Genomic DNA, 112,309 nt, shown 5'->3' on the forward strand with positions numbered 1-112,309 from the left:
GCAGGTCAGGTGACCTGCGGCTTTTCTGTTGTCCCGGTGGGGTGTCGGCGGGGTCCCCGTGCGGTGCCGGCGGGATCCCGCCCGGGCGGCGGCGGGGTCAGGGGGTGTCGAGGAAGGCGCGGACGGTCTTGGTGAAGGCCTCGGTCTCCTCGGCGAGGACGATGTGGCCGGTGTCGAACTCGGCGTACTCGCTGGTGGGCAGGGCCGCGTGGAGGCGGCGGGCGTTCCCGACCGGGACGGTGGCGTCCCGGGTGCAGCCGATCACCAGGGCGGGGGCCTCGACGCGGGGCAGCAGCGGGGTGAGGTCCAGGCTGAGGTCCAGGGCGATGTGGCGCAGGGTGCCGGGGGTCGGCCGCATGTAGGCGGTGTTGGCCTCGACGGCCTCGCGGCCGATGCGGTTGAGGAAGCCGCCGCTGAAGGCGGTGAGGGTGGCGTAGCCGCCGAAGGCGTCGGGGTGGTCGGCGAGCGACAGCCAGGTGGCCATGGACAGCCGCATGTACTCGTCCTGTTCGGCGCTGATCCAGCCGGCGGCGGCGACCAGGCGGCGGACCTGGTCGGGGCGCAGGGCGGCCGCCGCGGTGGCGACGACGGCGCCGAGGGAGAAGCCGAAGACGTCGGCGGGGCCGCGGCCGGCGTCGTCGATGACGGCGTTGACCTGGGCGGCGAGGGTCTCCAGGGTGAGCTCGGCGCCGTCGTCCTCGGCGGCCTCGCTGCCGGAGAGGTCGGGCAGCAGCACGGTGTAGCGGTCGGTGAAGGCGTCCAGCAGGCCGTCCCACATGCCCGAGCCGGGGCCGGTGCCGTGCACCAGGGCGAGGGTGTCGGGGCCGTCGCCGACGACGCGGTAGGGGATGCGGGCGGTACCGACGGTGATGGTGGGCATGGCTGGGTCCTTTCGAGGAGGTCCTGGTGGGGACCGGCGGGTGGTTCGGCGCTGTCGGCCCGGTCCTGCCGGTCCCTGGCGACAAGAAGTAAACTACACGGTGCAGATCATTGATTCAACTGCACCGTGCAGTGCACTTTGCTTCGCGGTGATGCCGGCGCCCCGGGGCGCGGCGGAGGGTGAGGGAATGGTGAGAGTGGAACTGTCCGTCCACGGTCACCGTCCAAGCAGTGATGGAATCCCAGCCCGGCCCGGAAGCCGGGAGGAGCGCGGAGGGCCCAGTGCAGTCAGGTGGTGCCGAACTGAACGTCGGATTACCGGTCGGGTGTCAGGACCGCGTGCCGGTCACGTCGCCCCTCGGGCCCCCCGTCAGGATGGCGACGATCGATCAACTCGACGCCGCGGAGCGCTGCGAGGCGCTGCTCCAGGACACCCTGGACGCCGTCCGGCCGGCGCTGGTCTGGGAGCCGGCCGCGCCGAGGGCCGGAGCGCGGCTGCCGCTCCCGGGGCAGGACCCGGACCTGCACTGGTACGTCACCAGGGGGAGGGACGTCCGCACCGTCGTCTCGGCGGCCCGCCGGGCGGTGCTGGTGGACGTGGTGGAGCGGCACTGGCGCCGGCGCGGCTGGACGATCACCTCGCTGAACGCCGGGCGGGACCGCCCGGGCGTCACCGCCGTCACCTCGGACTGCTACCGACTGGTGCTGCGCTTCGGCGAGTTGGGCGAGGTCGGGCTCACCGCGGGCTCGCCCGGGGTGCTCCGCTCGGAGCGGCTGCCGTCGCCGCCGCAGGCCGCCGGGCGTGCCCCGGTGCCGCTGCCGGACGTCTGCTGCCCGCACTGGAGCGCGATGTTCTGAGCGGGAGCCCGAAGGGAAGGGGGAGGCGCGGAGCGAGTCCCCCCGGACCCGCTCCGCACCGCCTCGTCGCACGGCTTCGGCGCGGCCGCTCCCCCCGACTCCCCGGCAGCCCCGCCGTTTCCCCCCTGGCAGCACCCTCCGGCGAGAGCGCCCTGCACAGGCCCCGGCGAGCCCCCACCCCCGGGGACGTCGTTGATCTCAAGCTAACAAACCGCGTGGTTGGTTTGTCAATACCCGGATCCACGAAACATCCACAAACGTGATGGTCGGTTCGAGCGCGGCTGCAGGGCTCGGACCAGCGGATCGAGGGCCTCGGAGGGCCCGGGCGGCCCCGGGGCGCACGCCGTGGCGGGCGGCACCGTCGATGGACATGGCAGTGGAACCCGACATTCCGTGCATCACGGCAGCACGGAGGGACACCGCGTGAGCGCTGAGCGCAGCCGGTGGCCCGAAGGCTCGACGGACGGGGGCGGGGCAGTGCCGCGGCCCCTCCGGCGGGGTGGGCGCCCGGTTCAGCGCAGCAGTCGGCGCTCCTTGGCCACCGCCACCGCGCCGGCCCGGGTGTCCACGCCCAACTTGTCGTAGATCCGGCCCAGATGGGTCTTCACCGTGGCCTCGCTGATGAACAGCGCCCGGGCGATCTCCCGGTTGCCCAGCCCCTGCGCCAGCTGCGCCAGGATGTCCTGCTCACGCTCGGTCAACTGCGGTGCGGGCGCCCGCATCTGCGCCATCACGCGGGACGCGACCGGCGGCGAGAGCACCGTCCGGCCCCGGGCCGCGGCGTGCACGGCGGCGAACAGCTCCTCGGGCCGCTCGGCCTTCAGCAGGTAGCCGGTGGCGCCGGCGGCGATCGCCCGGGTGATGTCGGCGTCGGTGTCGTAGGTGGTGAGCACCAGGACGTGCGGTCCGCCGCCGGCCGTGGTGATCCGCCGGGTGGCCTCGACCCCGTCGATGCCGTCGCCGAGTTGGAGGTCCATCAGCACCACCTGGGGCGCCAGCGCGGCGGCCAGCGCGACGGCCTCCTCGCCGGTGCTGGCCTCGCCGACGACCTCGATGTCGCCCGCGCTGGCGAGCAGTGCCAGCAGGCCGGCGCGCACCACGGCGTGGTCGTCGCAGACCAGCAGCCGGACGGGGGAGTCGGGGGCGGTGCTCATCGGGGCTCCAGGGGGATCGCGGCGGAGACCACAGTGCCCTCGCCGGGGGTGCTCTCCACGGTCAGCGTCCCACCGAGCTGGCGCAGCCGGGCGCGCATCGCCGACAGCCCGTACCCGCGGCCGTCGGACGTCCCGGTCGAGCCGGGTGTCCCGGACGTGCCGGTGGTGCCCGCCGTGCCGGACGTGCCGGTGGTGCCCGCCGTGCCGGCCGTGCCGACCGCGCCGGTCGTCGCCGGGTCGAAGCCGCGGCCGTCGTCGGCGACGTCCAGGACGGCCTGGTCGCCGAGGAACGACAGCGTGATCGCCGCGGTCGACGCCCCGGCGTGCTCCCGGACGTTGGCCAGCGCGCCCTGGGCGATCCGCAGCAGCGCGGACTGCACGGCGGCGGGCAGCGGCACGGGCGGGCCGTCCAGGTGGAAGCGGACCGGCAGGCCGCTCTCGGCCTCCTCCCGGTCGGCCAGGGCCCGCAGCGCCCCGTCGAGCGGGCGGCCGTCGGCGAGTTCGGCCGGTGCGAGGTCGTGGACGAAACGGCGCGCCTCGGCCAGGTTGCGGGCCGCCACCCGGGCGGCGGTCCGGACGTGGGTGCGGGCGGTCACCGGCTCGGTGTCCCAGGTGCGTTCGGCGGCCTGGAGCAGCATCTGCTGGCTGGACAGGCCCTGCGCCAGGGTGTCGTGGATCTCCATCGCCAGCCGCTCGCGCTCCGCGAGGGTGCCCTCCCGCCGTTCGGTGGCGGCGAGTTCGCGCCGGGTGTGCACCAGGTCGGCGATCAGGGCGCGCTGCCGGGCGGCCTGCCGGGCCATGAACAGGAAGACGCCGGTGGCGAGCGCCGCCACCGTGGGCGGCAGCAGGACGAGGGTGGCGTCCGCCCCGTCCGAGAGCCGGATCTCGGCGATCACCACCAGCAGGGTCAGCGCCGCCACCAGCGGGATCGCGGCCCGTGCCGGCAGGGCCCGCAGCACGGTGTAGACGAGCGGGACGGCGCACCAGGCGAAGCTCGGCGCGAGCAGCACCAGGACCACCCACAGCGCGAGCACGGCCACCAGCGGCCACGACCGCGGCCGGGCACCCGGGGCGGGCGGGCGGTGGTGCGCGAGCCAGGAGCCGGCCGGCTGGACGACGGCCAGTGCGGCGCTCAGCCCGATCACCCAGGGGATCCGGGGGGTGCCGTGGTGGTGGGAGAGGTAGCGGCTGAGCGAGGCGGCGAGCAGGAGCAGGAAGGCCGAGTCGAGCAGCACCGCCAGGCGGCCCGCGTCCGGGTCGCCGGTGTCGCGGCCGGCGGCGGGGCGGCCGGTCGCGGGGCGGGGTCGTCGCACGGGTGGCTCCTGGCTGGGCGGGCGGTCGGGGTGCCCGGCCGGGCTGGCGCACCGACCGGCCGGCGGGCCGGTCACCGCGCCGACCTGCACCGATCCCTCGATGGTGACCCGCCGGGCCCGGTCCCGCATCAGCCGATCGGTTGACGGCGTCGTCCTCCATCATGCCCGCGCGGTCGCGCCGGAGCGCCGATGTGGCAGGGCGGGGCCCGGCCGGAGGATCGAGGGGAGCCGGGCGGACCCCCACCGCCCGGCCCCAGACGCCGATCCGCTGAGGAGCTGGACCATGAAGAAGATCTCCGTGCGCACCCGGGTGCTGACCGGCACCCTCGCCGCCGCCGCGCTCGCCGCCACCGTGGGCGCCGTTTCGGCCAGCGCCGAGACCTCCGAGACGCCGGCCGCCCCGGCCGCGGTCAAGGCGGACACGCAGAACCGGAACCTGGCCCAGACCACCGGTCTGTCCCTGGACGCCGCCACCCGCGCCGCCCAGGCCACCCTGGACGCGGCGACCAAGGCCGGCCAGCACGTCTCGGTCGCGGTCGTCGACCGGGACGGCGTCACCCGCGTCCTGCTCAAGGGCGACGGTGCCGGCCCGCAGTCCCCCGAGTCGGCGCAGCGCAAGGCGTTCACCGCCGTCTCCTGGAACGCGCCCACCTCGGAGCTGACCAAGCGGCTGGCCCAGGCCCCGACCCTCAAGGACATCCCGGGCACGCTGTTCCTGGCCGGCGGCGCTCCGGTGCAGTCGAAGGGCGCGCCGGTCGCGGCGATCGGTGTCGCGGGTGCGCCCAGCGGCGACCTGGACGAGCAGTTCGCCCAGGCCGGCGTCGCCGCGCTGGCGAAGTGACGCCCGCCAGCCGGTCGTCCCGCTCCCGGTGGCCGGGGCGGGGCGCCGGCCGGGGCGGCGCGCTCGGGCCCGTCCCCGGCCCCGGGGGGAACTGCCCGTTCGAGTGAAGATCGAGACGGTCTCCGCAGAACACGGAGCGGTCCTCTGAAAAGCCGGTGCCGCTGTCAGTGCCGCGTGGCAGGCTTCCCGGTATGACGGCGTGGACCCTCAACGACATCGAACGTGCGATCCGCTCCTCCTGGGGTGTCGACACCTGTGCGCCCGAGGACCTGGCCCACTGGCGTCCCGACAATCCCGCCCGCGGCCAGTGCGGGGTGACGGCGATGGTGCTGCACGACCTGCTCGGCGGCGAGCTCATGATGGGCGAGGTGCACGTCGGCGGGGTCCGGACGGACCTGCACTGGTGGAACCGCTTCGCCACCGGCGTCGAGATCGACCTCACCCGGGAGCAGTTCGGCCCGGACGAACTGGTCGGCCCGGGCCGACCGGTCGCCCGCCCGGCCCGCCCCGGCCGGCTCCAGGCCCAGTACGAGCTGCTGCGCCACCGGGTGGTCGCCGAGCTGGAGCACGGCCGCGCCCGCTTGCCGGAGCGCGCCTGCGCGTGAGCGCTCCCCGCCGGTCCTCCTGACGTACAGTCGGCCGCGCGCACGGCGCCGGTGACGGCCGCCGTGGCTGCGGTGGTGACGTCCACGGCGGGGCGCCGTGGTGAGGACGGCGAGGGGAGTGCGCGATGACCGCGACGAGGGTGGGCTTCGTGGGGCTGGGCGCGATGGGGCAGGGGATGGCCGGCAGCCTGCTGCGGGCCGGCCATGCCGTCCGGGTGTGGAACCGCTCGCCCGGCCCGGTGGCCGCCCTGGTCGCCCGGGGTGCGGAGCCGGCCGGATCGCTCGCCGAGGTGTTCGCGGCCGACACCGTGGTCTCCATGCTCGCCGACGACGCGGCCGTCGAACGGCTGCTCCTCGACCCCGGGCTGCTCGCGGGCGCGACGGCGACCCTGCACGTCAACATGGCCACCGTCTCCGTGGCGCTCGCCGAACGCGCCGAGGCGCTGCACGCCGAGCACGGCGTCGGTTACCTGGCCGCGCCGGTGCTCGGCCGGCCCCCGGTCGCGGCGGCCGGCCGGCTGAACGTCTTGGCCGCGGGCGCCCCCGAGCTGCTGGCCCGGGCCGAGCCGCTGTTCGCCGCGATGGGCGAGCGCACCTGGCACTTCGGCGACCGCCCCCGGCAGGCCAACGCGGCCAAGATCAGCGCCAACTTCCTGCTGGCCTGCGCGATCGAGTCGATGGCCGAGGCGTGCACGCTGGCCGAGGGCCACGGTGTCCGGCCGGGTGACCTGATCGGGATGCTCACCGCCACGCTCTTCCCCGGGCCGGTGCACACCGGGTACGGCGCGATGATCGCCGAACGCCGTTACGAGCCGGCCGGGTTCAGGCTCCCGCTGGGCCTCAAGGACGTCGGCCTCGCGCTGGAGGCCGGTGCCGCGCAGCACGTCCCGCTGCCCTTCGGCGGCATCCTGCGGGACGCCTTCCTGGACGCCCTGGCCCACGGCGACGGCGACAAGGACTGGTCCGCCGTCGCGGAGGTCGCCCGCCGCCGGGCCGGCCTGTCCGATTGAGGCGCCCGCGGGCGGCGGCGACCGGCGGCACCCGTTCGGCACCGCCGCACCCGGGAACGTGCTCGGAGCGCGTTCGGGCGAGGGCGCCCGGGGGAGCGCGTACCAGGGCGCGGGAGCGGAATAACCGGCGCGAGGGCCGTGCTCGCACCTCTGTCCGCACCACCAGACCGGGGAGTTCCGATGGCCGACCAGCCGGCCGGCGCCGAGGCGCCGCGCAGTTTCCTGTTCCTCGACGCCAGTGCCCGGGAGGACGGCAACTCCGGGCGGCTCGCCCGGCTGGCCGCGGAGGCGAGCCTGCCGGCCGGGGCGGAGCAGCGCTGGCTGCGGCTGAGCGAGCACCCGCTGCCGCCGTTCCAGGACCTGCGGCACACCGGGGACGGCCGCTACCCGGAGCCGGTCGGCCACGAACTGACGCTGCTGGAGGCCACCCTGGCCGCCACCGACCTGGTCTTCGTCGCGCCGCTGTACTGGTACTCGCTGCCGAGCAGCGCCAAGCTCTACCTCGACCACTGGTCGGCCTGGCTGCGGGCGCCCGGGGTGGACTTCCGCGCGGGCATGGCCGGCGGCACGCTGTGGGCCGTCACCGCCCTCGCGACCGAGGACGACAAGGCCGATCCGCTGGTCGGCACGCTCCGGCTGACCGCCGAGTACTTGGGGATGCGGTGGGGCGGCGCGCTGATCGGCAACGGCAGCCGGCCGGGGGACGTGCTGCGCGACGAGCGGGCGCTGGTTTCCGCCAAGTCCTTCTTCGCCGGCTGACCGGCCCCGGACCGGTCGCCGGCCCGCCCCCGCGTCGGTCATCGGGCCGCCCCGGGCCCGGTCGTCGGCCCGTCGCCCGAACGCCGTCGGGCGGCGCTCCCGGGGCCCGGGGGCCGGCCTCCGCCGCGGTGGTGTTCGCGGAATGTTCACACCCGTGGTCGCTTCACGCCGCGCAGGGCCGTGCGGTACGGTCCTCCGGGCGTGTACCCGTCAGCCAACGTCATGTTTCGGTAAAGGCCAAAAGCCTTGTGTGTGGACGTAGTTGGACGATTCGGGCGCGCCTGTTCCCTGAGCGGACCCCGGCGTGACACCCGCCTTCCGAAGTGGCTGGATCGTTCGGTAATCTCCGTCGGACTTTCAAGCTTCGCGGGGGATTGCGGCATGCTCGGCCGCCCCTCGCGCCCCGGGCCTCGCCCGGACTCTTCCGTGAGGTCTCCCTTGTCCATACGTCGCAGTCTTGCCCTTGCCGGCGCCGCCGCGCTCACGTCCTCGCTCGTGCTGTCCGGCGCCCAGGGCGCCATGGCCGTCGGCACCACCGGATCCCCGTCGGCCGCCGCCCCGCAGGCCAAGGCCTCCAGCCAGAGCCTGGACCTGACGGTGAACGGCGTGCCCGGCACCTTCATCGCCGGCGGTGACGCCCGCGAGTTCACCTTCAAGATCGACAACTCGACGAAGCACGACTTCATCTTCCTGCCGCTGCTCAAGTTCAAGAACAAGGCCGGCACGCTCAAGGCGAAGGACCTCAAGGTCGAGTACCAGATGCCCGGTGGCCAGTGGCAGACCGGTGCGCCCGCCCCCGACGCCGGCGAGGACAAGGACGACTCCGTCCTCACCCTGCTCGGCGCCCTCGGCCCGGACGGCAACCCCACCGACGACGACCTGCTCGTGGTGAACCGCGGCAAGGCCTTCTCGATCAAGATCCGGGTCTCCTTCACCTCGGACGCCCCGCTCGGCCGGGCCGGCGTCGTCCCGGTGGTGTTCTCCGCCGAGCTCGACGACGACACCCACCAGCCGGTCGACGAGGGCCACCTCAGCTGCGACGGCATCAAGGGCGCCGGCTTCGTGATCAAGGCCGGCGGCGGTGGCAAGCCCAGCCCGACCGTCAGCCCGACCCACACCGGCAAGCCCAGCCCGACCGCCACCACCTCGCCGACGGCCACCCACTCGCCGACCGGCAGCACCTCGCCGACGGCCACCCACTCGCCGACCGGCAGCACCTCGCCGACCGCGAGCACCTCGCCCACGGCCACCGCCACGGCCACCGCCACCGCCACGCCCACCGCGACGGCCACGGCGACCACCACCGGCACCCCGACCACCCCGTCGACCGGCACGCCGTCCGCCTCCGCCTCGACCGCCGCCCCCGCCCCGGGCGACAGCACCGGTGGCGACACGGCCGGCCCGATCGACTTCCCGGTGGCCGTCCCGACCGTCAAGACCCCGCCGCTCACCCCGGCCGCCGTCAACAAGGCCAAGGCCGCCGCCGACAACGGCGACAAGGCCCTGGCCCAGACCGGTGGCGGTGACGACACCACCGCCATCGCCGGCGCCGGTGCCGCCGTGCTGCTGGCCGGTGTCGGCACCCTCGTGGTGCTCCGCCGCCGCAAGTCGGCCCAGCAGGGCTGACCTCGACCGCGCGCCCGAGCGGTGGCGCCCGAGTGCCGCCGTGCCGCCCGGAGTCCGTCCGACGGACCTCCGGGCGGCACGGGCGGTACTCCTCCGTCACATAGGATGTCCGGCCGGAGGGGGGCGGAACCGGCGGGGAGAGGGACAGGTGCGGGGAGCACGCACGGCACGGACGACCACCGACTACGAGGCGGCGACCGGGCGGATCGCGGGACTGCCACTGCGCAGGCACCACGTCCTGCTGGTCGCCTGGACGGTGCTCTGGTTCTTCCTGGTCGAGCCCAGCGGAGGCTTCTCCTGGCACTACCTGCGCCAGGGTGAGCAGCTGCTCTTCAGCGACCAGCCGGACGGCGGGCTGGCGCTCTACGCCCACCACCCGGAGCTGCAGATCGGCCCGGTCAGCCTCGCCGCGGCCCGGCTCACCGCGCCCTTCTCACCGCACGTCGGCGAGCTCGTCGCGGAGGCCGCGGCGTCCGCGCTCGGCCTGGTGATGCTCGTCCTGATCGGCCGCACCGCCGCCCTGTACTACCTGGGCACCGGCACCAACCACCGCCGGCTCCAGCAGCGCCTGCTGATCGCCGGACTGGCCTTCATCCCGATGTGGGTCGAGGTCTCGGTCCGCTTCGCGCACCTGGACGACGTCCTGGCGCTGTTCTTCACCACCCTCGCCGCGCACGCCCTGGCCCGCGGCAAGCCCACCATGGTCGGCGTCTACCTCGCCCTGGCGGTGGACTCCAAGCCCTGGGCGATCGCCTTCGCCCCGCTGATCCTGGCGCTGCCGCGCCCCGCCTGGCTGCGCACCGCGATCTGGTTCGCCGGGCTGGTGGCGATCGCCTGGCTGCCGTTCTACCTGGGCAACCTGGACACCCTCGCGGCGGCCAAGTTCACCATCCCCAACCAGCCGGCCTCGGCGCTGCGCTGGTTCGGGGTGACCGACCCCGCCACCCCGTGGTGGGACCGCCCGACCCAGTTCGCGCTGGGCATCGGCCTCGGCACCGTCGCGGTCTGGCGCGGCCGCTGGCCCGCCGTGGTGCTGCTCGGCGCGGACGCCCGGATCCTGCTCGACCCGAGCGTCTACACCTACTACACCGCCTCGATCCTGCTCGGCACCCTGCTCTGGGACGCGGTCGGCCAGAAGCGGCTCGTGCCGTGGTGGAGCTGGATCGCGCTGGCCTCGTTGTACGGCGGCACCCTGCTCATCCCCTCCGACGCGGCCCGCGGCTTCGTCCGGCTCGCCTTCGTCGTGGTCTCGGCCGCGTACGTGCTGCTCTGGCCCACCCAGCGGACCCGCCGCCCGCGCCCGCCGGCGGACGGGGAGGGGCGCCGCCGCACCTCCCGGCGGCGCGAGCGCGACCTGGTGGGCGCCGGCGCCTGACCGGGGCTCCCCGCGCCCGGGTGCCGGACCGGGGCGCCCCCGCGCCCGATGCCGGAACCGGCTTGACCCTCACGCGGCGTGAGACCCGAGGCTGGTGGTCGAAAGGAAGGGAGCACCCCTGATGAGCGGCAGCGGCGGCTACACGGTCGGCGCCCTGGCGAAGATCGCCAAGGTGACGGTCCGCACCCTGCACCACTACGACGAGATCGGTCTGCTGTCCCCCGCGGGCCGCACCCCGGCCGGCTACCGCCGGTACGGGGAGGCCGACCTCGACCGGCTGCAGCAGATCCTCTTCTACCGCGAGCTCGGGTTCCCCCTGGAGGAGATCGCGGCGATCCTGGACGACGACTCGGTCAGCCCGACCGAGCACCTCCGGCGTCAGCACGGACTGCTGACCGACCGGATCGGTCGGCTCCAGGCCCTCGCCGCGGCCGTCGAGAACGCCATGGAGGCACGCAGGATGGGCATTCAGCTGACCCCGGAGGAGAAGTTCGAGATCTTCGGCGAGGGCTACCAGGAGGACTGGGAGACCGAGGCGGAGCAGCGCTGGGGCGACACCGAGGCCTGGGCGGAGTCCCAGCGCCGCACGGCGAAGTACGGCAAGGCCGACTGGGAGCGGATCAAGGCCGAGGCGGACGGGTTCAACGCCCGGATGGTCGAGGCGCTCACCGCCGGCGAGCCGGCCGACGGCACGGTGGCGATGGACCTCGCCGAGGAGCACCGCCGGCACATCAGCGACAACTTCTACGAGTGCGGCCACCGGATGCACCGCTGCCTCGGCGAGATGTACGTCGCCGACCCGCGGTTCACCGCCACCTACGAGACGATGGCGCCGGGCCTGGCCGTGTGGCTGCGCGACGCCATCCTCGCCAACGCGGACCGCAACGAGCGGTCCGGTGAGCAGCAGGCCTGACGGGGGACGGGACGGCCGGGCGCGGGACCGGTGAGAGCCGGGGCCGGTGAGGGCCGGGACGGGGAAGCGGGACCGCCGGGCACCGGTCCCGGCCCGGATCAGGCGACCCCGCGTCCGAAGGAACGCCGGTAGGCGGTCGGGGAGGTGCGCATCACCCGGCCGAAGTGGTGGCGGAAGGTCGCGGCGCTCTCGAAGCCGACCGCTGCGGCCACCTCCTCCACCGTGCCCTCCGGGGACTCCAGGAGGGGCAGGCTGGCCGCGATGCGCTGGGTGACGACCCAGCGCATCGGGCTGGTGCCGTTGCGCGCGGTGAAGTGCCGCAGGTACGAGCGGTCCGACATCCGGGCGGCGCGGGCCAGCAGCGAGATGGTCAGCGGGGACGCCAGGTGGTCCATCGCCCACTGCATGCTGCGGGCGATCCCGTCGTCGTCCTCCTCGACCGGCCGGACCGCGGCCTCGATGAACTGGGCCTGCCCGCCGTCCCGGTGCGGCGGCACGACGAACCGCCGGGCCACGCTGTTGGCCACCCTGGCGCCGTGGTCCCGGCGGACCAGGTGCAGGCAGAGGTCGATGCCGGCGGCGCTGCCCGCACTGGTGAGCACGTTGCCGTTGTCGACGTAGAGCACGTCCGGGTTGACCCGCACGTCCGGGTGGCGCTGCTGGAGCAGGTCCGCGTACCGCCAGTGGGTGGTGGCCTCCCGGCCGTCCAGCAGGCCGGCGGCGGCCAGCGCGAACGCGCCCGAGCAGATCGATACGATCCGGGCCCCGCGTTCGTGCGCCGTGCGCAGGGCCGCGACCAGGCCGGGGGACACCTCGCCGCTGAAGGCGTTCGCCACCCCGGGGACCACCACCGTGTCGGCGGCGGCGAGTTCGTCCAGTCCGTGCCGGGCGGTCAGCGCGAACCCGCCCACCGCGTCCAGGGCCGTCCCGGGCCGGTCGGCGCACACCTTGAGCCCGTACCACGGGGCCGCCAGCAGCCCGCTCAGCTCGGGCCGGGCCAGCCCGAACACCTCCACCACCACGCCGAGTTCGAACGGGGCCATGCCCTCGAAGGCGTACACCGCGACGTCGTGCACCGGCTCCGGCCGCCGCCCGATGGTGACGGGCACCGGGCGGGAAGCGGCCACGACCGGGCCCTCGACGTACTGCTCGGCCATGCGGACCCCCTGCTGACGGTGGCGGGATGGCGGTGAGTGTAGCCGTTCCGGCCAGTCCGAAATTGCTTCGAACCGGCCTGCAACCTCCGTGCCCCCCGGACGTCCATCGAGTAGGGGGGGCGGAGCCTGACAGGCCGGGGGGCGCTGGAAGGATTCCCTCGATCACGAACTGACAGGTGTCCTGACGGGTGCTCCGGCCGAGGGCCGGGCGTTCCGTCCCGGGGGAAAGCAGAACGCGCATGTCCATGGCCATCGGGCCGTTCGCCGTACCGCCGCGGGGGCGCGGACTCTCCGTCCGCGGCCTCGTCGGGCTGCTGTTCGGTGCTCAGGAGGTCGGCGAGGTGTCCGCGGCGACGGGCGCCGAGCAGGCGGCGGCACGCCGCTCCGGCTTCCGGCTGCTCCGCGGCGGACGCAAGGCCGCCGAGGAGCGGCCGACCCTGACCGACCTGTACCACGCCCACCGGCTGGGCCTGGTCCGGATGGCGGTGCTCCTGGTGGACCACCAGGACCTGGCCGAGGACGTCGTGCAGGAGGCCTTCACCCAGCTGTACCAGCGGTACGGAGAGGAGCTCGACGACCTGGACAACGCGCTCGGGTACCTGCGCACCGCGGTGGTCAACGGCGCCCGCTCGATGCTCCGCCGCCGGAAGACCGCCCGCGAGTACGTGCCGCCGCACGAGGCCGACGCGCCGTCAGCGGAGGACCACGCGGTGCTCAACGACGAGCACCGCCGGGTGCTCGTCGCCCTGCAGGAGCTGACCCCCCGCCAGCGTGAGGTGCTGGTGCTGCGCTACTGGTCCGACCTGTCGGAGGCGCAGATAGCCGAGACCCTGGGGCTGTCCCGGGGCGCCGTGAAGTCCACCGCCAGCCGGGCCCTGGACGCCTTGGAAAAGCATCTGGAGAAGGTTCGATGACCGACAAGAATCCCCGCCCCAAGAGCGGTGACCGAGGCGGTGGCGGGCCGGCCGAGACGCCGACGGAACGGCTGCTGCGGGAGGCCATGAACGCCCGCGCCTCGCTCATCACCGTCCACGACCTGCGCCCGGCCGACCCGCCGACGCGGCGACTGCGCCGGCTGCGCCCGCTCTACCTGGCCACCGTGCCGGTCCTCGCGCTGGCCGCCGCGCTCGCCATCGGCGTGCTCACCCTCCACGGCGACCCGCTGGCCAGGAAGGACGTCCCGCCGCCGGCCGCCACCGGGTCGGCCACGCCGAGCCCCACCGCCTCGCCGACCGGCACCCCGACCCCCACGCCCACCCCCACCGTCGCGCCGTCGGACACCGGCGCCCCCACCGGCGAGCCCGAGACCGGCGCCCCGCTCTCGGACGTCACCCCGACGCACGGCAGCACCCCGACGCCGACCGGCACCACCCCGGCGGCCGCCGGGAAGCCGTACACCTTCCGGAACGTCAGGTTCAAGGTCCCGGCGGGGTGGCGGGTGGTCGAGCCGTCCCCGGGGGACACCGCGCTGTGCGTGATGAGCCCGGGCGCCCCGCCGGCGTCGTCGCCGAACCCGGGGCTCCCGGTGGGGGCCAACCCCGACCCGTGCCAGCCGTACGGCGTGCTGCTGGTCGTGATGGACCAGCCCTCGGAGAACTGGCCGTCGACGGCCATGATGGACACCGCGAGCGGCTGGAGCCCGCAACCCGCCTGTCCGGTCTGGGGCAACGTCCACGCACCGGCCGGGCAGGAGGCCAAGAGCACCGGGCCGGAGAAGAGCACGCCCACCGTGGCCGGGCGCCCGGCCCGCAAGTCGCAGTGGCAGGGCAGCTGCGGCAGCGACTCCTTCACGGCCCAGATGTGGGCGCTTCCGAAGGACGGCGTCTTCGTCACGACGGCGGGCCTCAAGGCGGACTACCAGGCCGGCCTGAACTCGCTGCTCGGCAGCCTCGACCTGAGCGGCCACCAGGCCCCGCCGACGGCGGCCAACCAGAACGACGTCGCCGTCACCTTCGACGGCCTCGCGGCCGGCCAGCCGTTGCGGGCGGGCAGCGCGGTCGTCACCTTCTCGGTGACCTTCCGCAACACCAGCCAGAACACCTACGCCCGGCTGCAGCCGCTGGTGTTCACGGACCACTACGAGGGCTCGCCGCTCGCGCTCGGCGCGCCCAACGACGGTCGGCTGGAGCTCCAGACCGGCGGCGAGTGGAAGAAGAAGGCGATGTCGCCGGACTCCCTCATGGGCTACGCGCTGGCCGACGAGACGGAGCTCTTCAAGCTGGCCCCTGGGGAGTCCAGGACGCTGACCTACCGGCTGACAGTGGGCGCCGGGAACGGGCTCGGGGACATGCCGCTGAAGGCCCAGGCGGTGCTCCCCTACAACGGGAGCGACCTGACCCTGCTCGGCCACCAGGACATGACGGTGAAGATCGTCAAGTGACGCACCGGGGCCCGGCCTCCCACCGCGGGGAGGCCGGGCCCCGGCCGCGGGCCGCCGGTCAGGCCAGCGAGGCCATCCACGCCTCGACGTCCTCGGCGCGGCGCGGCAGGCCGGCCGAGAGGTTCTCGTTGCCGTCGGCGGTGACCAGGATGTCGTCCTCGATCCGGACGCCGATGCCGCGGTACTCCTCCGGCACCGTGAGGTCGTCCTGCTGGAAGTACAGGCCGGGCTCGACGGTCAGGACCATGCCGGGCACCAGCAGCGCGTCGACGTGCTCCTCGCGGCGCGAGTGGGCGCAGTCGTGGACGTCCAGGCCGAGCATGTGGCCGGTGCCGTGCAGGGTCCAGCGGCGCTGCAGGCCGAGCTCCAGGACCTTGTCGACGTCGTACTGCGAGGCGTCCAGCAGGCCCCAGGCGAGCAGCCGCTCGGCGAGCACCCGCTGCGAGGCGTCGTGGAAGTCGCGGAACCGGGCGCCGGGCTTCACCGCGGCGATGCCGGCCTCCTGGGCGTCGTACACGGCCTGGTAGATCGCGCGCTGCAGGTCGTCGAAGCGGCCGTTGATCGGCAGGGTGCGGGTGACGTCGGCGGTGTACAGGGTGTGGGTCTCGACGCCGGCGTCGAGCAGCAGCAGCTCGCCGGGGCGGACGTCGCCGTCGTTGCGGACCCAGTGCAGGGTGGTGGCGTGCGGGCCGGCCGCGGCGATGGTGCCGTAGCCGACGTCGTTGCCCTCGACCCGGGCGCGGCGCCAGAAGGTGCCCTCGATCCAGCGCTCCGAGGTGGCGACGGCCTGGCCGAGCTCGCGGACCACGTCGGTGAAGCCCTTGACGGTGGCGTCGCAGGCGGCGCGCAGCTCGCCGATCTCCCACGCGTCCTTGACCAGCCGCAGGCCGCTCAGGAACTCCTTGAACCCGGCGTCCCGGTCGGCGTCCAGCGCCCCGGCCAGGGCGTCCTCCAGGCCGGCGTCGTAGCCGCGGACGATCCGGGTGGGCACGGCGGAGTCGCCGGCCAGCGCGGCGAGCTCCTCGGCGGCCTTGCGGACGTCGCGCACCGGCAGGCCGAGCAGCTGCTCCTGCTCGCTCAGGCTGTGCCGGCGGCCGACCCACAGCTCGCCGTAGCCGTCCAGCCAGAACTCGCCGTTCTCGCGGTCCGAGCGGGGCAGCAGGTAGAGGGAGAAGGCGTGGCCGGCGTCGCCGGTCGGTTCGGCGACGAGGACGGCGTCCTCGGTCTGGTCGCCGGTGAGGTGCACGTACTCGCTGGCGGCTCGGAAGCTGTAGTCGGTGTCGTTGGACCGCACCCGCAGGTTGCCGGCCGGCACCACCAGGCGCTCGCCGGGGAACGCGGCGGACAGCCGGGCACGGCGCTCGGCGGCGTACGGGGCCTGGGCGACCGGGACGAGGCCGTGCAGCTCGGTGTCGGCCCAGCCGGACTTCATCGAGGCGGCCAGCTCGTCGGAGACCTCGGCGTACAGGCCGTTCTTGCGGCCCTTGAACTGCTGCGGCTCCTCGCCGCCGGTGGCCTCGGGGTTCTCGGCCACCGCGGGGGTGAGGTCCTCGGTCACGTGTAACGCCTCCTTGGGGGTGGTACCGCCGCCCCTCGGGGGAGTGTCGGGTCGCGACACGCGCGGGCGGCCGTGCGTCCATGGTACGGACGCACGGCCGCCCGCCCGTTCGGGGCCGGACCGTCCGTTCGGGGGCGGGTCACTCGAAGCGGGCCGCGAGCAGCAGGAGGTCGTCGGTGGCCGGCCCGGTGTCCTGGTCGGGGCAGTGGGCCAGCAGGTGGGCGCAGAGCCGGTCGGGGTCGATCCGCACGTCCCGCGGGGCGTCGGCGGCGGCCCGGCGCAGGTTGGCCTGCCCGGCGTGCAGGGTGGGGCCGCAGCGGCGGGCCAGGCCCTCGGTGTACAGCAGCAGGGTGTCGCCGCGCTCGGCGGTGAACTCGACGCCGGGCGCCTCCCAGCAGGCCAGCATGCCGAGCGGGGCGGACAGCGAGGTCTCCACGAACTCGGCGCCGTGCCGGCCGACCAGCACGGGCGGGCAGTGCCCGGCGCCGGCCAGGGTGATCCGGCGTTCGTCGGGTTCCAACCAGGCGTAGACGGCGGTGGCGGTGCGGGTCGGCTCGGTGGTCTTGAGCAGCAGCTCCAGGTCCCCCAGGACGGAGACCGGGTCCTCGCCCTCCAGCACCGCGTAGGCGCGCAGGGCGGCCCGGATCCGGCCCATCGCGGCGGCCGCGCCGGGGGCGGAGCCGGGGCCCGCGCCGGGGCCGTCACCGGAGACGGAGCCGACGGTGAGGCCGACCGTGCCGTCCGGCAGGGGGATGGCGTCGTACCAGTCGCTGCCGCAGGAGCGGTCCAGTCCGGCCGGGACGAGCCGGGCGGCCAGCCGCAGGCCGGTGGCCCGGGGCAGCCGGTCGGGCAGCAGGCCGCGGCGCAGGGCCTCGGTGGTGCGCCGGACCCGGTCGGCCTCCAGCTGCTTGGCGAGCAGCGGTGCGGCGATCCCGGCGTAGCGGTGGGCGAGTTCGCGTTGGCGCTCGGTGGCCTCGGTGGGCTCGTCGTAGAACCAGACGGCGGCGGCGAGCGGGCCGTCCTCCTCGGTGGCGAGCGGCAGGCCGTAGCAGCCGCGGAGGCCGAGCTGGGCGGCGAGTTCGCGCAGCCGGTCGCCGGCGGCCGGGTCCTCGGCGAGGTCGGGGGAGTGCAGCCGCTCGGGCCGGTCGGTCTCCCGCAGCAGCAGGGTGAGCAGGCTCTGGTCGGTCGGCACGGTCTCCAGCGCGCCGAGGCTGGCCCGGTCGAGGCCCAGGCCGACGGGCTGGCCGAGGCCGCCGCCCGGGGTCCGGCCGACCAGGACGCCGCGCCGGGCTCCGAGCAGGGCGGCTCCGGAGGCGAGGACGGTCTCCAGGGTCTCGCCGAGGCCGCGGGCGCGGGCGAGCTGCTCGGTGTGCCGGTGCAGGCGGGTGAAATCGGACAGCCGTCCGGCCAAACGGTCCTGCACCCCGGTGGGCGGTGCCGTGCGGGTGTCCGCCGCGCCGGCCGGGGCGTCGACGGGGAGGGTGTCCGCCGCGCCGGCCGGGGCGTCGACGGGGCCGGGGAAGCCCGGCAGCGGGTCGAGGACGGTGAGCCCGCGGGCGCTGCCGGGCTCACCCGGCTCGGAGGGTGTCGACGACGGGTGGGACTCGGTCATGCCGCCACTCCTGACGCGGTGCTTCGTGCCATGCGGGACCCCCAGGTACGGCTGAGGTGGAGCGAGTACGGCCAAAGGGCGCGTTTCGCCTCGATTCGCTACTACTCGTCATTGATCGACAGCAATGCCACCACTTCTACACAGGCCATTTGGGGCATGTCCAGATCCGGGACGACGCGGTGGCCGGTTCCGTCGGACGCGCGACCCGGTCGGGGGCGCGTGCGGTCGGTGTGCGCGCCGGTTCGGCCGGCAGGCATGGAGCGGGCCGTGGGCGGGCAGAACGGAGGGGACGGACCCGGCGGCCGTCCGGATCGTATGTCCGCGCCGCCCGGGAGCCGGGCTGGCCGGAAGTCTCTCACTCGTACGGTGGAACCAAGCGCGCCCGGGCGGCGTCCATCCGGTCGCATACGGGATTCTCGTTCCAGGGGCTGTTCCAGTGCGCGGCCCTTCTCATGTCGTGCTCCACACCGTGCTCCACGTCGTCGCCGCGCCGCCCGCCCGCCCGCCCCGCTTCGCGCCGCCCGGGGGCCGTGCCTTCCGCGGGCCCGCAGGGCGGGGCCCGACGGTGCCGGCGGAGCGGAACGAACCGAGCGGTCAGGGAAAGGAACGAGCGCCATGCGTGAGAACCCGAAGGATTCGTGTTCCGCCCGGCTGGCCGCGGCCCTGACGGCTGCCGTCGACCACCGCTGGCCCGTGGTGCCGGGCGCCGTGCTGCGCGGCGACCGCTGCTCCTGCGGTGACCAGTACTGCTCCGTCCCCGGCGCGCACCCGCACGACCCCGCGCTGCTGGCCGCCACCACGGACGCCCGGATGGTGCGCTGGTGGTGGGAGCGGCAGAGCCCGGACGCGCCGGTGCTGGCCGCCACCGGCTCGACGCTCTCCGCGGTCAGCCTGCCGGCGGCGGCCGGTGCCCGGGCGCTGGCCTACCTGGGCGCGCTGCGGCTGCCGCTCGGGCCGGTGCTGTCCCTGCCGGGCCGCTACGCGCTGCTGGTGGCGCCGTACTCGCTGGACGCGCTCGGCGAGATGCTTGCCCAACTCCCTTGGGTGCCCGGGTCGTTGCGCTACCACGGGCCGGGCGGCTTCCTGCCGCTGCCGCCCGGTGGCGGATTCGGGCGGGTGCGCTGGGTGCGGGCTCCCCGGCCGGCCGCCGACGGCGGGGTGTGGTTGCCCCAGGTCGGTCCGCTGCTGGGCGAGTTGGTGGAGGCGACGGTCCGGCTGGACAGCGGCCGCTCGGCGTACTGACCGGGTGTCCGCTCTCTCGGTCCGGCGGATCCGCGGCGGCCGGGCCGGCTCGCGGTGTCAGGTGGCCGCGCTCGGGGCCGTGACCGGCGCCGCTGCGGGGGCCGACCGGAAAAACAAAAGATCCGGCCGCTGGCGACGGGGGATGCACCAGCGGCCGGACTCTTTAGACAGTAACAAGGATCCGCGCCCGCGCCAATTTCCAAGACGCCCTCCACGCCCGGAAATTGCGGCTTCGCGGCGACAATGTGACGCGTATCACCCGGATCCTGCGTCCTTTAGTTCAAAGTGACCTGACGGTTCACCAGGTTCGCGCGGGCGCGCCGCTCCTCGGCGGTCAGCGGGGTCTCGTCGGCGAGCACGGCGGCCAGCCGCTCGGCGAACTCGGCGGCGGGCTTCTCGCAGTCCTCCGCGGTCATCGCCAGCGGGAGGTCCCAGACCGGGACGGTCAGGCCGTGCGCGCGGAACGAGCCGACCAGGCGGGTGTCAGCGCCGAGCGAGGAGCGGTCGGCGGCGCTCAGCCGGGCCAGGGCGTCCAGCAGCCGCTCCTCGGGCACGGTCATCACCCAGCGCAGGTGGTTCTTGTCCGGGGTGCCGCACCAGTAGGCGGCGTCGACGCCGTCCAGCTTCACGGTCGGGATGGCCGAGGCGTTGGCGCGCTCCAGGGAGGCGGCGACCTCACCGGTGGCGGTCTCGGCGTCCTCCAGCCAGAACTCGAAGCCGGTGTGCACGGCCGGCGTGAACTCGGCCGTGGTGTCCAGCAGATCCTGCAGGCGGCGCCCGCCCGGCTCGGTCCGGCGGGCCGGCACCGGGTTGCCCGGCTCGGTGGCCAGGGCCAGCTCCAGGGCGTCGGCGAGGTCGCGGCTCAGGTCGCCGGAGGCGGACTGGGTCTGCAGGCCGAGCAGGATCGAGCCGTCCTGGCGGCGCAGGGCCGGCCAGGCCAGCGGCAGCACGGTGGCCAGGGTCACCGACGGGACCTCGCCGGTGGCGCCCTCGGCCACCCCGGCGGCCAGCGTCAGCGGCACGGTGGCGGCGGGCACCAGCTCGCGCAGCGCCACCCAGTCGGCCTCGCCGGCCAGCCCCTCGAACGGGCGGTGCACCAGCTCCTGCACCGCGTGCGAGGCCTCCCGGCCGTGGCACGCCTTGTACCGGCGGCCCGAACCGCAGGGGCAGTTCTCGCGGGCCCCGACCACGGGGATCTCGCCCGTGACGGCGGTGGTGGACTGACGCTGCGGCGCCTTCTTGGCGGCCTTCTTGCCCATGGTGCGGCTCTCCCGGGGACGGTGTCCTTTGCTCCGGGCAGCCTACTGACCTTCCTCCCGACGTGCGGTCACGCACCGGGCCGCCCGGCGGGGCCCGGCGGGTGCCGGGCCCGGGGCCGGTCGGGCGGGGTGCGCGGTGTCAGGCGCTGCGGGCGTCACCGCCGGTGCGCCGGGCGTGCCGGGCACGGGCGGGCAGCGCCGCCCAGACCGTCACCTCGCCGGGCGCGTCGCGCACGCCCCAGTCGCTGGCCAACTGGTCGACGATGCCCAGGCCGCGGCCGCCGCGCGAGGTCAGCGAGGGGCTGGCGGGCAGCGGCCGGGTGGTCGCGCCGCCGTCGGTGACCTCCAGGGTGAGCACGCCGTCGGCGTGCATCTGCCAGCGGACCAGGACGCCGCCGTCGGCACCGCCGCCGGTGTCCTCGCCGCCCCGGCCGCCGGGTGCCGGGTGCGCCCCGCCGGGGACGCCGACCAGCACCTGGTCCACCACCTCGGCCCGGGCGCTGCGGCCCAGTGCCCGCAGCGGGCCGAGCGGACGGGCGTACCGGCACGCGTTGCTCAACAGTTCGGAAAGGATCAGAACAGCATCATCGATGACCGGCTCGGGTATCTCCCGGTCACCGAGATCTCGACGCAGTCGGCGCCGTGCGACCCCGACACTCGCTGGGCCGTGCGGCACTGCCATGGTCGATGAAGTCGGCACTTCACGCGCCACCATCAACGCCACCCCCGGACCTCCTTCAGCGTATGCCGAGGGAGAGATGCCCCTTGGTAATGCGTCGGAAACGACCGCCGGAGGATCCCGCGAGGACATTTCGAGCGTCGCGACCGAGGGTCGACCGGAGGTCATTCACCGCTCACCCTCCGTCGTGCGACGGCATGAATTCCGGCAATACCGTGCCCGGAAGGTTTGAGTGCCGACCAGACCGATCAGGTTCGATCAGTCCGTTCGGCCCCGTCCCGCCCTCGTCCGGCCCTGTCCCGTCCCGTCGTCCGGCCCCGTCCCGTCGTCCGGTGCCGCTCCGTCGTCCCGTCCCGCTCAGTGCCGCCCGGTGCCGCTCCGGAGGAGGATCACCGCCCGAGCTGCGCCAGCACCTCGGCGGGCCGGTTGGTGATGATCGCGGACACCCCGAGCTCCAGGCAGAGCTCCACGTCGGCCGGCTCGTCGACCGTCCAGACGTGGACCTGGTGCCCCAGCTCGCGCAGCCGCGTCACCAGCTGCGGGCGGGCCCGGACCAGGTCGATGCCCGGGCCGGCGATCCGCGCCCCGCCCGGCAGCGGGGAGCCCGGGCGCAGCCGGCCGAGCAGCGGCAGGGTCCGCTCGAAGAGGAAGACCCGGCGGTAGTCCGGTGCCCCGGCGGCCACCCGGTCGAGGGCCACCGAGGAGAAGCTCATGATCCGGGCGACCGGGCGGTCCCCCTCGCGCTCCGCGCCGATCTTGAAGCGCTCCAGCATCCGCAGCAGTTCGGCCTCCACCCGGCCGCGGTAGCGCACCGGGTGCTTGGTCTCGATCGCCAGGTCCACCGGGCGGCCGCAGTCCACCGCCAGCTCCAGCAGCCGCTCCAGCCGCAGCACGCCGCGCAGTTCGGGGTCGGTGCTGGGGCGGCCGGTCTTCCAGGCGCCGAAGTCGTACGCCTCCAGCTCGGCCAGGGTCATCGCCGAGACGGTGCCCCGGCCGTCGGAGACCCGGCCGATCCGGCGGTCGTGCACGCAGACCAGCTCGCCGTCGGCGGTCAGCCGGACGTCGCACTCGAGGGCGTCGGCGCCCTCGTCGAGCGCGCGCCGGTACGCCGCGAGGGTGTGTTCGGGCAGGGCGTGGGAGGAACCGCGGTGGGCGATCACCTGGACGGGCGGCGCGGTGTGCGCCGCCGTCGAGGACAGGTCTGGGCTGGTCACAGGGCCAACGATAGGCGGCCGAAGTGACGCGGAGACGAAGACGGCCCCAACCCGTGGGGCCGTCTTCGGTGGGCGGGGCCGTCGGCGGGGGCGGTTCCGGGCCCCGGCGGCCCGGCCCGTCAGGCTCCGGACGCCCCCGGCAGCGCGGCCTGCCCGGCCCGCCGCGCTCGGACTCAGCCCGCCGTGTTCCGGCGGGTCAGCGGGGTGAGCGCCCAGGTGAGCAGGGCGGGCACCAGGAAGGCGAACAGCGAGGCGGAGGTCCACTCCTGCGGGGTGAAGTGCAGCGACTCCTGGGCGGAGGTCCAGAAGTCCGTCCACCAGCCGGCCACCGGGGTCGGCGCGATGAACTGGTAGACCGCGAAGCCCAGCACCCACGGCAGCAGCATCAGCCAGCGGGAGGGGGCGTCGGCGGAGAGGTTCCAGCCGTGCCGGCCGGCGCCGAGGAAGTAGTCCACCGCGAGCACCGCCAGCAGCGGCACGAAGACGGATCCGATCAGGCCGAGGAAGTTGGTGTAGGTGTCGGTGAACCGGTCGATCTGCAGCGCCAGGACGGTGATCAGCAGGCCGATCCCGCCGGTCAGCACCCGGCGGTCCACCTTCGGCAGCAGGTTCTGCACGGACATCGCCGTCGAGTACACGTTGGCGAAGGACTGGTCCGTCTCGCGCAGCACCAGCACCAGCAGGAACAGCCAGCCGGCCCAGACGCCGAGGAAGGAGTCGAAGATCCGGTTCGGGTCGCCGTCGGACTGCAGCAGCGCCATCAGGCCGAGCACGTAGCACCAGACCTGGGCGACGGTGTAGCCGGAGAAGCTGCCCCAGAACGCCGAGCGCGGGGTGCGCGAGTGCCGGGTGTAGTCGGCGGCCAGCGGCACGAAGGAGATCGACACCGCGATCATCATGTCGGTGGCGCCCAGGAAGCCGTGCCAGTTGCCGGCGCCCGGGTCGGGCACCCCCTGACGGCCCAGCTGGACGGTGAAGTACACCATCGCGACGGCGACGGCACCCGCGACGAAGCGGCGCAGCACCGCGATCGAGCCGAGCGGCCAGATGGTCAGCGCGGTGGTCAGCGCGCCGGCCAGCAGCACGAACAGCCAGCGGTAGCCGTCGGTGTGGGCGACGGTCTGGGCGCCCGCCGCGATCGTCAGCAGCTCGAAGACGCCCCAGCCGACGCACTGGACGATGTTCAGCACCGTCGGGACGTACGACAGCCGGGTGCCGAACAGCCCGCGCAGGTTCGCCATCGCCGGGGCGCCGGTCCGGGCCCCGATCAGGGCGGCCACGCCGAGCATCGCGGTGCCGACCACGGTGCCGGCCACGATCGCCGTCACCGCCGCGGCCAGCGAGAGCTCGCCGCCCTTGGCGCCGAGCACGGTGGCGGCGGTGGAGAAGCCGATCAGGCTGACGCCCAGGTTCATCCAGAGCGCGAAGTGGTCGCGGAAGCGCAGCGTGCGCGGCGGCTCGGTGTCCAGCACCAGCGGCGCCTCGACGCGCTCCGGGCGGTCCAGGACGGCGGTCGCCGTGCCGGAACCGGCCGGGCCGCCGGCGGCGTCGCCGTGAACGGTCGTGGACGATCCGGGGAGGTCCCCGGTCGCCCCGGGGAAACCCTTGGACTCGGGCGCGCCCGAAGAAGAGGATGGCGAAGCAGGCGGCATGGCCGATACTCCCTACGCCGGCATTACCCGGACAGGTTCCGGCGGTCTGCGCCCCCTCGACGGTCCGTCCACGATGCCGTGGCGGTACGGTCGACCAGCGCACTCTCAGCCTGGAAGGTCCAAGCTCCCGCGTGTCAGTTTGGAGCGACAGGCTAACCGGCACCGGGGTGGACGCCAAGGCCAGGGGCCCTGCCGTCCGCATCGCGGGACGCCCGGCGGAGGTGGGGGAGCCTCCGTCGCCGGGTCGGCCGTCTGCGCCGGCTAAGGATTCTTATGAGTTCTTCAGAGGGGTCCTTACGGCAATCGAATCGACTGTGCGAAAAACTATGGTCCTTGGTTCTGTCAGCTATGGAGGTCGTCCGTGAGCACCGAGCGAGAGGTTGGGCCCACCGGGCCGCAGGGGGAGCAGCCCTCGGGCGCCCAGGGGGCGGGCGGTCCCGCTTCCGACCCCGCCGCCTCGGGCGGGCACAAGCCGACCATGGCGTTCAGCCGGGTCCCCGAGCCCGACGCCGCCCCCGCCTCCGAGCCGGCCCCGGCCGACTCCCCGGCCGCCCCGGCCGAGGGCGGGCACCGGGCGACCATGGCGTTCGGCCGGGTCCCCGAGCCCGAGGCCGCCCCCGCCCCCGAGCCGGCCGCGGCCGACGCCGCCGCGGCCGCGGAGGGCGTCCCGGCCGAGGGCGGGCACCGTCCCACCGTCGCCTTCACCAAGGTCCCCGCGCCGGAGGCGGCCCCGGCCGCCCCCGTGGCCCCCGTCGAGGCGCCGTCCGCCGGCGTCGACCCCGCCACCGGCTACCTCGACGCCCCGCCGCCGGTGCTGCCGCCCGCGCCGCAGGCCCCGGCAGCCCCCGCGGCGCCGCTCGCGCCGGTGGCCGAGGGCCAGGCCCCGCCGCTGGGCAACCCGTACGCCACGCCGACCCACGGCGTCCCGGCCGCCGGCGCGCACGACCCGTACGGCCCGCCGCCCGCCCCCGGCGTGCCCGCCGCGCACCCCGCGCCCGGCCACCACCCGTTCGGCGCCGGCCAGCCGCTCGGCGGCTGGGGCGCCTCCCACGACGCCACCGGCGGTGCCGGCTACCCGGGCGGCCCGGGCGGTCCGCTCGGCTACCCGGCCGACTACCCCGGCGGCCCCGGCGGCCCGCACCGCCCGCGCAGGAAGCGCGGCGGACTGGTCGCCCTGATCGCCGCCGTCGCACTGGTCGCCGGCGTGGCGGGCGGTGCGCTGGGCGTGGCGGTCACCGACCACAACAACGGCAGCAGCTCCGCGGACGACCACCGCAGCACCACCGTCCAGGCCAGCAACACCCAGAAGAACGAGCCCTCCCCCGGCTCGATCGCCGGCATCGCGCAGAAGGCGCTGCCCAGCGTCGTCACCATCAAGGCGCAGGGCAACGGCGAGTCCGGCACCGGCACCGGCTTCGTCTTCGACACCGAGGGCCACATCCTCACCAACAACCACGTGGTCGCGCCGACCCTCAACGGCGGCAAGCTCACCGTCAAGTTCGCCGACGGCACGTCCTACAACGCCTCGGTGCTGGGCCACGCCGAGGGCTACGACGTCGCCGTGGTCAAGATCGACAACCCGCCGAAGAGCAAGCTGGCGCCGCTCCCGCTGGCCGACTCCGACAAGGTCAACGTCGGCGACTCCACCATCGCGATCGGTGCGCCGTACGGCCTGGAGTCCACCGTCACCAGCGGCATCATCAGCGCCAAGGACCGCCCGGTCGCCTCCGGCGACGAGACCGGCGGCCAGTCCTCCTACATGAACGCCCTGCAGACCGACGCCTCGATCAACCCCGGCAACTCCGGCGGCCCGCTGCTCGACTCCGGCGGCGCGGTGGTCGGCATCAACTCGGCGATCCAGTCCAACGCCTCCGCCAACGGCCGGGCCGGCAGCATCGGCCTCGGCTTCGCCATCCCGATCAACCAGGCCAAGTGGGTCGCCGACACCCTGATCAAGACCGGCAAGCCCGTCTACGCCAAGCTCGACGTGCTGCGCAACGACGACTACAAGGGCGACGGCGCGCAGATCCAGACCCGCGACGTCCAGGGCCAGCCCGCCGTGACCCCCGGCGGCGCCGCGGACAAGGCGGGCCTCAAGCCGGGCGACGTCATCACCAAGCTCGGCGGTGTCCCGATCGAGAACGGCCCCGCCCTGGTCAGCCGGATCTGGACGCACAAGCCCGGCGAGACCGTCGACGTCGAGTACACCCGCAACGGCCAGCAGTTCACCACCAAGGTCACCCTCGGACAGCGCGACGGCGACAGCTGACCCCCGCCGACCCGCACCGAACCGTGTGCACCGAACCCCGCCGGACCCGTTAGGCTGACCTCCGCCTGGAGAGCTGCCCGAGCGGCCTAAGGGAACAGTCTTGAAAACTGTCGCATGGTGACCCCATGCCGTGGGTTCGAATCCCACGCTCTCCGCGCGGAACGGCCCCTGACCAGCAACTTTGGTCAGGGGCCGACGCTTTTCCCGATGGCCGTCATGATCCGTGAGTGACCCCTCTTGACCGCCCGTTCTGGCACGGATCTGGCACGGGCGCCGAGCCGAGCGCGCTCGGACACCGATGCGCTCCCTGATCGACTCCAGCCAGCGGACCAGCTCCCACATTTCGTCAGATTGACGCAAATTCGCGGGAACTGGCTCGCCGGCCTTCGTGGTCTGACATGCTAAAGGTCCGTCGAGAGGGGCCGCAGCGATGCAATGGAAGATCCACGGGGAACGTCCGATCTACGAGAACCCATGGGTGAACCTGTGGCTGGCTGACGTCGAACAGCCCGACGGCCACCGTTGGGAACACCACGTGGTCAAGCTTCGACACCTGGCCGTCGCTGCCATCATGAACCGTGAGAAGCAGGTCCTCATGATGTGGCGGCATCGCTTCATCACGGACACCTGGGCGTGGGAACTGCCGATGGGGCTGATCGAGCCGGACGAGTCTCCGGCAGATGCGGCGGCCCGTGAGGCCATGGAGGAGACTGGCTGGAAGGTCGGTGAGGTCAAGCCGCTGATCTACGCCCAGCCGGCGAACGGGATCACCGACTCCGAACACTTCGTCTTCCGGGCCGATGCCGTCGAGTACGTGGGACCGCCGACCGAGCGCAACGAGTCCGACCGGATCGAGTGGATTCCCCTGTCCGAACTGCGCGGCATGATCGACCGGCGCGAGATCGTCAGCAGTGGCACGCTCGTGGGCGTGCTCTACCTGCTGCTGGATGAGGCCGGCCTTTGATCAGCTGGCCGCGCTGGTGATCCGGTCGGCCAACGTCGCCACCGAGGCGTTGGCCCGGTAGGGCTTGAGCAGGTGGCGGAACTCCTGGAGGTGGGCGACCACTCGGGGCGACTCGATCACTGCCGCGAGATCGAGGGCTTCCGTGGCGGTAGCGCACGCCAACTCGACCTGCCGTCGCTGGAGCTGGGTCCGTGCGAGCCAAAAGCTGTGGAACGCGCGGCCCCGGAGGTTCGTCGTCGGTTCGGCCCGTAAGGCTTCGGCGATGAGGGGTTCGGCGGCGGTCGCGTCCCCCAGCTGACCGAGGGCGATTCCGGTGTCCACGGTGAGCTTGGTGTGGTCGAAGTACTCGACCCATGCGGGGTCCTCGTCCCCCTCGCGGATGCGCTCGAAGTGCTGTTGCGCCTCGGTGATCGCTCGATGGGTCGACTCCTGGTCGTGTGCGCTCGCGTGGCCGAAAGCTTCGCGCATCGACAACATGGCCATCAGCCTCGGCGTACCGCCGACAAGGCGCGCGCTGTCCTGCGCGGCTCGGGCGAGCGTGATCGCGTCCTGTGCCCGGTCCTGGTAGGTCGACTGGAGGCTGAGACAGGCCAGCACGTTGGCGATGAACGGGCGGTCGTCGATCTCTCGTGCGAACCGAAGCGACTCGGTGAAGTAGCCCTGCGCTGTGTTGTACTGCCGTGCGTCGAAGTACGTCCACCCGGTGAGGCGTGCGAGTTCAGCAGCGATGCCGTGGAGACTGCGCCGATAGTTGGGATCGGCGGTGTCGCGCATTATGCCCGTGACGTATCTGAGCTGACCGATCACCGCCGGCCGGAGCGCTTCGCCGCCGTGCTGGTCATCGCGCCGCCAGTAGTCCTCGATGGACGCTTGGAGGGACCGCAGGACGTTGGGCGTGACCCGCGTGCCCGCCGCGATGGCGAGGATGTTGTCGAGATCGCTGCCTGAACGCGAATCCACGACCGGCAACGGGGCACGGGCAGGCCCGACCGCCGGTGTCGGGCCTTGGCGCGGGATCGGCGACGGTTCCCAACTGCGGTCCGCCAGACCGAGCATCCGTCCCGGAATCCGAAGGCCGTCCGCGATGCGTTCGATGACGGCCATGTTGGTGATCTTCGGTCGACCCTTCATCACCTCGCCGACCCTGCTGGGCGTCAACTCGCATGCACGGGCGATGCGCGACGGGTGAAACCCGCCTTTGCGCTTGGCGAGTTGGAAGATCAACGCGAAGTCTCTCTCCGCGCATGCCGCCACCATCTCGGGGTCTGCGAACAGTCGACGCGGAAGCCCTGGTGACGGTGTGGACTCGCTCATGGCCAGCTACCCCCAGGGCAAGGAAGATCATCGCTCAGTGTCACGCGAGATAACTGACCGCGAGTTTACCCATCGTGGGTACACGCGCTGGCCTTATTTCGATACCGCCTGCCCCGGGATTCTGAGATCGCCTCCGGGGGAACACTCGGAGCCCGACTGATGGAGGGGGCGGTCCTACCGATGAGCCTGATCAAAACCGCCGGCCCATCAGGCACCGAGCACATCGAGATCCCGGTAGTACGACCTGGCGACCTTGGGTGTCTGCTCCATCTGCGCTGCCATCCCGAATCCGCGGGGGCCGCACGCAAGTTGGTGACTACCGCTCTGACGGCCTGGTCCCTTGAGCACCTTGCGGACGTGGCTGAGCTGCTGGTGACCGAGCTGGTTGCCAACGCGGCCAAGCACACGGGGTGTTCGCGGATCTCCGTCTCGGTGGACCGGCAGGAGGCGTCGGTGTGGGTGGGGGTCCGGGACTCGTCCCGCGCGCTGCCGTGCCGTACGGAGCCGGAGGATCAGGCGGAGTCCGGGTATGGCCTCGGCCTGGTGGAATCCCTTTCGTTCCGCTGGGGGGTGGACTGGGCCCCGTTCGGCAAGTGGGTCTGGTTCGCGCTGAGGACGGTGACGCCATGACCTCGGACGGGACTGGGGCCCGCGGTCAACACCGTGGCGAGCATCGTGATCCCGTTGGCACGGTGCTGACGGGGGTCTGGGCGCTCGGGCACGTGATCACGGTTCTCCTCCTCGGAACCGCTGTGGTGAACCAACTGGACGCCGACCACCACGGCCTGGCGCACACCGCGCTGTCGGCGCCGGACCGCGAACCGCCGGCCTGAGCGGCGGCTCACCTCAAGACTCCCCCCGGCCTCGACGACGACACCGGGGCCGGGGGGTCGCACCACCGTGACGGGGACTGGACCCGCCACGCCCTACGGCAGCGAAGGGAGGTGATCAGCATGGAGGACTTCGCTCGGCTCGACCCTGAGCCGGAGGAGGAGGTCGTCGTCCTGGGTGACGCGGCGCTCCTGACGAAGGGCAGCAACAGCCAGAGTGTGGAGGGCAAGCGCTCGCCCTACGACGCCTAACGGCAGTACTGCGGCGGCACCCCAGGACCCCCGGTGGGGTGCCGCCGCACCACTCTCGCGCTCATCTCACGGAGGTGATCACATGAGCTTGTTCGGTGGGTCGATTTCCCGGTCTGCTCCGTCCCGGGTCCCAGTTGGTGCACGGGTTGTGTGGCGCGGGCCGCTGGCCTGGTCGGCGGGTGCTCCTGTGCGCTCGGCGAAGGGTGCGGGTGGGCGGCGCCTGGCTGTGTTCGGTCCGTGCGGGGCGACGGACGCCGAGCTGATCCGTCTTGCCCACTCTGCGGACCTACGTGCTCTGGACGTGGCGGCTACGGCCTGGGCGGGTGCGTACACCCTGGTCGTCGACGATGGGTACGGCGTGTGCACGGTGTGGGCCGACCCGGCGGGCGCCGCCCCTGTCTACACCGCCCGGATGGACGGGGCCCCGGTGTGGGCGTCGAGTTCGCTCGCGCTGGCTTCCCTGCTCGGCGCCGAGCCTGATACCGCCTGGCTGGCCGCTCACCTGGCCGGCCCGACCGAGTGGGTTCCCGGCCGGTCGGCCTGGACGGGAGTGGAGCAGGTTCCGCCGGGGCACCGCTGGTCGGCCACCGCATCGGGCACGTCCGGCTTCACCCCGTTCTGGCGGGTGCCGGAACTCGCCTGGGCCGATGCCGTGCGGCGGCTGCGCGCTGACCTGACGGACGGCGTCCTGATCCGCGTCTCCGGTCGTGCGGCCTCCTCGGATCTGTCGGGCGGTCTGGACTCCAGCACCCTGGCGGCCCTCGCCGCCCAGTGCGGTCCGGTCACCGGCCTGACCTACCACCCCAAGGGCAGGGAGAGCGGTGGAGACATCGACCACGCCCGTGCCGTCGCCCGCGCGTTTCCCTCAATCCGCCACCGCTTCATGGCCCTGGGCCCGGAGCACCTGCCGTTCACCGGCCTCGGTTCCCTCCCACTGACGGACGAACCGGCGCCGTCCGCCATGGTTCACGCCCAACTGGGCGCACAGCTCGACATGTTGGGTTCGGAGGGCGTCGATGTCCATCTGACGGGCGACGGTGGCGACTCGTTGTTCATGCCACCGCCCGTGCACATGGCCGATCTGGCACGATCGGGCCGCTTCCTGCGCTTGGCCAGCGACGCACAGGCATGGGCGCGCCTCTACCGGTCAAGCCCCTGGACGGCGGTGGCCGCCGCCTGCAATGCCCCGGGCAAGCTCGGCGGGGCATCGGCGCCAAGGCCGTGGCTCACCCGCTACTCGCTCGACCTGGCCGACGCCGTCACCGCTCCGTACGCGGAGGTGAACGGCCTCGGGCACGCGGACCGCCACCTCCTGGAGGAAGCCCGCTACGTCGGCCGGAGCGCTGCGACGGAGAACCAGCTCGCCGCCGCGCACGGCATCGAGATGCACAACCCCTTCACGGACACCCGCATCGTGGAAGCCGTCCTCGCCACACCCGCGCCCGAGCGGTGGTCCGCGCACCGGTACAAGCCCCTGCTGACCGATGTCGTGGCTCGTCTCCTGCCTCCCGGTGTCCTCCAGCGCGGGGCCAAGGGGGTGTTCGCGGCCGACCATCACCACGGGTTGCGCGCGAACAAGGCGGGCGTCCTGGATCTCACGGGCGGCTACCTCGCGGACCTCGGCCTCGTCCATCCGGCGGCCCTGCGCTCGCTGCTGGGCAATGCCGTGCTCGGCGTGGACATCCCGTGGGGGCTGATCGAACCCGTTCTCGGCACGGAGCTGTGGCTCCGGTCCTCGACGGCTGCCGGACAGGCTGTTCAGTGGGAGGAGACAGCGTGACCACGCCCGTGCCGACTTCGCACACGCGCACCGCCCTGACCGGCCGGGCGGGAGTCGTCGTCAACTACCGGACCGGCGAGACGATCGTCCTCACGGGTGGCGCACTCACTCGCTGGCTCGGTGCCCTGGAGCAGAGCCCGGCTCCGGCTCCGGTGACGGTCAGGGACTCGGAGGTGTCCTGGGGCACGAGTGAGGCCCCCGCCCGCCTGGAAGCGCTCGCCCCACCGCCGTTGGCCTGGCGCCTGGCTGCTGCTGCCGTGCTGGCGGCGACCCTTGCCGTGCGCACCGCCGGCCGCCCGGGATCGAGGTTCGGCCGCCTGCGCCACCTCGCCGAACTCGGCGGGGACCTCCCGTTACCGACAACGGCCCACGCCAGCCTGGCGATACGCTCGGTCCGCTGGGCCGCTCGTGCCTTCCCAGCTCGCGTCGCATGCCTGGAGGAGTCCACCGCGGCCTCGCTCCTGCTCGCGCTCGGCGGCCGTGGGGGTGCCTGGCGGCACGGGGTGGCCACCGACCCAATACGGCTGCACGCCTGGATCTGTGACGTTCACGGCCTGCCGGTCGAAGAACCCGAGCACACTGGCGACTACACGCCGATCAACGCACCAACCGACCTGGAACGAGGCACCGATGCCCACTCCGAACATCCTGCTGCCCGGCAAGCGCGTCAGCCTGGCGATGACCAACCGTGACCACCTGACCGACTACCACCGCTGGGAGAACGACCCCGGCACGATCCTCGGCTTCGGCACACAGGTCGCCCAGTCCTGGGAGGTCCGCGCCGGTGGCTGGGAGGCCCAGGGCCGCAACCGCGACTACCCCCAGTTCGAGGTGGTCACCGCCGACGACCACACCCCGGTGGGCATCACGACGCTCCAGATCGATCCGGCCGTGCGGACCGCCGAGTACGTGATCCTCCTGGCCCCCGAGGCACGCGGGAAGGGCTTCGCCGCTGAGGCCACTGAGCTGACGCTCCGCTGGGCCTTCGAGTACACGGCCCTGCGCATGGTGTGGCTCAAGGTCCTGGAGCCGAACGCAGCAGGCATCTCGGCCTACCAGAAGGCCGGGTTCCAGCCCGCCGGCCGACTGCGGCAGTCGGGTTACTGGCTGGGTCGTCCCTGCGACGAACTGCTGATGGACGCCGTCGCCGACGACTTCCTTCTCACCGCCGAGTCGGCCTGAACCACAGACCCAAGCCGGACAACCTCATAAGCGCGCCGGACCACCCCTGACCTTGGCGGGGAGGGTGGTCCGGCGGCGAGCTGACCTCGCTGACCAGCCCTGGTGCCGCATGGTACCGGGGCCGGAGGCATGTTCAGAGCGAATTTCTGACGGATGGTCAGCGTGATGGATGGGGCATGTGCGGGACTTGGCCGGTGTGACGGTGGCATGCGGGGCGCCATTCCGGTCGGGCCCCCCGATAGCTGCCGAGTTGTAGGGGCGGGCGGGTTCGGTCAAGCCCGCATGTACGGGCCTGTGCGTGGCGACGGTGGCGAGCTGTGCGGGCTTGACGGGTTCCGTTCGCCCCGGAGAATCGGGCGGCGGGGGGCCCGAACGAACGGCGGGCAACCATCGGCCTGGAGCTTGGCCACGCCGGGCCGGACAGCCTGTCCGGGGTCCATCCTGCCCAGCCGACCGCCACCTCGTTCCTTGCGCCGCCAGCGGGGCCGGCCATAGCGGGGCGGAGACAGGAGCGGCGGGCGGCAACGCGGCGGCGCGCGGCCCGCCTCTGGCGGGCCGCTCTTGATCCAGTAATGAAACTTTGAACACGCTCCCCCTGCCCCCTTCGTCTCCCTGGTTCTGGCCGCTCTCTGCTGGCCGTACGACTTCCTGCCTGCTGCTGCCCTGATCAACCATTGGCGCCAGGAAATCCGCGGTGCCCATCTCCGCTCACCCTCCGCACGCTTCGACCCTGGCGCGCTCGCGCGAGCGTGGTCCGCTCCCTCCCCACCCCTCGGCCTCGCGCTGCTTCGACCCTGCCCGGCCGCGACTGCGGCATCGATTGGGCCCCGGGCACACCGCCGGACCGCGGCCGTCCTGGTGCTGCTCGCGGCCCTCTACCACAAGATCGGCTCCCTACAGCGAGCCCTCCGAGCGCGAAGGTTGGTGCGCGGGCCAGAAAGCTCGGGCTTGCGTGTCACACGGAGGGCCGTTCCCGGACCTGTATGAGATGCCACGTCCTTCTCGGGCTGCGCGGGGTCCGGGAAGAAAGTTCGGCCGTCGTGTCACACCGGGGCGGTTTTTCCGGCCTCTAGGGGGTGACGGGGCGAACCGCGAGGACGAAAGGGAGGAACAGGGCATGTCAGGCATGGAGTCGGGATCGGCGAAGTCTGTCCACAGGCTGTGTGTGGCGAACTGGTTGGACCCCGAGCGGGGCGGCTTCTATCAGGAATCGGCGGCCGGACCCAATCACGGAAAGGCGGCATCGTGCCCTGCGTGCGGCCTGCCGGAGCGATCCGGGCACACATGTGGCGCACGTCACCACGCGCTTTACCGGGACTGTCCGAACTGGGAGGTATTTATGCGAACCGAATCCGGGGCGAGGTCGGGATACCAGCCCGCATATCTCCCGCGCAAGGACTTGCCCGGCGGCCATGGTGGATGTGCGCCCGAACGCTTCGGGGCCGACGCGGCGACGGAATCTAGGAAGGAACTTCCAGCTATGCGATGTGATGTTCGGCACGGAAACGGCCGGTCATTCCGCTCGTCGGCGCCGATCAGCTCTCGACGTCTCTCAACAGCGCTCCGACCGGCAGAAACTTCCTGGTTTCCAGATTGGACTTGTCCGCGCTTCTTGCGGTTGGCTCAGCGACAGAGTCCCGCGCGGCGGAATCTGGAGAAACGTTTCTTCCGCCCTGCGGGACTCCGCTCGACCAAGCTTGCGGCGGAGCCCCCTGCGCTGCCCCGATGGCGCGGGGGGACGGCCTGCCGGTTACCTCGCCTGCGGGTCCGGTCACCTTGATGGCCGATCTCGCGAAACCTTGATGGCCCCCTGAACCTTGATGGGCCCACCTTGATGAACGGAGTTGCGGGAACGTTATGAAATCCGCCGAATTCATCGAGGAATCCATCAAGGAATGCGGGGTTGAGTGCGGCGAAACAGAAACACGCGACAAGTGGGGAGAAAGGAATCCGATGCACGGCGACATCAGCCGCATCATTCAAGGACTGGCGCAGATCGGCGGAGCGCTGTCGGAACTGAACGAGAGGGTCGACAGCCTCAACGGGCGGCTTGCTCGGCTCGCTCCACCCGCTCTTCCAGCTCCTCGATCTTCTGCCGGAGTTGCATCACCTGAGTCTGGGTCGCGGTAACCAGCTCGGTCAGCGTGGCGAGATCGGCGGCGGATACCTCAACGGTTTCGCCGCCGGCCTCCAGCGCTCGCCCGGCCTCGCCTGGTTCCCGCGACGGCTTCGCCGAGCCGCCGTTCGCCTTGCCTTCGGCTTCCCGCCGCTCGTCCGCCTCGCGCTTGTAGCGCTGGAAAGCCTCCCGCCCGGCCCGCCTTATGGGGTTCTCCTCGGGCGTGCTGGTGCGCACGTAACTGCCGCGCCCCTGGACCGCGTAGATGTACCCCTCGTCCTTGAGCAGTCGAAGGGCGTTCTGGACGGTCGAGCTGGCCAACCCGTACTGCTCCTGGAGCGCACGGGCGGAAGGCAGCCTCTCGCCGGGCTTGTACCGACCGGCCTCGATCTCCATCCGTAGCGCGTCCGCCGCCTGCACGTAGGGCGGCCGGGCGTCATCTTCAAGCGGCAGCGTCATGCATCGAGGGTAGCCGCCGCGACGCACACGCGACACACCCCGCGTACCCATGGATCCCGGGTGTATCGCAACACTCGCATGTATCGGGTGTTGCAGGTGTAGCGGGTGTGCGTGTACTGTCCTCGACGTCGGGAACTCCCGACAACCTCCCACCCCTCCTCTCACTGGAGTCCTTCATGGCTCGTCACACCATCCGCCCCGACCTGACCGGCACCTCCCACCTGCTCGCCACCCCTGCGGCGGTGAAGATGGCCGACGCCGCCACGGGTCAGGTCGCCACCGACCGCGAGAGCGGCGCGACCCTCTACACGGTCCAGCTCCTGGAGACCTACGAGGGCACGGCTCAGCTGATCAAGGTCACCGTTCCGGAGAGCGAGGCGCTTCTCGCGCTCACTCCGGGCAGCATGGTCCGTCCGATCGGCCTGATCGCCACCCCGTGGGCGAACCTCTTCAACGGCCAGGTCAGCTCCGGTGTGGCCTACCGGGCTGAGGCCCTGGTGGCTGCGCCCCCGGCCGCCCCGGCGTCGAAGTCGGCCGCCAAGACCGCCGAGCCCGTCGCCTCGTGACCGGCATCGGCCCCGCCCGGATCGTCGGGCCCGTGGACTGCTCGTCTGCGGGCCCGGCCCCGGCCCCCTCCCCGATGCTCTACCCGCTCCCTGCTCCGGACGCCGACCCCCGGTTCACCTTCGGCCTGGTCCTCGACCTCGCGGCCGTCCTCGCCGAACACGGCTACCCGCCGATCACCTCCGGCACGGACCTGGTGAACCTGCAACAGGCCCTCTTCCGCTTCCTCTACCGCTCCTAAGGACCCCATCTGATGAACACCTCACCGCCCCCGACCGCCCCGCACCCGGCCACTCCGGGTGTCCTGGACCCGATCGGCTCCGTGCCGTCGTGGCTGCCCTACGTCGTCGGTGCCGCCGTGCTCGTCGCGCTCGCCTGGCTGATCGTGATCGGCGTGCGCTACCTGTGCGCCGACACCGAGACGCGCCGCTCGATCCGCCAGGCTGCCCGCATCCGCCGCACCTGGCCGCGCCTGGCCCGCAACCTCGGCCTGGTCACCACCGACCGCACCCCCACGTTCCTCCAGTCCCTCGCCACCACCGGGGACAAGAAGCCCGAACCCCGCACCCTCACCCCCAAGCTCCACACCAAGACCGACCCGTACGGCGTCACGGTCACCGTGAAGACGGTGCCCAAGGTCGGCCTGGAGGAGTTCCAGAAGCGCGCCGACCACCTTGCCGACGCCTGGGAGTGCACCCGCGTCTCCGTCAACCCGGACGGCCCCGGCAAGCTCCGCATCCGCGCCGTACGCCGCGAACCCCTCTTCGAGCCCTACGCCTACACCCCTGACGGCAAGCCCCCGGCCGACCTGTCCGTGTGGGACCTGGGCATCGACGAGTACGCCCTCGCCTCGGTCCTGCGCATGTCCAACGTGCCCGGCGTGTGCGTCGCCGGCCTTCCCGGCTACGGCAAGACCAGCCTGATCAACGGCCTCATCTCCCGCCTCGCCCCCTCCGGCGCGGTTCAGTTCGCCGTGGCGGACGGCAAGGTGTCCGAAGCCCACGAAGGCGACTACGCCGACGTCGTCAACCGCCTGTTCGCCTTCGTCGGTGACGACCTGGAAGCCGCGAACAAGCTCTTCGACCGCCTCGTGAAGCTGCGGCGCGGACGCTCCTCCTCGATCCGGCGCGTGCTGGGCACCGCCAACATGTGGGCCAAGGGCCCCAGCACCGCGTGGCCGCTGGTCGTCCTGGTGATCGACGAAGCGCACACCTACTTCCGCGAGTACAAGGGCACCGACCCCGCCACCAAGCGCCTGGCCGCCCTCGCACAGGAAAACGCCCGCCTGGTCGAAGACCTGGTGAAGAAGGGCCGCTCGGTGGGCATCGTGGTCGTCCTGGCCACCCAGAAGGCCACCGGCGACGCCATCCCCACGTTCATCCGCGACGTGTGCCCGGTCTCGCTGTCCTTCGCCCAGAAGACCACCGACGCCGCGGTGGCCGCCCTCGGTGAGGACATCCGCAACTGGCCGGAGGCCAACCCGGTATCGATGCAGGACCCCGGCTTCGTCGGCGTCGCGTCCATGGTCCGCCAGGGCCAGGAAGGCTACACCCGCATCCGCATCCCCTACGTCGAACCCGAGCACGTCGCCCGCGTCGCCGAAGCCTCCGCGCACCTGACGGCCGACCCGTTCGAGCTGCTGACCCTCCAGACGGGGCCGAACCTGACCAAGGACACCGACCTCGACATCATCGCCTGACCATGACCCTCCCAACCGGTAGACCAGAAAGGAGAGTTGGCGATGACCGCCACCACCCCCGCCACACCCGGCACCGCCCGTGCAGGAACGTTCACCCGCGTCACGGTCACGATCGTGATGGCGGTCATCGCCTCCCTCGCCTTCGTCTTCTCCTTCGGCAACGTCTGGGCCCTCGCCCTGCGCCTGGGCGTCCCCCACCCGATCGCACCCCTGATCGCCCCCATGGTCGACCTGTCCGTCGTCGGCCTCCTCGTCGCCCTCCACCACCTCGTCCTGACCGGCACCGCCCCCGGCCAACTCCGCTCCGCCACCCGGCTCATGCACCTGTGCGGCGCTCTCACCCTCGCCCTCAACACCGCCGAACCCGTCATCGCCGGCCACTACGGACGCGCCTGCCTCGACACCGTCGCCCCCGCCCTCCTCCTCGGCTGGGGAGCGGTCGGCCCCGACCTCCTGCGCCACCTCGCCACCACAACACCCCACCCCAGCAAGGAACTTGAACCTGACACCATCAACCCCCTGGCCCCGACTCCTGCCCCGCCGACCCCACCGGCCGACCAGCCCAACCCGGCACCCGAGCCCGCTGCGTCCCCTGCGGATACGGCCCCGCCGACCCCGGCGGCTGAACCCCCGGTGGAACCCGAACCCGCTCCGGACCTCCAGCCCGAGCCCGTTGCGGCGTCCGCCCCGGCCGCTGAGCCCCCGGCCCCCGCGCCCCCGGTCCTGACCGACGCCACGGCCCCCGCGTCCCCGGTCCTGCCGGACGTACCGGCCCCGCTGCTGGGCGCCGCCCGCCGGATCGCCGACGACCACCGCGCCCGCACCGGCGACGTGATCACCCCCGGCGAACTGCGCGCCCGCCTCGGCGTCCCGCCCCGCCTGGCCGACGCCGTCCACGCCCACCTGGCCGCCGTCCCCGCCTGACCTCTGTCCCACCCGCCTCGCGCCGACCGCGAGCACGCCCCTCGTGGTCGGCGCGACGGCACCCCCATGCCTCACCACCCCTCGACTGCCCGGAAGGACAGCCCCGTGACCGATCTCCACCCCGACCTCCTCGACCTGCGCGCGGTCGCCTCACTGGCCGCCCGGGACCTGGTCCACCTCGCCAACCGCTCCGACTTCGACCGCATCGAGGCCACCGTCGAGCGCCTGGCCGGATGCGCCCACCCCATCCAGCTCACCGGCAGCACCACCACGTTCGACAAGGCCACCGGCGACGTGCTGCGGCACTACTCCAGCGCCTCCGAACCCCTCGGCCGCACCCTCATCGCCTGCGGCAACCGCCGCTCCACCCGCTGCCCCTCCTGCTCCCGCGTCTACGCCGCCGACACCTACCAGCTCATCCGCGCCGGACTCGCCGGAGGCAAGGGCACCCCCGACGCCGTCCGCACCCACCCCCGCGTCTTCGTCACCCTCACCGCCCCCAGCTTCGGCCCCGTCCACAACCGCCCCACCACCCGCACCGGCAAGCCCTTCCCCTGCCGCTGCGGCACCCTCCACCCCGCCGACCACCCCGCCCTCGGCACCCCCGTCGACCCCGCCACCTACGACTACGCCGGAGCCGTCCTCTTCAACGCCCACGCCGGAGCCCTCTGGGCCCGCCTCACCACCTACCTGCGCCGCGAAGTCGCCCACGCCGCCGGCCTCACCGTCAAGGAACTGCGCGACCACTGCCGGGTCTCCTTCGCCAAGGTCGCCGAGTTCCAAAAGCGCGGCCTGGTCCACTTCCACGCCATCGTCCGCCTCGACGGCCCCGAAGGCTCCACCACCACCCCGCCCCCCTGGGCTACCACCGACCTCCTCACCGACGCCGTCCTCACCGCTGCGGACAAGGTGGCCGTCACGGTGACCGGCGACTCCATCGGCGAACGGGTCCTTCGCTGGGGCGAACAGCTCGACGTCCGCGTGATCCGCAACCCCGACGCCGCCGACCGCGACGACAGTCCGCTCACGGACGCCGCCGTGGCCGGGTACGTCGCCAAGTACGCCACCAAGTCCGCGGAGGGCACCGGCACCATCGACCGCCCCCTCTACTGCACCCGGTGCAAGGGACGCGGACGCACCCCCACCGACACCGGCGACACCCATTGCCGCTCATGCGAGGGCACCGGCCTGGCCGAACCCATCAAGGACCTCAAGGTGGCCGCACACGTCCGCCAGATGATCCGCACCTGCTGGGACCTCGGCCGCCGCGTCACCGACTTCGCCGACCTCAAGCTCACCAAGTGGGCCCACATGCTCGGCTTCCGGGGCCACTTCTCCACCAAGTCCCGCCGCTACTCCACCACCCTCGGCACCCTCCGGGGCGTCCGCCGCACCTGGCAGAGCGAACAGGCCCGCCTCCGCGCCGGCCTCCCGCCCGTCGACCCCGACACCACCCTCGTCGTCTCCGACTGGCGATACCTGGCCACCGGCTACACCCCCGGCGAAGAACTCCTCGCCCAAACCGTCCGCCACAACCGGACAACTGCCCAGCGCCTCAAGCGTGAGGGGGAGTTGCGGTGAGTGCACCCACGCCGCGCCTGCTGACGGTCGGCCAGGCCGCTGAATGCCTGGCCACCGGTGAGCGCTTCATCCGGCGCCTCATCGCGGAGCGCCGCATCGCCTTCGTCCGCATCGGACGACACATCCGCATCCCCGCCTCGGCCATCGAGGCATTCATCTCTGACGGCACGGTCCACCCGATCACCGTCACCTCACTGCCCGGGAGGGCCGCCTAGTGGCTAACAACAAGCGCAGCCGCCGCCGCTTCGGTTCCGTCCGCAAGCTCAGCTCCGGCCGCTTTCAGGCCCGCTACCCTGGCGCGGACGGCTCGCTCCGCCCCGCACCGGAGACCTTCCGCACGAAGACCGACGCCGAACAGTGGCTCGTTCGTGCCGAGGCCAAGATCATGGACGGCCAGTGGATCGACCCCGAAGCGGGCAAGACCACCGTCGAGGAGTGGGGCAAGCGGTGGTTCGACTCCGTGAGCCCCACCCTCAAGGCCAAGACCCGCACCCTCTACGAGGGCGTGATCCGGCTGTGGATCAACCCCCGACTCGGCTCGCTCGGGCTGGCCTCCCTCCGCCCGATCACCGTGGCCGAATGGGTGGCGTACCTGCGCAAGTCCGGACTGAGCGCATCCCGCATCCGCACTATCTACCGGGTGTTCTCTCAGATGATGAAGGCGGCCGACGACAACGACATGATCCCGGTCACCCCGTGCAGGGGCATCAAGATCCCCCGGCTTCCGCAGACCGAGCCGCACATCCTGACCGACGACGAGGTGGCTCGGCTGATCAGCCACATGCGCAAGCCCCATGACCTCCTGGTCAAGCTCCTCGCTTACGCGGGCCTCCGGATCGGTGAGGGCTTCGCGCTCCGTCGCTCTGACGTCCTGCTCGACAAGGGCACGATCGTCATCGATGAAGCCGTGGAGGAGATCAACGGGCATCACGTCTGGGACCTGCCCAAGTCGCACCAGAAGCGGACCCTGCGGATTCCGGCCTACCTCGTGGAAGAACTCCGGGTGCACCTGGCCGAGAACGTCAAGGAAGGCCCGACCAGCCTGCTCTTCACCAGCAAGGCCGGCACCACACTGCGCTACAACTCGTGGCGCACGTGGTACTTCGACAAGGCCGTCGAAGCGGCTGGGCTCAAGGACGTGACTCCTCACGACCTGCGGGCCACTCACGCCTCCTGGGTCGCCGACCGCCATGGCGTCCTCGCTGCCGCCAAGCGGCTCGGTCACTCCAACGCCAGCGTGACCACTCGGCACTACGCCCGTGCGATCGACCAGCGCGACGCGGACGTGGCCAACACCCTCGACGCGGAGCAGGCCAAGGCCGCCGGCTCCCCGGCCGGTGCCGCGTCGGATCTCCCCGCGCCCAACAGCACCGATCCCGCGCAGAACCCGAACAAGGGCGACGAAGACCCCCCGGCCGGGGTCCTCGTGCCCGCCTAACCTCCTGCGGCGCACTGCCCAGAGAGCTTCGTAAGTCATCCAGAGCAGCCCTGACCAGCACGACCGGTCAGGGCTGCTCTGCATTTCCCAGGCGGCTCGGCTGCAACCTGCGGCAGATGACTCGCTTCCTGGTGATCGTGGTGTTCGGCTTGTTGCAAGTGCCGGACGGCCCCAGCGTTACCGCGTAAGCTCCGAATCGGGTCTATGGATCATCGCTGCCACTACCGCCCAGGTCGTGGCACGACTTCGGGCGTCACTACTGACACCGTTGTTGATCTGGCACGGAACTGGCACGGTGGCGACGAGGACGGTTCAGGCGAGGCTTTGCTACCCTCCTGACCTGCGATAACGTCATATCGGCTACCTGTTCGAGCGTGAGTCTTGAAAACTGTCGTGGCGTGACCCGTCACCGTGGGTTCGAATCCCACGCTCTCCGCCGGTAGGAGAACCACCTGCTCAGGGGCGGGTGCCGAGATCGTTCGGCACCCGCCCTTCGCGCGTTCCGGGGCCGGGACTTGACCCTGACACCGTGAGAGGCAGTGGAGTGGGAGCACCATGTTGAACATCGGAGACTTCGCCAGCCACGGCCGGGTGTCGGTGCGGATGCTGCGCCACTACGACGCGATCGGACTGCTGCGGCCCGCCCGGGTGGACCCGGTCACCGGGTACCGCTCCTACGAGGCGTCCCAACTCGCCCGGCTCAACCGGCTGATCGCGCTCAAGGAGCTCGGCTTCACGCTGCAGCAGGTGCGGGCCGTCCTCGACGAGCAGGTCGACCCGGTCGAACTGCGCGGGATGCTGCGGCTGCGGCGGGCTCAACTCGCCGAGGCGATCGCCGCGGACGGGCAGCGGCTGGCCCGGGTGGAGGCGAGGCTCCGGACGATCGAGAGCGAGGGGACCATGTCCACGCACGATGTCGTGGTGAAGCGGGTGCCGCCCGTCCGGGTGGCCGAACTGACCGGTGTGGCCGCCGGCTACGAGCCCGAGCAGATCGGCCCGGTGATCGGCCCGCTGTTCGCGGAGCTGTGCCGGCGCCTGGCCGCGGCCGGGATCACGGGGACCGGCCCGTCCGTCGCCCGGTACGAGGACGTGCCGGACGGCGACGGCGCGGTGCTGATCCGGGTCGCCGTCCCGGTCGGGCCGTCGGTGGAGCCGGGCCGGTCCGACGTCGCGGTGCTCGACCTGCCGCCGATCGAGGAGGCGGCGACGCTGGTGCACCGCGGCCCGATGGACGACGCCGTGGGCGCCTTCCAGGAGCTGGCCCGCTTCATCGAGGCGAACGGCTACCGCTCCGCCGGCTACGCCCGCGAGCTCTACCTGGAGTGCCCGGACGACCCGGCGCAGTGGGTCACCGAGTTCCAGGAGCCGGTGGTCCGCCGCTGACCGCTGCCGGTGGGCCCCGCACGGGGGTCGGGGCCCACCGCCCCGGCGGCGCCCGTCGGCGCGGCGGTGCCGACGGGGGCCGCTCGCCCGGCGGGGACCACTTGCCCGGCCGATCCGGGGCGGGCAGAGTGCCGGAGGAGGCCGGTGGGCGGCGAGTGGAGGCGGCGATGAGCGATCTGACGGACCGACTGACGGAGGGCCTCCCGGCCGGCGCGGTGGTGGTGGACCCGGACGTGACCGCCGCCTACAGCCGGGACATGGCGGGGTTCTGCGCCGCCGGCGTGCCCGCCGTGGTGGTGTTCCCGGAGACGGTCGAGCAGGTGCAGCACGTGCTGCGCACCGCCACCGCGCTGCGGGTGCCGGTGGTGCCGCAGGGCGCGCGGACCGGGCTTTCGGGTGCGGCGAACGCCGTGGACGGCTGCATCGTGCTGTCGATGGTGAAGCTGGACCGGATCCTGGAGATCGACCCGGTGAACCGGATCGCGGTGGTCGAGCCGGGCGTGGTGAACGCCGAACTCTCCCGTGCCGCGGGCGAGGTGGGGCTGGCCTATCCGCCGGACCCGTCCAGCTGGGAGTCCTGCACGATCGGCGGCAACATCGGCACCGGCGCGGGCGGGCTCTGCTGCGTGAAGTACGGCGTCACCGGCGAGTACGTGCTCGGCCTGGACGTGGTGCTGGCGGACGGGCGGCTGCTGTCCACCGGGCGCCGGACGGCCAAGGGCGTGGCCGGGTACGACCTGACCAGGCTGCTGGTCGGGTCGGAGGGCACGCTGGGCGTGGTCGTCCGGGCGGTGCTCGCGCTGCGGCCCGCCCCGGCGCCGCAGTTGGCGCTGGCGGCGGAGTTCCCGAGTGCGGACGCGGCCGGTGCGGCGGTCTGCGAGGTGATGGCGCGCGGTCTGACCCCGTCGCTGATGGAGCTGATGGACGCCGTCAGCGTGCGGGCGGTCAACGAGCTGGGCCGGATGGGGCTGCCCGAGTCGACCCGGGCGCTGCTGCTGGTGGCCTTCGACGGGCCGGAGCGGACGGCCGAGCTCGCCCGGGTGGCGGAGCTGTGCCGGGCCGCGGGGGCGACCGAGGTGGTGCCGGCCGAGGACCAGGCGGAGTCGGACCTGCTGCTGGAGGCCCGGCGGCTGGCGCTGCCGGCGCTGGACCGGCTCGGCACCACGATGATCGACGACGTGGCGGTGCCGCGGTCCCGGCTGGCCGAGATGCTGAACGGCGTCGCGGCGATCGCCGAGCGGCACGCGCTGACCATCGGGGTGGTCAGCCACGCGGGGGACGGCAACACCCACCCCATCGTGATCTTCGACGCGGCGGACGAGGAGCAGACGGCGCGGGCGCAGCGCTCCTTCGACGAGATCATGGCGCTGGGGCTGGAGCTGGGCGGCACGATCACCGGGGAGCACGGGGTGGGGCTGCTGAAGCGGGACTGGCTGGCCCGTGAGCTGGGGCCGGTGGCCCTGGATCTGCAACGGCAGTTGAAGGCGGTCTTCGACCCGCTGGGAATCCTGAACCCGGGCAAGATGGTCTGATCGTCATCCGGCACGGCGCCCGGAATTCCTCCGCCGTTCCCCTCCACCGCTCCTCCCCGCCGTTCCTCCCGTTTCAGTACGACTTTCCGATCGGCTGACGATGGCTGGAAATGTCGACATGGAAGGGTGGTCGAACCTTCTGGGGGGCGCTTTCCAGGTTCGTCGGCGCCGGGGTGGTGCGCGCGGTGGTTCGCACCGTATCGACGCGCCGTTTCCGGCGGGCGGGTCGATGGCCGCCGTTCGGGCTAAAACCCCAGTTCGGAGGCAGTGTGTCGGCGTGCTGTCCGCTTCGGCTGCCGTTATTCGCGGGCTGGGTGGATATCACGCTAACGGGCGAAAACTGCTCCGTCGGCTAGTGCTTTGTCGATTTGTTGCGGAAGTCTGTCTCCCGGCGTCGCAGCCCGCAGGTGTTCGTCTGGCCGGCGAACTCCCGCACCCCCTGCTCGACAGTTGCACGATTTACAGCTTTCTTGGAGGCTCTCATGGCTCGCATCCACACCCGCCGGGTGGCCGGACTCCTGCTCGCCGCCCCGCTCGCGGCGGGGCTGCTGCTGGCCGGCGCCGGTGCCGCGGCCGCCGACAACGGCGCGGGTGCCGCCGCCGGCTCCAACGCCGGGGTGGTGTCCAACGTCGGCACGGGCAACGTCTTCGGCTCGGTCGACGGCAACTACGTCTCCACCCAGCAGACGGCCACCGGCTCCGGTGCCTCGAACCAGAACAACACCCTCGCGGTGAAGGACAACGCGGGCACCATCCTGGCCGGGCAGTCCAACAAGAACGTCAACGTCGTCTTCGCCCCGATCTTCAACTGATCCGGGTCCTCGGCTGATCCGGATCTCCGACCGATCCGGTCGGACACCACCGACGGCGGGGGCGCCGGAGGTGGGTGACCGCGGGTGAGCTGAGCACCCGCGGAGGGGCTCGAACCAGTCTCCGGGCGGAGATCCCGCCCGGGCGCGATCAGACGCGCGCAAGACCGGCCAGCGGAAAGGGTCGCCGCGAAACCGGCCCCGTGGGCGGTGCCGCCATCGGCACCGCCCACGGGTGCGTCCTGGCCCCGGCGCGTCCAGTGAGGGCCCGCGCCCGGAGCCGTCGGGCCTCGGCGGTACGGTTGCGCTCCGAGAGTGCAGCACGTGCCCGGGCCAGGGAAGGACGGCCCGGCCGGGGCGGCGACCGCGGCAACCGGAAGGAAGGGCGCGCGATGGCGGCGGACGAGGAGGGGCTGACCGGCCCGGGCGAGGTCTGGCCTGCACCGGAGCCGGATCCGCGACCGGGGCCGGACGTCAGGGCCGAGCACCCGGCGGAGCACCGGCCCGAGCCGAGGTCCGTGCCCGAGCTGCTGCTCGGTCGCCCGCCGATGGCCCGACCGCTGCCGTCCTTCGACGCCGAGAGCGCCCCCGCCGAGCCCGGCCCGCTGTTCGTGGACTGGCTCGCCACCGCACTGGCCGCCGGCGTGCCGGACCCGCAGGTGGTCACCCTCTCCACGGTCGACGCGGACGGCCTGCCGGACGCCCGGGTGCTGGTGCTGCGCGACGTCGACGCCTCCGGTACCGGCTGGGTGTTCTCCGCCGCCGCCGACAGCCCCAAGGGCCGCCAGCTGGCCGACCACCCCGCCGCCGCACTGACCGTCTACTGGCCGCAGCTGGGCCGCCAGGTGCGGGTCCGCGGCACCGTCGAGCGGGCCGCGGACCTGGTCGCCGCGGCGGAGTTCGCCACCCGTTCGCCGGCCGCCCGGGTCGGCGCGCTGGTCGGGCGGCAGAGCGAGCCGCTGGGCTCGCTCACCGAGTACGACGAGGCCGTCGCGGTCGCCCGCCGCCGGCTGGAGGCCACCCCGGACGCGGTCGCGGCCGGGCACGCCGTCTACACCCTGTGGGCGCACGAGGTCGAGTACTGGCAGGGCGACGCCGAGCGCCGGCACGTCCGGCTCCGGTACACCCGCACCGGGCCGGTCCGCACCCCGGAGTGGTCGCGCACCCTGCTCTGGCCGTAGCCCGGTCGCGTTCCGGCCGTAGCCCGGTCCCGCTCCGGTCGGGGTCGGCCGACGCCCCGGCGGCGGGCTACCGCCGCCCGGTCAGCGTGGCGCCCACACTGGCCGCCACCACGCAGCCGATCCCGGCCAGCTGCGGCACGCCCAGCAGCTGGCCGAGCACCACCAGCCCGACCAGCGCGCTGACCGCCGGCTCCAGGCTGACCAGCACGCTGAACACCCGTTGCGGCATCCGTCGCAGCGCGGTCATCTCCAGCGCGTACGGGATCACCGGCAGCAGCAGCGACACCCCGGCCACCGCGGCCAGCAGCACCAGCGGCGAGGCACCGGGAGCGGTCAGCCCGTCCCACGCCTGGCCCAGGCCGAACGGCGCCAGCGTCAGCGCGCCGACGGTCATCGACACCGCCAGCCCCTGGAAGCCCTGGAAGGCGGCGCCGACCTTGTCGGTGAACAGGATGTACGCGGCGTAGCAGGCGGCCGCGCCGAAGGCGTAGACCAGGCCGACCGGATCGAGTCCGCCCCCGCCGTCGCCCTCGCCGAGCAGGGTCAGCAGGACGACGCCGGCCGCCGCGAGCAGCGCCCAGAGCAGGTGGCTGGCCTTCCTGGCGAAGACCAGGGCGACCGCGAGCGGGCCGAGGAACTCGATCGTCGCCGCGGTGCCCATCGGCAGCCGGTCGATCGCACCGGCGAACAGGAAGGTCATCCCGGCGGAGGCCATGCCGAGCAGCGCGGCCGCCGCGAGGTCGCGCGGGCGCTTGTCGCGCAGCCGGGGCCGGGTCACGGCGAGCAGGATGACCGCCGCGAAGCCCAGCCGCAGGAAGGTGGTGCCGCTGACCCCGAGCGGGCCGAACAGCGGCTTGGAGAGTGCGATGCCGGTCTGCACCAGGAACATCGCCGTCAGACAGAGAAGCGGCGCCGGGATCCGCTCCGGGCGCCGCAGGACCTTCGGGAACCGGCCGGTGGGCCGGCCGGGGTGCGCGCCGGGTGGCGCCGCGGCGCCGGACGCCCCACCTCGTCGCCAGCCGCCCCGCTCGCCGGCGGGCTCGCCCTTGGGGGCGGGCGGCATGGCAAGGGCCTCGGCGACGGCGGCGGCCGACGTCGGGGCTGCGGTTTCGCTGGGGTTGGAGGTGGGCATAAGGGTGAGTTTGCCGTAAGGAGCGACAAACCGGCAAGCTCGTTACAAATGGCGGGACGGCTGCGGACGGGTGCGCCCGAAGGGGTGGGCTCGCCCGGCGTCCGCGGCGTGGTTGCCGCGATCGTCCGATGGTCCGTCAGTATCAAGGGTCGGTGCGCTACCTACGCCCCGCGGCCCTCGTCGCCGCCTCCCTCGTGCTCCTGCTGGCCACCGACGGGACGGGCGTGAACACCGAGGCCACCGCCCCGGCCGCCGCCGCCGTCCCCCGCATCCGGGCCCTCACCCTGCCCGACCGGATCGGGCCGCCCCGGCTCCGCGACGCCTACGCCGGACCCGCCTTCGACGCCTGCACCGCGCCGCCCGTCGACACCCTGCGGGCCTGGCGCGCCGCCTCCCCGTACGGCGCGCTCGGCATCTACGTCAGCGGCTCCCAACGCGGCTGCCCCCAGCCCCGGCTCACCGCCGACTGGGTGCGCCAGGCCCGTGCCCTGGGCTGGCGCTTCCTGCCCGTGCACGTCGGGCTGCAGGCCCCGTGCAGCCGGCTCAGCCGCAAACCCCGGCGGATCGACCCGGCCACCGCCGTCCGGCAGGGGCGGGACGAGGCCGACGAGGCCGTCCGCGCCCTGCGCTCGCTCGGCTTCGGCCCGGGCGCCCCCGTCTACCTCGACGTCGAGGCCTACCCGATGAACGACCCGGCCTGCGGCCAGGCCGTCGTCGACTACACCCTCGGCTGGACCGAGGCCCTGCACTCCGCCGGCTACCGCTCCGGCTTCTACTCCAGCCTCGAATCCGGCGTCTCCGACCTGGCCGCCGCCGCCCGGGCCGGCAGCTCCCCGCTGCCCGACGCGCTCTGGTACGCCCGCTGGGACGACCACGCCGACACCGCCGGCTCCGGCCCGCTCACCGCCGACCTCTGGAGCTCCCACCAGCGGGTCCACCAGTACCGCGGCAACGCCGAGGAGACCTACGGCGGCGCCACCCTCACCGTCGACCGCAACCAGGTCGACGGCCCGACCGCCGGCTGACGCCCCACCGGGCGGCCCGCCGGCCCCCCGATAAGGTGGCCCCGGTCCAGCGGAGGGGGGCGGCGGCATGTCGAACGGACAGGGACACGACGACGCGGGCGGCTACGGCGCCGCACCGCGGCAGAACCCGTACGCGCAGGGGCCGTACCCTCCGGACCCGTACCCGCAGAACCCGTACGGCCGGGGCCCGGCCCCGCAGAACCCGTACGCCCGGCCCGTCCCGCCGCAGGCGCACCCGTACCCGGCACCGCCCGGCGCCGCGCAGCCCCACCACTCCGCGCAGCCCGACCCGGTCGCCCCGCAGGCTCCGACCCCGCAGGCTCCGTCCCCGCCGCCCGTGCCGGCCGGGGCGGAGGCCTTCCCCGGCCCCGGGCCGCGCCGCGGGCGGATCGCCGTCCTGCTCCAGTTCACCCTGCAGTGGATCTACGCCCCGCTCTGGATCGCCGCCCTGGTGGCCCTGTTCGCGCTCCTCCTCTGGTCCGGCAGCAGCGGCCCCTCAGGCCCCGACTCCGACGGCTGGCTGAAGGTCAACCGCGCCTTCATCCCGCCGCGCCGCCTCAAGGCCGAGCTCACCGGCCGCCCGGAGGACTGGGAGCGGTACGTCGCCCCGATCCTGGCGCGCCGGATCGCCGCCGCCGAGGCCGAGCACGCGGCCGGCGGCGGCACACCGCTGCCCGACCTCGGCCGCGCGGTGCACACCGAGTTCGCCGTCCGCCTCTACCGCGGCCTCGGCGCGGCCGGCCTGGTCCGCCTCGCCGAGCGCCACGGCTGGCACGGCGTACCGGTCCACTCCGACCCGGGCCACGTCCGGCTGACCCGCCGCTTCCCCGCCCCGACCGGCGTCCGCGCCCCGGCCCCGCACGACCCGCCCGCCGCCCCGGGCACCCCGTGGGGCCCGCAGCCGACCCGCTTCGCCCCGCTGCTGCCGGTGATGTTCCTCCTCCAGTTCGTCTACGTCCCCGTGCTGGGCGTGCTCAGCCTGCTCGCCTTCTGGGTGAAGCACCCCGAGCCCGACCACTGGGACCGCTGGGGCGCCCGCTGGGCGGTCGGTCCGCGCGCCTTCTGGCCCGAGTTCACCAACGGCCGGGCCGCCTGGGACCGCCACATCCGCCGCGTCCTGGACCGCGCCGTCCAGCGCGAACTCGCCCAGCCCGCCGAGTCCTACCGGGGCGTCACCGCCCCCGACGGCACCTTCCTGCGCCGCATCCGCGTCAACCGCGCCACCTACCGCGGCGCCGGCGCCCACCACGTCCTGCGCCTCGCCGCCGAGCAGGGCTGGACCCTCGACCCCACCTACCTCCCCGACCCCACCAACTCCGTCCGCCTCTCCCGCCCCGACCACACCCGCCCCACCCCCTGAACGGCGCCGTGGCCACGGAGCGGGAGCGGATCGGGGGTGGGGGCGGGGCGGGGTCGTGATCCGTGCAACGGGGTCGGGATGCTGACAGGGGGCGGGCGGGGCGGCACAATCGGGCACGTCCGCGCGCATTACCGCCCGGTAGGTGCCCGCGGGCACAGCCGCCAGTGCCGCCAGGTCGAGGAGGACCCGTGTTCAGCACGATGCAGGACGTTCCGCTTACCGTCGCCCGGATTCTGGAGCACGGGTCCACCATCCACGGCCGGTCCACCGTCACGACCTGGGACGGCTCCGGGCCGGTCGTGCGCACCTACGCGGAGGTCGGGGCGCGGGCCGCGCAGCTCGCCTGTGCGCTGCGGGACGAGCTGGGCGTGACCGGGGACGACCGGGTGGCGACCCTGATGTGGAACAACGCCGAACACCTGGAGGCGTACCTCGCCGTCCCGGCGATGGGCTCGGTGCTGCACACGCTCAACCTGCGGCTGCCCGCCAACCAGCTCTCGTTCATCGTCAACCACGCCGCCGACCGCGTGATCATCGTCAACGGCAGCGTGCTGCCGCTGCTCGCCGCGGTGCTGGGGGACCTCGCCCCGACGCTGCGGCACATCGTGGTGAGCGGCCCCGGCGACCGCTCGCTGCTGGCCGGCTTCGCGGGCACCGTGCACGACTACGAGGAGCTGATCGCGGACCGGCCCACCGCGTACCCGTGGCGCTCCGACGTCGACGAGCGGCAGGCCGCGGTGCTCTGCTACACCTCCGGCACCACCGGGGACCCGAAGGGCGTGCTCTACAGCCACCGCTCGGTCTACCTGCACTGCCTGCAGGTCAACACCGGCGACAACTTCGCGTTCACCCCGCGGGACACCGCGCTGCCGGTGGTCCCGATGTTCCACGTGAACGCCTGGGGCATCCCGCACGCCGCCTTCATGTCCGGCGCCAGCCTGCTGATGCCGGACCGCTTCCTCCAGCCGAAGCCGATGGCGGATATGATCGCCGCCGTCCGGCCCACCGTCAGCGCCGCCGTCCCGACCATCTGGAGCGGCCTGCTGGACGAGCTCGACGCGGGGGACTACGACACCTCCAGCCTGCGCATGGTGGTCATCGGCGGCAGCGCCTGTCCGCCCTCGCTGATGGAGGGCTTCGAGGAGCGCCACGGCATCCGGGTGGTGCACGCCTGGGGCATGACCGAGACCTCGCCGCTCGGTTCGTTCGCCCAGCCGCCCGGCGGCCTGACCCCGGAGGAGGAGTGGCCGTACCGGGTCACCCAGGGCATCTTCCCGGCCTCCGTGGAGGCCCGGCTGATCGGCCCGGGCGGCGAGCGGATGCCGCACGACGGCGTGGCGGCGGGCGAGCTGGAGGTGCGCGGCCCGTGGATCGCGGGCGCCTACTACGGCGGCGCCGGGCAGGACCCGCTCCGCCCGGAGGACAAGTTCTCCGAGGACGGCTGGCTGCGCACCGGCGACGTGGGCACCATCACCGCGGACGGCTACCTGACGCTCACCGACCGGGCCAAGGACGTCATCAAGTCCGGCGGCGAGTGGATCTCGTCGGTGGAGCTGGAGAACGAGCTGATGGCCCACCCCGAGGTGGCCGAGGCCGCCGTGGTCGCCGTCCCGGACGAGAAGTGGGGCGAGCGCCCGCTGGCCACCGTGGTGCTGCGCCCGGGGGCCTCGGTGGGGCTGCCGGAGCTGCGGGCCTTCCTGGCCGGGCGGATCGCCTCCTGGCAGCTGCCGGAGCGCTGGTCGATCGTCGAGTCGGTGCCGAAGACCTCGGTGGGCAAGTTCGACAAGAAGGTGATCCGGGCCAGCTACGCGGCGGACGAGCTGGACGTCACGGTGCTCGGCAAGGAGTAGTCCGCGGGTCGCCCGCAGGCTGACGGAAGGGCCCGTCGCACCGGACTTCCGGTGCGGCGGGCCCTTCGAGCGTGCTCAGCCGGCCGCGGGGACGCCGGCCTCGCCCATCGCGCCGATCCGACCGAGCAGGTCGACGATCCGGGACTGGACGTCCGCGCTGGTCGAGCGCTCGGCGAGGAACAGCACCGTCTCGCCGGTGCGCAGCCGGGGCAGTTCGCGCGGGTCGAGGTCGACCGAGGTGTAGACGACCAGCGGGGTGCGGTGCAGCCGGTCGTTGGCGCGCAGCCAGTCGAGCAGGCCGACCCGGCGGCGGCGGATCTGGAACAGGTCCATCACCACCAGGTTGGGCTGCACGCTGGCGGCCCGGGCGACGGCGTCGTTCTCGTCGGTGGCGTGCTCGACGTGCATGCCGCGCCGTTCCAGGCTGCTGATCATGGCGGCGGCGATGTCCGGATCGCCCTCGACCAGCAGGACGCGCGGGGCGTGGTGCTCGCCGTCGCGGGGTGCGAGGGCGCGCAGCAGGACGGCCGGGTCGGCGCCGTACGTGGAGTCCCGGGTGGCCTGGCCGAGGCCGGCGGTGACGAGCACCGGGACGCGGCTGTTGAGCGCGGCGGTGCGCAGCGACTGCAGCGCGGTGCGGGTGATCGGGCCGGTCAGCGGGTCGACGAAGAGCGCCGCGGGGAATCCGGTGGCCTGCGCGTCCACCTCCTCGCGGGAGCGGACGATCACCGGCTGGTAGCCGCGTTCCTGCAGGGCCTGCCGGGTGGCCGGGTCGGGCTCGGGCCAGACCAGCAGCCGGCGGCCGCCGCCGTCCTCCGGAGCGCCGGGCGCACCGAGAGCGCCGGGCGCACCGAGCGGAGCGGGAGCACCGGGCAGGGCGGGCGGACCGGCGGGCAGCGACGGCTGCTCCGGGACGGCCCGGTCGCCGCCGGCGGGCAGTGCGGCGGGCAGCGCGGCCATCGGACGGGGCGCCGTCCTGGCCTCGACGGGGACGGGCGGCTGCGGCACGAGGGTGGGCACCGGCGGGCCAGCGAGCGGACGCGGCGGGGCGAGCTCGGCGAGACCGCTGCCGACCGGCTGCGGGCCCGACTGCTCCTCGGCGGCGGGCAGCGCGGGGCGGGCGGGCTCCAAGGCGGCGGGGGCGCCCTGGACGGGCCGGTCCTCCTGGGGCCCGTGGGCGGGCGGTCCGGCCGGGGTCTCCGGGGCGGGCCCCGGCGGGACGGCGAGTCGGCGGCGGCGCCCGGTCGGCGCGGCGGCGGGTTCGGCCGCCACGGGCGCAGGCCCGGACGGCAGCGCGTTCTCCAGGCCGGGGTAGACCGGGGTGTCGGCGAGCCCGGGCAGGGCCGGTCCGCCGGGGGCGTCCTCGGCGGCGGGCAGGGCGCGGCGCCGGCGGGGCTTGGCCGTGCCGTCGGACGCCGGGGCGCCGTCCGGGGCGGGGGTGCCGGCGGCGGGGGTGCCGTCGTCCGGGGCGGTGCCGGGGCCGAGGGCGAGCGGTTCGCGCCCGGCGGGGCGGTTCTGCCGGGGGCGTTCGCCCTCGACGGGTACGGCGTAGGCGGGGCCTGAGCGGCCGTCGTCCTTGCCCCAGGGGTCGCGCTGTGCGCCGTCCGGGCCGGCCAGGCCCTGGCGACCGTACGCGGGGTCGTTGCCGGTGCCGTTCCACTGCTCGGGGACGGCCCGTTCGATCCGGGCGGGGGCGTTCGGCCACTGGTCGGCGGGCGTGCCGGGGTCGGTCGGCGTGCCGGCGGCGGGGGCCTCGGGGGTCTCGGCGGCGGGCCGGCCACGGCGGCCGCGCCGCTCGGTGGCGGGTTCCTCGGTGGTCCGCTCGACGGCGGGGGTCTCGCGGCCGGGCTGCTCGCCGCCCTCGCCGGAGCCCTCGGCGGCCTCGGCCGGACCGTCGCTGCTGGGCAGCTGCGGGATGCCGGGCAGCTCGGGCAGGACGGCGCTGTCGCTCTCCTTGGGCCGGTCGGAGCGGCCCTCGGCGCCCGCGCGCTCGGCGGCGGCCTTCGCGGCGGCCGGGTCCAGCGGCAGCTCGACGACGTAGGTGGTGCCGGCCTTGCCGGGCAGCTCGTGCGGCTGGAGCACGCCACCGTGGCGCTCGACCACCGCGCGGGCTATCGGCAGGTGCACGGGGCTGCCGCCGAGGCCGGGGCCGCGGATCTCGACCCGGGCGACCTCGCCGCGCTGGGCGGCGGCCAGGACGACGGTCGGCGGCTCGGGCGGCACCGGCACGGCCCCGCCGTTGGGGCCGGGCGCGGCCAGGCCGGGGGAGGGGGTGACGGGGGCGTCCAGGGCGAGGCCGATGCCGCTGACGTCGGCGACCAGGTGGGCGAGCGCCTGGGCGAGCCGGTGCTCGTCGGCGATCACCTCGACGGCGGCGGCGTGCACCGAGAAGCGCACCCGGCCGGGGCCGACCAGCCCGCCGGCCTCCTCGACGGCCCGCCGGACCACCTTGTCCAGGGCGACGGGCACCCGCCGCTCGGAGGGCCGGCGGCCGCCCTTGGCGTCCTTGGTGTCCTTGCCGTCGCGGCCGTCCGCGAGGCCGCTCTCGCCGGCCTCGGCCCGCTGGTGGGCGAGCACGCCGTCGATCAGCCGACCGAACCGGCGGCACTCGTCGGCGAGCCGGCGCAGCGTCCAGTTGGCCTCCGGCCAGAGCTGCCCGGCCGGGTCGGCGGCGAGGGTGTCCAGCCGCTCGTTCAGCGCGGTCAGCGCGCCGCCGAGTTCGCTCTCCAGGACGGCGGTGAGGTGGTCGTTGCGGGCGACCAGGGCGAGCTCGCGGCTGCGGTCGGTGAAGGTCATCACCGCGCCGACCAGCTGGTCGCCGTCCCGGACCGGGGCGGTGGTGAGGTCGACGGTGACCGGGCGGCCGTCCTTGCGCCAGAGCACGGTGCCGCGCACCCGGTGCTTGCGGCCGGAGGTCAGGGTGTCCAGCAGCGCGGACTCCTCCAGCGCGAGCGGGGTCCCGTCGGCCCGGGAGTGCTGGATCAGGGGGTGCAGCTCGCGGCCGCCCAGCTCGCTCGCCCGGTACTCCAGGATGTGCGCGGCGGCCGGGTTGACCAGCACGCAGCGGCCCTCGAGGTCGACCCCGAGGACGCCCTCGGCGGCGGCGCGCAGGATCATCTCGGTCTGCTTGTGCTGGCGGCGCAGCTCGGCCTCGACGCCGAGCCGGCCGGAGAGGTCGCGCACCAGCAGCAGGAGCAGGTCGGTCGCGGAGGAGGCGCGGGAGCGCTCGTCGCGGTACGGGTCGTAGGGGGCGAGCGCGTAGCCGCGGCCCTCGCTGACGCCGTCGTCGGGGAAGTCGTTGCCGGAGACCTCGACGGGGAAGGAGGTGCCGTCGGTGCGGCGCGCGGTCATCCGGACCGGGCGGTCGGGCTCGTCGCCCTCGCGGGCGGCCGGACGCATCGAGCCGGGGATCCGGCTCGGGTCGAACTCGGGCAGGAGGTCCAGCACGCCCATGCCGACCAGCGAGGTGCCGGGCGCCTGGAGCGCCTGGACGGCTGCGCTGTTGGCGTCCACCACCGTCCCGTTGCTGTTCACCAGCAGCAACGCGTCGGGCAGGGCGTCGAGTATGGCGGCGAGGCGAGCAGCGCCTCGGATCGGCCTGCTGCTCACGTCGACAGGTCTCCTCGGCTCAGGGCAGCTCCTCCGGAGACGGCAGTATCTCATTCTTCTTTGCGGTGGGGACGACCCGCCTAGTAACGTTGGCGGTGGTTGGTGCCGAACCCCGCGGTTGTGGCATCATCACAGGCACACGGAACGGGTCCGCTCAGGCGGGCTTGATCCTTGTGGAGGAGGCTTCGCCTAGTCCGGTCTATGGCGCCGCACTGCTAATGCGGTTTCGGGGTTATTCCTGATCGAGGGTTCAAATCCCTCAGCCTCCGCCGACCGGGAGCCCCGCCGACGATCTCGTCGGCGGGGCTCTTTCGCATGTCCGGACCCTCGTACGTCCGGCCGGACCCTCGTACGTCCGGCCGGGTCTGGCCGGGTCCGGCAGGGTCCGGGCCGGTGCGGGCCGGGTGCGCGGGGCGGTCCGGGGCCGGTCCCGGCCGGGGCCGCCGGGGGGCCCGGATCAATCGATTTCGCCCCGCGTCGCAGGTCATGTAATGTTGTCCCCGCACCGCCCCGGTGGCACTGTTCACCAGGGCGAGCGCTCATAGCTCAACGGATAGAGCACTTGACTACGGATCAAGAGGTTGCAGGTTCGAATCCTGCTGAGCGCACCACAACTCCGCAAGATCGGGTTCGCCCGTTCCTTGCGCTCATAGCTCAACGGATAGAGCACTTGACTACGGATCAAGAGGTTGCAGGTTCGAATCCTGCTGAGCGCACCATCGAGAAGCCCCCGGCCACCGGCCGGGGGCTTCTCCGTTTCCGGGGCGCTGCGGCCCCCGGTGGGCCGGGCGGGTGTGCGGTGCGGCCCCGTTCCGGCGGGTTCCCCGGCTGCTTCCGGCGGGACCGCCCGGGTCGTTCCGTGCCGCCGTCCAGTGGATGAAATGGGGCTGTTTCGGGTACATCCCGTCCTGCCGCTCGGATGACCTCCAATCGGGTGGGATGGGGCCAAAAGCGCAGGTGTCGCAGTATGACCGGTCTGGGGTCGTGATTCCGTTTTGTCGGATCTTGTGCCCAGACTGCCCGGCACCCCGGCAGCCGATCGCGAAGGAGAGCCGGATGAGCCGACAGTTCCCCCGCACGGCCACCTCCCTGGCCCTCCTCGCGGCCGGACTGCTGACCGGCTGGAACGCCCCGTACTCGGTGGCCCAGCAGTCTCCTGACGCCTGGTCCGGGGAGCACCGGGCGCTGCTCCCCTCGGGGCTCTCCGTCCAGCTCGACTTCGCTGCCTCGCCGGGCGTCTCGGTGACCGCCGAACCGGGCGAGCTCGACGAGCGCGCCGGAGGGGGGCGGGCGGCCGGACTGTACGCGGACGGAACGCGCCCGGGCGACCCCGCCCAGACCTTCGCCGTCGCGGAGGACCGCCCGCAGACGGACGGTTCCTGGCGCACCGTCGGGACGCTGCAGCTGACGTTCTCCCGACCGGTCCGCAACCCCCGGCTGCACGTCAGCGGGCTGGCCGCCGTCGCCACCGGGAAGAACGGCACCACCAGCACCACGGCCCGGCTGACCCTCACCGGCGGCTCGCCCGCCGCCCCCGCCCTGGTCAACCGCACCGACTGGCCCGGCTGGACGGTCGACGCCAACGCGCTCGCCCCCGCCGCCGACGGCGGGTCCGACGGCAGCGGCGGCTCCGCGGCCGAAGGCAGCCTCGAACTGGCCGGCACCTTCCGCACCGCCCTCCTCCGGGTCGAACAGCGCTCCACCGCCCGGGGCGGCAGCACCACCGCCCCGCCCGTCCTGCGCCAGGCGTACACCGTCACCGTCGACGAGGACCTCGGCACCGCCCCGCAGGGCTACGGCAACGCCTCCCACGTGGTCTCCGACCTGTTCCTCGGGGCCGACGCCGCCAACCCCACCCGGCGGGCCCGCCCCGTCGCCCCCGCCCCGGCCGGGGCGGGCGACGAGCCGCTGGTGGAGCTCGACCACGGGGCGGCCCGGCGCAGCGTCTTCGCCAGCCCGCTGCCGCCCAAGCTCCAGCCCGGCCGCGGCGAGTACCAGGGCGCCGACCCGTCGATCAGCTTCCCGACCGACGCCGCGATCGGCCACTACTACCGGGTCACCGTCCCGGTGGCGGTGGACGACCAGCCCGCGACCCTGGCCGGCTGGATCGACTTCGACCGCAACGGCCGCTTCGACCCCGCCGAGCGGGTGCAGACCGAGGTCCCGGCCGGCGCCGACACCGCGACCCTGGAGTGGACGGTGCCCTCCGGCGCCGCCTCCGGCGACACCTGGGCCCGGCTGCGGATCGCCCGCGAGGCCAGCCAGCTCGTGCCCTCCGGGGGCTTCGCCGACTCCGGGCAGGTCTCCGACCAGCGGATCAGGCTCACCGTCGGCGCCGCCCGCCCGGAGATCGCCGAGCCCGTCGACGGCACCGCCCTCGCCGACGCCCGCCCGCAGATCCGCGGCGAGGGCGCGGTCGCCGGCGCCACCGTCGAGATCCGGGACGGCGACGCGGCCCTCTGCCGGGCCAGGGTCGAACGCGGCGGCGACTGGTCCTGCCGCCCCGGCACCGCGCTCGCCGCCGGGCCGCACACCCTCACCCCGGTCGAGACCACCAGCGGCGGGGTGGTGCTGCGCGGCGAGGCCGTCCGGGTCACCGTGAAGACGGCGCCGCCCGCCGCGCCCTCGCTCACCCTCCCGGAGTACACCAACGACCCCGGGCTCCAGCTCACCGGCACCGGCGAGGCGGGCAGCACCGTCTCGGTCGCCGACCAGCGCGCCGAGCTGTGCAGCAGCGCGGTGCGGGCGGACGGCCAGTGGTCCTGCCTGCCGGTCGAGAACCTGGCGGACGGGCGCCACCTGCTCACCCCCGTGGCGGTCGACGCCGCCGGGAACCGGACGGCCGGGCGGGCGGTCGCCCTGGTCGTCGACACCGTCCCGCCCGACCGGCCGGTGCTCACCTCGCCGGCCGCCGGAGAGACCGTGCGGGTCAGCCGGCCGAAGCTCGCCGGGCGGGCCGAGCCCCGGGTGAACGTGCTGGTCACCGCACGGGCCGGGGGCGCGGCGTCCGACGAGCGGACGGTGCTGTGCGGCGCGACGGCGGCCCTCGACGGCAGCTGGACCTGCACGGCCAACCGGGATCTGACGGACGGGGAGCAGTGGCTGGTCGTCACGGCGACCGACCTCGCGGGGAACGGTGCGGCGGCGGAGCCGGTGCGGGTCCGCGTCGCGGCCGCGCCGGTGGCGCCGAGTCCGGTGGCGCCGGCGCCGGTGACACCCGGTTCGCCGGCGTCCGGGTCGTCGGCGTCGACCCCGGCCGTGGCGTCTGCGGCGGCGTCGAGCCCGGTGGCGTCTGCGTCGGCGGTGCCCAGCCCGCTGGCACCGAGCCCGGCGGTGCCCAGCCCGGCGCCGTCGAGCCCGACCGTGGCGACTCCGGCGGTGCCGAGCCCCGTCGCGTCCGTCCCGGCCCCGGCGAGTGCGCTGGCGGTGCCGAGCCCTGCCGGGGTGGTGCCGACGGCTCCCTCGGGGAGTCCGACGGCGCCGAACCCCTCCGCGGCCCCGGCCGCTCCGGAGGTGTCCTCCGCTCCCTCCGGGCCCGGACCGGTGGTGACGGTGCCGGAGGTGATCGCGCCGCTGCCGGCCGGGCTGCTGCCGATCCTCGTCCCGCCGGCCGCGGTGGTGCCGCCGCAGCCGGCGGTGGCCGTGCCGGCTGTGCCGGTGCCCACGGGCCCGGTGGCCTCCGCGAGCCCCACGGCCTCCGCCGCGGCGGCTGCGCCGACCGCTGCCGCCGCCCTGCCGTCCGCCTCCGGCCCGCCGAGGCCGGGCGCCGCCCCCACCCCGAGCGCCGTCCCGACTCCTGCTGCTGTCCCGGCCAAGAGCGCCGTTGCCACCCCGAACACCGTTGCCACCCCGAGCGTCGTTCAGCCCCCGGGCCCGACCCCGGCCCAGCCCCCGTCCTCGCCTCCGGCACCGCTCTCGACGGCTACCGCGGCTGCGACCCGGAGCACGACCCCGAGCACGACCCCTGCGGTGCTCCCGACCCCGATGGCCGAACGGGACGCCTCCGTCCGCGCCGGGGGCCGCCCGCTGCCGGCGCCGCCGAGCACGGAGCCCGTCGGGTCCGCCGCCGAGGCCTCGCAGGCGGCGGCCGAGCGGTCGGCGTCGAGCGGCTGGCGGGGTGGGCTCGCCGGGGGCCTGCTGGTGCTCACCGGCATCGGGCTGATCACCCGCCGGGTGTTCGCCCGGGGCCCCGGTGCCCGCAGACGCTGATCCGTCCACCGTCCCACTGACCGGCGCTGACCTGCGTCGATGCCCCTGACCATCCCGACCATCCGTTCATGTGCCTGCGCGTCAGGTCGGCTTCGGACGATACGTCAGTAAATGTCGACACACCTCACCTTAAATGTCGCATTTGATGACGTATGAACTTAGCCTGGCCCTGGCACTGCCCGTCAGATCCGGGCCGCCCGTTGCGCGACACACCGACCCCGAGGATCCGTGCATGGACGTCACCCGCGATTCTTCGCAGCGACCCGACACCCCGCCCGAGGCGCTCCCCCCGGCCCAGCCGGAACGTTCCGCCTCCGGCTCCAGCGCGCTCGTCAGAACCACGGCCGCCAGGCCCTCCGGCGCCACCCGGGCGGCCGGGACGGCGGGCCCGGCCGACGGCGGTCCGGCGACCACCCCGCTGGCCGTCGTCCCCGGCCCGGCCGTCGGCCACCCCGCCGACCTGCGCGACCCGCTGGAATCGGCCGGCCCGGAGACCGTCGAGCTCCCGGAGGTCACCCCGGCCGGCGCCCCCGCGGCCGCCACCTCCCGGCGCCCCCCGCGGGCCGACCAGGCGCTGCGCGAGACCCCCGCCACCGCCCTGCCGGGCTGGTTCGCCCTGCTGGTGGTGCTGGTCGGCACGATCGGCGTGGTGCTGGTGCTGCTGCGCGCAGGCGTCATCCCGCACTGGGACGTGCTGCCCGACCTGCGCAGCACCGCCGTACGGGCGAGCGGCCGGGCCGAGGCCGACCCCGCGTCGGTCGCCGCGGTCGGCGCCGCCGGTCTGCTGACGGTGCTCACGCTCGCCGGACTGCTGGCCAACGCCGGCGGTGAGACCCGGGTGCTGACCCGCTGGGGCCGTTACCGGGGCACCGTCCGCCGCACCGGCCTGGTCTGGGTCAACCCGCTGCTGCGCCGGCGCCGGGTGGACGTGCGGCTGCGGCACTGGCGCAGCGAACCGGCCAAGGTGGTCGACCGCACCGGTACCCCGATCGTCGTCCGGCTGCTGGTCGTCTGGCGGGTCAAGGACACCGCGCGGGCGCTGCTGGCGATCGACGACCACGAGGGCTACCTGCGCGAGCAGGTCCAGGCGGTGCTCACCCGCACCGCGTCCCTCCTGCCCTGCGACAGCAACGCGGCGCCCGGGCCGGCGCTGCGGGACGGGCAGTGGTTCGCCGACGAGCTCACCAGGGCGCTGGCCGCCGAGGTCGCCCCGGCGGGCCTGGAGGTCTACTCGGCGCAGCCGCTGGCGCTCGACTACGCGCCCGAGGTCGCCGAGTCGATGCGCCGGCGCCGGCTGGCCGACCTGGACGCGGGCCTGCGGACGGTGCTGGTGGACGACGCGGTGGAGGCCGCGGCGCTCGCCGTCCGCCGCCTGGAGCGCGCCACCGCGCACGAACTGGACGAGGCCGCCCGCAGCGCCCTGATGGAGCAACTGCTGGTCGCCTTCGTCGCCCCGGCCGGAGTGGCCGCCTCGGTACCGCCCCCGGCCGCCCGGGCCGGGCGGAAGGAAGGACGACCCGCATGAGGATAGCCACCGGCGCCTACGCCGATCCCGATCCCGGCCTCGACTTCGACGCCGACTTCGACGCCGACTTCGACGCCGACTTCGACGCCGACTTCGACGCCGACTTCGACGCCGACTTCGAGTCCGGCCTCGACGCCGGGCCCGCGGCCGACCTCGACGCCGAGCCGGACCGCGGCCTGATCGGCTTCGAGGAGAGCACCGGAAGCATCCCCGCGATCGCCGGTTGCGGCTGCCCGAACTGCGCGGCGCGGCCGCGTACCGCCCGGACCGCGACGGCGGGCGGCGGCAGCCGAATACACCGGGCCGTCCGGACCACCTGCCTGGCCACCACCGTGCTGGCGGGCGCAGGAGTCGTCGGCCTGACGGCCGGTGCCGGCGCCGCGCACGCGGCCCCCGGCAAGCAGGGCTGGGACGGGTCGAAGTACTGGTTCAGGAACAGCAGCGGCGAGTGGCGGTGGACCGGCCACTACGACGTCTACCTCAGCCGCACCGGCCGGTCCGGGGGGTCCGCCGGTACCGCCGGGACCGGTGGCTCCGCCGGCAAGACGGCCACGGCGTCCAAGGTCCCGGCCGCGTCCTCCGGGATCCGCCAGGGCTGGGACGGCTCGAAGTACTGGTTCAGGAACGGTGCCGGCGAGTGGCGGTGGACCAGCCACTACGACGTCTACCTCAGCCGCACCGGCCGGTCCGACGACGGTGAGGCGCCCTCCCGGCCCGCGGCCGCGTCCTCGACGGACGACGAGCAGGGCTCCGGCAGTGTGGCGGCGGCCGTCGACTACGCGCTCGCCCAGCTGGGCAAGCCGTACGTGTGGGGCGGTGACGGGCCGTCCGGCTTCGACTGCTCCGGCCTGGTCCAGCAGGCCTTCCGCCGCAGCGGGATCAGCCTCCCGCGGGTGGCCGACGACCAGTACGCGGCCACCACGCCGATCAGTGCGGGCCAGCTGCGCCGCGGTGACCTGGTGTTCTGGTCGGACACCGGCCGGGCCTCGGGGATCCACCACGTGGGGATCTACCTGGGCGGCGGCACCTTCGTGGAGGCGCCCAGGCCGGGCCGCACCGTCCGGATCGCCGCCCTCGACCCGGGCTACTACCCGACCCACTTCGGGCGGCCGTAGCCGGCGGGCAGCAGTCGTGGGCCCCGGCGGGAGCGATCCCGCCGGGGCCCGCTGCGTGCTCCGGGGTTCCGTCGAACCCCGACCCGCCCCGAACCAGCGGCCACCCCGAACCCGCGGCCGCTCCCCAGCAGCGGCCGACGGCCGCTCGTGCCGCGGGCCGCGGGCGCGACCGCAGGGCCCGGCGCCCACGGCCCGCGGGAGCTGGCTCAGGCGGAGGCGGCGTCCAGCCTGGCCGTCTGTTCCGGGGTCAGTCGGAGCGAGGCGGCGGCCAGCAGCGGCGGGAGCTGCTCGACGGTGCGGGCGCTGGCGATCGGGGCGGCGACGGTCGGACGGGCGGCGAGCCAGGCCAGGGCGACGGTCGCGAGCTCGACGCCGTGCTCCCCGGCGACGGCGTCGAGGGCCTCCAGGACCTTCGGACCGCGCGGGTCGTCCAGGTAGCGGGCGGCTCCCTCGGCCCGGGCGCTGTCCACGCCGGTGCCGCCGAGGCGGTACTTGCCGGTGAGGAAACCGGAGGCGAGCGCGTAGTAGGGGACGGTGGCCAGGCCGTGCCGGGCGACCACCTCGGCCAGCGGGCCCTCGAAGGTGCCGCGCGAGACCAGGTTGTAGTGCGGCTGGACGGCGACGTACCCGGCCAGCCCCTCCCGCTCGGCGAAGGCCAGCGACTCGGCCAGCCGCTCGGCGCCGATGTTGGAGGCGGCGACCGCGCGGACCTTCCCCTCGCGGACCAGCTCGTCCAGCGCGGTGACGAACTCCTCGACCGGGGTGTCGTCGTCCTGGTGGGTGTAGTAGAGGTCGATCCGCTCCACGCCCAGGCGGCGCAGCGAACCCTCCGCGGAGGCCTTGATGTTGGCCGCGCCCAGGCCGCGCGCACCGGGGTGCAGGCCCACCTTGGTGGCGATCACCACCTCGTCGCGGTTGCCGCGGCTGCGCAGCCAGTCGCCGATGATCGTCTCGGACTCGCCGCCGGTGTTGCCGGGGACCCAGGCCGAGTAGACGTCGGCGGTGTCGACGAAGTTGCCGCCGGCCGCCGCGTAGGCGTCCAGCACCGCGAAGGACTGCTGCTGGTCGGCCGTCCAGCCGAAGACGTTGCCGCCGAGGGAGAGCGGGAAGACGGACAGGTCGGAGGCGCCGAGCCGGACCCGGGCCGTGGCGTCGCTGTGGTTTCCGGTCATGGTCGCAGTCAACCGGATCGCGCCGTGCGGCATTCCGTGCGCCGGGCGGCCGTCGCGGGTCCGCCGCGGCGGCGTCGCGCGGCCGGCGCGGACCCGTACACCGGGGCGGTGCGGTGCGCGCGGGAGGGGTCCGGACTGTCCCCCGGGCGGGCGGATTCGTTAGAGTCCGTGCCATGGCTGACAACGACTACGACCCCGCCGGCAGCACCCAGATGTTCCGGGCGTTCGTCGACGAGACCCCGGCCCCGCAGGCCCCGGGCACCGTCTCCACCTACGGCCGCAGCAGCGGTGGTGGTGGCCGCACCGGCACGATCGCGCTGATCGCCGTCGTCGCCCTGGTGGTTCTGGGCGCCGTCGTCTGGCTGGCGGTCAAGTGATCCTCGCGCGGGTGACCCTGACGGGGGTCACCCGCGCGACGGAAGCCGCCGTGCGCCGGCGGTTCAGCAGGGCTTGCGCCAGACGCTCAGGTCGAGCTTCTTCTGCATCGAACTGAAGCCGAGCGACTTGGTCTTGGCGCAGAACTGGCCCGTGTCGAGCTTGTACTCGACGTGGAACACCGCCTTGCCCGCCTTGACGAACGGCGAGATGCGGTCGCACTCGTCGAACTGCGAGCACTCCTCGTTGACCGCGAAGTCGAAGTCCGGCAGCAGGGCCGGGATCTGGTCGAGGTCGTTCTTCAGACCGATGGCCAGGCCGCGCTCGTGCGCGAGCTGGGCCAGCATGCGGTTGTAGCGGATCTGGTCGTCAGCGGTCAGCGGGAAGCCGCTGTTCTGGTTGTAGGCCTCGATGGTGTCCGGCTCGATGGCGTCGAACCCCTTGCTCCGGCACATGTCGAAGCGGGCCGCCATCAGCGGCTTGAGCTGGTCGAGCTTGCGGATGTCGAACCACTTCTCGCCCTTCCAGCCGGTGTCCGAGCCCTGCAGGGCCTTGGTGAAGGCCGAGGCGTCGGGGCGGAAGTCCTCCCAGGAGCCGGCGTTGATGTAGCAGATCACCTTGCGGCCCTTGGCGTGCAGCGCGGCCACGACCGAGGCGTCGTTCTCGAAGCCGTCGATGTCGTAGACCGGGACGTCCACCGACTGGTCGACGGTGCCGCCGCCGAGCTGCCACTGCCAGGCGAGGCCGGGGGTGGGCTGCCAGCGGGCGCCGGACGGCGCCGGGGCGGTGCTGCCGCCGGGGGTGCCCGGGGCGGTGGTGGCGCCCGGCGGGGTGGTCGCGCCGTGCGTGGGGGGTGCACCGGTCGGGCCCGGGGTGCCGGGGGTGCTCGGCGTGCCGGGGGTGGCGGACGGCGTTCCGGTGTCCGGCGGGGTGCTCGGGGCGGTGCTGTCGCCGGGGGTGGCCGGCGCGGTGGCCGCGGGCGGAGTGCTGGGGGAGTCGTCGGCCGAGGAGCTGTTGTCGTCGTCCGAGCCTGAGCTGCTGCACGAGGTCGCCAGCAGGGCGGTGGCGATGATGGCGGCCGGCAGGAGCCGGGTACGGCGGTTCACGGTAGTCGAACTCCGGATCGGGTCAGGTCAGTTCCGCTGCGGTAAGACCGTAGGGCAGGGTGCACCAGGGGTTCTCCCCGGCGCCGGGGACGGCGCAGCCGACGCCCGCCCGGCGGGCGGCGATCAGCGCGGTGGCGTCCTCGGCGTGCTCGGCCGGGACGTCGTACACCAGGTGGCAGAAACGGGACGCCGCGTGGCGGCCCGTCCAGAGCGGGAGGGTCATCTCGCGGTAGGCGTCCCAGTTGCCCTCGAAGGTGACCAGCAGGTCGGCCAGCCCGACCTCGGCGTAGCCCGGGTCCGGGTGTTCGCCGTGGCCGAAGATCACCGTCCCGCAGCCGGCCGCCCGGGCGGCGGTGGCCAGCCGGCGGTAGTGCGTCAGCGCGCCGGGCTGGGTGGACACCTGGTCGAAGTAGACGCCGGTGATGCCGTGGCGCTGGCGGTACGTCAGGATGTCGGCCACCACCGCGGCGTGCGGCCGCCGGCCGTAGTCGGTGTCGGTGTAGCCGACCAGCGGCAGGCCGGCCGAGCGGAGCTCCTCGGCGGCCTCGGCGAAGACGCCGTCCGGGGTCTCGCCCGGCCCGTCGGCCAGGTTGAGCACCACGGCGCTGATCCGGCCGGGGTCGGCGGCGGCGATCGCCCGCCAGGCCGCCGGGTCCACCGCGGGGTGGACGTACAGCGGCACCAGCAGGCGGCCGTCGGGGGTGGGCCCGGTGGTCATGGGACCACCGGGGCGGTCGCGGACCCGACGGTGTCGAGCCACAGGTCGCGCAGGGTGTCGGCGAGGTCCGTCTCCGGCTGCCAGCCGAGCTCCCGGGCGGCGGCCGAGACGTCGGCCTGCTGCCAGGAGACCGCGGCCGAACGCTCCGAACCCGCCCCGGTCTCGTCGATCCGGCCGGTGAAGCCGGCTGCGGCGACCAGCCCGTCCGCGATCGCCCGCACCTGTCGGGCCCGTCCGGAGGCCAGGTTGAGCACCCGGGGGAGCGGCCCCTCCGCGGCGGCGGCCAGGCCGACCGCGCGGGCGATGTCCCGGGCGTCGACGAAGTCGCGGTAGGCGGAGAGGTCTCCGACGGTGATCACGCCGTCGGCGCCCTCGGGCGCCACCCGGTGCAGCTCGGCGGCCAGCCGGCCGGGCAGCGAGCCCGCCGGGGCACCCGGGCCGACCGGGTTGAACACCCGCAGGACCACCGCGTCCAGTGCCGAACCGGCCACCGCGAGGGAGCCGGCCAGCTTGGTCGCGCCGTACACGCCGACCGGGCGGGCGTCGGCGTCCTCGGACAGCGAGCTGCCCTCGGCGCAGACGCCGTACTCCCCGGCCGAGCCGATGTGCACCAGCCGGGCCTTCGGGGTGCCGAGCTGCATCGCCTCGCAGAGCACGGCCGGGCCGCGCGCGTTCACCTCGGCGAGCTTGACCGCGCTGCCGGCCACGGCACCGGCGAAGTTGACCACCACGTCGGGGGCCAGCTCGGCCAGTTCCTCGCCGAGCGGTCCGGCCTGCGCGGTGGCCAGGTCGAGCCGCAGGTCGTGGGCGGGCCGCCGGCCCGCGGTCAGCACGGTGGCACCGGGCAGTGACCGCAGGACGGCGGTGGCGTGACGGCCCAGGAAGCCGTCGCCGCCGAGAAGCAGGATCCTCACGCGGCCCGTCCGTCACTCTGGGCGCCCGCGGTGGCGGGCTCCTCGGCCTGGTCGTCCGGGGTGGTGCGCGCGGCCGCGAGCGGCAGCTCGGCCACGGCCGGGACCTTCTCGGCCGACTCGAAGGGCATCAGCACCGGGCGGATGGACGAGAACTCGGCGTTGGCCCGGTCGTAGTCGTCCGGGCGGCCGATGTCGAGCCAGTAGCCGCCGAACTCGTAGGCGGACGGCGGGGTCCCGGCGCCCAGCAGGTCCAGCACCAGCTCGTCGAAGCCCAGCGGAAGGCCGGGGGTGTACTTGGCGAGCGCCGAGCGGGAGACGCCGTAGACGCCCATCGACACGCGGTAGTCGATGCTCGGCTTCTCCTGGAAGCCGGTGATGCTGCCGGACTCGGTGGTCAGCACACCGAAGTCGATCTTCACCTGTCGGGCGTAGGTGGCGATGGTCAGCGGCGCACCGGACTCCTCGTGGTGGCGGAGCACCCCGGCGAAGTCCAGGTCGGTCAGGATGTCGCCGTTCATCACCAGGAAGTGCTCGGGCAGGCGGTCCTGCATGGTGAGCAGCGGGCCCATGGTGCCGAGCGGGCTGTCCTCGACGGCGTAGCCGACGCGCAGGCCCCACTGGGACCCGTTGCCGACGTAGGCGCGGATGATGTGGCCGAGGTGGCCGATGGCCAGGGTGACGGTCTTGAAGCCCGCGGCGGCGAGCTGGCGCATCACGATCTCGAGGATCGCGTGCTGGTCGCCGATCGGGACGAGCGGCTTGGGGAGCGCGGTGGTGTACGGGCGGAGTCGGACGCCCTTACCGCCGGCCAGGATCACTGCATGCATGGATTTTCCCCCACGGAAAGGATGTGCAGGACACGAACCTTGGAACCAGGTCGGGCAAGATCGTTACGACGGTCAGACGTTGTAGATGTCGGTCTTGTAGCGGGCCAGGTTGGACGGGTCGCGGAAGAACTCGATGGTCTGCTCCAGACCCTGCTCCAGGCTGAACTGCGGGGCCCAGCCGGTGGCCTCGCGCAGCCGGGTGGCGTCCGCGACCAGGCGCATGACCTCGGAGTTGGCCGGGCGGATGCGCTGCTCGTCCTCCTTCACCACCAGGTCGACGCCCATCAGCTTGCCGACCAGGGTGACCAGGTCGCCGACCGAGATCTCGCCGCCGGTGCCGGCGTTGAAGGTCCGGCCGACCACCGTCTCGGCGGGCGCGGTGCCGACCGTGCGGAAGGCGTTCGCGGTGTCCTTGACGAAGGTGAAGTCACGGGTCGGGCGCAGGTCGCCGAGGGTGATCTCGGTCTCGCCGGCGGCGACCTGGGCGATCACGGTCGGGATGACGGCGCGCATCGACTGGCGCGGGCCGAAGGTGTTGAACGGGCGCAGGGTGACGACCGGGGTCTCGAAGCTGGCGTGGTAGCTGTCGGCCAGCCGGTCCCCGCCGGCCTTGGAGGCGGCGTACGGGGACTGGGTGTTGATCGGGTGGTCCTCGGTGATCGGCACGGTCTGCGCGGTGCCGTAGGTCTCGCTGGTCGAGGTGTGCACCATGCGCGGGATCTCGAGGTGGCGCACCGCCTCCAGCACGTTCAGGGTGCCGGTGACGTTGGTGTCGACGTACGAGTGCGGGGCCCGGTAGGAGTACGGGATCGCGATGAGGGCGGCCAGGTGGTAGACCGCCTCGGTGCCCTTGACCAGGCCGTTGACCGAGCCCGGGTCCCGGACGTCGCCGAGGACGATCTCGACCGAGTCCAGCACCTCCTCGGACAGGGTCTCCAGCCAGCCGAAGGACGAGAAGGAGTTGTACTGGACCATCGCGCGGACCTGGTGCCCGTCGGCGACCAGGGTTTCGACGAGGTGGGAACCGATGAATCCCTCGGCTCCGGTGACCGCGACGCTGCTCATGCGTAATTCGCTTTCTCGATCTTTGGGGAGGCCGGGCTCTCGTGGTGACCGGCCGGTGGTGTTCAGCTGTTCCGGTGAAGCTGTTCAGCGGTGCACGCGGGTGCGTGCGCGTGTTCAGGTGTTCAGCGGTGCTGGGTGGTGCGGCCGAGCGCGGGCCCGGCGATTGCGGTGAGGAGGACGGCGGCCGTCCCGCAGCCGATCAGCTGCAGGACGATCGGGTCCGCCCCGGCCAGCAGCCCGGCGCTCTCGGCACCCGCGGCGGCCAGACAGATGAGGGCGGTGCTCCAGCTGAAGCCGAAGGCGTTCAGCAGCAGCGCCAGCCAGAGCGAGCCGCCGAGGAGCAGCATCGCGCCGAGCTGCGGGACGCCGAGCGCGGGGGCGCCGGGCCACAGCACGGTCGCGGCGGCGTCCAGCGCGGCCACGGTGGTGAGGTAGATGAAGAGGCAGCCGAGCAGGATCCCGCCGGTCCGGCGGGTGAACTGCCCGGAGGTGTGGCTGGTGCGCAGTGCGGCCACGGCCATCGCCCGGTAGCGGAAGAGCAGCCACTCGGCGAGCCCGAGGCTGAGCGTCAGCGCGATCATGGCCGGTCCGGTCGGGGTGGCGCTCGCGCCGTGCGCGGCCCCGGTCTCCACCGCCAGGTGGATGGTCCCGCCGAGGCCGGCGATCAGGGTGAGCGCGCCGCAGGCCAGGCCGAACAGCAGGTGCGGGACCTCCTGGCGGACCGGCAGCCGCAGCTCGACGTCCTCCTTCTCGCCGCGGCGGACGCAGAACAGCAGCTCCCGCGCGGCCAGCCCGACGGCGAGCACCAGCGAGGCGAGCAGCACGACCGTCCGGACGAGTTGCGGGACGTCCACGGCGAGCACCACGCCAGCGCCGACCGAGGCCGGGGCCAGTGCCAGCAGCAGGAACTTCTCCCGCCCGAGCACCAGCAGCACGGTGGCCGCGCCCAGGTAGAGGGACTGCCCGGCGGCGAAGCAGAGCGCCCCCAGCGGGCCGCCGACCACGTACGCGGCCGCCGAGGCCAGCAGCGCCCCCAGCGGTGCGCCGACGGCCAGGCAGACCGCGGCCTCCCGGCGCCGGAGCCGGCCCAGCCAGCGGTACGACCGGTGCGCCAGCGCCTGGTTGAAGCCCCAGCTGACCAGCGTCGCGACGGAGAGCGCGAGCATGCCCGAGGGCAGGCCGAAGCGCATCCGGTCGGCTGCGAACAGGTTGGCGCCGAGCAGGTAGCCGAGCCCGGGCAGGGCGAACACCAGGCCGCGCACCACGCAGCGCCAGGGGTCGGCCCGCCACGGGTTGGCGAACTCGGAGCTCGGGCCGGGGTAGCGGCGCTGGACCTTCTCGAACAGCTCCTCGGCGACGGTGAAGGCGTCCGGGCGGCCGTACAGCAGGGCCGCCTGTTCGTCGGAGAGGCCGTCGGACTCCAGGAACGCGGCGATCTCGTACGGGTGGACGGCGTCGGCGCAGACGTCGCGCAGGCGCTCGGCGAGCTCGTCCAGCGGGTCCGCGGAGAGGTCGAGCTGTTCCTCGGGTTCGGGCTGGACGGGCGCGGCCGGGCGGCGGCGCTTCAGCGGCAGGGTGCGCAGCTGCATCGTCCGCTCGGAGCCGCCCTCGTCCGGCACGAGCCGCAGCGGGCCGCTCATGCCGTCACCTCGGCGAGCTCGGCGGCGTCGCGGCACGCGCGCCCGTCGACGGTTCGCCCGTTCACGCGCCCACCTCGCTCGGCTCCGGGTGGGCGGCGGCGAGCTGCTCGTCCCAGTCGGGTGCGGGGGCCTCGTCGGTGACGGCCACCACGCCGTTGGGCATCCAGCGGGCGGTGCCGAGGAGCTCGGTGTAGATGCCCCGGAAGCCGTCGATGTTCTGGCGGAGGGTGAACTGCTCGATGACCCGCAGCCGGGCCTGCTCGCCGAGCCGACCGCGCCGCTCGGCGTCGCGCAGCAGCTCGATGGCGGCGGCCGCCATCGGCTCGGGCTCGCGCGGCGGGACGACCAGGCCGGTGTCCCCGACGGCCTCGCGGACGCCGCCGACGTCGGTCGAGACGGTCGCGCGGCCGCAGGACATCGCCTCGATCAGGGTGAACGGGAAGCCCTCGCTGATGCTGGAGAGCATGACCACGTTGCCGGCCGCGTACGCGTCGGTGATGTCGGCGACGCGGCCCTCGAACGCCACCGAGTCGGCGATGCCGAGCTCGGCGGCCAGGGCTATGCAGCCGTCCCGGTAGGCCTCGCCGCCCTTGGGAGTTCCGCCGAAGAGCCGCAGCCGCGCCTCGGGGATCTCGCGCTGGACGATGGCGAAGGCCCGGATCAGCGTCTCCAGGTCCTTGATCGGGTCGACCCGGCCGGCCCAGCTGAGGGTCGGCGTCTCGGGTTCGGGTCCGGCCGGCGGGAAGGCCGTCGGGTCCACGCCGTTGTAGACGGTGCGGATGTGCGCGGACGGCGTGCCGCCGCGCTCCTCCCAGCGCCGGTTGTACCGGTTGCCGGGGGTGACCAGCGCCGCCTGCCGGTAGCTCTCCTCGGCGAGCATCCGGTAGAAGCCGAGCAGCAGCGCCTTGACCGGCCACCGGTAGGGGCCGGTGCGGTAGCCGAGGTAGCGCTCGCGCAGGTAGATGCCGTGCTCGGTGAGCAGGAACGGTACGCCGTACTGCTGGGCGGCGATCAGCCCGGGCAGGGTGGCGAGGCCGCCGCTGGCCGCGTGCGCGACGCCGTCGGTGGGCGGCTCGACCGAGAGCGGCCGCAGGGCGTGCTCCAGCAGGTCGGTCGCGTTCAGGGCGTCGTGCAGGGTGGGCCGGGAGACGGCGGTGGGCAGGTAGTCGCGGGTCCAGACGTGCTGGAGGGTGCGCAGCGCGCGTTCGCTGCGCAGCGCAGGGCTGAGCAGGCCGCGCCGGGCGAGGTCGGCGAAGCCGTACAGCTCGGTGCCGAAGTGCGTGGTGTAGACCGGATCGAGGATGGAGTGCAGGAAGCGCTCGTACGCGTTGAGGAAGCGCCGCATCTCCTTGCCGCGGGGCGGTCCGGCCTCCGAGGCCGGTCCCCACAGCGGTGCGGTCGTGACGGACCGCACGTTGGCGGGCAGCTCCCAGGCCAGGGCTTCGTGGCCGGTACCGGTGACGGCGATGACGTCGAAGTCGACGTCGGGCATGCCTTGAACGAGCTGGTCGCACCAGACACTCACGCCGCCGTGCTGGTGCGGATACGTCCCCTCGGTGAGCAGGGTGACGCGCATCTCCTGTCCCCCCTCCTGTTCCTTGCGTCGGTGTCCGGCCTGGGTGGCCGGAACGGGAGCCGTGGCAGGGGCCGGGCCGGTTGCCCGGTCCGGCCCCGCCATCGGGTGCTACGGGTTACCGGTTGCCGGAGCGTCCGGTGGTGGTGGTGCCGAGCGAGGCCGCCCCCCCGGTGGCCTTACCGCCCTTGGCCGCGACGCCCTTGCCGGGCACCGTGACGCCGCTCCCGGGGACCAGGGACTTCGCCTTGGTGCGGGTGGTGTCGCTCGGACCCACCGGGACGGGGGTGGCGACGCCCTGCGGGACGACCTTCTTGTCCGCCGGGGCCGGAGCCGTGACGGAGTTGGCCGCGACACTCGGCGAGACGGCGGCCGGGGTGGCCGGCGCCGACGGGAGCTGCAGGGTGATGCTGCTCTGCAGGGTGCCGCGGGACACCCAGCCGGACAGCGTACCGGCGTAGGCCGAGCCGAACGCGGTCGACCCGATGACCAGCTTCTGGGAGGTGCCCGTCGGCATGGTGGCCTGGACCTGAACGCCGGACGGCGCGTTGACGGTCACCGTGTTGCCGATCCGGTACGCGGTGACCTGGCCGGCGGCCAGCGCCGCGTTCCAGGCCGCGCGCTTCTGGAACTCCTGGCCGATCTCCTTCTCGCCGAGGTTGACGATCGGGGTGTTGTCGGCGTGCAGGGCCCGGTAGTTGCCGAGGACCTTCTCCAGCACCGGGTACAGGATCCGGTCCTCGGAGAGGTTCGACTGGTGGATGAAGTGCGGACGCGGGTCGTTGCTCAGCACGTGGCCGAGGTCGATCCGGGCCTCCAGCGGCACGATGTACGACTGGTAGCCGGTGTTGACGTCCAGCGGGTGCGGCAGGCAGGTCGAGTTCGCGTTGTTCTCGCAGATCCCGCTGCCGCCGTTGGCCGCACTGGTGTAGATCCAGTTGTACTCGTCCGCCTCCTCCTTCGCCGTCCCGGCGTTGTAGAAGACGTTCATCGGGTACCGCGGCACGGTCAGCGTGGACGAGCCGACGGCCCGCTGGGCGGGCTCGCGGGACGCGTCGCTACCCGTGAACTTGATGCCGTTGGCGGCCAGCGCCGGCGCCAGGTACGGGTTGTCGCTGGTCTCCTGCGGGGCGGTCAGCAGACCGGAGTGCTCACCGGTGACGAGCGACTGCGGGTCGACGTTCAGACCGTTGGTCTTGGCCCAGTCGAAGTTGTTCTTGATCTGGGTCGAGATGGTGTTCTGGTCGGTCCAGACGGTGTTGCCCGCGGCGTCCTTGCTGCAGCGCCACGGCACCACCGACACGTCCTGGACGCAGCCCAGGTACGGGTGGGTGTAGGTGTGGTTGACCCACCGGTAGCTGTTCTGGTCGGCGATCATCTGGGTGGCGGTGGGGTCGACCGTGGTCTCGTGGTCGGCCTTCCAGTCCTCGCTGCCGCCACCGTTGAACACCATGTCCAGGGTGAAGTTGTTGGCGGTTTGCCACTGCTTGAGGAACTGCGCGTCCGCCTGCGTCATCCGGATCGGGTTGGCCGTGTCCGGGGTGCCGGGCGGGCAGGTGACGTCGCCGGGGGTGCACTTGAGGGTGGTGTCCCAGCGGTCGTCGGCCAGGAAGACGTCGTCCACGTGCGCCGCGAAGTAGTTGCGGTCGTAGCCGAGGTGGACGCCCTGGGTGATCCAGTCGACCATGCCGCGCGCCAGCAGGCGGTACTGCTGCTGGTACTGGTTGTAGACGAAGGTGACGACCAGTTCCTTGCGGCCGTCGTGGGTGTACTCCCCGACCAGCGAGCCGCGCGAGGTGGTGTTCGGGATCGCGGAGTCGACCAGCGGGACGAACGAGGCACCGGCGGGGAGGCTGGCCAGGGGCGTGGCCAGGTAGCCGTAACTCTCGCTGACGGACGGGTCGTTGTCCTCGAACGGGACGCTGCCCTTCAGGTACCCGAACGGGCCCGAAGTGCCGGCGGCCGTGGTGGCGCCCTGGAAACCGTCCAGGGTGCCGTAGTAACCGGGATTCACGGCGTAGTTCAGCCCCACCGCAGGGCTGGCGAACGTGTACGCGTCGATCTGCCGGATACCGAATGCGGCTTCGTAGCTCGCGATGGCCGTCATCTCGGCGGCACTGTTGGGGAAGGGGTTTTCGTTGGGCAGCACGATGCCCTGGTACTTCCCGCGGGGCTGACCGTTCACCGTGTCACTCAGGAAAGCCGAGTTGATGACGGGACGGTTGGTGTCGTTGAGGTTGACGACCTTGTACGGGGTGCCCTGGCTCTTGAGCTCGGCGGTGATGGCCGCGACGGAGGGGCCCCCGTCGTCGATGACCAGGATGGTGAGGTCGATCCTGGGCGGCGTCGTGTCGCCGTGGGCCAGGGTGGTCTGCAGGCCGCTGGCCAGCAGAACTGCCGCCGCGCAGGCGGCAACTCTTCGGGTCGCTCGACCCATGGTTGATCCTCCCCTTGGTGCAGGCGCCTCGCTGCTCGGCGCTCGCCTGCCCTGTAGCTGTTCGCGGGCAGCAGGCTGCCCGGCGCCCATCCTGGTCGAGGGTCGGGCCTACGAGGGACCAATTGGGCGAGAGTGCAGCGAACCTGTTACCAACGTTCATGGCGATGCCATGAAGGCGCTGATTGTGACCGGAACTGGACCGGCTATGCAAATAATGAATTGGGAATGAAAAAACGGAAGCTGACCGCTACGCCTCGTTACTGCGCGTGCGCCTTCGGCAGGGCCCCCCGGCGCCTACACTGTCGTCGTCGCGGATGACACTCTTGCACATCTCGCCGACCCATTGGGCAGGTTCATGCAATATCGGGCACCGCTGTGCCATGTGACAGTCCGAATATGCAATGGAGGCGCCGCGTGGCCGATCAGCAGACCCAGTCCGGCGTAATCGGCGGTGCACGGAATACGTCGGCGGGGCCGGGCGGAACGGTGCTGGTCGGGCGCAGTCTCGGGTTGCGCGGCGCGGTCAACGCGCGCGACCTCGGCGGCTACCGGACGGCCGACGGGCGGCTCCTGCGGTCGGGCGTGGCCCTGCGCAGCGATGGCCTGAACCATGTCACCGAGGACGATCTGGGCCCGCTGAGCGCACTCGGCCTGCGCCGCGTGGTGGACCTGCGCAGCCTGGACGAGGTCCGCGCGGCCGGCCCCGACCGGCTGCCCGGCCTCCCGGTCGCCGAGCTCCCGGCCACCGCCCCGGCGACCACCGCGCTGACCGTCGAGGCCGACGGGCCCGGCGGCGTCACCCTGCACCACCTGCCGCTGCTGGCGACGGGCTTCGACATCCACCGGACGCTGCGCGGCGCCCTCGCGGACCGCGACCCCGACCGGCAGCGCGCCGTGCTCGGCGCGGGCCGGGCGGCAGGGATGATGACCGGCCTCTACCGCTGGTTCGTCACCGACCCGGTGGCCCGGGAGCGGTTCGCGACCCTGCTGCGGCTGCTGGCCGCCCCCGGGGGACCGCCGCTGCTGTTCCACTGCTCGGCCGGCAAGGACCGCACCGGCTGGGCCGCCGCGCTCGTGCTGACCGCGCTCGGGGTTGACCGCGGGGCCGTCGTCGCCGACTACCTGCTCACCAACGAGCGCGCCGCCCCGGTCGTCGACCGCGTGCTGGAGGACTTCGGCACCCGCGGCCTGATGCGCGAGCCGGAGCTGCTCCTGCCGGTCTTCCGGGCCGACCCGGACTACCTGGCCGCGGCCTTCGAGGAGGTCGGGGCCGGCTGGTCCGGCTTCGACGGGTACTGGCGGGACGGCCTGGGCCTGGACGACGCCGTCCTGGACGGGCTGCGGGCCAACCTGCTGGACGGCGACGGGGGCCGGCCCGCGGTGCCCTGATCAGCCCTCGCTGATCAGGCCCTCGCGGAGCTGGGTGAGCGTCCTGGTGAGCAGTCGGGAGACGTGCATCTGGGAGATGCCGATCTCCTCGCCGATCTGCGACTGGGTCAGGTTGCCGAAGAACCGCAGCATGATGATCCGGCGCTCCCGCGGCGGCAGCTTGGCCAGCAGCGGCTTCAGCGACTCCCGGTACTCGACGCCCTCCAGGGCGAGGTCCTCGTAGCCGAGCCGCTCGGCCAGCGGGCCGTCGCCGTCCTCCTCGCCGGGGCTGGAGTCGAGCGAGCTGGCGGTGTAGGCGTTGCCCACCGCGAGGCCCTCGACCACGTCCTCCTCGCTGACGCCCAGGCAGGCGGCCAGCTCGGCGACGGTGGGGGAGCGGTCCAGCCGCTGGGACAGCTCGTCGCCGGCCTTGGTGAGCGCCAGCCGCAGCTCCTGGAGCCGCCGGGGCACCCGGACCGACCAGCTGGTGTCCCGGAAGAAGCGCTTGATCTCGCCGACCACGGTGGGCATCGCGAAGGTGGGGAACTCCACCCCGCGCTCCGGGTCGAACCGGTCGATCGCCTTGATCAGGCCGATGGTGCCGACCTGGACGATGTCCTCCATCGGCTCGTTGCGGCTGCGGAAGCGGGCCGAGGCGTACCGGACCAGCGGCAGGTTGAGCTCGATCAGGGTGTCGCGGACGTAGGCGTGCTCGGTGCTTCCGGGCTCCAGGGCGGCCAGCCGCAGGAACAGCGAGCGGGAGAGCGTCCGGGTGTCCAGGACGGAGCCGGGCGGCGGCTCGGGCGGCGTCTCCGGGCCGGGGGACCCGGCGGACGGGACCCGCTGGAGCGGGATCCGGTCCTCGGCGACCGCCGTACCGTTGGCCTGACCAGCGTGGATCTCCGCAGTGCCCAGCTCTCCGGACATGCACCCACCCCCTCGTGACTGACACTTGAACGGGAGCCGTCGCGCGGAGGTTCCCGCCGGGGCCCTCCCCCTCCATACCGGAACACGGCCCACGGCAAACCCGAACGTCGCGAGATGTCACGCGGGGGTAACGCGCTGCAATCTCAGTCTTCCCACGAGTTGCCGGTCCGAAGCCTCGTCAGGATGCGCGAGAGCAGCCGCGAGACGTGCATCTGGGACATCCCCAGCTCGGTGCTGATCTGCGACTGGGTGAGGTTCGCGAAGAACCGCAGCATCACGATCCGGCGCTCCCGCTCGGGCAGCTGGACCAGCAGGTGGCGGACCATGTCCCGGTGCTCGACCTCGGCCAGCGCGGAGTCCTCGTAGCCGAGCCGGTCGAGCAGGGCGAGCCCGCCCTCGTGCTCCTGCGCGGCCTCCAGGGAGGCCGCGTTGTAGGCCCGCCCGGCGTCCAGGCAGGCCCGGACGTCCTCCTCGGGGATCCGCAGGCTGGCGGCGATCTCGGGGACCTTGGGGGTCCGGCCGTGCAGCACCGTCAGCTCCTCCATCGCGCCGCTGACCTGGACCCAGAGCTCCTGCAGCCGGCGCGGGACGTGCATGGTGCGCACGTTGTCCCGGAAGTAGCGCTTGATCTCGCCGAGGATGGTCGGCAGGGCGTAGGTGGGGAACTGCACCCCGCGGCCGGGGTCGAAGCGGTCGATCGCGTTGATCAGGCCGATGGTGCCGACCTGGACGACGTCCTCCATCGGCTCGCTGCGGCTGCGGAACCGGGTGGCCGCGTACCGGACCAGCGGGATGTTCACCTCGATCAGGGCGGCTCTGACCCGCTCCCGTTCGGGGGCGCCGGCGGGCAGCTCCGCGAGCCGTTCGAAGAGCACCCGGGTCAGTGTCCGGACGTCCACCGCGGGGCGGCCGCCGGGGCCGCGCAGGCCCTCCGGGCGCAGCTCGCCGGCCGGACTGATGATCGCCGCCAAGACCTCGTCCACCGACACGCCACCCCTCCCTAAGTCGACAACGACGGGCCCTGCGGATCGGGTGTCGCGGCTGGTTGATCACCTCGCCATGTCCGGCAAAACCGGTCATAGCATCACAAGGCGGGCGCAGGTCGGGCAAGCACCCGGTGGAGGTGTGTTGGTGCGGCGCCGTCCGTCCGTCCGGGCCCCCGGCGGGGCGCGGCAGGGATCGTTCCGGGACAGAGCAAGCGCCCCGTCCGACGGGCGGACGGGGCGCGGCGGTCCGTCCGGGGGACGGGCCTCGGGTGCGGCGGGGATCAGACCTCGACGTCGGCGATCACCCAGGTGGCGAACTCGCGCCACTGCCCGGCCGCGGCCTGGTGGGCCGGGTGGGTGAGGTACGCCTGCAGGGCCTCGCGGTCCTCGACCAGGCTGTTGATCGCGTAGTCGTACGCGATGTCGCGCTCGGTGGTGTTCCAGCCGCACTCCCACTCGCGCAGCTCGGGGATCTGCGGGCCGAGCTCCTCGAAGGCCTTGGCGCCGGCGAGCGCCCGGTCGTCGTCCTTGGTGACGCCTTCGTTGAGCTTGAACAGGACCAGGTGCCGGATCACGATTGCCGCTCCTCGCGGACGGGGGTGGGGACCCGCCCACGGTAGCCGGTGGGCGCGGGCCCGGCGACGGCCGTCCGCGGGCTGACCGCCCGCCGGCCGCGGAGGCCGGCCGGGCGGGCCGTTCACGAGGGCCGGGGGCTCACTTGATCAGACCGGTCATGAAGGTGCCGACCGCCTTGGCCGCGTTCGAGATGCCCTCGAAGCCCAGCTGGACGAGCTCGGCCGAGCGGGCCGGGGACGTGATGATCGAATAGAGGACGAAGATGAGCAGGAGGGCCATGCCGATCTTCTTCGCCTGCGCCATCGGTGCCGTCCTCCCTGCCGTGGGCCGCCGCCGTCCTGGTCCCCGATCGGCCCTGCGGAAGCAGCTTATCCACCGGACGGGCTATCAAGTGTGCGACGCGTTCGCCCGACGGGACGAAGGTCCCCGCGAGTGAGGCCTTTCTCCGGGTGCCCGGTCGCGGCTCCGGCGGCAGGATGGAACGCGTACCGGGGATCTGGCAGGAATTCCCGGTGCGTGGATCCGGAGCTCCCCGCTGTGGGACCGGTGCCGCGGCTTCCCCCCCGACGCGGCGCCGGTTGTGGGACTCCGCAGGGGGGAGCGGCAGTTTCCCCCGAGCCGCTCCCCCTCCAGGCTCCGTACCCTCCGGGCGTTGGTGGTCATCGGCCCGGAGTGCGGAGCCCTTTCCGCGCCCGAGGGTGCGCGGGAACGCCGAAGGCCCGTCCGTTCTGCAACGGACGGGCCTTCGGGCTTTTCCAGCGGTAGCGGTGGGATTCGAACCCACGGTGGAGTTGCCCCCACACACGCTTTCGAGGCGTGCTCCTTTGGCCGCTCGGACACGCTACCGAGGGGAACTCTACCGGACGGGTGGCGCGGTCACGAAATCCGTATCGGCGCGGGGGTCGCGCGCCCGGTGCGGCCGGTGCCGGCGGGGGCGCGGCTGCGGTGTCAGCGGTGGGTGTCGAAGAACTCGCGCAGCTGCTCGCCGCACTCCTCGGCGAGGACGCCCCAGATCACCTCGGGGCGGTGGTTGAGCCGGCGGTCGCGCATCACGTCGAAGAGCGAGCCGGCCGCGCCGGCCTTCTCGTCGAGGGCGCCGTAGACGACCCGGTCGATGCGGGAGAGCACGATGGCCCCGGCGCACATCGTGCAGGGCTCCAGCGTGACGACCAGCGTGCAGCCGCTCAGCCGCCACTCCCCGACCTCTGCGGCCGCCTGCCGGATCGCGACCACCTCGGCGTGCGCGGTGGGGTCGCCGACCGCCTCGCGCTCGTTGTGGCCGCGCCCGATCACCTCGCCGTCCGGGCCCAGGACGAGCGCCCCGACCGGAACGTCCCCGGTGGCCGGCGCCAGGGCGGCCTCGGCGATCGCGAGGCGCATCGGCGCCGCCCAGCGGTCACGGACCGGGTCGGGGCGGACGGGGGCGGGGAGCGGGGCGATCCGGGGGGCGGTCTGCATGGCATCCAGTGTCGGGCATCCGGTGGAGGGCACCGGTGCGGTCGCTACCGGACCGCCTCCAGGACCTCGCCGCAGCCCAGGGCCTCGGCGATCTCCTCCAGGGCGTCGCCCGGGACGGCGCCCTCGCCGCTGAGGGCGAGCAGCTCCTCGGAGGGGAGGCCGAACTCGGTCAGCAGGTGGGAGTCGCCGAGCGGACCGACCGGGACCCCGCCGGGTGCGTCGGCGTCCTCCTCCTGGTCCTCCTCCCCGCTCTCCTCCAGCTCGACGACCAGGTCGTCCAGGTCACCGAACTCGCTCTCGCCGGCCTGGTCGACCAGTTCGTCGGTGAGGACGGAGCCGTAGGAGCTGCGGGCGGCCGCGGCGCCGTCGGAGACGAAGATCCGCGGGTCCTCCTCGCCGTCCACCCGGACGATGGCGAACCAGGCGTCCTCCTGTTCGATGAAGACCAGGACGCTGTCGTCGTCCTGCGCGGAGTCGCGGGCCAGGTCGGTCAGGTCGGCGAGGGTTTCGACGTCGTCGAGCTCCGTCTCGCTCACATCCCACCCGTCCTCGGTGCGAGCAAGCACTGCAGCGAAGTACGCCACCAGGGACACTCCCAAGATCATCGGTCTCGGCTGTCGGCGCGTTCGGGCAACGCGAAGTCTGGCCGCCCCCGCGCCAGAGGCGGTCCGCTTGTTCGGACCGTCCCATCGGAATCGTGACAGAAAGCCCGCCCTCGCGGGGGGTGTTCGGCAGCGCGTCTTTGCAGGTCGTGTCGGAAGGGCGGGGCGGGGGTCGGTGAACCGGGGCGGATCGGGCGGCAGCCCCCGTCAGATCCGGAAGGTTCGCATCCGCATGGCCTCGCGCATCCGCCGTTCCTTGGTCCGCCGGGGCTGCACCCGCTCCCGCAGCTCGCGGGCCTCGGCGAGCTCGCGCAGGAAGACGGCCCGCCGTTTGCGGCGTTCCGCCTCGGTCTCCGGAGGGTCCTGCGGCGGGCCGGCGCGCCCGCCCGACCGGCCGGTGGGCTCGTTCGTCGAGCCGCCCCCCGCGTTCGGGTTGCTCGTCATAAGACGTGACATTCCCAGATCGGCCCGGTTGATACCACAGGAGGTGCTTCCGTCCGGAGATTCGCGGTGCGTCACGGCGTGTCACGGACGGGTGACCGGCGACGCGGCCGGGGCGGACGCGGCGAGTCGTACAGGCGTCCGGCGCCGGGCTAACCTCGGTACATGCGTCTCCACGTCGTCGACCACCCCCTGGTCGCCCACAAGCTCTCCACCCTGCGCGACGAGCGCACCGACTCGCCGACCTTCCGTCGCCTGACCGACGAGCTGGTGACCCTCCTCGCCTATGAGGCCACCCGGGACGTCCGCACCGAAGAGGTGGAGATCACCACGCCCGTGGCGGTCACGCTCGGCACCCGCCTCAGCTACCCGCGCCCCCTCGTCGTGCCGATCCTCCGGGCCGGCCTCGGCATGCTGGACGGGATGACCCGCCTGCTGCCGACCGCCGAGGTCGGCTTCCTCGGCATGGTCCGCAACGAGGAGACCCTCGAGGCCTCCACCTACGCCACCCGGATGCCGGACGACCTGTCCGGTCGCCAGGTCTACGTGCTCGACCCGATGCTGGCCACCGGCGGCACCCTGGTCGCGGCGATCCGGATGCTGATCGAGCGCGGCGCCACCGACGTCACCGCCGTGGTCCTGCTGGCCGCGCCGGAGGGCGTCGAGGTGATGCGGCGCGAGCTGGCGGACCTGCCGGTCACCGTCGTCACCGCCGCCCTGGACGAGCGGCTGAACGAGAACGGCTACATCGTCCCCGGCCTCGGCGACGCGGGCGACCGCCTCTACGGCACCGCGGGCTGAGCGGACCCACCCCCCTGGACGTCGAGAGCCCCCCGGCACCGTGCCGGGGGGCTCTCCGCTGTCGTGGGGCGCCGGGTCAGCAGCTGCCGGTGACGGTCGGGGTGGGGGAGGGCTTGGTGGCCAGGGCGAGGGCCGCGGCGGCCTGGGTCTCGTCCAGCAGGGCGTTGTAGCTGTCGCCGACCACGAAGTCGACGCTGCCGTCGGTGCGGGCGTCGGCGGTGGCGGTGGCCCCGGCGATCTGCGAGGTGAGCAGGGTGGCGGCGCCGGCGCCGGCGGGCCCGGCGATCACCTGGGCGGTCCCGGGCACCTTCTTGTCCAGCTCGGCCGGGGCGTTGCCGACCTTGCCGATGGTGAAGCCGCGCTTCTTGAGCTCGTCGGCGGTCCGCCCGGCCAGCCCGGCCTTGGTGGTGGCGTTGTAGACGTTGACCGTGACCGCGGTCGGCTGCGGGATGGCGTGCGGGTCGCCCTGGGCGGCGGCCAGCGTGCCGGAGGCGGCGGGTGCGGCGCCCGGGGTGGGCGCGGCCAGCGGCTTGCCGGAGGGCGTCGCGCAGGCCTGCGCGGAGGCGTTGCGGTTCTTGCCGCTGAAGATGTCGTAGAGCTGCACGCCGCCGAGGCCGATCAGGGCCAGGGCGACCAGCGCCGCCAGCGCGGCGATCACCTTGCGGCTCTTCTTCGGGGGCCGGCCGAGCCGCGGGTAGGCGTTGCCGGTGACGCGGTACTGCTTCCCCTTGAGGCCTTGGGGAGTCAACATGCTCACGGTTTGTCTCCCCCTCGTGCCGGGGCGGGGTCGGGATGACGGGTCGGCCGGTCCGGTGGTCCCCCGGTGCGGGCGGATCCCCTGGTCGCGGCCGTAGTCAGCAGCCTAGTGCCGACAGGCTGCGAAGGTACTAAATGATCATCATCTGGAGTACTCCGGCACCCGAACGGGGGTACCCGGGTACGCGCGAACCGCCCTCCGCCGGATGGCGAGGGGGCGGTCCGGTGGCCCGTGACGAGGGTCCGTCACTCCATCTCGAGGACGCGGGCGTGCAGCACCTGGCGCTGCTGCAGCGCGGCGCGCACGGCCCGGTGCAGGCCGTCCTCCAGGTAGAGGTCGCCGTGCCACTTCACCACGTGGGCGAAGAGGTCCCCGTAGAAGGTCGAGTCCTCGGCCAGCAGGGTTTCGAGGTCCAGTTGTCCCTTGGTGGTCACCAGCTGGTCGAGCCGCACCGGACGCGGGGCGACGTCAGCCCACTGTCGGGTGCTCGTCCGGCCGTGATCCGGGTACGGCCGCCCATTGCCGATGCGCTTGAAGATCACACGGAAAGCCTACCGTTTGGGCGGCGGATGGCGCAGCAGCCGCGACGCCGCCACGCGCTCCGGTGTGAGCTGCGGGCGTGTGATTGCGGCTGTTTGATGGGAAATGTCGCGAACATCGCCCCGGAATCCCCCCGGGTTCGGACCCCGCCCCTCCCAGGAGTGTGCCCCGATGTCCTCAGCCCCCACCCCGTCGGCCGTCCGGGAGATCGCCGACGGGTACGCCTTCACCGGGCCCGCCCTCGACCTCGGCGCGGTGCTGCTGGACGGCACCGCCCACCGGGACGCGCAGGTCCGCGTCCCGCTCGGCGTGCTCAACCGGCACGGGCTGGTCGCCGGCGCCACCGGCACCGGGAAGACCAAGACCCTCCAGCTGATCGCCGAACAGCTCTCCGAGCAGGGCGTGCCGGTGTTCCTCGCCGACGTCAAGGGGGACGTCTCCGGCGTCGCCGCGCCCGGGGTGCCCAGCGAGCGCACCGGCGCCCGCGCGGCCGAGGTCGGCCAGGACTGGACACCGCAGGGCTGCCCGGTCGAGTTCTACTCGCTCGGCGGCCAGGGCGCGGGCATCCCGATCCGGGCCACCGTCACCAGCTTCGGGCCGCTGCTGCTGGCCAAGGTGCTGGACCTGAACGAGACCCAGGAGTCCTCGCTCAGCCTGGTGTTCCACTACGCCGACGCCAAGGGCCTGGAGCTGTACGACCTCAAGGACCTCACCGCCGTCATCGCCTTCCTCACCTCGCCCGGGGGCAAGGAGGAGCTGCGGACCATCGGCGGCCTCTCGGCGGCCACCGCCGGGGTCATCCTGCGCGGGCTGACGGTGCTGGAGAACGAGGGCGCCGGGGCGTTCTTCGGCGAGCCCGAGTTCGACACCGCGGAACTGCTGCGCACCGCCCCGGACGGTCGCGGCGTCGTGTCGGTGCTGGAGCTGCCCGCCGTGCAGGACCGGCCGCGGCTGTTCTCCACCTTCCTGATGTGGCTGCTCGCCGACCTCTACCAGGAGCTGCCCGAGGTCGGCGACCTCGACCGGCCCAAGCTGGTCTTCTTCTTCGACGAGGCGCACCTGCTGTTCAAGGGCGCCTCCAAGGCCTTCCTGGAGGCCATCACCCAGACCGTCCGGCTGATCCGCTCGAAGGCCGTGGGGATCTTCTTCGTGACCCAGTCGCCGCGCGACGTCCCGTCCGACGTGCTCGCCCAGCTGGGCAACCGGGTGCAGCACGCGCTGCGCGCCTTCACCCCGGACGACGCCAAGGCGCTCAAGGCCACCGTCTCCACCTTCCCGCGGTCCTCCTACGACCTCGGCGAGGTGCTGACCTCGCTCGGCACCGGCGAGGCCGTGGTGACCGTCCTGTCCGAGAAGGGCGCGCCGACCCCGGTCGCGGCGACCAGGCTCCGGGCGCCGCGCTCGCTGATGGGGCCGATCGATGCGGGTGCGCTGCAGGCCGCCGTGGACGCCTCGCCGCTGACGGCGCGCTACCGGGACGCCGTCGACCGGGAGTCGGCCTACGAGAAGCTGGCGGCGCGGGCGGCCCGCCCGCCGGCGGTGGAGCCGGGACCCGCCCCCGGGCCGCGGGAGCCGGCGGAGCAGGAGCCGGCGCCGCGCGCGCGGCGGGCGGAGCAGGAGGAGCCGGCGGGCGCGGGCGGGCTGCTCGGCTCGCTGCTGAGCAACCCGACGGTGAAGTCCTTCGCGCGCTCGGCGGGGAGGCAGCTCGGGCAGGAGATCTCGCGCAGCCTGTTCGGGACCTCCCGGCGGCGCCGGTAGCGGTGGCGGTGGACGACAAGCCCTAGGCCAGGGCGGCGCCGATCCGGTCCAGCGAGGAGAGCCGCATCAGGCCGTAGTGGTAGAACTCGACCTCCGGGACGCCCAGTTCGCGCAGGACGGCGATCTTGGCGGCGAGGTCGGCCGGGCCGTCGCAGTCCACGGCCATCGGGCGCAGGATCACCGCCAGGTCCTGCGGGCGGACGCCGTGCAGGGCGAAGGCGGCGACCTTCTCGCGGACGGCCTCCGGGGTGCGCGCGTAGCCCAGCGTCTCGATCCGGTCGGCCGCCGCGGCGAGGGCCGGCAGGTCGATGCCGGACAGCCAGCCCCTGCCCGGGCCGGCGCCGTCCATGAAGGTCAGCCGCATGCCGTGGCGCCGGGCCTCCCCGGTCAGGTCGGCGGCGAGCGCGGTGACGGTGGCGGCGGAGGCGTCCACGTAGGCGGCGAACGCGCCGCCGGCGAGCTCGTCCAGGGCGCCCGGCTCGGCCGCCGCGCCCTCGTCGGCCAGCCGGCGGCGCAGCTCGGTGCGGACGGCTGCCGCCACCTCCTCGGCGGGGACGCCCGCGCGGACGGCGGCCGCCTGGCAGTGCTCGCAGAAGCAGACGCCGAGCAGCGCCTCGGCGACCGGGCCCAGTTCCTCGAAGTAGCGCTCGTGGTGGAAGCCGTGGCGCAGCCCGTGGAAGTGCAGCGACTCGGCGCGGACGGCGTCGACGCCGTACCGGGCGAGTTCGGTGACCAGGCCCAGCGCGTACGCGCGGACCTCCGGGTGGGCCGGGCACAGCTCGGTGAGGTGGCGGTCGCCGAAGGCGTTGGCCGGGGCGCAGTCCGGGTGGACGAAGCCGAGCCGGTCGTTGTGGCAGAACACCGTCCAGGCGTGCAGCCGCATCCCCCGGCGGCGGGCCTCGGCGGCGGCCTCGGCGAACGGGTCGCGGTCGCCGATCGCGGTGGACGGGACGGGCGCGAGGCGGCGGCCGCGCCAGTGCGCCGGGTCGGGGCGGAAGTAGGCCGCGCCCGGCTCCAGGTAGCGGATCACCCGGTGCGGGTTGTGCGGGAAGACGTCCCGGGCCTGGTGGTAGACCGAGGCGAGGGTGACGCCGCCGACCCCGGCGCGGTCGGCGAGGTTGCCGAAGAAGGTGTCGGCCCCCTCGTCGAGCAGGTCGGTGGCGAAGGCGAGGACGGACGACTCCACGGTGCGGCTCCGGAGCAGGGGGCGGGTGCGCCGACCACGCTATCCGCAGGGGTGGAATTGGTCTATACCTGGCCACCCGGGCGGACCAGCGGCCCACCGGCGGGGATCGGCCGCCCCGGTGGCGGCCCGCACTACAGTGAGCCGTGTCGTTCCGACCCGGGCTCCCGGCCCGTGGCCGTGCCAGGCCCGTTGAGAGGTGACCGCCAGATGAGCGTCCGTCCGCCGCTGCCGTACGACTTCCTGCCGCAGGTGCCGTCCTTCCCGCTGACCAGCGAGGACGTCACCGAAGGCGGGACGCTGGACCGGGAGTTCGTCCACGCCGGCGGCAACCTCTCGCCGCAGCTCGCCTGGTCGGGCCTGCCGGAGGGCACCCGGAGCATCGCCGTCACCTGCTACGACCCGGACGCCCCCACCGGCTCCGGCTGGTGGCACTGGCTCGCCCTCGGCCTGCCCGCCGACACCGCCGGACTCCCGCGCGGTGCCGGCTCCTCGGACGCCGACCTGCCCGGCGCGGCCTCCTTCCACGGCCGCAACGACTTCCCCGGCAGCCGGTACGACGGCGCGGCCCCGCCGCCCGGCGCCCCGCACCGCTACGTCTTCGCCGTGCACGCCCTGGACGTGGAGAAGCTGGACGTCACGGCCGACACCCCGGCCGCCCAGATCGGCTTCCACCTCACCTTCCACACCCTGGGCCGGGCGCTGCTCACCGCCGAGTACGGGGTCTGAGCGGGCCGTACCGAACCCGGCCGCCGGCCCACCGGGCGGCGGCCGGTCAGCGGTCCTCGCCCGCCGCCCGCGCGGCGCGGCCGGCGAGCGCGCGCAGGTGGGCGACCAGCTCCGGCGGCTCGTGCACCTCGAACTCGCAGCCCAGCATCAGCAGCCGCACCGCCGTCCACTCCGGGGAGTCGGTGCGGGCGCTCAGCCGGCAGCGCTGCCCGTCGACCGGCTGGATCACGGCGTCGTCCTGGTTGAACCGCTGCCGGACGGTGCCCGCAGGGGCGTGCACCGTCGCGACCAGCGTCCGGGTCGGCGCCGGGCGGCGCAGCTTCGCCGCCACGTACGCGGCGGCGTCCTCGGCCGGGAGCCGTCGCGGGGTGAAGCGGGCGCCGGTGGCGAGCGGCTCGCCGAGCCGGTCGACCCGGAAGAGCCGCCAGTCGTCGCGGTCCAGGTCGAAGCCGACCAGGTACCAGCGGCGCCCGGCCGAGACCAGCCGCTCCGGCTCGACGTGGCGCCTGGTCTCGGCGCCGTCGCCGGCGCGGTAGGCGAACCGCAGGCGCTCCCGGTTGGTGACGGCGCCGGCGAGCACGGTGAGGTCGTCCGGATCGACCGTCGGGCCGTCACCGGTGAGCAGCGGTACGGTCGCGGAGTTGAGCGTGCCCACCCGGTGCCGCAGCCGGCCCGGCAGCACCTGGAGCAGCTTGCCCAGGGCCCGCACCGAGGCCTCCTCGATGCCGACCACGGCGTGCCCGGCGGCGGCCCGCAGCCCGACCGCGATGGCGACCGCCTCCTCGTCGTCCAGCAGCAGCGGCGGCATCGCCGTGCCCGCGACCAGCCGGTAGCCGCCGACCGCGCCCATGGTGGCCTGCACCGGGTAGCCCAGCTCGCGCAGCCGGTCGACGTCGCGCCGGATCGTCCGGGGGCTGACGCCGAGCCGCTCGGCCAGCTCGCTGCCCGGCCACTCGCGCGGGGTCTGCAGCAGGGACAGCAGGTTCAGCAGCCGTGCCGGGGTGTCGGTCATGCCCCCAGGATGCCGGAGAACTGGGACAGGACCTGACCTACATGGGCCGTATCGTCTCGGACGTGCCGACGAGCAGGACGAGCGAGGAGTACCGAATGAACACCGCGAAGAGCGCGGACCCGGACCGGCGGAGGTGGATCGCGCTGGCGATCGTGATGGTCGCCTCCTTCATGGACCTGGTGGACGTCACCATCGTCAACATCGCCATCCCCAGCATCCAGCAGGACACCGGCGCCTCCTTCAGCGCCGTCCAGTGGGTCACCGGCGGCTACGCGCTGGCCTTCGCGATCGGGCTGATCACCGGCGGCCGGCTGGGTGACATCCACGGCCGCAAGCGGCTCTTCCTGGTCGGGATCGGCGGGTTCACCCTGGCGTCCGCGCTGTGCGGCCTGGCCACCGGCCCGGAGATGCTGGTCGGGATGCGCCTGCTGCAGGGGGCGACGGCGGCCCTGATGGTGCCGCAGGTGCTGTCGATCATCCACGCCACCTTCCCGGCGGAGGAGCGCGGCAAGGTGTTCGGCATGTTCGGCGCGGTGGTCGGCCTGGGCGCCGTCTCCGGGCCGCTGATCGGCGCGCTGCTCACCGAGTGGGACCTCCTCGGCCTGGCCTGGCGGCCGATCTTCCTGATCAACCTGCCGGTCGGCGTCGCCGGACTCCTGCTCGGGCGCCGCTTCATCGACGAGTCTCGGGCCGAGCAGGCGCTCAAGCTGGACCTGGTGGGCGTCGCGCTGGCGAGCCTCGGCCTGCTGATGCTGATCTACCCGCTGACGCACGGGCGGGAGGCCGACTGGCCGCTCTGGGGGTACCTGTCGATGGCCGGCAGCGTGCCGGTGTTCGCCCTGTTCGTGGCGTACGAGCGGGTCAAGACGCGGCGGGACGGCTCGCCGCTGGTGGAGCTGTCGCTGTTCCGGGTGAAGAGCTTCGCGGCCGGCATCGGCGTGCAGCTGGCCTTCGGCGTGGTCTGCGGGATCTTCTTCCTGGTCTGGACGCTGTACATGCAGGTGGGGCTGGGCTGGAGCCCGCTCAAGGCCGGGTCCACCGGCATCCCGTTCTCGCTCGCGGTCTCCACGGCGGCCGGGCTGTCCGTGCAGAAGCTGGTGCCGCGGTTCGGGCGCCGGGTGCTCCAGGCGGGCGCGCTGGTGATGGCGGCGGGCGTGCTGACCTACATCTGGGAGGCGGACCGGTACGGGACGGCGATCGCGCCCTGGCAGATGGCGCTGCCGCTGGTGGTGATGGGCCTCGGGATGGGCCTGATCGTCGCGCCGATCACCGACGCGATCCTGGCGGAGGTGCCGCGCGAGCACGCCGGCTCGGCGTCCGGGCTGATCAACACCGTCCAGCAGATGGGCAACGCGCTCGGGCTCGGGCTGGTCTCGGTGGCCTTCTTCGGGGCGATGGACGACGTGGTCGCGCCGCAGGCGGTGGGCACCGCGTTCGGCGGGGCGTTCGTGCACGCGATGTGGTGGGTCGCGGGGGCGCTGGCGGTGGTGTTCGTGCTGATGTTCGCGCTGCCGCGGCGCAGGGCGGTCCCCGCGGCCGCTCCGGCGGCCGGTCCGGTCGGCGCCGGGGAGGCGGAGCGCGAGTCCGTCCTGGTCTGAGGGCCGTCCCGGACGGCGGGGCCCCGGTCGCACCGTGCGACCGGGGCCCCGCCGCACGCCGGGAGGGTCGTGGACCGTACGGCGGTGCACTCCTCGGTGCCGGGCCGGCCCCGGGTCGGGCCTGGTGCCGGCCCCGGTGCACCCGGTGGCGGCGTCAGCGCGCGCCGGCCCCGGTCGGGCTCGCGGCCGCCGCCCGGGTGGTGGTCTTCGCCGCGGACTTGGCCTCCTTGGCGGCGCGCTTGATCTCCTGCTTGAACTCCCGTACCAGGTCGAGGGATTCGGGCCCGGTGATGTCGGCGACGGAGCGGTGCGCGCCCTCCTCGCCGTAGCTGCCGGCCGCCTCCCGCCAGCCCTCAGGCTGCACGCCGTACTGCTTGCCGAGCAGGGCCAGGAAGATCTGCGACTTCTGCTTGCCGAAGCCGGGCAGCGCGTTGAGGCGGCTGAGCAGCTCCTTGCCGGTGCGGGCGTCCTTCCACAGCGCGGCGGCCTCGCCGTCGTACTGCGCGACGAGGAACTGGCAGAGCTGCTGGACCCGTTTGGCCATCGCGGCCGGGTAGCGGTGCACGGCGGGTTTCGCGGAGAGCAGCGCCACGAACTCCTCCGGGTTGTACCCGGCGATCTCGTGGGCGTCCAGGTCGTCCCGCCCGAGGCGCCGGGCGATGGTCAGCGGGCCGGTGAACGCCCATTCCATCGGGACCTGTTGGTCCAGCAGCATGCCGACGAGCGCAGCCAGCGCACTCCGTCCGAGCAGTTCGTCGGCCTCGGGCTGCTGTGCGAGCCGGACGGTGACGTTCATGGGCTTGCCCTCCTCGGAGTTGACGTCGGGTCGGCGCCCAGTCTGGTGGACGGGCCGGGAGGGGAGGCGGTCAACACGCCCGTAGCGTGGGAAGTCGTGGAGTTGCCGGCCTTGCCGTGACTGGTTTGTTCGTTGGCGGAGCGGTTGTTGGGGTCACGGGTTCCGGCGGTCGGGGGAATTCGCGGGACATTTTTTGCCCGCAGTCCGGTGGTGGTGGGGAGTTGGGGGAGGGGGCGCCCGGCGGAGGGGGGCGGTGGTGCGGGCGGCGCTCGGGGCGCGGCCCGCGCTCGGCCGCCCGTGGGTCATCTCATATGACTGTTTCCGTTGCGACGGTGCGCGGGCTCGTCCGCGGGTCATTCTTGGTCCAAACGACGCGTCCAGAAAGGCTCGCCCGCCGTGACCCAGCCGTTCGAACTGCCGTCCTTCTACGTGCCGCACCCGGCGCGCCTCAACCCCCATCTGGACGGAGCGCGGGCCCACTCCACCGAATGGGCCCGCGAGATGGGCATGTTGGAAGGGTCCGGGATCTGGGACCAGGCCGACCTGGACGCCCACGACTACGGCCTGCTCTGCGCCTACACCCACCCCGACGCCTCCGCCGAGGCGCTCTCGCTGGTCACCGACTGGTACGTGTGGGTCTTCTTCTTCGACGACCACTTCCTCGACATGTACAAGCGCACCAACGACCGCGCGGCCGGCAAGGCGCACCTCGACCGGCTGCCGCTGTTCATGCCGGCCGACCCGGCGGCCCCGGTGCCCGAGCCGGAGAACCCGGTCGAGGCCGGCCTGGCCGACCTCTGGCGGCGCACGGTGCCGGCGATGGGCGAGGACTGGCGGATCCGCTTCGCACGGAGCACCCGCAACCTGCTCGACGAGTCGCTCTGGGAACTCGCCAACATCGACGCCGGCCGGATCGCCAACCCCGTCGAGTACATCGAGATGCGCCGCAAGGTCGGCGGCGCCCCGTGGTCCGCCCAGCTCGTCGAGTACGCGGCCAACGCCGAGGTACCGAAGGAGGTTTCGGGCTCGCGCGCGCTCCGGGTGCTGATGGACGCCTTCTCCGACGGCGTGCACCTGCGCAACGACATCTTCTCCTACCAGCGGGAGGTGGAGGACGAGGGCGAGCTCAGCAACGGCATCCTGGTGCTGGAGCGGTTCCTGGACTGCTCCACCCAGGAGGCCGCCGAGGCGGTCAACGACCTGCTCACCTCGCGGCTCCAGCAGTTCGAGAACACCGTGTTCACCGAACTGCCGGTGCTGTTCGCCGAGAAGGGACTCGGCGCAGAGGAACGCGCCCGGGTGATGGCCTACGTCAAGGGGCTGCAGGACTGGCAGTCCGGTGGCCACGAGTGGCACATGCGCTCCAGCCGGTACATGAACGGCGGTGGTGCGGCGGCCGGTTCGGGGAGCGCCGGGGTGGCGCCGGGCACCGGTGGCGCGCTGCCGGGCACGGTGCCCGGCGGCGAGTGGTGGGACCCGTTCCGGATCGGCGGCATCGGCACCGCGGCGCTGGACATCCTGCGCAGCGGGGCGTCGGCCGGCGGGGTCGGCGCCCCCTCCGTCGGCCAGGCGGCCGGCGCGGCCGGCCCGGGCGGGGTCGCGCCGGCGGTGCGGCGGGCGCGGTCGCACAGCCACGTGCCGTTCCGGACCGTCGGGCCGTCCCGACTGCCGGAGTTCGACCTGCCGTTCAGCGTCACGCCGAGCCCGCACCTGGAGGCCGACCGGGAACGCGCCGTCGCCTGGGCGGAGCGGATGGGCATGCTGGAGGCGGACCCGGGCATCCCCGGATCGGGAGTCTGGGACGCCGCGTCCATGCGGGACTACGACCTGCCGCTCTGCTCCGCCGGCATCCACCCCGACGCGACGGCCGAACAACTCGCCCTCACCAGCGACTGGTTGAGTTGGGGCACCTGGGCCGACGACTACTACCCGGCGGTCTTCGGCCGCACCCGCGACCTCGCCGGCGCCAAGCACGCCACCGAACGGCTCTCGCTGTTCATGCCGGTCAACGGCGGACCGGCCCCCGAGCCGGCCAACGCCCTGGAACGCGGCCTCGCCGACCTCTGGCGGCGCACCGCCGGGCCGATGACCGCCGAGGCCCGGCGCACCTTCCGCACCGCCGTCGAGTCCATGACCGCCAGCTGGATCTGGGAGCTGAACAACCAGGTGCAGAACCGGATCCCGGACCCGGTCGACTACCTGGAGATGCGCCGGGCCACCTTCGGGTCGGACCTCACCATGAGCCTCTCCCGCCTCGCCCGGGAGCAGGCCGTGCCGCCCGAGGTGCACGCGCACGGCTCGATGCGCTCCCTGGAGGGCTCGGCCGCGGACTACGCGTGCATGATGAACGACCTCTTCTCGTACCAGAAGGAGATCGAGTACGAGGGCGAGCTGCACAACGCCGTGCTGGTGGTGCAGAACTTCTTCGGCTGCGACTACCCGTCGGCGGTGCGCATCGTCGGGGACCTGATGCACTCCAGGCTGGACCAGTTCCAGCACGTCGTGGCGAAGGAACTCCCCGTCCTGTACGAGGACCTGGACCTCTCCGCGGAGGCGCGCCGGGCGCTGGACGGGTACGTGGTGGAGCTGGAGAACTGGCTCGCGGGGATCCTGGTCTGGCACCGGGACTGCCACCGGTACGGGGAGGAGGACCTGCAGCGGCACTTCGGCGGGGAGCGCGTCCGGGCGACTCCGGCCCGGGTGCCCGCCGCCCCGGCGGCGCGGTCGGCTGCCGCGGCTCCGGCCGTCCCGGCCACCCCGGCTGCCCCGGAGCCGGCCGCGGCGGCGGTGACCGCGGCCCTGCCGCTCGGGCCGACCGGCCTCGGGACGGCCGGGCTGCGGCCGCCGCCGGCCGCCGGGGTGACGGCCCTGGGCTGACCCGGGCCGACCGGGCAGGGCGGGGCACCCGCGCGGACGATCCCGCGCGGGTGCTCCGCCTTCTGGCTAGGGTGGCCCGGTGGGGGGCCGGTGCGCCGCACGCCGCGGGCGCACGTCTCCGCGTGAGAGGGCTGGAACGATGGCCGGATTCCCCGAGGGCGCCCCCTGCTGGGCCGACGCGATGTTCACCGACCTGGAGGGCGCCAAGGCGTTCTACGGCGACGTGCTGGGCTGGACCTTCGGCGAGAGCGCGTCGGAGTACGGCAACTACACGCAGGCGTACTCGGACGGCAAGGCGGTCGCCGCGATCGTGCCGCCGATGCCCGGGCAGCAGGCGCAGTCCGCCTGGTGCCTGTACCTCGCCTCGCCCGACGCCGCGGCCACCGCGCAGCGGATCGGCGCCAACGGCGGGGAGCTGGTGATGGGCCCGATGCAGGTCGGCGACTTCGGCACCATGGTGATCGCCAGGGACCCGGGAGGCGTGGTGTTCGGGGTCTGGCAGGCCGGTGCCCACCAGGGCTTCGAGAAGCAGGGCGAGCCCGGCGCGTACAGCTGGGCCGAGGTGGTGACCCGCGAGCCGGCGAAGGCGGACGCGTTCTTCCCCGCCGTCTTCCCGTACGGGGTCAGGAAGATGGACACCGAACAGGTCGACTACCGGATGTTCCGGGTCGGCGACCTGCCGGTGCTGGGCCGGATGGCGGCGGAGGGCGACTTCCTGCCGCCCGGGGTGCCCTCGTACGTGAGCGTCTACTTCGCGGTGGACGACACCGACGCGGCGATCGAGCGGCTGCGGGCGCGCGGCGGCACGGTGCACTTCGGGCCGATGGACAGCCCGTTCGGCCGGTTCGCGGCGGTCGGCGACCAGCAGGGGGCGGCCTTCGGGATCATCGACCTGGGCCGGACGGAGGGGGAGCAGCCGCCGACGGTGGAGGTCTGATCCGGCCGGTGGTCCGGCCGGCGCGACCTGCCCGGCCTGCTCGACGCTCCGTGCCCCGGGCCGGCCCGGCCGCCCCGCCTCAGCCGGACCGGCGCGCCCGGTGGGCCGCCTCGACGCCGTCCAGGACCAGCCGGACGCCGCTCGCGAAGCCGTCGTCCCGCCCGCGGGCGACCTCGGGCTGCGCCTGGCCGGTGTACAGCCGGTGCAGCCGCGGGTGGCCTTTGGTGGCCTCGATGACGGAGGGCAGCAGCTGGTCCAGCCACTCCTGTTCGTCGCGGCCGCGCCGGGCCAGCGCGCTCAGCCAGGCGGCCTCCACGCTGGCCGCGCCGATGGTGTAGCCGAGGATCGCGCCCATCGCCTCGTTGGCCTCGACGAGTTCGAAGCCGGCCGACTCCAGGAGGGCCAGGAAGGTCTCGGAGAGCCGCATCCAGCTGGGGCCGAAGTAGACCAGCCCGACGTCGCCGAGCACCGAGACGATCCACGGGTGGCGCAGGATGACCGCGCGCACGCCCTCGGCGCAGCCGGTGACGGCCTCGCGCCAGTCGGCCGGGGCCGGGCCGGCGTCGGTGTCCGGCAGCGGGAGCTCGCCGAAGACCTGGTCGACGGCCAGGGCGAGCAGCTCGTCCTTGTTGGCGACGTGGGTGTACATCGAGGTGGCGCCGGCGTTCAGCCGGGCGCCGAGCTTGCGCATGCTCAGGGCCTCGATGCCGTCGCCGTCGAGGATCGCGAGGGCTTCGGTGACGATCTGTTCGCGGCTGAGGGCCGGCTGCTCGCGCCGGCGCGGTCGCTGCGGGCGCGTCCACAGCGACGGGATGTCCTCTGACCTGGCCACCGTCGGGCCTCCTCTCCTCGGCGCGCGCCTGCTCGGCCCGGCCTGTCCCGCTCAGCATAAGCCGGACCGCACACTGTACGGCGTTGCGAACAGTGTGCGGTGACCGTACAGTGTGCGGCGCGGCGCGCGCCGTTCCGACGGGGTCGGTGGGAGGCGTGCCCGCGGCGACTTCCGCGCGGCACCGGCCGACGCGACGATTCCGACGTTCTGGAGGGGGTGCGGTGAACCGTCATCCGCGACGCTGGCTGATCCTGGTGGTGCTCTGCCTCAGCAGTCTGGTGCTGGTGATCGACAACATGGTGCTCACGGTGTCCGTCCCGCAGATCGCGGCGGACCTGGGCGCCGGGGCGCAGGACATCCAGTGGATCATCGACTCCTACATCCTGGTCTTCGCCGGCCTGCTGCTCACCTCCGGCAGCCTCTCCGACCGGTTCGGGCGGCGGAAGGTGATGATCATCGGCCTGGCGCTGTTCGGCGCCGCCTCGCTGGTCGCCGCCGTCGCCGACAGCCCCGGCCAGCTCATCGCCGGACGCGTCCTGATGGGTGTCGGCGGCGCGCTGGTCATGCCGAGCACCCTGTCCATCCTGATCACCGTCTTCGACGACGCGGAACGCCCCCGGGCGATCGCCGCGTGGAGCGCGGTGGCCATGATCGGGCTGGTGGGCGGCCCGGTGCTCGGCGGTGCGCTGATCGCCCACTACTGGTGGGGCGCCGTCTTCCTGCTCAACGTCCCGGTCGCGGCCGTCGCCGTGCTCGCGGCGGTCCTGCTGATGCCCGAGTCCAGGGGGCCGGTGCGCCGACCCGACCTGCCCGGCATGCTGCTCTCGATGACCGGGATGACCGCCCTGGTCTGGTCGATCATCGTGCTGCCCCGGGACGGCCTCGGCAGTCCGGGCACCCTCGGGCCGCTCGCCGTCGCGGTGCTCGCGCTGGCCGGGTTCGCGCTCCGCCAGGTCCGCACCGACGCGCCGATGGTCCCGCTCTCGCTGTTCCGCGACCGTGCCTTCACCGGGGCCAGCTTCTCGCTCGTCCTGCTGGCCTTCGCCAGCGGCGGGCTGATGCTGGTGCTCACCCAGTACCTCCAGTTCGTCCTGGAGTTCTCGCCCACCGACACCGGCCTCGCGTTCATCCCGCTGGCCGTTGCCTCGCTCGCGTGCAACGCCGCCGGCGCCGCACTCGGCGCCAGGGTCGCCCCGAGGGTGACCACCGCGGTCGGCATGCTCGTCATCGCGGCCGGGTTCGGGCTGCTCGCCACCCTCTCGGTTGGGGACGGCTTCGCCAAGGTCGCGCTCGCCATGCTGGTGCTCGGCGCGGGCTCTGGCCTCGGGATGCCGGCCGCGGCCAACGCGTTGATGAGCGCCGTCCCCGCCGAGCACGCCGGCGTGGGCTCCGCGCTCAACGACACCGTCCAGCAGTCCGGCGCCGCACTCGGCGTGGCCGTCCTCGGCACCGTCCTGTCAAGCTCCTACACCCGGGAGATGCCCGCCGGCGCGCCCGACGCCGCCCGGGGCGCCGTCACCGAAGCGCTCGCCGAAGCCGCCGCCACCGGGGACGGCGGGCTGGCCGCGGCCGCCCGCGACGCCTTCAGCACCGCGACCTCGGTCACCTTCACGGTCGGCGGGGCCGCCGTCCTGGTCGCCGCGGCGCTGACCCCGGTGCTGATGCGGGACGGGGGCGGGCCGGCCGGGGCCGCCGGGGGCGGGGTGGAGCCGGCGGCGGACTCGGCGGCGGAGCCGGTCGGCTGAGGCGGACGGGCCCGGCTCACCCGCCGGGCCCGTTCACCCGGCCGGGCCCGCCTCCGCGGTCGCGGCCACCAGGGCGGGCGGCAACGGCATCCAGGGCTCCGGGGCGGTCGGCCCCTCGCTGGTCAGCTGCTCGTCCAGCGCCGTGCGCAGCCAGGTGTGGGCCGCGCCGAGCGTGGTCTCGCCGGGCCCGGTCAGCTCGCCCGCCAGCTCCCAGTAGCGGCCGATGACCGGATCGTCGGTGATGGTCAGCAGCGCGCTGAGCCGGGTGCGGAAGGCCGGGGTGTCCCGGGTGCTCCAGGAGGCGGCGTGGGCGTCGACGAAGCCGTCCAGCGCCTCGCCCCGGTGCGGCGCCCGCCCGGCCGACAGCTCGGCCGAGGCCAGCGCGTACGCCCCCTCGAGGCCCTGGTAGAGCACCGTCGGCCGGTGGTCCCGGTTCGTCCTGGCCTTCTCGTTCGGGCCGTGGCCCCGGCCCGAGCAGCCCCCGAGGGAGAGCGCGTGCAGCCGGGCGAAGGCCAGCACCTGGCCGGGCGTCGGGTCGGCCGGCGGCTGCGGGACGGCCGCGTCCAGGATCGACGCGGTCAGCCCGGCCGGCATCCGGGGCGGCAGCATCCGGCGCCAGAAGCGCGCCAGCGCGGTCGTGTCGGGCGGCGTGCTCAGCCCGCCGATCAGCGCCAACCGGTCGGCGCGCTCCTCCGGCGGGCAGTCGTGCAGCAGCCGCAGCGCAGCCTCCCGCCAGCGCAGCGCGGTCAGCTGCGAACCCAGCTCGCGCAGCTGCCGGGCCACCGCGTCCTCCAGGGCGTCCCCCAGCACCTCGTCCTGCTCCAGCAGCCGGCCGACCTCCGGGACGGGCAGGTCCAGCGTGCGCAGCGAACGGATCAGCCGCAGCCGTTCCAGCGCCTCCGGCCCGTACCTGCGGTGGCCGCCCGAACTGCGGCCGGCCTCCGGGAGCAGGCCACGGTCGGAGTAGAAGCGCACGGTCTTGACGGTGACGCCCGCGTGCTCGGCGAGCTCACCGATGCTCCAGAACTCTGCTGGTGACACGACTTGAACCTCCCTCAGGGGGAGTTCCTACGGTACCGACGAACCCGGACGGCCGGTCGGCCGCCCCGGAGGCACTGACCGCGAGGAGTCGACCATGACCGCGTTCGTACTGGTACCGGGCCACTTCACCGGAGGCTGGATCTGGGGGGCGGTGGCCGACCGGCTGCGGGCGGCCGGAGCCGAGGTCCACGCGGCCACGCTCACCGGGCTGGGGGAGCGGCCCGCACCGCACGCCTCCCTGGACTCCCACGTCGCGGACGTGCTCGGCCTGATCGACGCCGTCGCCGACCCCGAGCTCGTCCTGGTCGGCCACGACTACGGCATCCACCCGGTGCTCGGCGCCGCCGACCTCCGCGCCGACCGGATCGCCCGGATCGTCTACGTCGACGCGGGCCTGCCCACGGACGGCGACCGGGCCGTCCAGCTGGTCCCCGACCAGGCCGCCCGCGAACTGCTGCTCGACCCGGCCGGCATCCCCGCCGACGGGCTGCTCCCGGCCCCCGGACGCGGTGACTGGCACCGCTGGGGCAGCCCGGCCGGCCTCACCGACCAGGACCTCGACCGGCTCACCGCGCACGCCGCCGGCCAGCCGGTGGCCACCCTCACCGAACCGCTGCGGCTCACCGGCGCCGTCGCCGCCGTACCGACCACCGGCGTCTTCGGCACCGCGGGCGGTATCAGCACCGCCACCGTCGAGGCCATGGTCGCGACCGGCATGCCGCAGTTCCGCCCGCTCGCCGACCCCCGGGTGACCTTCTTCGACCTGGACACCGGCCACTGGCCGATGCTCTCCCGCGCCGACGACCTCGCCGACGTGCTGCTGCGGGCCGCCGCCGGCGAGGGCCACCGGATCAGCCCACCCGACACCGACGGGACGCCCGCCTTCCACCGCCCGCACGTCCTCGACACCCCCGAGCACCCGCTGCCGGACTGCCCGCGCGAGCGCATCGGCAACCTCGACCTCTACCTGCCGCGGGCCGACGGGCCGCAGCCCGCCGTCCTGTTCGTCCACGGCGGCCCCGTCCCCGCCGACGAGCGGCCGCAGGACTGGCCGATCTACACCGGCTACGGTCGCTGGGCGGCGAGCCTCGGCGTCGTCGGGGCCGTCGTCGGCCACGGGCTGCACGACCTCCTCGGATACCCGCAGGCCGCCGCGGAGATCGCCGCCGCCGTCGACGCGCTGCGCGCCGACCCCCGGGTCGACGGCGACCGGATCGCCCTCTGGTTCTTCTCCGGCGGCGGTCTGCTCACCACCGACTGGCTCGCCGCGCCGCCCACCTGGCTGCGCTGCCTGGCCGCCAACTACCCGGTGCTGGCGCCGCTGCCCGGCTGGGAGGCCGTCGACCGGCGCTTCCGCCCGGCCGAGGCGGTCGCGGGCGCCGGCCGGCTGCCCGTCGTGCTCACCCGGGCCGGACTGGAGGGCGAGGCCATCGCGGCGACCGTCGAGCGCTTCGTCGCGGCGGCGCAGGACGCGAAGGTCGACCTGCAGCTGATCGACGTCCCGCACGGGCAGCACGGCTTCGAGGTCACGGACCACATCGACGAGGTCAGGGACGCGCTCGTCACGGCGGCCGGATCCGTCATCGGCCACCTGCGGGCCTGATCCCGCCGGGGGCCGATCCCGCCGGGGCGGCTCCGGGCGGGGGCGGAGCCGCTCGGGTTCCGTCCACGCCCGGCGGCCCGGGGACCGCTCCCCGCCGGGGCGGCTCCGGCCGCGCGCGGGAGCCCGTCCGGCAGCCACGGGGGCGTCGCCGGGCGGGCCCGCGTAGCCTCGTGACATGGCCCCCGAGTACGCGGAGCGGACGTCCCGGCTGTCCGGCGCGGTGGTGTGGACGCGGCAGGCCGTCGGGCCGGACACGGCCGACGGCCCGGCCGGCCTGGTGCTGCCCGACGGCTGCATGGACCTGCTCTGGACCCCGGGCCGGCTCCTCGTCGCCGGCCCCGACAGCCACGCCTTCCGCCCCGGCCCCGGCCTGGCCGGCCCCTGGGCCGGCATCCGCCTCCCGCCCGGCGCGGCCCCCGCCCTGCTCGGCGTCCCCGCGCACGAACTGCGCGACCGTAGGGTCGAGTTGTCCGACGTCCTGGACGGCCCCAGGGTGCGCCGCCTCACCGGGCGGATCGACGCCGCGCCCGACCCGGCGGCCGTCCTGGAGGACCTCGCGCTGCGCCTGGCCGCCGACGCGGCACCCGTCGACCCGCTCGTCCGGGCCGTCGCCACCGCCCTCGCCGCCGGCCGGCCCGTCGCGGCGACGGCCGCCGCCGTCGGCCTCGGAGCCCGGCAGCTCCACCGGCGCTCGCTGACCGCCTTCGGGTACGGCCCCAAGACCCTCGCCCGGATCCTCCGGCTGCAGCGCGCCCTCGCGCTGGCCCGCTCCGGCGCTCCGCTCGCCGACACCGCCGCCCGTGCGGGCTACGCCGACCAGGCCCACCTGGCCCGGGACGTGCGGGAGTTGGCCGGCACCCCGCTGACCGCGCTGCTGCCCCGCCGGGAGGCCCGTTGACCCGGCGGAGCCAGGCCGGGCCGCTCCCCGCCCGGGTCACTCCCCGGCGGGCGGCTCCCCGGCGGGTGGCTCCCCGGCCGACGGGAGGGGCGCGAGCAGGTCGACGCCGTTCCCGTCCGGATCGTGCACCACCGCGTACCGCTGCCCCCAGAAGGCGTCCCACGGCTTCAACTCCCCGTGGTACCCGGCCCCGACCAGCTCCTCGTACACCGCGTCCACCTGCGCCGGGCTCGCGCACCGGAACGCCAGCGAGACGCGGCCGCCGCCCGACGGTGGCCGCCACTGCGGATGGAACGAGCGGATGGTCGACTCCGGATCGAGCGCCAGGAGCAACCCGCCCGGCAACTCGGCCTCCACGTGGGGCAGTTCCTCGGCCCCGTCGGGGAACTCCAGTCCGAGCCGCCGGTAGAACGCGATCGAGGCGGCCAGATCGGAGACGGCGAGACCCACGAACCCGAACCGCGGCGTTGATGTCCTCTTCATGCCCGCCACGGTAGGCACCCCCGGCCCGCCCGGTCTTGAACGAATCGGACACCGTCGTGCCGGTGCCGGTGCCGGTGCCGGTGTCGCGCACCGCGTCCGGCCCGGCCTCACACGAGGGCGACGACGAGCAGCACGAACGCGGTCACGATGACGGCCACCCGGCCGTAGTGCAGGCGGTCCCAGCGGCCGAGCTGCTCCCGCCAGTCCGCGGGGGCGTTCTCCGGGGTCCACTGCGCGGCCCGGGAGTTGATCGGGACGAGCAGGGCGACGGACATCAGCACGCTGAGGACGAGCAGTCCGGCGGCGGTGGCGACCAGACCCGACCCGGTGCCGCCCCAGGACACCGCGGACCAGGCCACCCCGAGCACCAGCGAGCCGATGTACCAGAAGGGCATCACCCGCCCGAGCAGCCGGGCCCCGTTGCTGCGGGCCGCGAGGCCGCCGTTGTGCGGCAGCCCGTCGACGATCGGGTTGACGAAGACCGCCACCGCGAACTCCACGCCCACCAGCAGGCCGACGACCACGACGGTGACGACGGCGAGTGCGTTCTGCATGTCCCCTCCCAGGGTTCCGGTGCGGCGCGCGAGCTTGTCTAGCGCCGCTAGGTTCTGACGCAATGCTAGATGTGTCGCCGCTTGAATGTCTAGCAATGCTAGGAAACCGTCGGCCCGGCCTGGCCCGGTCGGGACGTGACGGGCCGTGGGGCACTCACGGCGAAGGCCCGGACCGCTCAGCGGTCCGGGCCTTCGGCCGGTGGGGGGCGCGCCCCCCACCGGCCGGGCGGTGCCGCCGACAGGCGGCGGTGGGGGCGGCGGGGGTGACGGGAGCGGTCACGCCGGGCGGCGGAGGCCGCGCAGGGTGGTGCAGGCGGGGAGCCAGGTGCCGAGGGCGGCGAGCCCGGCGGCACCCAGCAGGACCAGGGCGAGTTCGCTGACGGGCACGGCGGCCCCCGCGGTGCCGCGGGTGATGCCCTCCGCGTAGGTGGTGAGCACCGCGAAGGCGACGGCGAGACCGAGCACGCCGGCGAGGGCGACGGAGACCACGGTCTCCCAGCCGAGCATCCGCCGGATCTGACGGCGGGTGGCGCCGGTCAGGGCGAGCGCGGCGAACTCGTGGCGGCGGGCGGAGATGCTCATGGCCAGGGTGTTGAGGACGGCGATGGCCACGAAGGCGATGATCAGCCCGAGGGTGACGTAGCCGATCTGGGCGCCGGTCCGGTTCTCCGAGGCCGCCGCGGCGGCGTGGTCGAGCACCCCGAGGCCGGGGTCGCCGTGCAGGGCGGCGGTGAGGGCCTGCCGGGTGAGGCCGTCGCCGCGGACCAGCAGTTCGTCGTCGAGCGGCACGTCGACGTGGGCGGCGACCAGGTGGTGCGCGAGGGTGAGGTCGCCGAATCCGAGGCCGCGGCCGTAGAGGGCGACCACCGTGACCTCGGTCGGGGTGCCGTCGGCGAGGGTGAGGCGGACGCGCTGGCCCAGCCGGTAGCCCAGCCCGTCGGCGGCCGCGGCGGTGTCGTCCTTCAGCGCGCCGAGGTCACCGGCGGTGACACCGAGGTCGAGGGTGTCGGTCAGGCGCTCGGGGGTGACGGCCTGCACGCTGCGCTTGGTCAGTCCGTCGCGGACCTGGCTGTGCAGGACGCGGGTCACGGTCCGGACGCCCGGGACGGCGGCGAGCGACCCGGCGGCGCCGGCCGGGGCGTGCGGGCCGACGACGAAGTCGGCGGTGTTGCCGCGCTCCCGCTGGGCGGCGGCCGCCTGCCCGGTGGTGGTCTGGGTGAACAGGATGGTGCAGGCCATGGCGATCAGCAGGGTCAGCGGGGTCACCACCGAGGCCAGCCGGTGCGCCCCGGCCCGGAGGTTGTGGACGGCGAGGTAGCCGCCGACCCGGGACGCCCTCAGCGGCAGACCGAGGAGGGCCGTGCCGACCCTGGCCACCAGGGGGCCCAGCAGGGAGAACGCGGTGCACCAGAGCAGGACGGCGATGAAGCAGGTCGGGGTCGAGGCCTGGTCGGAGTGCAGGACGGTCAGCAGGGCGGTGAGCACGACGGCCGCGGCGGTGGCGAGCACGCCGAACCCGATCCGGGGCCAGGCCGGCCGCGGCGGCTTGATCTCCGCCTCGCCGAGGGCCTCGACCGGCTTGATGGCGGTGGCGCGCCGGGCCGAGATCCGGGCCGCGCCCCAGCCGGCCAGCAGGGTGGCCGCGGCGGCGGCCAGCACCGGGAAGGGCGAGAGCACGACCGGCAGGTTCGCCGGGATCACGTCCAGGGCGACGAAGCGTCCGTGCAGCCAGCCGCCGAGCGGAAGGCCGGCGGCGGCACCGAGGGCTCCGGCGGCCAGGCCGACGACGAGCGCCTCACCGCCGATCATCTTGCGGACCTGCCGCCCGGTGGCGGCCACGGCCCGCAGGACGGCGATCTCCCGCTGCCGCTGCTGGATAGACAGGCCGAAGGTGCCGACCACGATCAGCAGCGCGACCAGCAGCGAGGTGCCGGCCAGGACGGCGCCCATGCTGACCAGGCGGACCTGGGCGTTGGCGGCGTTGGGGAACTCCACCAGCCCGCGGTCGTCGCCGGTGCGGGCCACGGCGGCCGGGACGGCCGGGACGGCGGGTGCGGCGGCGAGCAGCGCCCGGACGTCCGCCGCCGCGGAGGGGGCGGCCGGGAAGACGCCGATCGCGCTGACCAGGCCGTCGTGGCCGGCGAGCAGCCGGGCCCGGTCGGACGCGAAGAAGACCGCCGCCTGGCTGTCGAACCCCTGGGCGGTGACGCCGACGACGCGGAGGTTCAGCGTCGCCGCGGCCGTCCGGGCCGCCGTGGTGGCACCGGGCGCCAGCCCGGCCCGGGCCGCGGTGGCCGCGTCGACGACGACCTCGTCGGGGGCGGCGGGCGCACGGCCGGCCGCGAGGGTGAGTCCGGCCAGCGGGGCGGACTCCCAACCGTGGCCCCAGGAGTTGCCGGTGGGCCCGGCGGGCAGCAGCACCGGGAAGGTCACCTCGGCGGCGACGGCCCGCACCGACGGCAGCGCGGCGATGCGGTCGGCGAGGGCGGCCGGCACCCAGGCGTGGTCGGCGATCGGCTTGGCCTTCTCCTTGACCTTCCCCTTGCCCTTGTCCACGAAGGAGTGCACGTCCTGGTCCCCGGACACGACGATCGGCGCGGCCGCGTAGCGTTCGGGCCGGACGGTGCCGGTCAGGCCGGTGACCAGGAGGGTCCCGCAGCCGCAGACCAGGGCCGCGGCGCAGAACAGGGCGACGAAGGCTCCGACGAACCCGGCCCGGCGGTGCCGGAGGGTGGTGAGGGCGAGGCTCAGCATCATCGGTTCCACGCTCCCAGGCGGATCATGCGGTCGGCGACCTTGGCGGCGGTCGGCCCGGACATGGTGTCGGCGACCCGGCCGTCGGCCAGGAACAGCACCTCGTCGGCGTAGGACGCGGCGACCGGGTCGTGGGTGACCATGACGATGGTCTGACCGAGCTCGTCGACGGTCTGCCGCAGCAGCGTCAGGACCTCGCGGGCCGTCATGGTGTCCAGCGCGCCGGTGGGTTCGTCGGCGAAGACCACCTCGGGGTTCGAGATCAACGCCCGGGCGATGGCCACGCGTTGCTGCTGGCCGCCGGAGAGCTGCCCGGGCCGGTGCCCGGTGCGCTCCTGCAGGCCCACCCGGCGGACCAGGTCGGCGAGGCGCCCGGCGTCGGCCCGGCGCCCGGCCAGTCGCAGCGGCAGCGTGACGTTCTGCTCGACCGTCAGCGAGGGGATCAGGTTGAACGACTGGAACACGAAACCGGCGCGCTCCCGCCGCAGTTCGGTCAGCCTGGTCTCGCTCAGCCGGGACAGGTCGGTGTCCCCGAGCCGGACGGTGCCGGCGGTCGGGCGGTCCAGCCCCGCCGCGCAGTGCAGGAAGGTGCTCTTGCCCGAACCGGACGGCCCCATCACGGCGGTGAAGCCGCCCTTGGGCAGCCGCACCGTCACCTCGCGCAGCGCGGCGACCGCACCCCGCCCCTTGCCGTAGACCTTGCTCACGGCGTCCAAAGTGATCGCTTCGCTCATGTGCTCCAGCCTGCCGACCCGTGAACCCCCCTCCCAGGGACGCGATCACGCGGCACCCGTGACATCGTCACGGGTAGGGTCGGGACATGATCAGACTCCTGTTGGCCGAGGACCAGCACGTGGTGCGCGGGGCGTTGGTGGCGCTCCTCGAACTGGAGCCCGACCTGGAGGTCGTGGCGGAGACCGACTCGGCCGACGAGGTGGTGCCCCGGGCGATGGTCTTCCTGCCCGACGTGGCGGTGCTGGACATCGAGATGCCGGGCCGGCTGGACGGCCTGCAGGCGGCCGCGGCGCTGAAGGAGAAGCTGCCGGACTGCCGGACGCTGATGCTGACCTCGCTCGGCCGCCCCGGGCTGCTCCGCAAGGCCCTGGACGCCAAGGTGGACGGCTTCCTGCTGAAGACCGTCCCGCCGGCGGAGCTGGTCGCGGCCATCCGTCAGGTGGCCGCGGGCGGAAGGGTGTTGGACCCGGGGCTGGCCGTCGCCGCCTGGGACCTGGCGGACAACCCGCTCACCCCGCGCGAGAACCACGTGCTGCGGGAGCTCGCCGAGGGCGCCGAGCCGCCCGAGATCGCCACCCGGCTGCACCTGTCGACCGGCACCGTGCGCAACGTGCTGACCGCGGTCGTCGGCAAGCTGAACGCCCGCAACCGGACGGACGCGGTGCGGATCGCCCGGGAGGCCGGCTGGCTGTGACGGGGGCCGCCCGCCGGCGGTGATAGCGGGCCGGCCGCGGGCGGTGCTCCCGGGCCCGGCGGGTCAGTCCAGCGGTACCTCGGCGCGCAGCAGGTACCACCCGTCGTCCGGCCCGGCGGCCAGGGTGCCGCCCGCCTCGGCGAGGCGGACCGTCAGACCGCCGATCCCGGAACCCGGCGCGGTGACACCGTCCGGGACGCCGTCGTTCTCCACCTCCAGGCGCGCCGAGCCGCCGGCCACCGAGGTGGCGATCCGGGCGTGCCGGGCGCGACTGTGCCGCAGGATGTTGGTCACGGCCTCCCGCAGGACCACGCCCAGCACGGCGCCCGCCGCGGCCGGCACCGGTTCGTCGTCCAGCTCCACCGTGATGGCGGCGGCTTCCAGGACCCCTGCCGCCGAGGCCAGTTCGGTGGTGAAGGACAGCCTGGGGCTGTCGTCGGCCAGCGCCCCGAGCTCGACCTGCCCGCGCCCGGCCAGGTGCACGATGTCCGCCAGCTCGGCCCGGCAGCGGTCGGGGTCGGTGTCCGTCAGACGCCGGGCGAGTTCGGCCTTGAGCAGGATCGCGGCCAGGCCGTGCCCGAGCAGGTCGTGCAGGTCCCGGGCGGCGCGCAGGCGCTCGGTGACGACGACGGCCCGGGCCAGCCCGGCCGCCGCCCGTTGCAGCTCCCGCACCAACCGGACCAGGCGCAGCACCGCGTACACCACCACACAGGTGATCAGCGCGTTGACGGCGGTCATCAGCACGGCCGCCGGACCGGAGCCGCCGATCGCCCCGGCGGCCACCACCAGCGCGCCGGCCAGGGCCGCGCCCGCGCGCAGCGGCAGGGCGATCAGCAGCGAGCCCGCGAGGATGCCGGCCGCGCCGATCCAGTTCCGGCCCAGCCAGGGCAGCGGCAGCAGGGCGAGCACCGCCGAGGCGAGCAGGGCGCGGCGGGCGTGGCGGGTCGCGTCCTGGATGGAGAACCGGACCTGGAAGGCGCAGAAGGCCGCCGCGCACACCACCCCGAGGGCGAGCCGGGGCGCGGGGACGAACAGCAGCGCCTTGACGCAGAACACGGCGAGCAGGAAGTAGTACAGGCCGAGCGCGGTGCGCAGCTCGGGCGGATCGGCGGCGGGCGGGGCGGCGGCGGCCGCCACCGACGCCTCCACGGCGAAGCGCCCGTCCGGCTCCAGCCCCGCGGTCAGGCTGCCGCCGGCCTCGCGGACCCGGTCGGCGAGGCCGGCCAGGACGTCCGCGCCGAGCGCCGCCGTCCGCACGCCGTCGCTGACCACGCGCAGCATCACCGTCCCGGCCCGCTCGTCGGTGGAGACCTCGCAGCGGCGGGCGTCGCCCACCCGGACCACACCGGTGACCGCCTCGCGCAGCACCGTCGCCAGCACCGTCCCGGCCGGTCCGAGCGGCTCGCGGTGCCCGATCCGGATGTCGGCCGCGACCCCGGCCGAGGCCAGCAGGGCGCGGGCGCTCGCCGCCTCCGGGGCCAGCGAGAGGCTGCGCAGCTCGGCGGCGGTGGCCCGGGCGGCCGCCAGCGTCCGGCGGGCCACCGCGATCAGGGCGTCCAGGGCGGACGGCTCCCGCCGGGCGGCCAGGTCGTGGATCTCGGCCAGCCCTGCGGACAGCCCGCTGCCCAGGCGGGACGCGATGCGCAGCCGCTCGTCGGTGACCGCCGAGGCCGCGAGGGTGAGCCGCGCGGCGTGCACCCGGGTCGCCAGCAGGGCGAGCGTGGTGACGGCGTAGAGCATGGTGCCGCCGAGTGCGACGGTCAGCAGCATGTCGACGGTGTCCCGGACCCCGGCGGCCCGGGCCGCCTCGACCAGCACCGCACCGGCCGCCAGCAGGGGCAGCAGCAGTCGGCGGCGCTCCAGCAGCAGCGAGGCGGCGGGCAGGCAGAGCAGGCCGATCGAGACGTCGAGCGCGCCCACCGCCACGAAGGCGAGCGCCAGCTCCACGGCCGTCCAGCCCGCCCGGGCCGGGTCCGGTACGGGGTCGGGCCGGGTGTGCCGGAGCTGGAGCGCCACCAGCGCGAGGCAGCCGACCACGATCGCCACCCCCGCGACCGGCGCCGTCGGCACCCGCCCGAACCCCTTCAGCAGGTGCGCCGCGGCCAGCGCCGCAGCCACCGAAACCACCAACGCCCGCGCCGTGCGCGGCCCGACACCCCGCCCCCGTGCTGCCTCCACGCGCGCATCGTACGCCGGGACGATCACCGGCCCCGGCCCGTCGGCAGTCGGCCCGGGCCCCGGGCGGATGCTCCGGCGCGGGTGAGCGCGCCGGCGGGCGGCCGGTGGGCAGGAGTGCGACCGGGGGCGGAATGCACCGCCGTCGGGCGTAATGGAAGGACCCGCCCCGGCGAACTGTGCCGGGGTGCCGGGGTGGACCGAGCCGGTGACGGGTGCCGCGACCGGAGGAGGACGGCGGTGAGCGAGGATGAGCGGTGAGCGGCCGTCCGGTGCAGCGGGACGCGACCGGGCGCAGGGGCGCGGCGAGCGGCTGCTGGGCGCGCTGCTCGACCGGGCCCACGAGCTGCCGCCCCAGCTGATCGCCCCGCTGGTCGCCGACGTGGTGCGCGGGCTCGGCGGCCGTGACCCGGCTCTGCTGCTGCAGGACTACGGCCAGCTGGTGCTGGTACCGCTGCTCGGGCGGGGGCCCGCGGCCGGGGAGCCGGTGCCGATCGACGGCTCTCCCGCGGGTGCGGCCTTCCTGCGCGGTGTCCCCGTCGAGGAACGGCAGGCCGACGGGGTACGGGTGTACCTGCCGTTGCTGGACGGCGGTGACGAGGCCGGGATCCTGGCCCTCACGCTGGACGCCGTCGATGACGACGACCGGCGGTTCCTGCGGCGCCTCGCCGCCCTGGCCGCCGATCTGCTGACCACCAGGAGCGGCTACACCGACCGGATCTTCCAGGCCCGCCGCCTGGAACCGATGAGCGTGGCCGCCGAGATCCAGTGGTCGCTGCTGCCGCCGCTGTCGATGACCGTCCACCGGGTCGCCGTGGCCGGCATCCTCGAACCCGCCTACCAGGTGGCCGGTGACAGCTTCGACTACGCGCTCAACGACGACCTCCTGCACGTGGCCACGATCGACGCCATGGGCCACGGGCTCGACGCCGCGACCATGGCGACCGTCGCCATCGGCGCGTACCGGCACGCCCGGCGCGCCGACATCGGGCTCGCCGAGATCTACGCGTTCATGGACCGGGCCGTCGCCGAACAGTTCGGCCCGGACCACTTCGTCACCGCGCAGATGATGCGGCTGGACACCCTGACCGGCCACCTGCAGTGGGTCAACGCCGGACACCCCCGGCCGCTGCTGATCCGCGACCACGTCGTCGTCGAGCGGCTCGACAGCGAGACGACCCTGCCGGTCGGCTTCGGCGGCGAGGAGCCGGTGATCAGCGAGCGGGTGCTGCGGCACGGCGACCAGGTCCTGTGCTTCACCGACGGCCTGGTCGAGGAACGCGAGCCCGGCGGTGAGCAGTTCGGGGAGGAGCAGCTGATCGACTGGGTCAATCGTGTCGAGCGCTCCGTGACCGGGGTGCGGGCCGTGGTGCGGGCGCTCTCCAACGTCCTGAAGGAGAAGCGGGGCGGGCGCACGAGCGACGACGCCACGCTGTTCCTGATCGAGTGGCGCTGACCGGGCCGGCCGGCGTGGACTGAGACGGGACGGCCGACGCCGGGAGGATCGGTACCCCGCGCCGGCTGCCGTGACCGGCCGGGTCGGTGCGGTGCGGGCGGAGTACCGTGGGGATCGGGGCGGCCCGGCCACCGCCGCGCACGGTGGCCGCGTTCACGGGGCGCCGGAGCCGAACCGGCCGGTCCGGTCAGGGCGTTGACCGTACGCCTCGGACCCGTCGCGGGCGTCGGGCCGGACGCCGAAGCCCGGGACGACGTGCCGCCGGGGCAGACGCCCGTCGCCACCGGCACCGGCTCCCCGAGGGGTCGGGCGTGCGTCCGGTCGATGCGTCCTGAGGGACGGCCCAGTGCGACGGCCTCGTGGGACCGGGCTCCTCGGGCAGACAACAGGAGAGGCGGTGCGGCGAGATGTCCGTCTACGTGAAGCTCTCGGCCGATGCCCGCGCGCCGGCGGAGCCCTCGAAGGGCCCACTGGACCTGCAGTACGAGGACGGTGCGGACGGCGTCACCTTCGAGTACGACCTGCATCCGAGCGGGGCGCTGCGCGTCCTGCGGGTCTTCGAGGACACCCCGTACCGGATCGAGGTCTGCTTCGGCCCCGGGGCGTGGCTCCAGGTCGTGGGCAGCTACCTGCGAAGCGGCGCCGAGTACTGACGGCGATCACTGGCGGCGCTCCGTGCGGACCGCCGCCCTCGGAGGCGGTCGCCGGGCCGCTCGGCGGTGGCCGGTCGGACTCCACCGGTCGCTGCTGGTCCGCCCCGCCCATACAGTCGTCTCCGGGGCGGGATCGTCGGCACGGGAGGCCATGATGCGGCACTACCGATGGGTTCTGGAGACACAGGACGACGACGGCCACTGGTCCCGGCAGAACGGCGCTCCGCCCCAGGATCCACTGGAGTACGACGGGCCGCCGCAGCAGGCGGCCAACCACCTGCGGGACGTGTTCGTGCGCACGCTCTCCCGGCCCGTGCCCGGGCCCCGGGCGGTCAGGATCCGGCTCTGGGACGGGGCCGACACCGTCGGCCGGCCGCTGGCCGAGGCCGAGTGGTCACGGGAGTGACGCACCCGGCCCGCGGAGCGGTGAGGCCTGTCCGGCGGACGGCTCGCGTGCCGCCGGCTACGCGGGGACCGGCCAGGAGGCGGCCCGGCCGCGGGCGACCTCCGCCCGCCTGCCGGCCTCGCCGGCGCTGCCGGAGGGAGCGACGGCCGAGGGCAGGAAGTCCGGAGGGGACCCCGTCCCCGGTGCGCCGCTGCCGCTGCCCGTCTCCACGGCGAGCAGACCGCTCGCGGCCATGGTGTTCGCGGGGCTCGCGGCTTCGGCCATCAGCCGGGCGGCACCGACGGCATCCGTCTCCGGCGGGACGACCAGCAGGTTCAGCCGGCGCGGGGCGTACGAGAACACCGCGATCGAGTGCTCGTCCTGCTCGGCGGAGAACCAGCCCGCGTGGACGGTGTGCCCGGTGACCGGGATCCGGTGGGGGACGACGGGCCACTGCGCGGGGTTCACGGTGATCCGGGTGATCCGGCCCCACCGCTCGTCGATGTCGGCGGCCAGGGCGGGGAGTTCGAGGAGAAGATCACGCGAGCGGGGCCACCAGGCGCCGTCCAGGCGGCCGGGCCGCACGCCACCAGGCGTGAGGGACAGCCGTGCGGGGGAATCCGGGGCGACCGGCGTCGTCGCACGATCGAGCGTCGTGGTCATGATCGGAAAACCTGTCTCCGGGTCCGGCCCGAGAGGTCGGGCCCGGCATTGCCGTTCGCCGGAGACGACGCCAGTATCCGGTGCCGGCATGCGAAGTGCCTTCGGTGATATCCAGGCTACTCTCGGTCCGGCCCGAACCCGGCATGGTCGCGGTGGTGAGTTCCGCTCGGAGCCGGCGTCTCCGGACGGACCACCGGACCACCGGACCACCGGACACGACGGCGGTGGCCTGCTCAGACCCGCCCGTAGCGGGCCGCCTGGTCGGCGAACTCCCGGGCCATCTCCGCGGAGACGGTCGGACGGGTGCGGTGGATGGCGTCCAGGTACTCCTGGGTTTCCGGCCGGGTCCGCTCGCCCGTGTCGAGGGTGTGCTCGAAGGTGCTCTGGGCGACCGCCATGGCGACCTGCCGGATGTCGGCGGGGGTGAAGCCCTCGCTGGCCGCGGCCAGGACCGCCGTGTCGGCGGCGGTACCCGTCCTCGCCGTGTAGCCGGCCCACAGTGCGTCGCGGGCCGCGGAGTCGGGCGGTCCGACCGGCAGGACGTAGTCGAACCGGCCGTGCCGCAGGAACGCCGGGTCCAGGGCGGCCACCGAGTTGGTGGCGCAGACGAGGAGCCGGTCGTCGCGCTCACGGAACCGCACGATCGACTTGAGGAGTTCGTTGACCACGCCGACCGACGCGGGGGAGGCGAGGCTGCGGGTACCGGCGACCTCCTCGACCTCGTCGATGAACAGCAGCACGTGGTCGAGCTGCGCCACCTCCTCGAAGCGGTGGACGAGTCCGGCGGCCAGCCCGTCCTCGGACGCGAGCCGGGAGGGGAAGAGCTCGATGAACGGCCAGCCGAGCCGACCGGCCACGGCCTTGGCGAACGTGCTCTTGCCGGTGCCCGGAGGGCCGAACAGCACGACCGCGCGGGGAGGTTCCACGCCGTGGGCGTCCGCCAGCTCGGGGTTGGCCAGGGGCAGCACCAGCCGTCGTTCGATGAGCCGCTTCTCGTCGGCCATGCCCGCGAGCCGGTCCCAGAGGTGGGCCTCGGGCATGACCGCGCCCAGCACGGCCAGGACCGTCGCGTCCTGGGCGCCGACCGCCTCCCACTTCTCGAAGTACGTGAGCCCCCGGTGCGGGCGGAACCCGGAGTTGACCAGTGCGGTGGCGCCGGTCTCCCCGTCCGGCAGCAGCGCCGCGACGATCCTGGCGCCGGCGTCCCGCAGGCGGTGCTCCAGCGCCGACAGCAGGGCGGTGCCGATGCCCAGGTGCCGCCAGGCGGGATGCAGGGCGATGCGCAGCACCCACGCGCGGTCCCCGTCCACCCGGCCCACCGCCGCGCCCACGAGGTGTCCGTCGGCCGTCACGACGACGCTCGGGTTCCGCGCCTGCAACGCGGAGACCACGTCGGAGAGGCGGAAGACGGCGGTGTGATCCGTGGTGGCGCTGTCGGCGTCGAGCCGCACCACCGCTTCGAGGTCCTCGGGCGTGAAGTCCCGGACGTGCCAGACAGCCATGTGCCGCTCTCGAAGGTCGCGAGCCCCCGGACTTCCATCATGGGCCGCCCCCGGTGCGTCCGCCCGACTTCCCGCCGGGCGGGGGAGTAGGGTCGGAGTCATCCAGGGCAACCCGCATTCCGGTACCCGTTCCGGCTTCGTCCTGGGTGAAGGGCAGTCCGGCAGCCCGAGGTGGGCGGTCGGAGACGGGAACGGTGAGCACCGTGACCACCCACTCCCCGCAGCCGGTACGGCGCGGCCGCGGCCTCACGGTCGCCGACGCCATGGACCCCTGCGACTACCAGATAGCCGACGACAAGACCGTCGTCCAGGCCGAGGACATCCTCCGCGGGGCGGGCGTCGAGTACCTGCTCGTCCGCGACCACGACGGCCGGTGCGAGGGGCTGGTCACCCGGGCCGGACTCCGCCCGTTCCTGGACCGGCCCTGGGACGGCGAGCGCACCGCGATCAGCGCCACCTCCCACCAGCGCGGCCCGTTCACCTGGCCGACCATGGGCCTGTCGCTGGCCGCGATCGCGATGCGGGTCAAGCACCTGTCGGTCTGGCCCGTCGTGGACGAGGACGGCTACATCCTCGGCGTGCTCACCGCGGACCGCGCCACCCGCCGGCTCACCGTCGCACCGACCGCGTGACGCCGCCGCCCCGGACCGGGTGAGGGGTGGCCCCGACACGCCGCGGAGGCCCGGACCGCGTGACGCGGTCCGGGCCTCCTGTCGGCGGAGGATACGAGATTCGAACTCGTGAGGGGTTGCCCCCAACACGCTTTCCAATTCTC

General features: G+C 74.0%; 95 protein-coding genes, 5 tRNA genes, 1 pseudogene and 1 riboswitch. Of the genes and pseudogenes, 56 read left to right on the forward strand and 45 right to left on the reverse strand.

Annotation, left to right across the window (positions count from 1 at the left end):
• Nucleotides 1-97: 97 nt before the first annotated feature.
• Nucleotides 98-880: an alpha/beta fold hydrolase gene (locus ACIA8Q_RS10510; protein ID WP_396316988.1), complete on the reverse strand. Its 783-nt coding sequence runs from the start codon at nt 878-880 to the stop codon at nt 98-100.
• Between the two features lie 374 nt (nt 881-1,254).
• Between ACIA8Q_RS10510 and ACIA8Q_RS10515 the strand changes: the two genes are divergently transcribed.
• Nucleotides 1,255-1,737, forward strand: a complete 483-nt coding sequence (locus tag ACIA8Q_RS10515; RefSeq protein WP_360205789.1) for a hypothetical protein — start codon at nt 1,255-1,257, stop codon at nt 1,735-1,737.
• Nucleotides 1,738-2,249: 512 nt separating this feature from the next.
• Here ACIA8Q_RS10515 and ACIA8Q_RS10520 read toward each other — a convergent pair.
• Both ACIA8Q_RS10520 and ACIA8Q_RS10525 read right to left on the reverse strand, forming a co-directional pair.
• Complete coding sequence (locus ACIA8Q_RS10520) at nt 2,250-2,891, reverse strand: response regulator transcription factor (RefSeq protein ID WP_360205786.1); 642 nt, start codon at nt 2,889-2,891, stop codon at nt 2,250-2,252.
• Entirely contained in the window at nt 2,888-4,333 is a 1,446-nt protein-coding gene (locus tag ACIA8Q_RS10525; RefSeq protein WP_396316989.1) for a sensor histidine kinase, read from the reverse strand. The genes ACIA8Q_RS10520 and ACIA8Q_RS10525 overlap by 4 nt, the downstream gene beginning before the upstream one ends.
• Before the next feature lie 154 nt (nt 4,334-4,487).
• Between ACIA8Q_RS10525 and ACIA8Q_RS10530 the strand changes: the two genes are divergently transcribed.
• The 7 genes from ACIA8Q_RS10530 to ACIA8Q_RS10560 all read left to right on the forward strand — a co-directional run bounded on the left by ACIA8Q_RS10530 (nt 4,488) and on the right by ACIA8Q_RS10560 (nt 11,333).
• Complete coding sequence (locus ACIA8Q_RS10530) at nt 4,488-5,045, forward strand: heme-binding protein (protein ID WP_360205781.1); 558 nt, start codon at nt 4,488-4,490, stop codon at nt 5,043-5,045.
• 191 nt (nt 5,046-5,236) lie between these two features.
• Nucleotides 5,237-5,650, forward strand: a complete 414-nt coding sequence (locus ACIA8Q_RS10535) for a hypothetical protein (protein WP_360205778.1) — start codon at nt 5,237-5,239, stop codon at nt 5,648-5,650.
• Between the two features lie 125 nt (nt 5,651-5,775).
• Nucleotides 5,776-6,660 carry an NAD(P)-dependent oxidoreductase gene (locus ACIA8Q_RS10540; protein ID WP_396316990.1) on the forward strand — a complete coding sequence of 295 codons (885 nt, stop codon included), beginning with the start codon at nt 5,776-5,778 and terminating at the stop codon, nt 6,658-6,660.
• A gap of 180 nt (nt 6,661-6,840) precedes the next feature.
• Complete coding sequence (locus ACIA8Q_RS10545) at nt 6,841-7,419, forward strand: NAD(P)H-dependent oxidoreductase (protein ID WP_360205773.1); 579 nt, start codon at nt 6,841-6,843, stop codon at nt 7,417-7,419.
• Nucleotides 7,420-7,857: 438 nt separating this feature from the next.
• Nucleotides 7,858-9,045, forward strand: a complete 1,188-nt coding sequence (locus ACIA8Q_RS10550; RefSeq protein WP_360205770.1) for an LPXTG cell wall anchor domain-containing protein — start codon at nt 7,858-7,860, stop codon at nt 9,043-9,045.
• 148 nt (nt 9,046-9,193) lie between these two features.
• Nucleotides 9,194-10,420: a hypothetical protein gene (locus ACIA8Q_RS10555; RefSeq protein ID WP_387900592.1), complete on the forward strand. Its 1,227-nt coding sequence runs from the start codon at nt 9,194-9,196 to the stop codon at nt 10,418-10,420.
• Between the two features lie 121 nt (nt 10,421-10,541).
• Nucleotides 10,542-11,333 (forward strand): MerR family transcriptional regulator, encoded by a 792-nt coding sequence (locus ACIA8Q_RS10560; RefSeq protein WP_360205768.1) that lies wholly within the window; start codon nt 10,542-10,544, stop codon nt 11,331-11,333.
• A gap of 98 nt (nt 11,334-11,431) precedes the next feature.
• On the opposite strand, the gene ACIA8Q_RS10565 is transcribed toward ACIA8Q_RS10560, so the two are convergent.
• Nucleotides 11,432-12,490, reverse strand: coding sequence for a helix-turn-helix domain-containing protein (locus ACIA8Q_RS10565; protein ID WP_396316991.1), 1,059 nt, complete (start codon nt 12,488-12,490; stop codon nt 11,432-11,434).
• A 239-nt stretch (nt 12,491-12,729) separates the two neighbouring features.
• Here ACIA8Q_RS10565 and ACIA8Q_RS10570 point away from each other — a divergent pair, with 239 nt between their 5' ends.
• Both ACIA8Q_RS10570 and ACIA8Q_RS10575 read left to right on the forward strand, forming a co-directional pair.
• The gene (locus ACIA8Q_RS10570) at nt 12,730-13,404 is read left to right on the forward strand and encodes an RNA polymerase sigma factor (RefSeq protein WP_387900594.1); all 675 of its coding nucleotides are present in this window, start codon (nt 12,730-12,732) and stop codon (nt 13,402-13,404) included.
• Nucleotides 13,401-14,870 carry a hypothetical protein gene (locus tag ACIA8Q_RS10575; protein WP_396316992.1) on the forward strand — a complete coding sequence of 490 codons (1,470 nt, stop codon included), beginning with the start codon at nt 13,401-13,403 and terminating at the stop codon, nt 14,868-14,870. The genes ACIA8Q_RS10570 and ACIA8Q_RS10575 overlap by 4 nt, the downstream gene beginning before the upstream one ends.
• A 58-nt stretch (nt 14,871-14,928) precedes the next feature.
• On the opposite strand, the gene ACIA8Q_RS10580 is transcribed toward ACIA8Q_RS10575, so the two are convergent.
• Together ACIA8Q_RS10580 and ACIA8Q_RS10585 are read right to left on the reverse strand one after the other, a co-directional pair.
• Nucleotides 14,929-16,428 (reverse strand): aminopeptidase P family protein, encoded by a 1,500-nt coding sequence (locus ACIA8Q_RS10580; RefSeq protein ID WP_387900598.1) that lies wholly within the window; start codon nt 16,426-16,428, stop codon nt 14,929-14,931.
• Nucleotides 16,429-16,567: 139 nt separating this feature from the next.
• Nucleotides 16,568-18,040, reverse strand: coding sequence for a PP2C family protein-serine/threonine phosphatase (locus ACIA8Q_RS10585; RefSeq protein WP_396316993.1), 1,473 nt, complete (start codon nt 18,038-18,040; stop codon nt 16,568-16,570).
• Between the two features lie 615 nt (nt 18,041-18,655).
• On the opposite strand from ACIA8Q_RS10585, the gene ACIA8Q_RS10590 reads away from it, so the two are divergent.
• The gene (locus tag ACIA8Q_RS10590; RefSeq protein WP_396316994.1) at nt 18,656-19,282 is read left to right on the forward strand and encodes a bifunctional DNA primase/polymerase; all 627 of its coding nucleotides are present in this window, start codon (nt 18,656-18,658) and stop codon (nt 19,280-19,282) included.
• Nucleotides 19,283-19,557: 275 nt separating this feature from the next.
• On the opposite strand, the gene ACIA8Q_RS10595 is transcribed toward ACIA8Q_RS10590, so the two are convergent.
• The 4 genes from ACIA8Q_RS10595 to ACIA8Q_RS10610 all read right to left on the reverse strand — a co-directional run bounded on the left by ACIA8Q_RS10595 (nt 19,558) and on the right by ACIA8Q_RS10610 (nt 24,086).
• Nucleotides 19,558-20,541, reverse strand: a complete 984-nt coding sequence (locus tag ACIA8Q_RS10595) for a DUF5926 family protein (protein ID WP_360205749.1) — start codon at nt 20,539-20,541, stop codon at nt 19,558-19,560.
• Between the two features lie 139 nt (nt 20,542-20,680).
• On the reverse strand, nt 20,681-21,388 hold the full coding sequence (locus ACIA8Q_RS10600; RefSeq protein WP_387900602.1) for an ATP-binding protein: 708 nt from the start codon (nt 21,386-21,388) through the stop codon (nt 20,681-20,683).
• Between the two features lie 221 nt (nt 21,389-21,609).
• Nucleotides 21,610-22,434: a glycerophosphodiester phosphodiesterase family protein gene (locus ACIA8Q_RS10605; protein ID WP_360205744.1), complete on the reverse strand. Its 825-nt coding sequence runs from the start codon at nt 22,432-22,434 to the stop codon at nt 21,610-21,612.
• A 173-nt stretch (nt 22,435-22,607) separates the two neighbouring features.
• A complete protein-coding gene (locus tag ACIA8Q_RS10610; RefSeq protein ID WP_360205742.1) occupies nt 22,608-24,086 on the reverse strand; it encodes a cytosine permease in 1,479 nt (492 codons plus the stop codon).
• Nucleotides 24,079-24,227: riboswitch (TPP riboswitch) on the reverse strand. Its footprint overlaps the gene before it by 8 nt.
• 220 nt (nt 24,228-24,447) lie before the next feature.
• Here ACIA8Q_RS10610 and ACIA8Q_RS10615 point away from each other — a divergent pair.
• The 3 genes from ACIA8Q_RS10615 to ACIA8Q_RS10625 all read left to right on the forward strand — a co-directional run bounded on the left by ACIA8Q_RS10615 (nt 24,448) and on the right by ACIA8Q_RS10625 (nt 27,319).
• Entirely contained in the window at nt 24,448-26,355 is a 1,908-nt protein-coding gene (locus tag ACIA8Q_RS10615; protein ID WP_360205740.1) for a trypsin-like peptidase domain-containing protein, read from the forward strand.
• A gap of 67 nt (nt 26,356-26,422) precedes the next feature.
• Nucleotides 26,423-26,510: transfer RNA gene (locus ACIA8Q_RS10620), tRNA-Ser, on the forward strand.
• A gap of 275 nt (nt 26,511-26,785) precedes the next feature.
• Nucleotides 26,786-27,319, forward strand: a complete 534-nt coding sequence (locus ACIA8Q_RS10625; RefSeq protein ID WP_396316995.1) for an NUDIX hydrolase — start codon at nt 26,786-26,788, stop codon at nt 27,317-27,319.
• Here ACIA8Q_RS10625 and ACIA8Q_RS10630 read toward each other — a convergent pair whose 3' ends face one another.
• On the reverse strand, nt 27,320-28,633 hold the full coding sequence (locus tag ACIA8Q_RS10630) for a hypothetical protein (protein WP_350580316.1): 1,314 nt from the start codon (nt 28,631-28,633) through the stop codon (nt 27,320-27,322).
• A gap of 180 nt (nt 28,634-28,813) precedes the next feature.
• On the opposite strand from ACIA8Q_RS10630, the gene ACIA8Q_RS10635 reads away from it, so the two are divergent.
• The 6 genes from ACIA8Q_RS10635 (at nt 28,814) to ACIA8Q_RS10660 (ending at nt 32,677) form a co-directional block, all read left to right on the forward strand.
• Nucleotides 28,814-29,263, forward strand: coding sequence for an ATP-binding protein (locus ACIA8Q_RS10635; protein ID WP_350580319.1), 450 nt, complete (start codon nt 28,814-28,816; stop codon nt 29,261-29,263).
• Between the two features lie 62 nt (nt 29,264-29,325).
• The gene (locus ACIA8Q_RS10640) at nt 29,326-29,466 is read left to right on the forward strand and encodes a hypothetical protein (RefSeq protein ID WP_350580322.1); all 141 of its coding nucleotides are present in this window, start codon (nt 29,326-29,328) and stop codon (nt 29,464-29,466) included.
• A 120-nt stretch (nt 29,467-29,586) separates the two neighbouring features.
• A complete protein-coding gene (locus ACIA8Q_RS10645; RefSeq protein WP_350580324.1) occupies nt 29,587-29,715 on the forward strand; it encodes an albusnodin family lasso peptide in 129 nt (42 codons plus the stop codon).
• 82 nt (nt 29,716-29,797) lie between these two features.
• Nucleotides 29,798-31,495: an albusnodin/ikarugamycin family macrolactam cyclase gene (locus ACIA8Q_RS10650; RefSeq protein ID WP_350580327.1), complete on the forward strand. Its 1,698-nt coding sequence runs from the start codon at nt 29,798-29,800 to the stop codon at nt 31,493-31,495.
• Nucleotides 31,492-32,187 (forward strand): lasso peptide biosynthesis B2 protein, encoded by a 696-nt coding sequence (locus tag ACIA8Q_RS10655; protein ID WP_396316996.1) that lies wholly within the window; start codon nt 31,492-31,494, stop codon nt 32,185-32,187. The genes ACIA8Q_RS10650 and ACIA8Q_RS10655 overlap by 4 nt, the downstream gene beginning before the upstream one ends.
• Nucleotides 32,126-32,677: a GNAT family protein gene (locus ACIA8Q_RS10660; protein ID WP_350580333.1), complete on the forward strand. Its 552-nt coding sequence runs from the start codon at nt 32,126-32,128 to the stop codon at nt 32,675-32,677. Before ACIA8Q_RS10655 ends, ACIA8Q_RS10660 begins: the two co-directional genes overlap by 62 nt.
• Before the next feature lie 2,038 nt (nt 32,678-34,715).
• On the opposite strand, the gene ACIA8Q_RS10665 is transcribed toward ACIA8Q_RS10660, so the two are convergent.
• Nucleotides 34,716-35,252 (reverse strand): GntR family transcriptional regulator, encoded by a 537-nt coding sequence (locus ACIA8Q_RS10665; protein ID WP_396316997.1) that lies wholly within the window; start codon nt 35,250-35,252, stop codon nt 34,716-34,718.
• 176 nt (nt 35,253-35,428) lie between these two features.
• Here ACIA8Q_RS10665 and ACIA8Q_RS10670 point away from each other — a divergent pair, with 176 nt between their 5' ends.
• The 11 genes from ACIA8Q_RS10670 to ACIA8Q_RS10720 all read left to right on the forward strand — a co-directional run bounded on the left by ACIA8Q_RS10670 (nt 35,429) and on the right by ACIA8Q_RS10720 (nt 46,363).
• Entirely contained in the window at nt 35,429-35,818 is a 390-nt protein-coding gene (locus ACIA8Q_RS10670; protein WP_396316998.1) for a hypothetical protein, read from the forward strand.
• Between the two features lie 32 nt (nt 35,819-35,850).
• On the forward strand, nt 35,851-36,057 hold the full coding sequence (locus tag ACIA8Q_RS10675) for a hypothetical protein (RefSeq protein WP_396316999.1): 207 nt from the start codon (nt 35,851-35,853) through the stop codon (nt 36,055-36,057).
• Between the two features lie 12 nt (nt 36,058-36,069).
• Complete coding sequence (locus ACIA8Q_RS10680; protein WP_396317000.1) at nt 36,070-37,515, forward strand: cell division protein FtsK; 1,446 nt, start codon at nt 36,070-36,072, stop codon at nt 37,513-37,515.
• A gap of 42 nt (nt 37,516-37,557) precedes the next feature.
• The gene (locus ACIA8Q_RS10685; protein WP_396317001.1) at nt 37,558-38,439 is read left to right on the forward strand and encodes a DUF2637 domain-containing protein; all 882 of its coding nucleotides are present in this window, start codon (nt 37,558-37,560) and stop codon (nt 38,437-38,439) included.
• Nucleotides 38,440-38,505: 66 nt separating this feature from the next.
• Entirely contained in the window at nt 38,506-40,020 is a 1,515-nt protein-coding gene (locus tag ACIA8Q_RS10690) for a replication initiator (protein WP_396317002.1), read from the forward strand.
• Entirely contained in the window at nt 40,017-40,235 is a 219-nt protein-coding gene (locus ACIA8Q_RS10695) for an excisionase family DNA-binding protein (protein ID WP_396317003.1), read from the forward strand. Before ACIA8Q_RS10690 ends, ACIA8Q_RS10695 begins: the two co-directional genes overlap by 4 nt.
• Nucleotides 40,235-41,458 (forward strand): tyrosine-type recombinase/integrase, encoded by a 1,224-nt coding sequence (locus ACIA8Q_RS10700; RefSeq protein WP_396317004.1) that lies wholly within the window; start codon nt 40,235-40,237, stop codon nt 41,456-41,458. Before ACIA8Q_RS10695 ends, ACIA8Q_RS10700 begins: the two co-directional genes overlap by 1 nt.
• Before the next feature lie 555 nt (nt 41,459-42,013).
• On the forward strand, nt 42,014-42,841 hold the full coding sequence (locus ACIA8Q_RS10705; protein WP_396317005.1) for a MerR family transcriptional regulator: 828 nt from the start codon (nt 42,014-42,016) through the stop codon (nt 42,839-42,841).
• Between the two features lie 167 nt (nt 42,842-43,008).
• Nucleotides 43,009-44,373, forward strand: coding sequence for an FAD-binding oxidoreductase (locus ACIA8Q_RS10710; RefSeq protein WP_396317006.1), 1,365 nt, complete (start codon nt 43,009-43,011; stop codon nt 44,371-44,373).
• Between the two features lie 482 nt (nt 44,374-44,855).
• The gene (locus ACIA8Q_RS10715; RefSeq protein ID WP_360205733.1) at nt 44,856-45,185 is read left to right on the forward strand and encodes a hypothetical protein; all 330 of its coding nucleotides are present in this window, start codon (nt 44,856-44,858) and stop codon (nt 45,183-45,185) included.
• 389 nt (nt 45,186-45,574) lie between these two features.
• A complete protein-coding gene (locus tag ACIA8Q_RS10720) occupies nt 45,575-46,363 on the forward strand; it encodes a pyridoxal 5'-phosphate synthase (protein WP_360205730.1) in 789 nt (262 codons plus the stop codon).
• 67 nt (nt 46,364-46,430) lie between these two features.
• On the opposite strand, the gene ACIA8Q_RS10725 is transcribed toward ACIA8Q_RS10720, so the two are convergent.
• Nucleotides 46,431-47,495 (reverse strand): EamA family transporter, encoded by a 1,065-nt coding sequence (locus ACIA8Q_RS10725; protein ID WP_360205728.1) that lies wholly within the window; start codon nt 47,493-47,495, stop codon nt 46,431-46,433.
• A gap of 152 nt (nt 47,496-47,647) precedes the next feature.
• On the opposite strand from ACIA8Q_RS10725, the gene ACIA8Q_RS10730 reads away from it, so the two are divergent.
• The 3 genes from ACIA8Q_RS10730 (at nt 47,648) to ACIA8Q_RS10740 (ending at nt 51,730) form a co-directional block, all read left to right on the forward strand.
• Nucleotides 47,648-48,520 (forward strand): DUF1906 domain-containing protein, encoded by an 873-nt coding sequence (locus tag ACIA8Q_RS10730; protein ID WP_387900607.1) that lies wholly within the window; start codon nt 47,648-47,650, stop codon nt 48,518-48,520.
• Between the two features lie 67 nt (nt 48,521-48,587).
• On the forward strand, nt 48,588-49,880 hold the full coding sequence (locus ACIA8Q_RS10735) for a hypothetical protein (protein WP_396317007.1): 1,293 nt from the start codon (nt 48,588-48,590) through the stop codon (nt 49,878-49,880).
• A 188-nt stretch (nt 49,881-50,068) separates the two neighbouring features.
• Nucleotides 50,069-51,730, forward strand: a complete 1,662-nt coding sequence (locus ACIA8Q_RS10740) for a long-chain fatty acid--CoA ligase (protein ID WP_396317008.1) — start codon at nt 50,069-50,071, stop codon at nt 51,728-51,730.
• A gap of 75 nt (nt 51,731-51,805) precedes the next feature.
• On the opposite strand, the gene ACIA8Q_RS10745 is transcribed toward ACIA8Q_RS10740, so the two are convergent.
• On the reverse strand, nt 51,806-55,339 hold the full coding sequence (locus tag ACIA8Q_RS10745) for a PAS domain-containing protein (protein WP_396317009.1): 3,534 nt from the start codon (nt 55,337-55,339) through the stop codon (nt 51,806-51,808).
• 178 nt (nt 55,340-55,517) lie between these two features.
• On the opposite strand from ACIA8Q_RS10745, the gene ACIA8Q_RS10750 reads away from it, so the two are divergent.
• The 6 genes from ACIA8Q_RS10750 (at nt 55,518) to ACIA8Q_RS10775 (ending at nt 62,188) form a co-directional block, all read left to right on the forward strand.
• A tRNA-Ser gene (locus tag ACIA8Q_RS10750) sits at nt 55,518-55,608 on the forward strand.
• Nucleotides 55,609-55,874: 266 nt separating this feature from the next.
• Nucleotides 55,875-55,950: transfer RNA gene (locus ACIA8Q_RS10755), tRNA-Arg, on the forward strand.
• Between the two features lie 32 nt (nt 55,951-55,982).
• A tRNA-Arg gene (locus tag ACIA8Q_RS10760) sits at nt 55,983-56,058 on the forward strand.
• A 337-nt stretch (nt 56,059-56,395) separates the two neighbouring features.
• Entirely contained in the window at nt 56,396-59,548 is a 3,153-nt protein-coding gene (locus tag ACIA8Q_RS10765; RefSeq protein WP_396317010.1) for an Ig-like domain-containing protein, read from the forward strand.
• Nucleotides 59,549-59,780: 232 nt separating this feature from the next.
• Complete coding sequence (locus ACIA8Q_RS10770) at nt 59,781-61,073, forward strand: SPFH domain-containing protein (protein ID WP_360205704.1); 1,293 nt, start codon at nt 59,781-59,783, stop codon at nt 61,071-61,073.
• On the forward strand, nt 61,070-62,188 hold the full coding sequence (locus ACIA8Q_RS10775; protein ID WP_396317011.1) for a C40 family peptidase: 1,119 nt from the start codon (nt 61,070-61,072) through the stop codon (nt 62,186-62,188). Before ACIA8Q_RS10770 ends, ACIA8Q_RS10775 begins: the two co-directional genes overlap by 4 nt.
• A gap of 206 nt (nt 62,189-62,394) precedes the next feature.
• On the opposite strand, the gene ACIA8Q_RS10780 is transcribed toward ACIA8Q_RS10775, so the two are convergent.
• Nucleotides 62,395-63,360, reverse strand: a complete 966-nt coding sequence (locus ACIA8Q_RS10780) for an aldo/keto reductase (RefSeq protein ID WP_360205698.1) — start codon at nt 63,358-63,360, stop codon at nt 62,395-62,397.
• Nucleotides 63,361-63,533: 173 nt separating this feature from the next.
• Between ACIA8Q_RS10780 and ACIA8Q_RS10785 the strand changes: the two genes are divergently transcribed.
• Nucleotides 63,534-63,737, forward strand: coding sequence for a hypothetical protein (locus ACIA8Q_RS10785; RefSeq protein WP_360205696.1), 204 nt, complete (start codon nt 63,534-63,536; stop codon nt 63,735-63,737).
• 63 nt (nt 63,738-63,800) lie between these two features.
• Here the strand turns inward: ACIA8Q_RS10785 and ACIA8Q_RS10790 are convergent, their stop codons facing one another.
• The 8 genes and pseudogenes from ACIA8Q_RS10790 to ACIA8Q_RS10825 form a co-directional block, all read right to left on the reverse strand.
• A complete protein-coding gene (locus ACIA8Q_RS10790) occupies nt 63,801-64,841 on the reverse strand; it encodes an endo alpha-1,4 polygalactosaminidase (protein ID WP_360205694.1) in 1,041 nt (346 codons plus the stop codon).
• A gap of 22 nt (nt 64,842-64,863) precedes the next feature.
• A complete protein-coding gene (locus ACIA8Q_RS10795; RefSeq protein WP_396317012.1) occupies nt 64,864-65,559 on the reverse strand; it encodes a spherulation-specific family 4 protein in 696 nt (231 codons plus the stop codon).
• A complete protein-coding gene (locus ACIA8Q_RS10800; protein WP_360205688.1) occupies nt 65,556-66,473 on the reverse strand; it encodes an NAD(P)-dependent oxidoreductase in 918 nt (305 codons plus the stop codon). The genes ACIA8Q_RS10795 and ACIA8Q_RS10800 overlap by 4 nt, the downstream gene beginning before the upstream one ends.
• A 125-nt stretch (nt 66,474-66,598) precedes the next feature.
• Nucleotides 66,599-67,300 (reverse strand): annotated as a pseudogene (locus ACIA8Q_RS10805) (NDP-sugar synthase); the annotation flags it as partial.
• A 72-nt stretch (nt 67,301-67,372) separates the two neighbouring features.
• Nucleotides 67,373-68,365 carry an SDR family NAD(P)-dependent oxidoreductase gene (locus ACIA8Q_RS10810; RefSeq protein WP_360205685.1) on the reverse strand — a complete coding sequence of 331 codons (993 nt, stop codon included), beginning with the start codon at nt 68,363-68,365 and terminating at the stop codon, nt 67,373-67,375.
• A 122-nt stretch (nt 68,366-68,487) separates the two neighbouring features.
• Nucleotides 68,488-70,005 carry a hypothetical protein gene (locus ACIA8Q_RS10815; RefSeq protein ID WP_360205682.1) on the reverse strand — a complete coding sequence of 506 codons (1,518 nt, stop codon included), beginning with the start codon at nt 70,003-70,005 and terminating at the stop codon, nt 68,488-68,490.
• Nucleotides 70,006-70,066: 61 nt separating this feature from the next.
• On the reverse strand, nt 70,067-71,581 hold the full coding sequence (gene pelF / locus ACIA8Q_RS10820; protein WP_360205679.1) for a GT4 family glycosyltransferase PelF: 1,515 nt from the start codon (nt 71,579-71,581) through the stop codon (nt 70,067-70,069).
• 115 nt (nt 71,582-71,696) lie between these two features.
• Complete coding sequence (locus ACIA8Q_RS10825) at nt 71,697-74,015, reverse strand: hypothetical protein (protein ID WP_360205676.1); 2,319 nt, start codon at nt 74,013-74,015, stop codon at nt 71,697-71,699.
• Between the two features lie 414 nt (nt 74,016-74,429).
• On the opposite strand from ACIA8Q_RS10825, the gene ACIA8Q_RS10830 reads away from it, so the two are divergent.
• Nucleotides 74,430-75,404, forward strand: coding sequence for a tyrosine-protein phosphatase (locus ACIA8Q_RS10830; protein WP_387900625.1), 975 nt, complete (start codon nt 74,430-74,432; stop codon nt 75,402-75,404).
• Here ACIA8Q_RS10830 and ACIA8Q_RS10835 read toward each other — a convergent pair whose 3' ends face one another.
• The 8 genes from ACIA8Q_RS10835 to ACIA8Q_RS10870 form a co-directional block, all read right to left on the reverse strand.
• Entirely contained in the window at nt 75,405-76,310 is a 906-nt protein-coding gene (locus tag ACIA8Q_RS10835; RefSeq protein ID WP_360205670.1) for an RNA polymerase sigma factor SigF, read from the reverse strand.
• Between the two features lie 143 nt (nt 76,311-76,453).
• The gene (locus ACIA8Q_RS10840; RefSeq protein WP_360205979.1) at nt 76,454-77,251 is read right to left on the reverse strand and encodes an RNA polymerase sigma factor SigF; all 798 of its coding nucleotides are present in this window, start codon (nt 77,249-77,251) and stop codon (nt 76,454-76,456) included.
• 326 nt (nt 77,252-77,577) lie between these two features.
• Entirely contained in the window at nt 77,578-77,871 is a 294-nt protein-coding gene (locus tag ACIA8Q_RS10845; protein ID WP_360205666.1) for a Dabb family protein, read from the reverse strand.
• Between the two features lie 139 nt (nt 77,872-78,010).
• Complete coding sequence (locus tag ACIA8Q_RS10850; protein ID WP_188304848.1) at nt 78,011-78,175, reverse strand: hypothetical protein; 165 nt, start codon at nt 78,173-78,175, stop codon at nt 78,011-78,013.
• Nucleotides 78,176-78,631: 456 nt separating this feature from the next.
• Nucleotides 78,632-78,718: transfer RNA gene (locus ACIA8Q_RS10855), tRNA-Ser, on the reverse strand.
• 102 nt (nt 78,719-78,820) lie between these two features.
• On the reverse strand, nt 78,821-79,330 hold the full coding sequence (gene tadA, locus ACIA8Q_RS10860) for a tRNA adenosine(34) deaminase TadA (protein WP_360205663.1): 510 nt from the start codon (nt 79,328-79,330) through the stop codon (nt 78,821-78,823).
• 44 nt (nt 79,331-79,374) lie between these two features.
• Entirely contained in the window at nt 79,375-79,935 is a 561-nt protein-coding gene (locus ACIA8Q_RS10865; RefSeq protein ID WP_360205660.1) for a tRNA adenosine deaminase-associated protein, read from the reverse strand.
• Between the two features lie 204 nt (nt 79,936-80,139).
• The gene (locus tag ACIA8Q_RS10870; protein ID WP_360205657.1) at nt 80,140-80,376 is read right to left on the reverse strand and encodes a hypothetical protein; all 237 of its coding nucleotides are present in this window, start codon (nt 80,374-80,376) and stop codon (nt 80,140-80,142) included.
• 162 nt (nt 80,377-80,538) lie between these two features.
• Here ACIA8Q_RS10870 and upp point away from each other — a divergent pair, with 162 nt between their 5' ends.
• Nucleotides 80,539-81,174, forward strand: coding sequence for a uracil phosphoribosyltransferase (gene upp, locus ACIA8Q_RS10875; protein ID WP_360205654.1), 636 nt, complete (start codon nt 80,539-80,541; stop codon nt 81,172-81,174).
• 76 nt (nt 81,175-81,250) lie between these two features.
• On the opposite strand, the gene ACIA8Q_RS10880 is transcribed toward upp, so the two are convergent.
• Nucleotides 81,251-81,925, reverse strand: coding sequence for a LytR C-terminal domain-containing protein (locus tag ACIA8Q_RS10880; protein WP_396317043.1), 675 nt, complete (start codon nt 81,923-81,925; stop codon nt 81,251-81,253).
• A gap of 251 nt (nt 81,926-82,176) precedes the next feature.
• On the reverse strand, nt 82,177-82,473 hold the full coding sequence (locus ACIA8Q_RS10885) for a type II toxin-antitoxin system VapB family antitoxin (protein WP_030061387.1): 297 nt from the start codon (nt 82,471-82,473) through the stop codon (nt 82,177-82,179).
• A 169-nt stretch (nt 82,474-82,642) separates the two neighbouring features.
• On the opposite strand from ACIA8Q_RS10885, the gene ACIA8Q_RS10890 reads away from it, so the two are divergent.
• Nucleotides 82,643-84,229, forward strand: a complete 1,587-nt coding sequence (locus ACIA8Q_RS10890; protein ID WP_396317013.1) for a helicase HerA-like domain-containing protein — start codon at nt 82,643-82,645, stop codon at nt 84,227-84,229.
• Between the two features lie 22 nt (nt 84,230-84,251).
• Here ACIA8Q_RS10890 and ACIA8Q_RS10895 read toward each other — a convergent pair whose 3' ends face one another.
• Complete coding sequence (locus ACIA8Q_RS10895; RefSeq protein ID WP_360205648.1) at nt 84,252-85,415, reverse strand: hypothetical protein; 1,164 nt, start codon at nt 85,413-85,415, stop codon at nt 84,252-84,254.
• A gap of 207 nt (nt 85,416-85,622) precedes the next feature.
• Here ACIA8Q_RS10895 and ACIA8Q_RS10900 point away from each other — a divergent pair, with 207 nt between their 5' ends.
• Nucleotides 85,623-86,141 (forward strand): YbhB/YbcL family Raf kinase inhibitor-like protein, encoded by a 519-nt coding sequence (locus ACIA8Q_RS10900; RefSeq protein WP_360205645.1) that lies wholly within the window; start codon nt 85,623-85,625, stop codon nt 86,139-86,141.
• A gap of 46 nt (nt 86,142-86,187) precedes the next feature.
• Here ACIA8Q_RS10900 and ACIA8Q_RS10905 read toward each other — a convergent pair whose 3' ends face one another.
• Nucleotides 86,188-87,153 carry a YafY family protein gene (locus tag ACIA8Q_RS10905; protein ID WP_360205643.1) on the reverse strand — a complete coding sequence of 322 codons (966 nt, stop codon included), beginning with the start codon at nt 87,151-87,153 and terminating at the stop codon, nt 86,188-86,190.
• A 95-nt stretch (nt 87,154-87,248) separates the two neighbouring features.
• Here ACIA8Q_RS10905 and ACIA8Q_RS10910 point away from each other — a divergent pair, with 95 nt between their 5' ends.
• The gene (locus ACIA8Q_RS10910) at nt 87,249-88,751 is read left to right on the forward strand and encodes an MFS transporter (RefSeq protein ID WP_360205640.1); all 1,503 of its coding nucleotides are present in this window, start codon (nt 87,249-87,251) and stop codon (nt 88,749-88,751) included.
• A gap of 154 nt (nt 88,752-88,905) precedes the next feature.
• On the opposite strand, the gene ACIA8Q_RS10915 is transcribed toward ACIA8Q_RS10910, so the two are convergent.
• Nucleotides 88,906-89,547, reverse strand: coding sequence for an HhH-GPD-type base excision DNA repair protein (locus tag ACIA8Q_RS10915; RefSeq protein ID WP_360205638.1), 642 nt, complete (start codon nt 89,545-89,547; stop codon nt 88,906-88,908).
• A 396-nt stretch (nt 89,548-89,943) separates the two neighbouring features.
• Between ACIA8Q_RS10915 and ACIA8Q_RS10920 the strand changes: the two genes are divergently transcribed.
• Together ACIA8Q_RS10920 and ACIA8Q_RS10925 are read left to right on the forward strand one after the other, a co-directional pair.
• Entirely contained in the window at nt 89,944-92,424 is a 2,481-nt protein-coding gene (locus tag ACIA8Q_RS10920; RefSeq protein ID WP_387900634.1) for a germacradienol/geosmin synthase, read from the forward strand.
• 139 nt (nt 92,425-92,563) lie between these two features.
• Nucleotides 92,564-93,361, forward strand: a complete 798-nt coding sequence (locus tag ACIA8Q_RS10925; protein WP_396317014.1) for a VOC family protein — start codon at nt 92,564-92,566, stop codon at nt 93,359-93,361.
• 79 nt (nt 93,362-93,440) lie between these two features.
• On the opposite strand, the gene ACIA8Q_RS10930 is transcribed toward ACIA8Q_RS10925, so the two are convergent.
• On the reverse strand, nt 93,441-94,193 hold the full coding sequence (locus ACIA8Q_RS10930; protein ID WP_360205632.1) for a TetR/AcrR family transcriptional regulator C-terminal domain-containing protein: 753 nt from the start codon (nt 94,191-94,193) through the stop codon (nt 93,441-93,443).
• Between the two features lie 221 nt (nt 94,194-94,414).
• Between ACIA8Q_RS10930 and ACIA8Q_RS10935 the strand changes: the two genes are divergently transcribed.
• Complete coding sequence (locus ACIA8Q_RS10935; protein ID WP_396317015.1) at nt 94,415-95,938, forward strand: MFS transporter; 1,524 nt, start codon at nt 94,415-94,417, stop codon at nt 95,936-95,938.
• A gap of 33 nt (nt 95,939-95,971) precedes the next feature.
• On the opposite strand, the gene ACIA8Q_RS10940 is transcribed toward ACIA8Q_RS10935, so the two are convergent.
• On the reverse strand, nt 95,972-96,979 hold the full coding sequence (locus tag ACIA8Q_RS10940; protein WP_396317016.1) for a MerR family transcriptional regulator: 1,008 nt from the start codon (nt 96,977-96,979) through the stop codon (nt 95,972-95,974).
• A 94-nt stretch (nt 96,980-97,073) separates the two neighbouring features.
• On the opposite strand from ACIA8Q_RS10940, the gene ACIA8Q_RS10945 reads away from it, so the two are divergent.
• Complete coding sequence (locus ACIA8Q_RS10945) at nt 97,074-98,582, forward strand: alpha/beta fold hydrolase (RefSeq protein ID WP_396317017.1); 1,509 nt, start codon at nt 97,074-97,076, stop codon at nt 98,580-98,582.
• Nucleotides 98,583-98,757: 175 nt separating this feature from the next.
• Nucleotides 98,758-99,480: a helix-turn-helix domain-containing protein gene (locus tag ACIA8Q_RS10950; RefSeq protein WP_396317018.1), complete on the forward strand. Its 723-nt coding sequence runs from the start codon at nt 98,758-98,760 to the stop codon at nt 99,478-99,480.
• 36 nt (nt 99,481-99,516) lie between these two features.
• Here the strand turns inward: ACIA8Q_RS10950 and ACIA8Q_RS10955 are convergent, their stop codons facing one another.
• From ACIA8Q_RS10955 to ACIA8Q_RS10970, 4 genes are all read right to left on the reverse strand, one after another.
• A complete protein-coding gene (locus tag ACIA8Q_RS10955; protein WP_396317019.1) occupies nt 99,517-99,963 on the reverse strand; it encodes a VOC family protein in 447 nt (148 codons plus the stop codon).
• Nucleotides 99,964-100,070: 107 nt separating this feature from the next.
• The gene (locus tag ACIA8Q_RS10960; RefSeq protein WP_396317020.1) at nt 100,071-100,517 is read right to left on the reverse strand and encodes an anthrone oxygenase family protein; all 447 of its coding nucleotides are present in this window, start codon (nt 100,515-100,517) and stop codon (nt 100,071-100,073) included.
• A 276-nt stretch (nt 100,518-100,793) separates the two neighbouring features.
• A complete protein-coding gene (locus ACIA8Q_RS10965; RefSeq protein ID WP_396317021.1) occupies nt 100,794-103,274 on the reverse strand; it encodes an FtsX-like permease family protein in 2,481 nt (826 codons plus the stop codon).
• On the reverse strand, nt 103,271-104,005 hold the full coding sequence (locus ACIA8Q_RS10970) for an ABC transporter ATP-binding protein (RefSeq protein ID WP_396317022.1): 735 nt from the start codon (nt 104,003-104,005) through the stop codon (nt 103,271-103,273). Before ACIA8Q_RS10970 ends, ACIA8Q_RS10965 begins: the two co-directional genes overlap by 4 nt.
• Nucleotides 104,006-104,091: 86 nt before the next feature.
• Between ACIA8Q_RS10970 and ACIA8Q_RS10975 the strand changes: the two genes are divergently transcribed.
• Complete coding sequence (locus ACIA8Q_RS10975; protein WP_360205612.1) at nt 104,092-104,700, forward strand: response regulator transcription factor; 609 nt, start codon at nt 104,092-104,094, stop codon at nt 104,698-104,700.
• Between the two features lie 63 nt (nt 104,701-104,763).
• On the opposite strand, the gene ACIA8Q_RS10980 is transcribed toward ACIA8Q_RS10975, so the two are convergent.
• Nucleotides 104,764-106,818, reverse strand: a complete 2,055-nt coding sequence (locus tag ACIA8Q_RS10980; protein WP_396317023.1) for a histidine kinase — start codon at nt 106,816-106,818, stop codon at nt 104,764-104,766.
• A 307-nt stretch (nt 106,819-107,125) separates the two neighbouring features.
• Between ACIA8Q_RS10980 and ACIA8Q_RS10985 the strand changes: the two genes are divergently transcribed.
• The 3 genes from ACIA8Q_RS10985 to ACIA8Q_RS10995 all read left to right on the forward strand — a co-directional run bounded on the left by ACIA8Q_RS10985 (nt 107,126) and on the right by ACIA8Q_RS10995 (nt 109,390).
• The gene (locus ACIA8Q_RS10985; RefSeq protein ID WP_360205607.1) at nt 107,126-108,331 is read left to right on the forward strand and encodes a PP2C family protein-serine/threonine phosphatase; all 1,206 of its coding nucleotides are present in this window, start codon (nt 107,126-107,128) and stop codon (nt 108,329-108,331) included.
• 407 nt (nt 108,332-108,738) lie between these two features.
• Entirely contained in the window at nt 108,739-108,984 is a 246-nt protein-coding gene (locus tag ACIA8Q_RS10990) for a hypothetical protein (RefSeq protein ID WP_360205604.1), read from the forward strand.
• Nucleotides 108,985-109,138: 154 nt separating this feature from the next.
• Nucleotides 109,139-109,390: a hypothetical protein gene (locus ACIA8Q_RS10995; protein WP_360205601.1), complete on the forward strand. Its 252-nt coding sequence runs from the start codon at nt 109,139-109,141 to the stop codon at nt 109,388-109,390.
• A 57-nt stretch (nt 109,391-109,447) separates the two neighbouring features.
• Here the strand turns inward: ACIA8Q_RS10995 and ACIA8Q_RS11000 are convergent, their stop codons facing one another.
• Complete coding sequence (locus ACIA8Q_RS11000) at nt 109,448-110,032, reverse strand: DUF5994 family protein (RefSeq protein WP_360205599.1); 585 nt, start codon at nt 110,030-110,032, stop codon at nt 109,448-109,450.
• A 233-nt stretch (nt 110,033-110,265) separates the two neighbouring features.
• Nucleotides 110,266-111,534: a GNAT family N-acetyltransferase gene (locus ACIA8Q_RS11005; RefSeq protein ID WP_360205596.1), complete on the reverse strand. Its 1,269-nt coding sequence runs from the start codon at nt 111,532-111,534 to the stop codon at nt 110,266-110,268.
• Nucleotides 111,535-111,737: 203 nt separating this feature from the next.
• Here ACIA8Q_RS11005 and ACIA8Q_RS11010 point away from each other — a divergent pair, with 203 nt between their 5' ends.
• Nucleotides 111,738-112,166, forward strand: coding sequence for a CBS domain-containing protein (locus ACIA8Q_RS11010; RefSeq protein WP_396317024.1), 429 nt, complete (start codon nt 111,738-111,740; stop codon nt 112,164-112,166).
• Nucleotides 112,167-112,309 lie beyond the last annotated feature (143 nt).

It is taken from the genome of Kitasatospora sp. NPDC051705 (assembly GCF_044453265.1).
Taxonomy (GTDB): Bacteria; Actinomycetota; Actinomycetes; order Streptomycetales; family Streptomycetaceae; genus Kitasatospora.

Bases quoted from the DNA above. Each gene is read 5' to 3' on its own strand.
- ACIA8Q_RS10510 (WP_396316988.1), bottom strand. From the start codon at position 880: ATGCCCACCATCACCGTCGGTACCGCCCGCATCCCCTACCGCGTCGTC.
- ACIA8Q_RS10515 (WP_360205789.1), top strand. From the start codon at position 1,255: ATGGCGACGATCGATCAACTCGACGCCGCGGAGCGCTGCGAGGCGCTG.
- ACIA8Q_RS10520 (WP_360205786.1), bottom strand. From the start codon at position 2,891: ATGAGCACCGCCCCCGACTCCCCCGTCCGGCTGCTGGTCTGCGACGAC.
- ACIA8Q_RS10525 (WP_396316989.1), bottom strand. From the start codon at position 4,333: ATGCGGGACCGGGCCCGGCGGGTCACCATCGAGGGATCGGTGCAGGTC.
- ACIA8Q_RS10530 (WP_360205781.1), top strand. From the start codon at position 4,488: ATGAAGAAGATCTCCGTGCGCACCCGGGTGCTGACCGGCACCCTCGCC.
- ACIA8Q_RS10535 (WP_360205778.1), top strand. From the start codon at position 5,237: ATGACGGCGTGGACCCTCAACGACATCGAACGTGCGATCCGCTCCTCC.
- ACIA8Q_RS10540 (WP_396316990.1), top strand. From the start codon at position 5,776: ATGACCGCGACGAGGGTGGGCTTCGTGGGGCTGGGCGCGATGGGGCAG.
- ACIA8Q_RS10545 (WP_360205773.1), top strand. From the start codon at position 6,841: ATGGCCGACCAGCCGGCCGGCGCCGAGGCGCCGCGCAGTTTCCTGTTC.
- ACIA8Q_RS10560 (WP_360205768.1), top strand. From the start codon at position 10,542: ATGAGCGGCAGCGGCGGCTACACGGTCGGCGCCCTGGCGAAGATCGCC.
- ACIA8Q_RS10565 (WP_396316991.1), bottom strand. From the start codon at position 12,490: ATGGCCGAGCAGTACGTCGAGGGCCCGGTCGTGGCCGCTTCCCGCCCG.
- ACIA8Q_RS10570 (WP_387900594.1), top strand. From the start codon at position 12,730: ATGTCCATGGCCATCGGGCCGTTCGCCGTACCGCCGCGGGGGCGCGGA.
- ACIA8Q_RS10575 (WP_396316992.1), top strand. From the start codon at position 13,401: ATGACCGACAAGAATCCCCGCCCCAAGAGCGGTGACCGAGGCGGTGGC.
- ACIA8Q_RS10585 (WP_396316993.1), bottom strand. From the start codon at position 18,040: ATGACCGAGTCCCACCCGTCGTCGACACCCTCCGAGCCGGGTGAGCCC.
- ACIA8Q_RS10590 (WP_396316994.1), top strand. From the start codon at position 18,656: ATGCGTGAGAACCCGAAGGATTCGTGTTCCGCCCGGCTGGCCGCGGCC.
- ACIA8Q_RS10595 (WP_360205749.1), bottom strand. From the start codon at position 20,541: ATGGGCAAGAAGGCCGCCAAGAAGGCGCCGCAGCGTCAGTCCACCACC.
- ACIA8Q_RS10600 (WP_387900602.1), bottom strand. From the start codon at position 21,388: ATGACCTCCGGTCGACCCTCGGTCGCGACGCTCGAAATGTCCTCGCGG.
- ACIA8Q_RS10610 (WP_360205742.1), bottom strand. From the start codon at position 24,086: ATGCCGCCTGCTTCGCCATCCTCTTCTTCGGGCGCGCCCGAGTCCAAG.
- ACIA8Q_RS10625 (WP_396316995.1), top strand. From the start codon at position 26,786: ATGCAATGGAAGATCCACGGGGAACGTCCGATCTACGAGAACCCATGG.
- ACIA8Q_RS10630 (WP_350580316.1), bottom strand. From the start codon at position 28,633: ATGAGCGAGTCCACACCGTCACCAGGGCTTCCGCGTCGACTGTTCGCA.
- ACIA8Q_RS10635 (WP_350580319.1), top strand. From the start codon at position 28,814: ATGAGCCTGATCAAAACCGCCGGCCCATCAGGCACCGAGCACATCGAG.
- ACIA8Q_RS10645 (WP_350580324.1), top strand. From the start codon at position 29,587: ATGGAGGACTTCGCTCGGCTCGACCCTGAGCCGGAGGAGGAGGTCGTC.
- ACIA8Q_RS10650 (WP_350580327.1), top strand. From the start codon at position 29,798: ATGAGCTTGTTCGGTGGGTCGATTTCCCGGTCTGCTCCGTCCCGGGTC.
- ACIA8Q_RS10660 (WP_350580333.1), top strand. From the start codon at position 32,126: ATGCCCACTCCGAACATCCTGCTGCCCGGCAAGCGCGTCAGCCTGGCG.
- ACIA8Q_RS10665 (WP_396316997.1), bottom strand. From the start codon at position 35,252: ATGACGCTGCCGCTTGAAGATGACGCCCGGCCGCCCTACGTGCAGGCG.
- ACIA8Q_RS10670 (WP_396316998.1), top strand. From the start codon at position 35,429: ATGGCTCGTCACACCATCCGCCCCGACCTGACCGGCACCTCCCACCTG.
- ACIA8Q_RS10680 (WP_396317000.1), top strand. From the start codon at position 36,070: ATGAACACCTCACCGCCCCCGACCGCCCCGCACCCGGCCACTCCGGGT.
- ACIA8Q_RS10685 (WP_396317001.1), top strand. From the start codon at position 37,558: ATGACCGCCACCACCCCCGCCACACCCGGCACCGCCCGTGCAGGAACG.
- ACIA8Q_RS10690 (WP_396317002.1), top strand. From the start codon at position 38,506: ATGCCTCACCACCCCTCGACTGCCCGGAAGGACAGCCCCGTGACCGAT.
- ACIA8Q_RS10705 (WP_396317005.1), top strand. From the start codon at position 42,014: ATGTTGAACATCGGAGACTTCGCCAGCCACGGCCGGGTGTCGGTGCGG.
- ACIA8Q_RS10710 (WP_396317006.1), top strand. From the start codon at position 43,009: ATGAGCGATCTGACGGACCGACTGACGGAGGGCCTCCCGGCCGGCGCG.
- ACIA8Q_RS10715 (WP_360205733.1), top strand. From the start codon at position 44,856: ATGGCTCGCATCCACACCCGCCGGGTGGCCGGACTCCTGCTCGCCGCC.
- ACIA8Q_RS10720 (WP_360205730.1), top strand. From the start codon at position 45,575: ATGGCGGCGGACGAGGAGGGGCTGACCGGCCCGGGCGAGGTCTGGCCT.
- ACIA8Q_RS10725 (WP_360205728.1), bottom strand. From the start codon at position 47,495: ATGCCCACCTCCAACCCCAGCGAAACCGCAGCCCCGACGTCGGCCGCC.
- ACIA8Q_RS10735 (WP_396317007.1), top strand. From the start codon at position 48,588: ATGTCGAACGGACAGGGACACGACGACGCGGGCGGCTACGGCGCCGCA.
- ACIA8Q_RS10765 (WP_396317010.1), top strand. From the start codon at position 56,396: ATGAGCCGACAGTTCCCCCGCACGGCCACCTCCCTGGCCCTCCTCGCG.
- ACIA8Q_RS10770 (WP_360205704.1), top strand. From the start codon at position 59,781: ATGGACGTCACCCGCGATTCTTCGCAGCGACCCGACACCCCGCCCGAG.
- ACIA8Q_RS10775 (WP_396317011.1), top strand. From the start codon at position 61,070: ATGAGGATAGCCACCGGCGCCTACGCCGATCCCGATCCCGGCCTCGAC.
- ACIA8Q_RS10780 (WP_360205698.1), bottom strand. From the start codon at position 63,360: ATGACCGGAAACCACAGCGACGCCACGGCCCGGGTCCGGCTCGGCGCC.
- ACIA8Q_RS10785 (WP_360205696.1), top strand. From the start codon at position 63,534: ATGGCTGACAACGACTACGACCCCGCCGGCAGCACCCAGATGTTCCGG.
- ACIA8Q_RS10795 (WP_396317012.1), bottom strand. From the start codon at position 65,559: ATGACCACCGGGCCCACCCCCGACGGCCGCCTGCTGGTGCCGCTGTAC.
- ACIA8Q_RS10810 (WP_360205685.1), bottom strand. From the start codon at position 68,365: ATGAGCAGCGTCGCGGTCACCGGAGCCGAGGGATTCATCGGTTCCCAC.
- ACIA8Q_RS10815 (WP_360205682.1), bottom strand. From the start codon at position 70,005: ATGAGCGGCCCGCTGCGGCTCGTGCCGGACGAGGGCGGCTCCGAGCGG.
- pelF (WP_360205679.1), bottom strand. From the start codon at position 71,581: ATGCGCGTCACCCTGCTCACCGAGGGGACGTATCCGCACCAGCACGGC.
- ACIA8Q_RS10825 (WP_360205676.1), bottom strand. From the start codon at position 74,015: ATGGGTCGAGCGACCCGAAGAGTTGCCGCCTGCGCGGCGGCAGTTCTG.
- ACIA8Q_RS10835 (WP_360205670.1), bottom strand. From the start codon at position 76,310: ATGTCCGGAGAGCTGGGCACTGCGGAGATCCACGCTGGTCAGGCCAAC.
- ACIA8Q_RS10850 (WP_188304848.1), bottom strand. From the start codon at position 78,175: ATGGCGCAGGCGAAGAAGATCGGCATGGCCCTCCTGCTCATCTTCGTC.
- tadA (WP_360205663.1), bottom strand. From the start codon at position 79,330: ATGCAGACCGCCCCCCGGATCGCCCCGCTCCCCGCCCCCGTCCGCCCC.
- ACIA8Q_RS10865 (WP_360205660.1), bottom strand. From the start codon at position 79,935: ATGATCTTGGGAGTGTCCCTGGTGGCGTACTTCGCTGCAGTGCTTGCT.
- ACIA8Q_RS10870 (WP_360205657.1), bottom strand. From the start codon at position 80,376: ATGACGAGCAACCCGAACGCGGGGGGCGGCTCGACGAACGAGCCCACC.
- upp (WP_360205654.1), top strand. From the start codon at position 80,539: ATGCGTCTCCACGTCGTCGACCACCCCCTGGTCGCCCACAAGCTCTCC.
- ACIA8Q_RS10880 (WP_396317043.1), bottom strand. From the start codon at position 81,925: ATGTTGACTCCCCAAGGCCTCAAGGGGAAGCAGTACCGCGTCACCGGC.
- ACIA8Q_RS10890 (WP_396317013.1), top strand. From the start codon at position 82,643: ATGTCCTCAGCCCCCACCCCGTCGGCCGTCCGGGAGATCGCCGACGGG.
- ACIA8Q_RS10900 (WP_360205645.1), top strand. From the start codon at position 85,623: ATGAGCGTCCGTCCGCCGCTGCCGTACGACTTCCTGCCGCAGGTGCCG.
- ACIA8Q_RS10905 (WP_360205643.1), bottom strand. From the start codon at position 87,153: ATGACCGACACCCCGGCACGGCTGCTGAACCTGCTGTCCCTGCTGCAG.
- ACIA8Q_RS10910 (WP_360205640.1), top strand. From the start codon at position 87,249: ATGAACACCGCGAAGAGCGCGGACCCGGACCGGCGGAGGTGGATCGCG.
- ACIA8Q_RS10915 (WP_360205638.1), bottom strand. From the start codon at position 89,547: ATGAACGTCACCGTCCGGCTCGCACAGCAGCCCGAGGCCGACGAACTG.
- ACIA8Q_RS10925 (WP_396317014.1), top strand. From the start codon at position 92,564: ATGGCCGGATTCCCCGAGGGCGCCCCCTGCTGGGCCGACGCGATGTTC.
- ACIA8Q_RS10945 (WP_396317017.1), top strand. From the start codon at position 97,074: ATGACCGCGTTCGTACTGGTACCGGGCCACTTCACCGGAGGCTGGATC.
- ACIA8Q_RS10950 (WP_396317018.1), top strand. From the start codon at position 98,758: ATGGCCCCCGAGTACGCGGAGCGGACGTCCCGGCTGTCCGGCGCGGTG.
- ACIA8Q_RS10955 (WP_396317019.1), bottom strand. From the start codon at position 99,963: ATGAAGAGGACATCAACGCCGCGGTTCGGGTTCGTGGGTCTCGCCGTC.
- ACIA8Q_RS10960 (WP_396317020.1), bottom strand. From the start codon at position 100,517: ATGCAGAACGCACTCGCCGTCGTCACCGTCGTGGTCGTCGGCCTGCTG.
- ACIA8Q_RS10965 (WP_396317021.1), bottom strand. From the start codon at position 103,274: ATGATGCTGAGCCTCGCCCTCACCACCCTCCGGCACCGCCGGGCCGGG.
- ACIA8Q_RS10970 (WP_396317022.1), bottom strand. From the start codon at position 104,005: ATGAGCGAAGCGATCACTTTGGACGCCGTGAGCAAGGTCTACGGCAAG.
- ACIA8Q_RS10975 (WP_360205612.1), top strand. From the start codon at position 104,092: ATGATCAGACTCCTGTTGGCCGAGGACCAGCACGTGGTGCGCGGGGCG.
- ACIA8Q_RS10985 (WP_360205607.1), top strand. From the start codon at position 107,126: ATGAGCGGTGAGCGGCCGTCCGGTGCAGCGGGACGCGACCGGGCGCAG.
- ACIA8Q_RS10990 (WP_360205604.1), top strand. From the start codon at position 108,739: ATGTCCGTCTACGTGAAGCTCTCGGCCGATGCCCGCGCGCCGGCGGAG.
- ACIA8Q_RS10995 (WP_360205601.1), top strand. From the start codon at position 109,139: ATGCGGCACTACCGATGGGTTCTGGAGACACAGGACGACGACGGCCAC.
- ACIA8Q_RS11000 (WP_360205599.1), bottom strand. From the start codon at position 110,032: ATGACCACGACGCTCGATCGTGCGACGACGCCGGTCGCCCCGGATTCC.
- ACIA8Q_RS11005 (WP_360205596.1), bottom strand. From the start codon at position 111,534: ATGGCTGTCTGGCACGTCCGGGACTTCACGCCCGAGGACCTCGAAGCG.